At 63.0% G+C, this 86981-nt stretch carries 75 protein-coding genes, 2 tRNA genes, 1 rRNA gene and 3 pseudogenes; 41 read left to right on the top strand and 40 right to left on the bottom strand.

Annotation, left to right across the window (positions count from 1 at the left end; translation table 11 throughout):
- Positions 1-693: 693 nt before the first annotated feature.
- From AC19YT_RS16300 to AC19YT_RS16310, 3 genes are all read right to left on the bottom strand, one after another.
- The gene (locus AC19YT_RS16300) at positions 694-1635 is read right to left on the bottom strand and encodes an AEC family transporter (RefSeq protein ID WP_095107805.1); all 942 of its coding nucleotides are present in this window, start codon (positions 1633-1635) and stop codon (positions 694-696) included.
- Between the two features lie 203 nt (positions 1636-1838).
- Positions 1839-2399: a response regulator transcription factor gene (locus AC19YT_RS16305; RefSeq protein WP_095107804.1), complete on the bottom strand. Its 561-nt coding sequence runs from the start codon at positions 2397-2399 to the stop codon at positions 1839-1841.
- Complete coding sequence (locus AC19YT_RS16310; protein ID WP_095107803.1) at positions 2392-3654, bottom strand: ATP-binding protein; 1263 nt, start codon at positions 3652-3654, stop codon at positions 2392-2394. Before AC19YT_RS16310 ends, AC19YT_RS16305 begins: the two co-directional genes overlap by 8 nt.
- A gap of 289 nt (positions 3655-3943) precedes the next feature.
- Between AC19YT_RS16310 and AC19YT_RS16315 the strand changes: the two genes are divergently transcribed.
- Both AC19YT_RS16315 and AC19YT_RS16320 read left to right on the top strand, forming a co-directional pair.
- The gene (locus AC19YT_RS16315) at positions 3944-4660 is read left to right on the top strand and encodes an SIMPL domain-containing protein (RefSeq protein WP_095107802.1); all 717 of its coding nucleotides are present in this window, start codon (positions 3944-3946) and stop codon (positions 4658-4660) included.
- A gap of 74 nt (positions 4661-4734) precedes the next feature.
- Entirely contained in the window at positions 4735-5040 is a 306-nt protein-coding gene (locus AC19YT_RS16320; RefSeq protein ID WP_095107801.1) for a YkgJ family cysteine cluster protein, read from the top strand.
- A gap of 47 nt (positions 5041-5087) precedes the next feature.
- On the opposite strand, the gene AC19YT_RS16325 is transcribed toward AC19YT_RS16320, so the two are convergent.
- From AC19YT_RS16325 to hemA, 6 genes are all read right to left on the bottom strand, one after another.
- Positions 5088-5606, bottom strand: coding sequence for an acyloxyacyl hydrolase (locus tag AC19YT_RS16325; RefSeq protein ID WP_095107800.1), 519 nt, complete (start codon positions 5604-5606; stop codon positions 5088-5090).
- 120 nt (positions 5607-5726) lie between these two features.
- Entirely contained in the window at positions 5727-6518 is a 792-nt protein-coding gene (murI, locus tag AC19YT_RS16330; protein ID WP_500599014.1) for a glutamate racemase, read from the bottom strand.
- The gene (locus AC19YT_RS16335; RefSeq protein WP_095107798.1) at positions 6511-7266 is read right to left on the bottom strand and encodes a molybdopterin-synthase adenylyltransferase MoeB; all 756 of its coding nucleotides are present in this window, start codon (positions 7264-7266) and stop codon (positions 6511-6513) included. The genes murI and AC19YT_RS16335 overlap by 8 nt, the downstream gene beginning before the upstream one ends.
- Complete coding sequence (gene prmC, locus AC19YT_RS16340; protein ID WP_095107797.1) at positions 7260-8090, bottom strand: peptide chain release factor N(5)-glutamine methyltransferase; 831 nt, start codon at positions 8088-8090, stop codon at positions 7260-7262. Before prmC ends, AC19YT_RS16335 begins: the two co-directional genes overlap by 7 nt.
- Positions 8091-9173, bottom strand: coding sequence for a peptide chain release factor 1 (gene prfA, locus AC19YT_RS16345; protein ID WP_095107796.1), 1083 nt, complete (start codon positions 9171-9173; stop codon positions 8091-8093). It abuts the gene before it with no gap.
- Positions 9170-10447: a glutamyl-tRNA reductase gene (gene hemA, locus AC19YT_RS16350; protein WP_095107795.1), complete on the bottom strand. Its 1278-nt coding sequence runs from the start codon at positions 10445-10447 to the stop codon at positions 9170-9172. Before hemA ends, prfA begins: the two co-directional genes overlap by 4 nt.
- Positions 10448-10629: 182 nt before the next feature.
- On the opposite strand from hemA, the gene AC19YT_RS16355 reads away from it, so the two are divergent.
- The 8 genes from AC19YT_RS16355 to ychF all read left to right on the top strand — a co-directional run bounded on the left by AC19YT_RS16355 (position 10630) and on the right by ychF (position 17548).
- Positions 10630-12354, top strand: coding sequence for a tetratricopeptide repeat protein (locus tag AC19YT_RS16355; protein WP_500599011.1), 1725 nt, complete (start codon positions 10630-10632; stop codon positions 12352-12354).
- A gap of 4 nt (positions 12355-12358) precedes the next feature.
- Positions 12359-12976, top strand: a complete 618-nt coding sequence (gene lolB / locus AC19YT_RS16360; RefSeq protein WP_095107793.1) for a lipoprotein insertase outer membrane protein LolB — start codon at positions 12359-12361, stop codon at positions 12974-12976.
- 1 nt (position 12977) lies between these two features.
- Positions 12978-13829 (top strand): 4-(cytidine 5'-diphospho)-2-C-methyl-D-erythritol kinase, encoded by an 852-nt coding sequence (ispE, locus tag AC19YT_RS16365; RefSeq protein WP_500610620.1) that lies wholly within the window; start codon positions 12978-12980, stop codon positions 13827-13829.
- Between the two features lie 36 nt (positions 13830-13865).
- A tRNA-Gln gene (locus AC19YT_RS16370) sits at positions 13866-13940 on the top strand.
- 47 nt (positions 13941-13987) lie between these two features.
- Positions 13988-14929: a ribose-phosphate pyrophosphokinase gene (locus AC19YT_RS16375; protein WP_003208392.1), complete on the top strand. Its 942-nt coding sequence runs from the start codon at positions 13988-13990 to the stop codon at positions 14927-14929.
- A gap of 142 nt (positions 14930-15071) precedes the next feature.
- The gene (locus tag AC19YT_RS16380; RefSeq protein WP_095107791.1) at positions 15072-15671 is read left to right on the top strand and encodes a 50S ribosomal protein L25/general stress protein Ctc; all 600 of its coding nucleotides are present in this window, start codon (positions 15072-15074) and stop codon (positions 15669-15671) included.
- A 169-nt stretch (positions 15672-15840) separates the two neighbouring features.
- Positions 15841-16425 (top strand): aminoacyl-tRNA hydrolase, encoded by a 585-nt coding sequence (gene pth, locus AC19YT_RS16385; RefSeq protein WP_095107790.1) that lies wholly within the window; start codon positions 15841-15843, stop codon positions 16423-16425.
- 22 nt (positions 16426-16447) lie between these two features.
- The gene (gene ychF, locus AC19YT_RS16390) at positions 16448-17548 is read left to right on the top strand and encodes a redox-regulated ATPase YchF (protein ID WP_500610621.1); all 1101 of its coding nucleotides are present in this window, start codon (positions 16448-16450) and stop codon (positions 17546-17548) included.
- 75 nt (positions 17549-17623) lie between these two features.
- Here ychF and AC19YT_RS16395 read toward each other — a convergent pair whose 3' ends face one another.
- Positions 17624-19678 (bottom strand): TonB-dependent receptor domain-containing protein, encoded by a 2055-nt coding sequence (locus tag AC19YT_RS16395; protein ID WP_095107788.1) that lies wholly within the window; start codon positions 19676-19678, stop codon positions 17624-17626.
- A 277-nt stretch (positions 19679-19955) separates the two neighbouring features.
- Positions 19956-21182, bottom strand: coding sequence for an MFS transporter (locus AC19YT_RS16400; RefSeq protein WP_500610622.1), 1227 nt, complete (start codon positions 21180-21182; stop codon positions 19956-19958).
- Between the two features lie 246 nt (positions 21183-21428).
- Here AC19YT_RS16400 and AC19YT_RS16405 point away from each other — a divergent pair.
- From AC19YT_RS16405 to AC19YT_RS16445, 9 genes are all read left to right on the top strand, one after another.
- Positions 21429-21505: transfer RNA gene (locus AC19YT_RS16405), tRNA-Met, on the top strand.
- Between the two features lie 197 nt (positions 21506-21702).
- Positions 21703-22218: a sigma-70 family RNA polymerase sigma factor gene (locus AC19YT_RS16410; RefSeq protein ID WP_095107786.1), complete on the top strand. Its 516-nt coding sequence runs from the start codon at positions 21703-21705 to the stop codon at positions 22216-22218.
- A complete protein-coding gene (locus AC19YT_RS16415; protein WP_500610623.1) occupies positions 22215-23162 on the top strand; it encodes a FecR family protein in 948 nt (315 codons plus the stop codon). The genes AC19YT_RS16410 and AC19YT_RS16415 overlap by 4 nt, the downstream gene beginning before the upstream one ends.
- 75 nt (positions 23163-23237) lie before the next feature.
- Positions 23238-25649 (top strand): TonB-dependent siderophore receptor, encoded by a 2412-nt coding sequence (locus AC19YT_RS16420; RefSeq protein ID WP_500610624.1) that lies wholly within the window; start codon positions 23238-23240, stop codon positions 25647-25649.
- Between the two features lie 281 nt (positions 25650-25930).
- Positions 25931-26410 (top strand): hypothetical protein, encoded by a 480-nt coding sequence (locus AC19YT_RS16425; RefSeq protein WP_500599001.1) that lies wholly within the window; start codon positions 25931-25933, stop codon positions 26408-26410.
- A gap of 104 nt (positions 26411-26514) precedes the next feature.
- Positions 26515-27915, top strand: a complete 1401-nt coding sequence (locus AC19YT_RS16430; protein ID WP_500610625.1) for a PAAR domain-containing protein — start codon at positions 26515-26517, stop codon at positions 27913-27915.
- Positions 27912-28301, top strand: coding sequence for a hypothetical protein (locus AC19YT_RS16435; RefSeq protein WP_500598996.1), 390 nt, complete (start codon positions 27912-27914; stop codon positions 28299-28301). The genes AC19YT_RS16430 and AC19YT_RS16435 overlap by 4 nt, the downstream gene beginning before the upstream one ends.
- A gap of 192 nt (positions 28302-28493) precedes the next feature.
- Positions 28494-28985: a hypothetical protein gene (locus AC19YT_RS16440; protein WP_500598994.1), complete on the top strand. Its 492-nt coding sequence runs from the start codon at positions 28494-28496 to the stop codon at positions 28983-28985.
- A 76-nt stretch (positions 28986-29061) separates the two neighbouring features.
- A complete protein-coding gene (locus tag AC19YT_RS16445) occupies positions 29062-29940 on the top strand; it encodes a LysR family transcriptional regulator (protein WP_500610626.1) in 879 nt (292 codons plus the stop codon).
- Positions 29941-30036: 96 nt separating this feature from the next.
- On the opposite strand, the gene AC19YT_RS16450 is transcribed toward AC19YT_RS16445, so the two are convergent.
- A complete protein-coding gene (locus tag AC19YT_RS16450) occupies positions 30037-30354 on the bottom strand; it encodes a hypothetical protein (RefSeq protein WP_095107776.1) in 318 nt (105 codons plus the stop codon).
- 227 nt (positions 30355-30581) lie between these two features.
- Positions 30582-30899 carry an isochorismate lyase gene (locus AC19YT_RS16455; RefSeq protein ID WP_500610627.1) on the bottom strand — a complete coding sequence of 106 codons (318 nt, stop codon included), beginning with the start codon at positions 30897-30899 and terminating at the stop codon, positions 30582-30584.
- 132 nt (positions 30900-31031) lie between these two features.
- Between AC19YT_RS16455 and ggt the strand changes: the two genes are divergently transcribed.
- Positions 31032-32861 carry a gamma-glutamyltransferase gene (gene ggt / locus AC19YT_RS16460; RefSeq protein ID WP_500610628.1) on the top strand — a complete coding sequence of 610 codons (1830 nt, stop codon included), beginning with the start codon at positions 31032-31034 and terminating at the stop codon, positions 32859-32861.
- A gap of 205 nt (positions 32862-33066) precedes the next feature.
- Here ggt and AC19YT_RS16465 read toward each other — a convergent pair whose 3' ends face one another.
- On the bottom strand, positions 33067-33546 hold the full coding sequence (locus AC19YT_RS16465; RefSeq protein ID WP_500610629.1) for a GNAT family N-acetyltransferase: 480 nt from the start codon (positions 33544-33546) through the stop codon (positions 33067-33069).
- Between the two features lie 119 nt (positions 33547-33665).
- On the opposite strand from AC19YT_RS16465, the gene AC19YT_RS16470 reads away from it, so the two are divergent.
- Positions 33666-34475, top strand: a complete 810-nt coding sequence (locus AC19YT_RS16470) for an AraC family transcriptional regulator (RefSeq protein WP_500610630.1) — start codon at positions 33666-33668, stop codon at positions 34473-34475.
- Between the two features lie 21 nt (positions 34476-34496).
- On the opposite strand, the gene AC19YT_RS16475 is transcribed toward AC19YT_RS16470, so the two are convergent.
- The 3 genes and pseudogenes from AC19YT_RS16475 to AC19YT_RS16485 all read right to left on the bottom strand — a co-directional run bounded on the left by AC19YT_RS16475 (position 34497) and on the right by AC19YT_RS16485 (position 37235).
- Complete coding sequence (locus AC19YT_RS16475) at positions 34497-34928, bottom strand: methyl-accepting chemotaxis protein (protein ID WP_500610652.1); 432 nt, start codon at positions 34926-34928, stop codon at positions 34497-34499.
- 156 nt (positions 34929-35084) lie between these two features.
- Positions 35085-35861, bottom strand: a pseudogene (locus AC19YT_RS16480) (PAS domain-containing protein); the annotation flags it as partial.
- A 153-nt stretch (positions 35862-36014) separates the two neighbouring features.
- Positions 36015-37235 (bottom strand): OprD family porin, encoded by a 1221-nt coding sequence (locus AC19YT_RS16485; protein ID WP_095107772.1) that lies wholly within the window; start codon positions 37233-37235, stop codon positions 36015-36017.
- Positions 37236-37419: 184 nt separating this feature from the next.
- Here AC19YT_RS16485 and AC19YT_RS16490 point away from each other — a divergent pair, with 184 nt between their 5' ends.
- From AC19YT_RS16490 to AC19YT_RS16505, 4 genes are all read left to right on the top strand, one after another.
- Positions 37420-38316: a LysR family transcriptional regulator gene (locus AC19YT_RS16490; protein ID WP_095107771.1), complete on the top strand. Its 897-nt coding sequence runs from the start codon at positions 37420-37422 to the stop codon at positions 38314-38316.
- 229 nt (positions 38317-38545) lie between these two features.
- Complete coding sequence (locus AC19YT_RS16495) at positions 38546-39994, top strand: YfcC family protein (RefSeq protein WP_500610631.1); 1449 nt, start codon at positions 38546-38548, stop codon at positions 39992-39994.
- A gap of 73 nt (positions 39995-40067) precedes the next feature.
- Positions 40068-41906, top strand: coding sequence for a CocE/NonD family hydrolase (locus AC19YT_RS16500; protein ID WP_500610632.1), 1839 nt, complete (start codon positions 40068-40070; stop codon positions 41904-41906).
- A 136-nt stretch (positions 41907-42042) separates the two neighbouring features.
- A complete protein-coding gene (locus AC19YT_RS16505; RefSeq protein ID WP_500610633.1) occupies positions 42043-47754 on the top strand; it encodes a membrane-targeted effector domain-containing toxin in 5712 nt (1903 codons plus the stop codon).
- An 83-nt stretch (positions 47755-47837) separates the two neighbouring features.
- On the opposite strand, the gene AC19YT_RS16510 is transcribed toward AC19YT_RS16505, so the two are convergent.
- A complete protein-coding gene (locus AC19YT_RS16510) occupies positions 47838-48470 on the bottom strand; it encodes a hypothetical protein (protein ID WP_500610634.1) in 633 nt (210 codons plus the stop codon).
- Positions 48471-48788: 318 nt separating this feature from the next.
- Here AC19YT_RS16510 and AC19YT_RS16515 point away from each other — a divergent pair.
- From AC19YT_RS16515 to AC19YT_RS16530, 4 genes and pseudogenes are all read left to right on the top strand, one after another.
- Positions 48789-49802: pseudogene (locus AC19YT_RS16515) on the top strand (methyl-accepting chemotaxis protein); the annotation flags it as partial.
- Between the two features lie 309 nt (positions 49803-50111).
- Positions 50112-50708 (top strand): annotated as a pseudogene (locus AC19YT_RS16520) (methyl-accepting chemotaxis protein); the annotation flags it as partial.
- Positions 50709-50847: 139 nt separating this feature from the next.
- Positions 50848-51240 carry a lysozyme inhibitor LprI family protein gene (locus AC19YT_RS16525; RefSeq protein WP_500598980.1) on the top strand — a complete coding sequence of 131 codons (393 nt, stop codon included), beginning with the start codon at positions 50848-50850 and terminating at the stop codon, positions 51238-51240.
- Positions 51241-51365: 125 nt separating this feature from the next.
- Positions 51366-52844 (top strand): SulP family inorganic anion transporter, encoded by a 1479-nt coding sequence (locus tag AC19YT_RS16530; protein WP_500610635.1) that lies wholly within the window; start codon positions 51366-51368, stop codon positions 52842-52844.
- Positions 52845-52865: 21 nt separating this feature from the next.
- On the opposite strand, the gene AC19YT_RS16535 is transcribed toward AC19YT_RS16530, so the two are convergent.
- On the bottom strand, positions 52866-53777 hold the full coding sequence (locus AC19YT_RS16535; RefSeq protein WP_500610636.1) for a LysR substrate-binding domain-containing protein: 912 nt from the start codon (positions 53775-53777) through the stop codon (positions 52866-52868).
- 88 nt (positions 53778-53865) lie between these two features.
- On the bottom strand, positions 53866-54450 hold the full coding sequence (gene mdaB, locus AC19YT_RS16540; RefSeq protein WP_095107762.1) for an NADPH:quinone oxidoreductase MdaB: 585 nt from the start codon (positions 54448-54450) through the stop codon (positions 53866-53868).
- A 198-nt stretch (positions 54451-54648) separates the two neighbouring features.
- Between mdaB and AC19YT_RS16545 the strand changes: the two genes are divergently transcribed.
- Complete coding sequence (locus AC19YT_RS16545; protein ID WP_095107761.1) at positions 54649-54963, top strand: putative quinol monooxygenase; 315 nt, start codon at positions 54649-54651, stop codon at positions 54961-54963.
- Here the strand turns inward: AC19YT_RS16545 and AC19YT_RS16550 are convergent.
- Complete coding sequence (locus tag AC19YT_RS16550) at positions 54953-55717, bottom strand: sulfite exporter TauE/SafE family protein (RefSeq protein ID WP_500610637.1); 765 nt, start codon at positions 55715-55717, stop codon at positions 54953-54955. The genes AC19YT_RS16545 and AC19YT_RS16550 overlap by 11 nt on opposite strands.
- Positions 55718-55906: 189 nt before the next feature.
- Here AC19YT_RS16550 and AC19YT_RS16555 point away from each other — a divergent pair, with 189 nt between their 5' ends.
- Complete coding sequence (locus AC19YT_RS16555; protein WP_500610638.1) at positions 55907-56809, top strand: LysR substrate-binding domain-containing protein; 903 nt, start codon at positions 55907-55909, stop codon at positions 56807-56809.
- Between the two features lie 244 nt (positions 56810-57053).
- Here AC19YT_RS16555 and kynU read toward each other — a convergent pair whose 3' ends face one another.
- Positions 57054-58304, bottom strand: a complete 1251-nt coding sequence (gene kynU, locus AC19YT_RS16560) for a kynureninase (RefSeq protein WP_500610639.1) — start codon at positions 58302-58304, stop codon at positions 57054-57056.
- A gap of 170 nt (positions 58305-58474) precedes the next feature.
- On the opposite strand from kynU, the gene AC19YT_RS16565 reads away from it, so the two are divergent.
- Positions 58475-58948 (top strand): Lrp/AsnC family transcriptional regulator, encoded by a 474-nt coding sequence (locus AC19YT_RS16565; protein WP_500610640.1) that lies wholly within the window; start codon positions 58475-58477, stop codon positions 58946-58948.
- A gap of 48 nt (positions 58949-58996) precedes the next feature.
- On the opposite strand, the gene AC19YT_RS16570 is transcribed toward AC19YT_RS16565, so the two are convergent.
- The 8 genes from AC19YT_RS16570 to AC19YT_RS16605 all read right to left on the bottom strand — a co-directional run bounded on the left by AC19YT_RS16570 (position 58997) and on the right by AC19YT_RS16605 (position 66430).
- Positions 58997-59770, bottom strand: coding sequence for a 1,6-dihydroxycyclohexa-2,4-diene-1-carboxylate dehydrogenase (locus AC19YT_RS16570; protein ID WP_095107757.1), 774 nt, complete (start codon positions 59768-59770; stop codon positions 58997-58999).
- A gap of 9 nt (positions 59771-59779) precedes the next feature.
- Positions 59780-60793: a benzoate 1,2-dioxygenase electron transfer component BenC gene (benC, locus tag AC19YT_RS16575; protein WP_095107756.1), complete on the bottom strand. Its 1014-nt coding sequence runs from the start codon at positions 60791-60793 to the stop codon at positions 59780-59782.
- Positions 60794-60803: 10 nt separating this feature from the next.
- Complete coding sequence (benB, locus tag AC19YT_RS16580) at positions 60804-61292, bottom strand: benzoate 1,2-dioxygenase small subunit (RefSeq protein WP_095107755.1); 489 nt, start codon at positions 61290-61292, stop codon at positions 60804-60806.
- Positions 61292-62650, bottom strand: a complete 1359-nt coding sequence (gene benA / locus AC19YT_RS16585; RefSeq protein ID WP_095107754.1) for a benzoate 1,2-dioxygenase large subunit — start codon at positions 62648-62650, stop codon at positions 61292-61294. The genes benB and benA overlap by 1 nt, the downstream gene beginning before the upstream one ends.
- Before the next feature lie 224 nt (positions 62651-62874).
- A complete protein-coding gene (locus AC19YT_RS16590; protein ID WP_095107753.1) occupies positions 62875-63831 on the bottom strand; it encodes an AraC family transcriptional regulator in 957 nt (318 codons plus the stop codon).
- A gap of 125 nt (positions 63832-63956) precedes the next feature.
- The gene (gene catA, locus AC19YT_RS16595; RefSeq protein ID WP_095107752.1) at positions 63957-64886 is read right to left on the bottom strand and encodes a catechol 1,2-dioxygenase; all 930 of its coding nucleotides are present in this window, start codon (positions 64884-64886) and stop codon (positions 63957-63959) included.
- 92 nt (positions 64887-64978) lie between these two features.
- Positions 64979-65269, bottom strand: coding sequence for a muconolactone Delta-isomerase (catC, locus tag AC19YT_RS16600; protein ID WP_095107751.1), 291 nt, complete (start codon positions 65267-65269; stop codon positions 64979-64981).
- A gap of 12 nt (positions 65270-65281) precedes the next feature.
- Entirely contained in the window at positions 65282-66430 is a 1149-nt protein-coding gene (locus AC19YT_RS16605; RefSeq protein ID WP_176465071.1) for a muconate cycloisomerase family protein, read from the bottom strand.
- A gap of 136 nt (positions 66431-66566) precedes the next feature.
- Between AC19YT_RS16605 and AC19YT_RS16610 the strand changes: the two genes are divergently transcribed.
- Positions 66567-67442 carry a LysR family transcriptional regulator gene (locus AC19YT_RS16610; RefSeq protein WP_095107749.1) on the top strand — a complete coding sequence of 292 codons (876 nt, stop codon included), beginning with the start codon at positions 66567-66569 and terminating at the stop codon, positions 67440-67442.
- A gap of 402 nt (positions 67443-67844) precedes the next feature.
- On the top strand, positions 67845-69248 hold the full coding sequence (locus AC19YT_RS16615; RefSeq protein ID WP_095107748.1) for an amino acid permease: 1404 nt from the start codon (positions 67845-67847) through the stop codon (positions 69246-69248).
- A 233-nt stretch (positions 69249-69481) separates the two neighbouring features.
- On the opposite strand, the gene AC19YT_RS16620 is transcribed toward AC19YT_RS16615, so the two are convergent.
- Positions 69482-70795, bottom strand: a complete 1314-nt coding sequence (locus AC19YT_RS16620) for an MFS transporter (protein ID WP_500610641.1) — start codon at positions 70793-70795, stop codon at positions 69482-69484.
- Between the two features lie 170 nt (positions 70796-70965).
- On the opposite strand from AC19YT_RS16620, the gene panB reads away from it, so the two are divergent.
- Positions 70966-71784 (top strand): 3-methyl-2-oxobutanoate hydroxymethyltransferase, encoded by an 819-nt coding sequence (gene panB, locus AC19YT_RS16625; RefSeq protein ID WP_500610642.1) that lies wholly within the window; start codon positions 70966-70968, stop codon positions 71782-71784.
- On the opposite strand, the gene AC19YT_RS16630 is transcribed toward panB, so the two are convergent.
- Complete coding sequence (locus AC19YT_RS16630) at positions 71777-73165, bottom strand: aminotransferase-like domain-containing protein (RefSeq protein ID WP_256576520.1); 1389 nt, start codon at positions 73163-73165, stop codon at positions 71777-71779. The genes panB and AC19YT_RS16630 overlap by 8 nt on opposite strands.
- A gap of 4 nt (positions 73166-73169) precedes the next feature.
- Entirely contained in the window at positions 73170-73403 is a 234-nt protein-coding gene (locus AC19YT_RS16635; protein ID WP_500610643.1) for a helix-hairpin-helix domain-containing protein, read from the bottom strand.
- Positions 73404-73543: 140 nt separating this feature from the next.
- Here AC19YT_RS16635 and AC19YT_RS16640 point away from each other — a divergent pair, with 140 nt between their 5' ends.
- The gene (locus tag AC19YT_RS16640; RefSeq protein WP_095107743.1) at positions 73544-74713 is read left to right on the top strand and encodes a hypothetical protein; all 1170 of its coding nucleotides are present in this window, start codon (positions 73544-73546) and stop codon (positions 74711-74713) included.
- 171 nt (positions 74714-74884) lie between these two features.
- Positions 74885-75400, top strand: coding sequence for an SET domain-containing protein (locus AC19YT_RS16645; protein WP_095107742.1), 516 nt, complete (start codon positions 74885-74887; stop codon positions 75398-75400).
- Positions 75401-75406: 6 nt separating this feature from the next.
- Here the strand turns inward: AC19YT_RS16645 and can are convergent, their stop codons facing one another.
- Entirely contained in the window at positions 75407-76051 is a 645-nt protein-coding gene (can, locus tag AC19YT_RS16650; protein ID WP_095107741.1) for a carbonate dehydratase, read from the bottom strand.
- Positions 76052-76199: 148 nt separating this feature from the next.
- Here can and AC19YT_RS16655 point away from each other — a divergent pair, with 148 nt between their 5' ends.
- Positions 76200-76604: a serine kinase/phosphatase gene (locus tag AC19YT_RS16655; protein WP_500610644.1), complete on the top strand. Its 405-nt coding sequence runs from the start codon at positions 76200-76202 to the stop codon at positions 76602-76604.
- 180 nt (positions 76605-76784) lie between these two features.
- On the opposite strand, the gene rimI is transcribed toward AC19YT_RS16655, so the two are convergent.
- Positions 76785-77237, bottom strand: a complete 453-nt coding sequence (gene rimI / locus AC19YT_RS16660) for a ribosomal protein S18-alanine N-acetyltransferase (RefSeq protein WP_500610645.1) — start codon at positions 77235-77237, stop codon at positions 76785-76787.
- Complete coding sequence (locus AC19YT_RS16665) at positions 77230-78009, bottom strand: energy transducer TonB (RefSeq protein ID WP_500610646.1); 780 nt, start codon at positions 78007-78009, stop codon at positions 77230-77232. The genes rimI and AC19YT_RS16665 overlap by 8 nt, the downstream gene beginning before the upstream one ends.
- 179 nt (positions 78010-78188) lie before the next feature.
- Here AC19YT_RS16665 and mksB point away from each other — a divergent pair, with 179 nt between their 5' ends.
- The 3 genes from mksB to mksF are packed head-to-tail and all read left to right on the top strand — an operon-like array spanning position 78189 to position 83000.
- Positions 78189-79466: an Mks condensin complex protein MksB gene (mksB, locus tag AC19YT_RS16670; RefSeq protein ID WP_500610647.1), complete on the top strand. Its 1278-nt coding sequence runs from the start codon at positions 78189-78191 to the stop codon at positions 79464-79466.
- The gene (gene mksE, locus AC19YT_RS16675; RefSeq protein WP_500610648.1) at positions 79456-80163 is read left to right on the top strand and encodes an Mks condensin complex protein MksE; all 708 of its coding nucleotides are present in this window, start codon (positions 79456-79458) and stop codon (positions 80161-80163) included. The genes mksB and mksE overlap by 11 nt, the downstream gene beginning before the upstream one ends.
- Positions 80160-83000, top strand: coding sequence for an Mks condensin complex protein MksF (mksF, locus tag AC19YT_RS16680; protein ID WP_500610649.1), 2841 nt, complete (start codon positions 80160-80162; stop codon positions 82998-83000). The genes mksE and mksF overlap by 4 nt, the downstream gene beginning before the upstream one ends.
- A gap of 168 nt (positions 83001-83168) precedes the next feature.
- Here the strand turns inward: mksF and AC19YT_RS16685 are convergent, their stop codons facing one another.
- The 4 genes from AC19YT_RS16685 to rrf all read right to left on the bottom strand — a co-directional run.
- Entirely contained in the window at positions 83169-85472 is a 2304-nt protein-coding gene (locus AC19YT_RS16685; protein WP_500610650.1) for a PqiB family protein, read from the bottom strand.
- Positions 85465-86088: a paraquat-inducible protein A gene (locus tag AC19YT_RS16690; RefSeq protein ID WP_500610651.1), complete on the bottom strand. Its 624-nt coding sequence runs from the start codon at positions 86086-86088 to the stop codon at positions 85465-85467. The genes AC19YT_RS16685 and AC19YT_RS16690 overlap by 8 nt, the downstream gene beginning before the upstream one ends.
- Positions 86075-86734 (bottom strand): paraquat-inducible protein A, encoded by a 660-nt coding sequence (locus AC19YT_RS16695; RefSeq protein ID WP_095107732.1) that lies wholly within the window; start codon positions 86732-86734, stop codon positions 86075-86077. The genes AC19YT_RS16690 and AC19YT_RS16695 overlap by 14 nt, the downstream gene beginning before the upstream one ends.
- A gap of 166 nt (positions 86735-86900) precedes the next feature.
- Positions 86901-86981, bottom strand: a 5S ribosomal RNA gene (gene rrf / locus AC19YT_RS16700); the annotation flags it as partial.

The following is an 86981-nucleotide window of genomic DNA, read 5'->3' on the forward strand; positions in this document are numbered from 1 at the left end:
TAAACGCTTCGATTTCAAATGTCCGATCGAAATGATGGGCGAGGTGATGCAGAACGCCATGACTATGCGGCACGATGCGCCCGCTTCAATTCAATAACCGTGTTGCACTCAGCTCCTGCAACCGCCCAACGATTTGCCTGACAGTCGTATCAACGAGCACTTTCTTCAGCGCGGAAAGTTACGTATCACCAGGCTTCCAAATGTGTTTTTAATCCAACCAGTCGAACTTCAATGAAGTATTGAGCTGCTATAAACAGGAACAATTTTCACGCCCACTGGATTGCCCCCCCACGGGCACGCAACATCTGTAAGACGTGGAAAAACGCAGCTTTACCCAGCCTTACTGCCACCACCACAACCCATGGCGCGCAACAGCGGTTGACACTGCGCTTATCTGAACCGGCGGTGAAACTGACCCGGTGGTCGGCGCATAACCCGCTCGCGCGGGATTTCCGCTACCCCAGCGGTGTGCGCTATGAAGCAACGTCCATAGACCTCAATCACAACCGCACCGCTCACGTGCGGATCGACATCCCGGCCAAGGTTGGACCACCACCTTTATCGAAGCCGAATTTGCCGATGGCTTTGTCGCCACCAGCCAGGTCGCATGCTGCCGGATCGCTACCCCGGTGCCCTGCCACCGGTCCTGGCGCCTACCTGCGTGACCCTATCCGAACCAACAGCAAGCCAAGGCTAGATCCAACCGCCCCACTGCAACAGGAAGATGCCGATGTTGGTCGTGACCGCCGCCATCAGGGTGGTGATGACGATGATCGCGGCGGCCAGTTGATGATTGCCATTGGCCGCCCGGGCCATGACAAAACTGGCGGCCGCCGTGGGGCTGGCGAAGTACAGGAACAAAATCCCCAACTCCGCGCCGCGAAACCCCCAGGCCCAGGCGCCGAGGGTCGCCAGCGTCGGCAAACCGATCATTTTCACCAGGCTGGCACTCAGGGCCAGCCGCCCGCTTTCACGCAGCGCCGCCAACGATAAGGTGCCGCCAATGCAGATCAACGCCAGGGGCAGGGTCATTTGCGCCAGGTAAGTGCCGGAGGTTTCCAGCCAGCGTGGCAAACCGATCTGCCAGTACGCGAACGGCGCGGCCGCCAGCACCGCCAGAATCAGCGGGTTGCTCAGCACACTCTTAGCGATGCTCAAGGGGTTGGACTTGATAACCGGGCTGTACACCGCCAGCACCACGGTGGACAGGGAGTTGTAGAGCAGGATCACCAGCCCCGCGAGAATCGCCCCCAGGGAAATCCCGTAGTCGCCGTACATGCTGGCCGCCAGCGCCAGGCCGATCACCGCGTTATTGCCGCGAAAGGCGCCTTGGGTATAGATGCCTCGGTCTTGGTGCGGGCAACGCCAGATCGCCCAGGCCCAGGCCAGGGAAAAACCCACCAGGGTGGCGACGGTGAAGTAGATCAGCAGCGCCGGCTGCAACGCCGAACGCAAGTCGGCATGCAGGATGCCCATGAACAGCAGCGCCGGCATGGTGACGTTGAACACCAGGGATGACGCGGTGTGGATAAAACTGTCGTTGATCCAGCCAATACGCTTGAGCCACACCCCCAAAAACAGCATCGCGAACACCGGCGCGGTGATAGTCAGGGTTTCCAGAAAGATTGCCAGCATGGGCGGTGGACCTTGTGCCTGTCATTAGGGGGCTAATCATAGGCCAGGCCAGCGGGGTTGCGATCAGGCGATTGAGGGCACTGGCCGTATCCCACGCAAAAAAACCGATCGTCGTACAAAAACCGGTGATCGCGCAGGGTGCGCAGCCAAGTAGAGGGAGCAGCACACCTGCCCAAGCCGCTGGGCTCAGGCAGGCGCGAGGGTCAGCGGCGAACCGGGCGCTTCTGCAACTTGCGCTGCAAGGTGCGCCGGTGCATGCCCAGGGCGCGGGCAGTGGCGGAGATATTGCCTTCGTGTTCGGTCAGCACCCGCTGGATGTGCTCCCATTGCAGGCGATCCACCGACATCGGGTTTTCCGGCACCAGAGTGTCGAGGTCGGCGTGTTCGGACAGCAGGGCCGCCAGCACGTCATCGGCGTCCGCCGGTTTGCACAGGTAATTGCACGCACCGCGCTTGATAGCCTCGACGGCGGTGGCGATGCTCGAATAACCGGTGAGGATTACCACGCGCATTTCCGGGTCGATTTCCAGCAGCTTGGGCAACAGCACCAAACCGGAGTCGCCATCCATTTTCAGGTCCAGGGCCGCGTACTCCGGCACGTCCTGCTGGGCGATGGCCAGCCCTTCTTCGGCGGAACCGGCGGTGGTCACGCGAAAGCCGCGGCGGCTCATGGCGCGGGCCATGACGCGGGTAAAGGTGGCGTCGTCATCTACCAGCAACAGGTGCGGCAGTTCTTCACCTTCGACTTGGGTTTCGTCACTCATGTTCGTCTCCTCGGGCGACACGGGGCAGGCGCAGCTCGGTCAGCGTGCCACCTTCCTCATGACTGTAGAGTTTCACTGAGCCACCGGCGCGGGTCACGCTGGCCTTGCTCAAAAACAGGCCCAGGCCGAAACCTTTGCCCTTGGTGGTAAAAAATGGTTTGCCGATCTGCTCGGCAATCGCCAGCGGTACACCGGCACCGTGGTCGCGAATACTGATGGTCAGGGTTTCGCTGTCCCAGTCCAGGCGCACCTCCAGCCCTTCGGGGCAAGCGTCGGCGGCATTGTTGAGCAGGTTGAGCAGGGCTTGGGTCAAGTCCGGCGGCGGTGCCAGGCGTGGCACCGTGCCCTGGCCCACGCGCTGTAGGCGATAGCTGGCTTCGGGGCGCATCAGGTGCCAGCGGTTCAGCGCTTCGTCGAGCCAATCGGTGACGTATTGCATGTCCACCGCCAGGCGCCGATTGGCCTCGGCCGCACGCACCAGTTGCTGCAGCGTCTCTTTGCACAACTTGACCTGGTCGGACAGCACGCTCAGGTCGTCCTGCAACAGCGGGTCGTGGTGGTCCTGGCGCATTTCCTTAATCAGCACGCTCATGGTTGCCAAAGGCGTGCCCAGTTCATGGGCGGCGCCGGCAGCCTGGGTGGCCACGGCCAGCAATTGCTGATCGCGCAGGCCTTCCTCGCGGCGGATGGCGCGCAGCTCTTCCTGGCGGCGCAATTCTTCGGCCATGCGTGCGGCAAAAAAGGTAATCACCGCCGCGGCCAGGGCAAAACTGAGCCACATGCCGTAGATCTGCATGTTTTCCCGGGCGATGGGGAAGGTTTCCAGAGGATAGAAGCGCACCAGCAGCAAGGTGTAGAGCGCCAGGGCAATGCCGGAGAGGATCAGGGAGAAACGCCACGGCAAGGTGACGGCAGCGATGGTCAGCGGCACCAGGTAATAGGACACGAAAGGGTTGGTCGAGCCGCCGGAAAAATACAACAGGGCACTGTGCAGGAACAGGTCGCAGGCCAGTTGCAGCGCGTATTCCAGCTCCGTCACCGGCAACGAGGTGCGCAACCGCACCGCTGTCACCGCGCACAGCAGCATGGAACAGCCCAGGGTGATCGCCAGTTGGAACCACGGCAGCGGCAGCAGATCCAGCCAATAGGCGAGCCCCACCGAGCCGGCTTGCGCGGCCAGGACCAGAATGCGGATGAAAGTCAGGCGCCAGAGGTTCTGGCGCGTGGCGGACAAGGGTTGTGCGGCGGCGAGCATGAGCTCTCCTGATGAGCGCTCAGGGCGGATCGGCAGCAGTATAACCAAGCCACGGCCCCCACAGGCAAACTGCGGCAAACGGACACAGGCTTCCTGCAGGCGATCGGCATAGCGCTCCCGAAACAGGACGGCTATACCATCCAGCGCGGGCAAGCCCGCTTGCTACGTAGAGACAGGGCCAGTTGTATCGAAGTTGTAATTGGGTGAACCGCCCGATAGAGGCTACAGTCTGATGGTTTCAGCGCAGGCCCGTTTCGCACTCCCTGCGCCCCGCATCCAAGGAGCCCCTATGCACCGTTTCAGTCGCAGCGCCGCCCTTCTCGCCCTCGGCACCGCTACCCTGGCCAGCCTGCCAGCCCTGGCCGCCGACGAGTTGCACTACAACCAGATCTCGCTGCGCGCCGAAGTCAGCCAGGAAGTGGCGCGAGACTTGATGATCGTCACCCTCTACACCGAAGAGCAGAACGCCGACCCGGCCAAGCTTGCCGCGGCCATCAGCACCACCATGAACAAGGCCCTGGGCCAGGCGCGCCAGGTCAAGGGCATCACCCTGCGCCAGGGCAGCCGCAACAGCTACCCGGTGTACGACAACAAGGGCGAGAAAATCACCGGTTGGCGTGAACGGGCCGAACTGCGCCTGGAAAGCGCCGATTTCGCCGCGCTGTCCAAGCTCACCGGCGAGTTGCTCACCGACCTGAAAATGGGCGGCATGGACTTCGCCATCGCCACCGCCACCCGCAAGACCAGCGAAGACGCCCTGCTCAAGGACGCGGTCAACGCCTTCAAGGCCCGCGCGCAACTGGCCACCGAGGCGCTAGGCGGCAAGGGCTACAAGATCGTCAACCTGAACCTCAACAGCAACGGCTACCCGCAGCCCTACCTGCGCGCACCGATGGCAATGAAGGCCGAGGCCATGGACGCAGGCGCCGTGACCCCGCAAGTCGAGGCCGGCACCAGCCAGGTGAGCATGAGCGCCGACGGTTCCATCGAAGTGTTGCTGCCTTAAAAGCCCCAAGGCCTGGCGCATCGTCCGTCAGGCCTTTCACACAGCCGCGCTGCCCTGCCTTACACTGCGCCGCTATGACCACCATCCCCCTGATCGACATCACCCCCCCCGCGGTGACCTGCTCCACCTGCGCCGCATGCTGCTGCCAACTGGAAGTGATGCTTATCACCGACACGGGCGTGCCTGAGCGTTTTATCGACACCGACGATTGGGGCGGGGAAGTGATGCTGCGCCTGGATGACGGCTGGTGCGCCGCACTGGATCGCAACAGCATGATGTGCACCATCTACGAGAAACGCCCGCTGATTTGCCGCGAGTTCGAGATGGGCGCGCCGGAATGCCTGGACGAGCGCCAGGGTATCGCCACGGTGTACCGCTGAAACCGGGCGCAGGCCCTCATGCTTGAGGGCCTGCGCCAGCGGCTTGTTTAGAGTGGCATGGTGTAGTGCAACGCGTAGCTTTCCACACCATCGTTCGGGCTGCTGATGCCCGCGTTGGAGTAGTGAGTCGCACGCACGCCCACCTCATGCCCGCCCTTGAAACGCACGCCGAAACCCAAGCGGTCCTCGAACTGGAAGGACGAGCCCAGCTTGTTGGTTTCCAACTCGGTATTGGCGAATGCCGCTACGCCAATCCCTGCCTCGATGTACGGTTTGAACGAGTCACCGGCAAATTCGTACACCAGCACCGGCGAGAACGAGAGGCTGTGGTTGCTGGACGTCTCATCGCCGTCCCAGAAGGTGTAGGCGCCGCTCCAATAACCGGTCAGGCGCCCAACATCACTTTGCAGCCAGCTCTTATCCCAATCCCATTGCATCCCCAAGCGATACGTCATAGTCGAATCGCTGGTCTGCCCCACCCCAAATTCGACACCTGCTGCTTGCGCCGAAAAACTCTGCCCCAACATAGCGGCGGCAAGCGCCGCCAAACAGATCAGTCGCGTCATAAGAAACTTCCCTTTCCTAACGGTTACGGTGTTTTTTGATATTGCTCATCAGCCTAGCTATAGAAATCGCCATTTCGGCAGAAGTTCAGGCTTTTTTAGGGCTTTTACTTCATTTTCTTCTTACAGACCAAAGCTTCTCACAACGCCAGATTTATTCCACAGCAAGGGTAGGATGTTTCTCATGTGTTCTGGACTAGCGCTGGTCCAGAACTGCGTGGGCCGGGCCGGGCCCGCTGCCAGCAATTGCCGCTCGGCCAGCAAGCGCTGGAGCTGGCGGGCGACGGCGGCGCCGGTGTCGATCAGGCTGATGTCGTCGCCGAGCATCTGCTTGAGCAGGGGCTTTAGGAAGGGATAGTGGGTACAGCCAAGGATGATGGTGTCGCACCCCGCCGCCAGCAACGGGTCCAGGTAACCCTGCAAGAGCTGGCGCACCGCGGGGCTGTGCAGGTCGCCCGCTTCAATCAGTTCCACCAGGCCCGGGCAAGGCTGGGTGACCACCTGCACGTCGGTGGCGAAGCGGTCGAGCAACGCGGCGAACTTGGCGCTTTTGAGCGTACCCGTGGTCGCCAGTACCCCCACCACGCCGTTGCGCGTCGCGGCGGCGGCTGGCTTGACCGCCGGCTCCATGCCGACAATCGGCCAATCGGGATAATCACGACGCAAGTCCGCCACGCCCGCCACCGTCGCCGTGTTACAGGCCAGCACAAAGGCCTTGGCCCCTTGCTGCTGGAAGAACTGCGCCATCACCCGGCAACGCTCGCGGATGAACTCCGGGGATTTTTCGCCATAGGGAACATGGCCGCAGTCAGCGACATACAGCAGCGATTCGTTGGGCAGCAGGCGATGGATTTCCTCCAGCACCGACAACCCGCCGACGCCGGAGTCGAACACGCCAATCGGCGCTTCAACCATGGGCCGCCCCGCACACGCTGCAACCGGGGTCGCGCTTGACCCGCAACTCGCGAAACCGCGTGCCCAGGGCATCGATCAACAACAGGCGGCCCACCAGCGGCTCGCCGAAACCGACCAGCAGTTTCAAGGCTTCCAGGGCTTGCAGGCTGCCCACCAAGCCCACCAACGGACCAAGCACGCCGGCCTCGCTGCAGGTGAGTTCGGCTTCGCTGCCATGACCGTAGAGGCAGTGGTAGCACGGGCTTGTCGGTTGGCGCGGGTCGAACACCGACAACTGCCCTTCCAGGCGAATCGCCGCGCCGCTGACCAAGGGTTTGCCTGCGGCCACGCACGCCGCGTTCACCGCTTCGCGGGTGGAGAAGTTGTCGGAGCAATCAAGAACCACGTCCACCCCTGCCACCGCCGTCGCCAAGCTATCGGCGTCCAGCGCCGCACGATGGGGCACCAGGCGAATCTCGGGGTTGATCGCGCCCAGGCGCCGCAGTGCCGAATCGACCTTACTCAGGCCGACACTGTCGGTGTCGTGGATGATCTGGCGTTGCAGGTTGGTCAGGTCGACGGTATCGAAATCCGCCAGGTGCAGTTCGCCCACGCCCGCCGCCGCCAGGTACAGCGCCACCGGCGCGCCGAGGCCTCCGAGACCGACCACCAGCACGCGGCTGTTTTTCAGGCGCAATTGGCCGTCGATGTCGACGTGCTGCAACAGGATCTGCCGGCTATAGCGCAACAGCTCCTGATCGGTCAGCACGGCAGGCGCCCCAGGCTGATGCGTTCATGGCCACCCAGGTCGGTGCGGCTATGCACCTGGGTAAAGCCCCGGGTCACCAGTAAATCACGCACCGCCCCAGCCTGGTCGTAGCCGTGTTCGAGCATCAACCAACCGCCGGCCTCTAGGTGCGCGGGGGCCTGGGCGATAATCAGGCGCAAATCATCCAGGCCATCGACGCCCGCCACCAGCGCACTGGCTGGCTCGAAGCGCACGTCGCCGGCCACCAGATGGGGGTCGGCCGCCGCTATGTAGGGAGGGTTACTGATAATCAGCCCAAAACGGTGCTCGCCCAAGGCATCGAACCAATGGCTGTTCAGCACCGTGACGTTACTCAAATGCAGACGCTGGCGGTTGCGCTCGGCCAGGGCTACGGCTTCGAGGATGCGGTCCACCGCCATCACCTGCCACGCCGGGCGCTCGCTGGCCAGGGCCAGGGCAATAGCGCCGCTGCCGGTGCCCAGGTCCAGCACCTGCGCCTGGGTTGCGGGCAACAGTTCCAGCGCCGCTTCCACCAGCAACTCGGTGTCAGGGCGGGGAATCAGGGTGTGGGGCGCGACTTCCAGGTCCAGTTTCCAGAAACCCTGCTGGCCCAGGATGTAGGCCACGGGCTCGCCGCTGCGCCGCCGTTGCAGGTACTGGGCGAACGTCAGCGCCGCTTCGCTGCTGACAATGCGCTCCGGCCAGGTGTGCAGGAAACTGCGGGACTTGCCCAGGGCAGCGGCCAACAGCAACTCGGCATCGAGGCGGGCGGTGGGCGAGTCGGGCAGTTCGGCCGCCCGCAGCAGGCTGGCAATAATGGTCATTTACTCACCTATCGCGGCCAATTGGTCGGCCTGGTACTCGGCCAGCAACGGCTCGATGACCGCGTCTACGCCGCCGGCGAGGATTTCGTCGAGGCTATAGAGCGTCAGGTTGACCCGGTGATCGGTGACCCGGCCCTGGGCGAAGTTGTAGGTGCGGATGCGCTCGGAGCGATCCCCCGAGCCCACCAACAACTTGCGCTCGCTGGCGATGGCGTTGGCCGCGGCGCTGGTCTGCTGGTCGTTGAGCTTGGCCGACAGCCAGGACATCGCCCGGGCGCGGTTCTTGTGCTGGGAACGTTCTTCCTGGCACTCGACCACGATGCCCGTGGGCAAGTGGGTGATGCGGATCGCCGAGTCGGTCTTGTTCACGTGCTGGCCACCGGCGCCCGAGGAGCGGTAGGTATCGACGCGCAAATCGGCGGGGTTGATCTCGATGGCTTCCTGCTCATCCGGCTCGGGCAACACCGCCACGGTGCAGGCCGAGGTGTGGATACGGCCCTGGGATTCGGTAGCCGGCACCCGTTGCACGCGGTGCACGCCGGACTCGAACTTGAGCTTGCCGTAGACGTTGTCGCCTTCGACGCGGGCGATGACTTCTTTATAGCCGCCGTGCTCGCCTTCGTTTTCCGAGAGGATTTCTACCCGCCAGCCGCGGCGTTCGGCGTAGCGCGAATACATACGGAACAGGTCGCCGGCGAAAATCGCCGCCTCGTCGCCGCCGGTGCCGGCGCGCACTTCCAGGAAGACGTTGCGCCCATCGTTCGGGTCCTTGGGCAGCAGCATGCGTTGCAGGTCGCCTTCCAGTTCGATCAGCCGGTCTTTGGCTTCACGCACCTCTTCAACGGCCATTTCACGCATGTCCGGGTCGCTGTCTTTGAGCAGTGCCTGGGCACCCTCGAGATCGGCCTGAACTTTGAGCAACTGCTTATAGGTGGCGACAATCGGCTCAACTTCCGCGTACTCCTTGGAATAGGTGCGGAACTTGTTCTGATCGGAAATGACTTCGCCATCGCCAAGCAAGGCGGTCAGTTCCTCGAAACGGTCCTGGAGGATGTCCAGCTTATTGAGCAGTGACGCTTTCATTGCAGTTTTTTATCCGAAGTGCCCTCGCCGAGGGCAAAGAGTTCCTGGGCCATGGCCAGCGCATCGAGGCGGCCTTCGGCAGACAGCTTTTTGAGCTGCACGCTGGGCGCATGCAGCAATTTATTGGTCAGGCCGCGCGCCAGTTGCCCGAGCACGTCTTCGGCATTGCCGCCGTTGGCGAGCAGGCGCAAGGCTTTTTGCAGTTCTTCGTCGCGCAGGCGCTCGCTCTGCTGGCGATAGGCCTTGAGCACATCGACCGCCGCCAACTCACGCAAACGCACCATGAAATCGTCGGCACCAATGGAGACCATCTCTTCGGCCGCCTGCGCGGCGCCTTGGCGGCTCTTGAGGTTCTCGGCCACCACTTCGTGCAGATCATCGACGCTATAGAGGTAAACGTCGTCCAACTCGCCGACTTCTGGCTCGATATCCCGGGGAACGGCGATATCAACCATAAAAATGGGTTTGTGCTTGCGCAGCTTCAAAGCGCTCTCCACCGCGCCCTTGCCCAGGATCGGCAACTGGCTGGCGGTGGAACTGATGACGATATCGCTGCGCACCAGCTCCGCCGGGATATCCGAAAGCAGCACCGCGTGGGCGCCGAACTGTTCGGCCAGAATGCTGGCGCGCTCCAGGGTGCGGTTGGCGACCACGATGCGCTTGACCCCCAACTCATGCAGATGGCGAGCGACCAGGGTGATGGTTTCGCCGGCGCCGATCAGCAAGGCCTGGCTGCGTTGCAGGTCGCTGAAAATCTGTTTGGCCAGGCTGACGGCGGCAAAGGCCACCGATACCGGGTTTTCACCGATGGCGGTGTCGGTACGCACCTGCTTGGCGGCGTTAAATGTGGCCTGGAACAGACGCCCCAGCAGCGGGCCGACCGTGCCGGCCTCGCGGGCCACGGCATAGGCCGACTTCATCTGGCCGAGGATCTGCGGCTCGCCCAACACCAGCGAGTCGAGCCCGGACGCCACGCGCATCATGTGACGAACTGCCGCATCATCTTCGTGCACATAAGCGCTCGCCCGCAGCTCATCGAAGCTCAAATGATGGAAATCGGCCAACCAGCGCAGCACCACATCGGCGCGCAACTGATCCTGTTCTATATAAAGTTCACTGCGATTGCAGGTGGAGAGGATCGCAGCCTCGCGGCTATCGGTGAGCCGGCAGAGTTGCTGCAGGGCCTCAACCAGTTGCTCCGGAGTAAAGGCCACGCGCTCGCGCACGTCTACTGACGCAGTCTTGTGGTTGATACCGAGTGCAAGGAAGGCCATTCAAGGTCGCTGATGATGTCGAGAAGCCGACAATTGTCCTACTTCGCCAGATTCAGAACAACCACTGCCGACTATTGTCCTAATCTGCGGGAGTGATAATCCCGTCCGCCGAGCCCAGGTTATGTTTGGCCCGAGGCTTGTGTCATGATGCCCCGACCGCAGGTAAGTCGTCCTCTTCCTATATGAATAGATCCTCCGCGTTGCTCCTCGCTTTTGTCTTCCTCAGCGGCTGCCAGGCCTTGGCACCCGTTTCGCCGGACGGTACGCCGCCGGTCGAGGACACCACGGCGGCCCCCGAAAAACCCATCGTCTACAGCTCGTTCAGCCAGGACACGGTGTTCAGCCTGTTGAGCGCGGAACTGGCCGGCCAGCGCAATCGCTACGACATTGCCCTGGACAACTACGTCACCCAGGCCATCAACACCCAGGACCCGGGCATTTCCGAGCGCGCCTTTCGCATCGCTGAATACCTGGGCGCCGACCAGGCGGCCCTCGACAGCGCACTGATCTGGGCCCGCAACGCCCCTGACGATCTCGAAGCGCAGCGTGCCGCCGCCATCCAATTGGCCCGCGGCGGGCGCTATGACGACGCCATGGTCTATATGGAGAAAGTGCTGCAAGGCAAGGGCGATACCCATTTCGACTTTCTCGCCCTGTCCGCCGCCGACACTGACCAGGACACCCGCAACGGTCTGATGAAGAGCTTCGACCGCTTGCTGCAAAAGCACCCCAACAACAGCCAGTTGATCTTCGGCAAGGCCTTGCTGCTGCAGCAGAATGGCGATTCCAACGGCGCGCTGACCCTTTTGGAAGACAACCCGCCGGAACCCGGCGAAGTCGCCCCGCTGCTACTGCGCGCGCGCCTGCTGCAAAGCCTCAATCGCGGCAAGGAAGCGCTGCCCCTGCTGCAAAAAAGCATCCGACAGTACCCGGACGACAAGCGCCTACGCCTGACCTACGCGCGCATGTTGGTGGAACAGGACCGCATGGACGACGCCAAGGTCGAGTTCAGCAGCCTGGTGCAGCAATACCCGGACGACGACGAACTGCGTTACTCCCTGGCGCTGGTGTGCCTGGAAGCCAAGGCCTGGGAAGAGGCCAAGGGCTACCTGGAAGACCTGATCGCCCGGGAAAGCCATGTCGATTCGGCGCACCTGAACCTGGGCCGCATTGCCGAAGAACGCAACGACCCGCAAGGCGCCCTGATCGAGTACGCCCAGGTCGGCCCCGGCAACGACTACCTGCCAGCGCAATTGCGCCAAGCCGACATCCTGATGGGCAACGGTCGCACGGCTGAAGCTGAAAGCCGTCTCGCCACGGCCCGCGATGCCCAGCCTGACTACGCGATCCAACTGTACCTGGTCGAAGCCGAAACCCTGTCTGCCAACAAACAGGACGAGCGCGCCTGGAAGGTCCTGCAGCAAGCCCTGCTGCAATACCCCGACGACCTCAATCTTCTCTATACCCGCGCCATGCAGGCGGAAAAACGCAACGACCTGGCGCAGATGGAAAAAGACCTGCGCCTGATTATCAAGCGCGACCCGGACAACGCCATGGCACTGAACGCCCTGGGCTACACCTTGTCTGACCGCACGACACGCTACGCCGAAGCCAAGGCCCTGATCGAACAGGCCCACCAGTTGAATCCGGAAGACCCGGCGGTGCTCGACAGCTTGGGCTGGGTGAATTACCGCTTGGGTAACCTGGATGAAGCCGAACGCCTACTGCGCCAGGCTCTGGAACGCTTCCCCGACCAGGAAGTAGCCGCCCACCTCGGTGAAGTGCTGTGGCACAACGGCAAACAGCGTGAAGCCAAGCAAATATGGGGCAAGTTCCTCAAGGAACAGCCCGACAGCCCTACCCTGCGCAGCACCATCAAGCGCCTGACCGGTTCCGAGACTCTTTAAGACTATGTTTTTGCGCCACGTTATCGTTTTCAGCCTTATCGCCCTGCTCGCCGGTTGTGCGGGCTTGGGCCCCCGTGAATCCGTGGAGGGTCGCGGCGACCCCGCACAATGGCGCACCCACAAACAGCAACTGAGCAGCCTCGACGGCTGGCAGATCAGCGGCAAGGTCGGCATTCGCGCCCCGAAAGACTCGGGCAGCGGCACCCTGTTTTGGCTGCAACGCCAGGATTACTACGACATCCGCCTTTCCGGGCCGCTGGGCCGCGGCGCAGCACGCCTGACCGGGCGCCCGGGGCAAGTCTCCCTCGAGGTGGCCAACCAGGGCCGCTATGAGGCACCCAACCCCGAAACGCTGCTGGAAGAACAGTTGGGCTGGAAACTGCCGGTTTCCCACCTGGTCTGGTGGGTGCGCGGCCTGCCAGCGCCCGCTTCCAAAAGCCGCTTGAGCCTGGACGCCAACAGTCGCCTGGCCACCCTCGAGCAGGATGGCTGGCAGGTCGAATACCTGGCATACACCCAGCAAGGCGCCTTCTGGCTGCCCGAACGCATCAAACTGCACGGCCCCGACCTCGACGTCACGTTAGTGATAAAGGACTGGCAGCCTCGCACACTGGGGCAATGACATGACTGCTACGCGCCTGACGCTGCCCTCGCCGGCCAAGCTCAACCTGATGCTGCACATCCTGGGTCGCCGTGAAGACGGCTACCATGAGCTGCAAACCCTGTTTCAGTTCCTCGACTATGGCGATGAAATCACCTTCGCCGTGCGCGATGACGGCGTCATTGCCCTGCACACCGAGTTCGAGGGCGTGCCCCACGACAGTAACCTGATCGTGAAAGCGGCAAAAAAACTCCAGGAACAATCCGGCTGCACCCAGGGAATCGATATCTGGATCGAAAAAATCCTGCCCATGGGTGGCGGAATAGGCGGCGGCAGCTCCAACGCCGCGACGACGCTGTTGGGCCTAAATCACCTCTGGCGACTGGGTTGGGATGAGGATCGCCTCGCCGCACTGGGCCTGACTTTGGGCGCGGACGTCCCGGTTTTCGTGCGTGGCCACGCGGCTTTCGCCGAGGGCGTGGGAGAAAAACTCACCCCCGTAGAACCCGAAGAACCCTGGTATGTCGTGCTTGTGCCGCAAGTATCTGTAAGTACAGCAGAAATTTTTTCAGATCCGCTGTTGACACGTAACTCTCCTCCCATTAAAGTGCGCCCCGTTCCCAAGGGAAACAGTCGAAATGACTGCTTACCGGTGGTAGCAAGGCGTTATCCAGATGTACGTAACGCATTGAATTTGCTAGGTAAATTTACCGAAGCAAAACTCACCGGAACTGGAAGTTGTGTGTTTGGGGGCTTCCCAAACAAAGCTGAAGCTGATAAAGTCTCGGCCCTTCTTACAGAGACCCTTACAGGGTTTGTCGCGAAAGGAAGCAACGTTTCGATGTTGCATCGCAAGCTGCAAAGTCTGCTCTAAAGGAACCGAGTACTGGGTACTCGTTGCAACAGATACAGGGGCGTCGCCAAGCGGTAAGGCAGCAGGTTTTGATCCTGCCATGCGTTGGTTCGAATCCAGCCGCCCCTGCCATTTTCCTATACTCATCCAGGTATACCCTCAGCCTTCAGGTACTGCGCGTGTCCAAGATGATGGTCTTTACGGGGAACGCTAACCCCGATCTGGCTCGGCGTGTCGTACGTCAGCTGCATATCCCACTCGGTGACATTTCTGTCGGTAAGTTTTCCGACGGCGAGATCACCGCTGAGATTAATGAAAATGTCCGCGGTAAAGACGTTTTCATCATTCAGCCGACGTGTGCTCCGACCAACGATAACCTGATGGAACTCGTCGTGATGGCTGATGCCTTCCGCCGCTCCTCAGCGACTCGAATCACTGCTGTAATTCCTTACTTTGGTTATGCCCGCCAGGATCGCCGTCCGCGTTCCGCACGTGTAGCTATCAGCGCGAAAGTCGTGGCTGACATGCTTACCGTAGTCGGCATCGATCGTGTTCTCACGGTCGATCTGCATGCTGACCAGATCCAGGGTTTCTTCGACATTCCGGTAGATAACATCTACGGCTCCCCCGTTCTGGTGGATGACATCGAAGACCAGCGCTTTGAAAACCTGATGATCGTGTCCCCGGACATTGGTGGTGTCGTGCGTGCACGGGCCGTTGCCAAATCCCTGGGCGTGGATCTCGGGATCATCGACAAACGCCGTGAGAAAGCTAATCACTCCGAAGTGATGCATATCATCGGTGATGTCGAAGGGCGTACCTGCATTCTGGTCGATGACATGGTCGATACCGCCGGCACCCTGTGCCACGCGGCCAAAGCCTTGAAAGAGCATGGCGCAGCCAAAGTCTTTGCCTACTGCACACACCCTGTGCTGTCGGGTCGGGCAATCGAGAACATCGAAAATTCCATGCTGGACGAGCTAGTGGTGACCAACACCATCCCGCTGTCCGCAGCAGCACAAGCCTGCTCGCGTATCCGCCAACTGGATATCGCGCCGGTAGTTGCCGAGGCGGTTCGCCGCATCAGCAATGAAGAATCGATCAGCGCGATGTTCCGCTAAGGGCCCTGCCCTCACGCGATCATCTCGATGACGAAAAGCGCCCCGCCCCGGCATTCCTGTCGGGGCGGGGCTTTTTTGCCCATATCGCCTTTAGCGCTGGTCGCAAACGCTGGGGCGAATGTGGTTATTTTGGAGATACAACATGAACGATTTTACTCTGAATGCTGAAGTGCGTTCCGACCTGGGGAAAGGTGCGAGCCGCCGCCTGCGTCGTCTCGCAAGCCTGGTTCCAGCTGTAGTTTACGGTGGCGAGAAAGCCCCTGAATCCATCAGCATGCTGGCCAAAGAAGTTGCCAAACTGCTCGAAAACGAAGCGGCCTACAGCCACATCATCGAGCTGAACGTTGGCGGCACCAAGCAAAACGTCATCATCAAGGCTCTGCAGCGCCACCCGGCCAAAGGCCACGTGCTGCACGCAGACTTCGTGCGCGTTGTTGCAGGTCAGAAACTGACCGCGATCGTTCCAGTTCACTTCGTTGGTGAAGCGGCTCCGATCAAGAAAGGCGGCGAAGTCTCCCACGTAGTGGCCGAGATCGAAGTTTCCTGCCTGCCAAAAGACCTGCCTGAATTCATCGAAGTCGACCTGGCTGACGCCGAAATCGGCTCGATCATTCACCTGTCCGACCTCAAAGCCCCTAAAGGCGTTGAGTTTGTTGCTCTGGCTCACGGTAACGACCTGGCTGTTGCCAACGTTCACGCTCCACGTGTTGCTCCAGAAGCTGAAGAAGGCGCTGCAGAGTAATCCACTCTGTACGCCGGAGTGACCAGGTAACATCGCGGACTGGAACGTAGCGAGAAAGCGGGCGAGAACGCGGAGTTTACATAATGGTAAATGAGCACTTGTCGTCCACTTTCGCCGCGGGTTCAACACCCGGCGATGTTATCCACCACTCCAAGGAAGGGCCCCTATCGTGACTGCCATCAAACTGATCGTTGGCCTGGGAAATCCAGGCACCGAATACGAACAGACCCGGCATAACGCAGGGGCCCTTTTTGTTGAGCGCGTCGCCCACGCCCAAGGTGCCAACCTGGTGGCCGACCGCAAGTATTTCGGCCTGACCGGACGCTTCTCGCATCAGGGTCAGGATGTTCGCCTGTTGATCCCCACCACTTACATGAACCGCAGCGGCCAAGCCGTGGCGGCGCTTGCCGGTTTCTTCCGCATCACGCCTGAAGAAATCCTGGTGGCTCACGACGAACTCGACCTGCCTCCCGGCGTTGCCAAGCTCAAGCAAGGCGGCGGGCATGGCGGGCACAACGGTTTGCGCGACATCATCGCGCAACTGGGCAATCAGAATACCTTTCACCGCTTGCGGCTTGGCATTGGCCACCCAGGCGTGGCCAGTATGGTTTCAAACTTCGTCCTGGGTCGTGCGCCACGCGCCGAACAGGAAAAACTCGATGCCAGCATCGACTTTGCCCTCGGCGTGCTGCCGGATATCCTCGCCGGGGAATGGAACCGCGCGATGAAAAATCTGCACACCCAGAAGGCCTGACTCTAACTTCTAGGGGAACACCATGGGATTCAACTGCGGCATCGTCGGCCTGCCTAACGTCGGCAAGTCCACCCTGTTCAACGCCCTGACCAAATCCGGTATCGCTGCCGAGAACTTCCCCTTCTGCACTATCGAGCCGAACACCGGCATCGTGCCGATGCCAGACCCGCGCCTGGATGCCCTGGCGGCCATCGTGATCCCCGAGCGCGTGCTGCCGACCACCATGGAGTTCGTCGATATCGCCGGCCTGGTGGCGGGCGCGTCGAAAGGTGAAGGCCTGGGCAACAAGTTTCTCGCCAACATCCGCGAGACCGATGCCATCGCCCACGTAGTCCGCTGCTTTGAAGACGAGAACGTGATCCACGTCTCCAACAGCGTTGACCCGAAACGCGACATCGAAATTATCGACCTGGAACTGATCTTCGCCGACCTCGACAGCTGCGAGAAGCAACTGCAGAAAGTGGCCCGCAATGCCAAGGGTGGCGATAAAGACGCCGTCGCGCAAAAGGCCTTGCTGGAGCAACTGATTGCCCACTTCACTCTGGGCAAACCGGCACGCAGCCTGATTAAAGGCATGGGCGCCGACGAGAAGCAGATCGTCCGCGGCTTCCACCTGCTGACCACCAAACCGGTCATGTACATCGCCAACGTGGCCGAAGACGGTTTCGAGAACAACCCGTTGCTCGACGTGGTCAAGGCCATTGCCGAGGAGGAAGGCGCCATTGTGGTACCGGTGTGCAACAAGATCGAAGCGGAAATCGCCGAGCTTGAAGACGGTGAAGAAAAAGACATGTTCCTCGAAGCCCTGGGCCTCGAAGAGCCTGGCCTGAACCGCGTGATCCGCGCCGGCTACGAAATGCTCAACCTGCAGACCTACTTCACTGCCGGCGTCAAAGAAGTTCGCGCCTGGACCGTGCGCGTCGGTGCCACCGCACCACAAGCCGCTGCCGTGATCCACACCGACTTCGAGAAAGGCTTCATCCGCGCCGAAGTGATCGCGTATGACGACTTCATCCAGTTCAAGGGTGAAACCGGCGCGAAAGAAGCCGGGAAATGGCGCCTGGAAGGTAAGGACTACATCGTCAAGGACGGCGACGTGATGCACTTCCGTTTCAACGTGTAAGCGCCCCCGCTTTACGCGAGACACCAAAAAGCCCGGCATGCCGGGCTTTTTTGCACCTGGGCCTCGCCCCAGCCTTTAGAAGTAGGTCGTCGCCCCCGCAAAGAACGCTCGGCCAGGCACATAGAACGTCGTCGAGCCGTCGCGCAAGTCTTCGTCCAACAGGTTTTGCACGCCGCCATTCAAGGTCAGCCATTTGGTCACGGCCAAGTTCGCGGTGAGGTCGTAGGTGGTGTAGGACTTGACGAAGTCATTACCCACGCCCCGCTGCTTGCCCACATGCTGGGCCGAAAATTCCGTATTGAGACGGTCGTTGACTTGCCAGTTGATGGCGCTGAAGGCCGACAGCTTGGGCGCGCTTATCAGGTCTTCGCCGGTGGACAGGTTTTTGCTCTCCAGCATGTAGGTGGCATTGGTGCGCCAGTCCAGCGAATCGCTCAACGGCACGCGAACCGAGCCTTCCCAGCCACGGGTGCGCGCCTCTTCAACGTTTTCCAGCATGGTCCACCAGCGGCCCTCATAGAAGCCCAGTGGCGCGTACTCGATCTTGTCCTCGAAGTCGGTGTGGAAGTAGGTCAGGCCCGCCTCCCAGCCGTCGCGGTCGAAGGACACGCCAATTTCCTTGTTCACGCTGGTTTCCGGCGTCAGGTTCGGGTTGCCGGCCATCCAGCAACTGCCGGTGGTGTAGCCCAAAGGCTTGAGCGAGCCGCAACCGCGCCCGCCCGACTCGGTGGCCGCCCCGGCGCTGCCTTCTTTCAGGCTAGGCGCGCGAAAGCCCTTGGACACACCGCCACGCACGGTCCAATCCGGGTGCGGATGGTAAACCAGGTACGCCCGCGGGCTATTGTGGTTGCCGTACTCTTCGCTGTGGTCGAAGCGGTTGCCCAGGGTCAGGGCCAGGTTGTCGAGCAGGAACAACTCATCTTCGATAAACGCCGCCGAATAATCGCTCTTGAGCGTGGAGCCGGCCACGGCAGCGCCTTGGTAGTCCACGGGCACGGTGCCGAGGGTGTCAGTGTTGGTCAGTTCTTCGCGCTTCCACTGCCCGCCTACGGTCAGGCGCTGATTGAGGACGAACTCGAACGGGATATTGAGGTTGCCTTCAACGATTTTCTCTTCGGCGCTGGCCTTACCCCAGTCGATGTCGTTCTTGAACTTGTTGAGGTACATGTCCACTTTCGACGTACCAAAACTCCAATCCCCGGTGTGGGAAAGGGTGTAGCTGTCGCGGATCAGGCGCCCGGCGCCAAACTGGCCAGCGACCGTTTCATTCCATTCCCCGAACGTTTTCTTACTCCCCCAGGAACGCTCCACCCCGTGCACCGCTTCAAACGACAGGCTCTGCTCGTCGTTGAGGCGCCAATCGAGCAACGCGTTGAGGCTGTGATCCTTCGAGCCGCCGGCGCCGTCGTCGTACATGAACTCGCCAGTCTTGTCGCGGCGCGCCTCCACTTCGTCGGCAGCGCGACGCGTGAGGTTGGCGCCCAGGCGCAGGCCCAGAGAGTCAGTCAATGGCCCGGACAGGTTGAGGCTGGTCTGGGTGGTCTGGCCACGGTCAGAGTCTTCGGGAATCGTAGTGTTGACGTTGGTCGAACCGCTCCAGGTCCGCGACACTTTGCGGGTGATGATGTTAATCACCCCGCCCATGGCGTCCGAGCCATAAAGCGACGACATCGGCCCGCGCACAATTTCGATGCGTTCGATCATGTTCGGCGAAATCCAGTTCAGGTCCTGGCGCGCCAGGTCGCGACGGTAGCTCAAATCGCCGGAGCCGCCGAGGCGTTTACCATCCACCAGGATCAAGGTGTACTTGTCGTCAAGGCCCCGCAGTTTGATTTTCGATTGCTCCCCCACCGGCCCGAAACCGCCAGTCACCCCTGGAATGCGCCGCAGTAGCGTGTTGAGGTCATACACCGGTTGACGCTCGATTTCTTCGCGGGTGATGACACTGACACTGGCCGGGGCATCACGCAGGTCGGTCGCCCCGCCCGAAGCCGTCACAAACGAGGTGTCCAGCTCGGTCACTTTCGGGGTCTCGACCTCGCCAATTTCCTCTGCATGCAGCGCCGGCGCGGCAAGCAACACACCGGCGGTGAGGAAAAGAGAATTGAAAAGGCAGGGAGGTTTCTTCATTACAAACTGTCCTTGTTGCGCCGTTATGCACCGTTGCAGTGCATCGAAGGGCCGCAAGTGTAATGCAAATCAAAATCATTTAGAAAAATAATTGAGCAAAACCTTACAAAAACCTGACACATCTCCTATCGCGAGCAGGTGGCGTTCAGTCAGTTTTATTGTGATAACTCTCAGGTTTTCGCCGCTTTTACCGGCAGATCGGCCGAAAAGCCGCCCACAAAAAAGCCGCGACACTGCGCGGCTTTCTCGTTACCTGGCTCGCCGTGAGGCTAACCAATCATAGGGTTTGCGCTTTTTTGGTGCGCGGCAGGAAGATCGCCAAAATCCCCAGCAGCGGCAGGAACGAGCAGAGAAAATACACGTACTCGATACCGTGAATGTCCGCCAAATGCCCCAGCAACGCCGCGCCGATGCCGCCAAAGCCGAACATCAGGCCGAAAAACACCCCGGCAATCATCCCCACATTGCCCGGCACCAGCTCTTGGGCGTAGACCACGATGGCCGAGAAGGCCGAAGCCAGGACAAAACCAATAATCACACTCAGGACGCTGGTCCAGAACAGGTCCACATGGGGCAGCAACAGGGTGAACGGCGCCGCACCGAGAATCGAGAACCAGATCACCGCCTTACGGCCGATCTTGTCGCCAATAGGCCCGCCAAAGAAGGTTCCCGCCGCCACCGCGCCGAGAAACAGGAACAGGTGCAACTGGGAACTGGCCACCGACAGGTCGAATTTCTCGATCAAATAGAAAGTGAAATAACTGGTGAAACTGGCCATGTAGAAGTATTTGGAAAACACCAGCAACCCCAATACCACCAGCGCCCACCACACCCGCCCCTTCGACAACCCATGGGTCGCGGCCTGGCCCTGCTTGAGCTTGAACAGGCTCAAGTGGCTCGCGTACCAGTGGCTGATGCGGTAAAGCACGAACAGCGCGAACACCGCGAACAAGGCAAATAGCGCCACATTGCCCTGGCCAAACGGAATGACGATCGCCGCCGCCAGCAACGGCCCAAACGCCGAGCCTGCATTACCGCCGACCTGGAAAGTCGACTGCGCCAGCCCATACCGCCCGCCGGACGCCAGCCGCGCCACCCGCGACGCCTCCGGGTGGAAGGTGGAAGATCCAATCCCGATCAACCCCGATGCCAGCAGGATCATCACAAAACTGCCCACCTGGGACAGCATCAAAATACCAATCAGGGTACTGACCATCCCCAGCGGCAAGAGGTAAGGCTTGGGATGGCGGTCGGTGTAATAACCGACCCACGGCTGCAACAACGAGGCGGTGAGCTGGAACGTCAGGGTAATCAAGCCGACCTGGGTGAAGGTCAGGCCGTGGCTGTCCTTGAGCATCGGGTAGATCGACGGCAGCACGGACTGAATCAAGTCGTTAATCAAATGGGCCAGGGCCACGGCACCAATGATGCGCATCACCAAGGGACTGCTTTGCGGCGCAGCAGGCGCCGCGCTCGCGCTGGTTTGGGAGTTACTGATAGCCATGAGCGGTTCCGACAACAGAGGAGTGAATACTTGCGATGCGACAATGTGCCACTTTTATGTGCACACACGCCATCCCCTTAGCCTGCTAACGACTTTCACCAAGCAAAATGCCCGATCCCCGAATACGACAAATCCCCGGGTTCGCCCAAAAACCCGGGGATTTTGATAAATGGTTGATAGCGTAGATAAATTTTTAATAAAAGCGCTTGACGCTTTTACGTTACGGGCGAATAATGCGCGCCACTTGGCTACATAGCTCAGTTGGTTAGAGCATAGCATTCATAATGCTGGGGTCCGGGGTTCAAGTCCCTGTGTAGCCACCAAGTACCGGTTCGATGACATCGCAAGGTGTTCATCGAACCAACAAGAAGCCCGCCTCGTGCGGGCTTTCTTGTTTCTGCTTTGCCCCTTTTCTCTAACTTCCCCCGCCCTCCAGCAAATCCCCCAAAGCACCTGCCCATTGCGGCTCCCCGTTTGAACCCTCTAGAATAAGATCAATTCCCACTTACGAATTCATCTCATGAAACCCGCTTCGCCCACCGAAGTGCCGACGCTCGACGCCCTGTATCGCGGCTACCACGGTTGGTTGTTGAAGTGGTTGCGCCGCCGTGTGCATTGCTCCCATCAAGCGGCGGATGTGGCGCAGGACACCTTCACCCGCCTGCTCGCCGCCGGTCCTTATGTCGCGCCCGGCGAGCCGCGGGCTTACCTGGCCACTGTGGCACGGCGGTTGATGATGGACAGCGGCCGTCGGCGGCGCCTGGAAGAGGCCTATCGCGAAGAGCTTGAGCGTTGCGCCGCGTACCTTGAGCAGGCACCGTCGCCGGAGCAGATACTGCACGCCGCGCAGGTGCTGGAGGCGATTGACCGGGCGTTGTCGCAGATGAAGCCGCGCATCCGCCAGAGCTTCACCCTGCGCCACCTCGAAGGCCTGGATCAGGTGCAGATTGCCGAACGCCTCGGGGTGTCGGTGCGCACGGTGCAGCATGACCTGGTGGAAGCCTTGCTGGCGTGCGATGCGTGCATCCAGCCATGAACCAGCCTTTGTCGCCCGATGTACTGCGCCAAGCCGCCGAGTGGTTGGTGCACCTGGATCATCACGCCGATGCCGCCACCGAGCAGGCCTTTAACGCCTGGCTGGCCAGCGACCCGCGCCACCCCCAAGGCATCGCCCGCCTCCAGGGCCACCTTGCGCCGCTCACCCAGGCCCCGGCGCGGGCCGCGTTGCGCCGCACCCGGCAGCCGCGCACCAACGTCATCAAGCCGCTGGCCCTGGCCCTGCTGCTGGGCCTCGCCGCCGTGCCCGCCTACCAGTACGGCGAACGCGGCTATCTGGTGGCAGACCTGAGCACCGACCGCGGCCAATGGCGCCAGGAGTTACTGGCCGATGGCAGCGCCCTGCAACTGGAAGGCGATAGCGCCGTGGACCTGCGCCTGGACGCCGACCAACGCCGCGTGAGGTTGCTGCATGGGGAAATCCTGGTGAACGTGGCCAAGGACGCCCAGCGCCCGTTCTATGTCGACACGCCCCAAGGCAGCATCCGCGCCCTGGGCACGCGCTTTATCGTGGAACTGAGCAACGGCGCCACCCAGGTCAAGATGCTCGAATCCTCCACCCGCATCGACAGCGCCGGGCAAACCCTGACCCTGGGCCCCGGCCAGAGTGTGCGTTTCGATGCCCGTGGGCCGGGAAACGTGGAGAACATCGACCCCGTCGCGCTGCAACAGGCCTGGAACCACCATCAATTGCTGGCCAACGACCAGCCCTTGGCCGAGGTGTTCGAACGCCTGGCCCGCCATCGCCCGGGGCTGTTGTCGTTCAACCCCCAGGCACTGCAAGGCTTGCGGGTGACGGTGCTGTTACCTGCCGACGACAGCGACCGCGCATTGCGCCTGCTGGCGCGCACCTTGCCCATTGAAGTACGCACCTACACGCCGTGGCTCACCCGGGTATCGCTGAAAAAACCCAAAGAAGAATAATTTTCAATAGCGATTGCGTGTTTGCGCTTTTGCCGCGTCCTCCCCTTGGCCAACATCCAAAGGAGCACCGACCTCATGTCCTCAACCCCTACCCGTGGCGGCCTGCTGCTGGCCAGCCGCCTGTTGCTGGGCTGCCTGCCGCTAGCGTTGCCGGCCCTTGCCTACGCGCAACAGCAAGTCCAGACCTTCGACATCGCCCCCGGCCCCCTCGGCGAAGTGCTGAGCCGCTTCACCCAGGCAGCCGGCGCGCCGATTGCCTTTGAGTCGCGGCAAGTGGCCGGGCTCACCAGCCCTGGCGTGCGCGGCAACTACAGCGTGGTTGAGGGCTTCGCCCAAGTGCTGGGCGACACCGGCCTGGTGGCCCGCGCCGGCGCCGATGGTTTCGCCCTGGAAAGCCTGCCGCCCGCGGCCGGCACCCTGGCGCTGAGCGCCACCCAGGTCACCGCCAACCAGTTGGGCACCATCACCGAAGGCAGCGGCTCCTACACGCCGGGCACCATCGCCACCGCCACGCGCCTGGTACTCACGCCCCGGCAAACGCCGCAGTCCATCACCGTGGTCACGCGCCAGAACATGGACGACTTCGCCCTCACCTCCATCGACGACGTGATGCGCCACACCCCCGGCATCACCGTCTCCACCTTCGACAGCGAGCGCAACAACTACTACGCCCGCGGCTTCTCGGTGGAAAACTTCCAGTACGACGGCATCCCCACCCTGCGCAACTCGGCCTACTCCTCGGGCCAGACCCTCAGCGACATGGCCATCTACGACCGGGTAGAAATCCTCAAGGGCGCCACCGGCCTGCTGACCGGCGCCGGCGCACCGGGAGCGACCATCAACCTGATCCGCAAAAAGCCCACCCGCGAGTTCCAGGCCAGCGTCGAACTGGGCGCCGGCAGTTGGGACAACTACCGCTCCCAGGTCGATGTCAGCGGCCCGTTGACCGAAACCGGCAACCTGCGCGGCCGCGCCGTGGCGGCGTACCAGGACAAGCACTCGTTCATGGACCGCTACGAGCGCCAGACCCAGGTCTACTTCGCCACGCTGGAAGCCGACCTCAGTGAAGACACCCTGCTGACCATCGGCGCCGACTACCAGAACAGCGACCCCACCAGCGCGGGCTGGTCCGGCAGCCGCAACCTGTTCGACCGCAAGGGCGAACGCCTGGACGTGCGCCGCTCGTACAACAACGGCGCGAAATGGAGCAAATGGGAGCAGTACACCCAAAGCGTCTTCGCCACCCTTGAACGCAGCTTCGCCAACGGTTGGGTGGTCAAGGGCCAATACACCCACCAGCTCAACGGCTATGACGCGCCCTTGGGCTCCGTGGAACTGGGCCCGGACCCGGCCACCGGCCTGTCGGCGATCTACGCCAACAAATTCACCGGCGACACCCGGTCCGACTCCGGCGATATCTACGCCAGCGGCCCCTTCAGCCTGTTGGGCCGCGAGCATGAACTGGTGGTCGGCGCCTCCGCGTCCAATTCCCACTGGAACGGCAAGGACTACGGCAAACCCACCTACGTCAACGGCAATAAGGTGGTGGACTTCTGGCACTTCGACGGCAACTTCCCCGAGCCGAACTGGGGCAAGCCTACGCGCATCATCGATGAAACCACCCGCCAGACCGCCGGCTACACCACCGCCCGCTTCAACCTGACGGATGACTTGAACCTGTTCCTGGGCATGCGCGTGGCCAACTACTGGTTGACCGGCAGCAACGACTCCACCGAAACCGGCAAACTGGTGCCCTACACCGCACTCACCTACGACCTGAACGACAACTTCACCGCCTACGCCAGTTACACCAGCATCTTTATGCCGCAGGTCTACAACCGCGACCGCAACCAGAAACTGCTGGAACCGGACGAAGGCAAAAACTACGAAGTGGGGATTAAGGGCGAGTTCCTCGAGGGGCGCCTGAACACCAGCCTGGCCTACTTTGAAATCCACGAAACCAACCGCGCCGAACCGGATGCCGAATACAACGCGGCGCCCACCGACCCCTCGTTCGACTACGCCACCCAAGGTATGAAAGCCACCACCAAGGGCTTTGAAGCGGAGATGTCCGGCGAACTGGCGCCAGGCTGGCAGGCCCAGGCCGGCTACACCCACAAACTGATCCGCGACGAACATGGCGCGCAACTGTCCACCTGGGAGCCTCAGGACCAGGTCAGCTTCTACACCTCGTACCGCTTCAAAGGCCCACTGGATCGCCTGACCCTCGGCGGCGGTGCGCGCTGGCAGGGCGGCAATTGGCAAGAGGTGTACAACCGCCCCAAAGGCCGCAACGAAGAGTTCTCCCAGGACGCCTACTGGCTGGTGGACGTGATGGCCAAATACCAGATCAGCGACCACCTCTCCACCGCGCTGAACGTCAACAACCTGTTCGACAAGTACTACTACACCAACATCGGCTTCTATAACACGGCGTACTACGGCGACCCGCGCAACGTGATGGTCACCACCCGCTGGGACTTCTGACCCAGCCCGGCCCGCTCCCACAAGGCATTGCAGCCAAACCTGCAAGTGGGAGCGAGCCCTGCTCGCGATCAGGCCGTTACACCCCACCCATCCTCGGCGAGCAATACCGCGAAACTACCGACTCGCCTTGCTCTTATTGGCGACATCATCTTAGGAAACAGCCTATTTACTTCCTACAAACTCAGGACTCAAGGTGCGGCCTGCAACATCAATCATCAGATAGCCTTCTCACTGAGTTAGCGATAACCCCAACTCAGTGAACTTGAGTCCGGATAATAAAAATGTATACCAACGAAACTTCCCTTGAATTGCTCAGCAACCTGGACAATTCGTCCTTCACACAACAGCAACTTGCCGACCTCAACGAGCAAGCCCTGGCTATGATTAATCAACAACAGGCCTATAAAGAATCTCACCCGCCTAGTGCGATTTACCGGGTGGCAACCGAGGGTAGCCAAACCCGTAGGGGTGGCGTAGTCCAACAGGCAACGTCGCCAATGGCCTTTACCTTGGATAACGGCCAGAAAGTAAAGGCCGCGCAAAAAGGCGACCGCGTTGTGTATCCCGATGGCAGTACGGCGCAAATCGTAACGGCGGCAGGGGAACAATACAGCCACGTCGCACTGGTCGGCAGTTACCTAAGTAATGGCGATGAGATCATTAACACCCTTCAAGACCGCTGCCTAATCATTGGCCGGGTCGGCGTATCAAAGGCCGAGGATTTTCTGCCTGCCCTTGAATCGCTAAAGCATGAGGCATGAAGCACTTTCATTAATATTCAGCGCCACACAACTTGAGTTAACTCGAGGCTGTCGATTATTAGCGCCTGAAACATATGGGCCTTGACCGAACGAATTGGGAAAAAATGAAAGAAGGTTATTTCATTGGCTTAGGCGACCACACGACTTGCGGCGGCCAAGTTCTCACCGGGGATGACAGAGTCACACTGTTTGGTCTACTCCATGCTCGCGAAGGCGATCTGGTTTCTTGTGGAAGGCACGGGGGGATTTATCAGATAGTCGGCGGCATTTCCTACATTAATAGCCATGGCAAACTTATGGCTGGCACCCTCGACAGCTACAGTAGTTGCCCCTGCCAAGCCAAACTGATTCCGTCGATATATACGGCCACCTACGAGAGCTTCGCCCCGCAGGCGAACAGAAGTTCTGCTCAACCAGCCCCCGCACCTGTAGCTGAACGCCCGGTCGTGTCGCCCCAATCCGGTTTCACCCCGGCAAATCAATCGGCTACAACGGTATTCCACCGTCTAGGGGGCCAGGAACCTGGCTTCTTTGTGGTGCCCAAAAGCATGACCCGCCAAGCACTGGAGGCGTCGCTATTCCCCGTGCCCGATCCGGCGGTGATGAACAAATTTCAACTGCTCAACCCGCATCCAGGGGACGTAAAAGCAGGCTCAATGATTGTGCTCAGCGACCCGAGCAACTTTCAATGCAGCCGTGAAGAGGCGTTGCTGATGGACGCTGCGGCCAAGACCCATGAAGCCCTCGAACTCCTTAGTGCGGATGAGGCGGACTTTATGGCTCAGCACCGTGAAGAAATCGAGAACTTTCTGGCCAGAGGCTCGACGGCTATCGGGATCGGCGAAGTCATGTTCGCCAAGCATTTGGAGGATATTAAAACTGTTCTGCACGATATCGAGTTATTGCACCAACGCACATTCCAGGCAGATGGACATTTGCACTCGCCAGCGTTTTTTGCTGAACGTAAACGGCTGCTTGCAAAGTTCAATACCCACCTCACCGCTTTAACGCGAAAGGGCATTGGCTTCCCGGATCACCCAAACTTGAAAAGCGCGTTGGGAATTTCCAGCCGAAGCCTGGTTCACCATTGGACCAAGGCCGGAGCCGCTCAACAAATACCTGGATACGCCACCCACATCGAAGGTGTTGCCAAAGCGGCCAAAGTCATCAAGTACGGTGGCTGGATAGGCACTGCCGTTGGAGGGGGAGCGTCTTATATGAACGTTCAAGATGTGTGCACGGCAGGTAATGTCGGGGCTTGCGAGCGGGTGAAGTTCACTGAGGCGGGGAGTTTTTTCGGCGGGATTGGAGGTGGGGCAACAGTAAGTGCGTTTTTGACTCCAGTTGTAGGAAGTCTTTGTGTGGGGTTGGGGGTACCAACTGGAGGTTTAGCTTTTTTAGCATGCGGTGTCGTTGCGGTCGGCGTTGGATCATATGCAGGCGGCGTGTTTGGTGAAGCTGCGGGAGAACTCATTGGCGACATCATCTACGAGAGTATCAAATGACGACTTCTGCGCTTGTTGCAGGCTATCTATGCGGCTTCGTGCTCGTTTGCATGTATATGTGGATCGCAATCGCCCTGCATATGGCCTACACCAAGATGGATACAATGCTTGAGCACCTTAAAAACAGTTCTTCGGTGATGGCTTTAGCTCCGCTCAAGCATGGTGGCCCATGGGGTAGGTTACTTTTAATTGGAGGCATTTCAGGGTTCCTTACATTCCCCAAACTGTACGCAAGGCGTGGCGGAGTTAGCCCTGAAGATTTAAAAAAATTCCCCGAGCCACTTAAGCGGCAGCTGACGATGTTGTATTGGAGCGTAATGATCTTGATAATTTCTTTGGTGCTATCTGTAACCTCGTACAAACTTATAAAGGCTTATCACTTATAGGCTTGAATAGCTTCATCGGAGCCAAACAAAATAGGAATGATTCTATTTTAAGTTTGCCGCGAAAAATCTTGCACCGTTCAAACCGGCGCCAGCATAACCCCAGGGAATCGTCGGCATGCGCAATGGTGCTTTTACGCCGCGCCAAACCCTGCTTAGCATCGCTCAGGTGTTCACCTTTCAAGGAAGACCTGCATGGCTCGCCCACCGCTTCACTGCACCGCGCCCGATGCCGAACAAAAACAGATCGCCCTCTACCGCCGCGTCAACGGTTTTACCGGGCCGTTGGCGCGTACAGGCTGGCACTGGCGCACCCGCTGGATCGCCCGCGCCCTGGCGCTGTGGGTGTGGTGCAAGCACCACGGGCGCCGCCAGCAAGGCGCCCTGGCAATTGCCCGCGAATGGCAGCGGCTGTTTGGCCTGCCGCGGTTCTGGGTGATCGAGCGGGTCGAAGACGACACCGCTTACTGCGACATCCACTTCCCCTGCTCCCTGCAAGGCAGCGGCGATGTCGCGGCCTGCCACCGCTTGATGGAATACGACCGCGCCATCCTCAGGCACATCGGCGGGCAAATGGTGGTGCTGCAATCGCGGGCCGACCCCAGCGTCACCGGCGGCTGTAAGGTAGCCATCCGCAGCCTGGGCGATCGGCGCACAGACTTGATCCCCGCACGATTGCTGGACTAGGGCCGATTCCCCGCTTGCTCCGGCGCGCACCGCTCAACAAGATAAGGCCCTCGCGCACCCTGCAAGGAGCCTGTGCATGCGTCTGGAAATCAAGCACCTGCAACTGGTGCAAAGCATCTGCGCCACCCGCAACCTGACCCGGGCGGCGCAGCAGTTGTTCATCTCCCAACCGGCCCTGAGCAAACAACTGGCCGAGTTGGAGGATCGCCTGGGCTTTGCGCTGTTCCAGCGCACCCGCAAAGCGATGATCGCCACCGAGGCGGGCGCGGCGTTCAACCAACATGCCCAGCGCATCCTCGGCGATGTAGCGGTGCTCGACGACTACCTCAAGCGCTACGGCAAAGGCGACGCCGGGCGCCTGCGCCTGAGCATCGACCCCTTGCACCACGCCGATTGGCTGGCGGCGTGGCTGGCGCAGATGCGCGAGGAGTTCCCCCACCTCAACGTGCAGGTCAAGCAGGTGCCCGACCTGCTCTACAGCCTGCAACAAGGCGACAGCGACCTGGTGATCCTGGGTGAAACCAGCCCCGCAAGCGAGATCGACTTCCACGCCCTCAACGCCGATGAACTGGTGGCGATCCTGCCACCGGGGCACGCGCTCGCCCACCGCCCCTGGTTGCAGGCGCCAGACCTGGCCGGGCAGGCGTTGCTCTACCACTTCGAGCTGGAGCAGTCGTACCTGTACCGGCGCTACCTGCACCCGCAGAAGATCGAGTTGGGTTCGTTGCAGCACATCCAGGACATCCCCGCCATCATCGCCCTGGTGCGCGCCGGCATGGGCATGAGCCTGCTGCCCCGGCGCCTGCTGCGTGGCGACGAACAAGGCCTGGTGGTGCGCCCCATCGGCGAGCAGGGTTTCCCCTTCACTTGGCACGTCGCCGTGGCCCATGGCGACACCCGCCCCGCCACGCAACGGGCAGTGCATTACTTGAAAGAGCAACTGGCGGGCCATTGAGCAACCCCGTGGGAGCGGGCCCCGCCCGCGATAAGGCCAGTGCGGCCAGCAGCCATGCCGCCCCCACAGGTGCAGTGCCTCAGTTCATCGTCGAACCTACAAAAACACCGCCGCCACCAGCCCCAAAGCCCCCAGGCAGAAACCGATCAGCTCGCCGCGCCCGGGCATCTCGTGGAACATCGACCAGATCACCAGCGGCTCGAGCATCAGCAGCGAAGTGACCGACACCACCGTCACCAGCCAGATATCGCCCACCGCCCGATACCCCAGCCAATACGCCGCCATCAGGCACAACCCGGAAAAACAGGCCAGCAGCACGGGAAACGTCAACGTCTCCCACGAGGTGCTGCCCGCCTGGGCCAACCGGGCCACCGCGACCTCGCTGTAGATGATGCAAAACTCGCCCAAGACCATCAGGCCTAGAGCAGAAGCTGCGAATATTTCTTTGGACATGCGACAAACCCCTTTCGATTGAGCGCCAGTTTTTTCAGCGCCCAGGCACCCATGGCTCCGTTAACGGAGCCGCCATGGCGAAACGAAGGGGTGTGCGGTGGCTCGGTGAGGTTCAAGAACCTGAACATGTCCATTTCCTTATTGGTCAGTGCGGCCACGCCTCTCGGTGGCGCGCCAGGTATACGCCATCAGGCCCCCGCGCCACCAGCGGTTTGCCAATGCTTCATTTCCTCAGCGATGAAATGGCCCACCAGGTCGCTGTAGAGTTTTTCGATGGCATCGGCGCTCAAGCCTTCGGCTTCAGCCCATTGCCGGCGTTGCAGCAGCATCGCCTGCAAGCGCTGCGGGGCGCGCACCGAGGTGGCGCTGGTCTTGAATTTCGAGGCGGCGAGCACGTATTGGAACCGCTGGCCCAGCAGGGCAATCACGGCGCGGTCCAGGGCATCGATCTCGTGGCGGATATCGTCCATGCCGGTGCATTCGTCCGGGCGTTTTTGAGCTTCCATGTGCAGCACTCCGAAAGTGGGTAGGCCGGGGATTTAAGCACATCCCAGGCCCAGGCCCGCGTTGCACCGCTGGCCCCACGCCGCTACATTGCCCCTTCGCCGCAGCCCTCTTCCCCACGCATGGAGCGCCCCGTGTCCCAAGCCCTTTTCCTGCGCCACTGGCGCCTGTCGGCTCTGACCCTGCTCGCCACGGGCGTCATCACCCTCGGCGCTTGCCACGCCCCGGCCTCCCACGATTTACCGCCGGAAGTGCCTTCGGGCTATCGCAGCGACCTGCGCTCACAGCACGCCACCAAGCACATGGCCGCAGCCGCCAACCCACTGGCCGCCGAGGCGGGGCGGCAGATGCTGCGCGAGGGCGGCTCGGCCATCGACGCCGCCATTGCCATGCAAGCGGTGCTGACCCTGGTGGAGCCGCAATCCTCCGGCATTGGCGGCGGGGCGTTGATCGTGCTGTGGGACGGCCAGCAGGTGCGCGCCTACGATGGCCGCGAAACCGCGCCGGCGGGGGCCACCGGCGAGATGTTCCTGCGCGCCGACGGCAAACCCATGACCTTCGCCCAAGCCCAAATTGGCGGGCGTTCGGTGGGCACGCCCGGCGTGTTGCGGGCGCTGAAAATGGCCCACGACAAACACGGGCGCCTGCCCTGGGCGCGGCTGTTCGAACCGGCCATCGAGCTGGCCCGCAACGGCTTCGCCATTTCCCCACGGCTGCACACCCTGATCGCTAGCGACCCGCATTTGCCGGGTTCGCCGCAGATGGCGGCCTACTTCCTCAACGCCGACGGCAGCCCCAAAGCCGTGGGCACGCGCCTGCAAAACCCGGCCCTGGCCAAGGTGCTGGCGCGCATCGCCAGCGAAGGCCCCGATGCCCTGTACCGCGGCGTCCTCGCGGAACAAATCGTCAACCAGGTGCAGCGCCACGCCAACCCCGGCAGCCTGTCCTTGGCCGATCTGAGCGCCTACACCGCCGTGGAGCGCACGCCCCTGTGCAGCGACTACAAACGCTGGCAGGTGTGCGGCATGCCGCCGCCGTCCGCGGGCGGCATCGCCGTGGCGCAGATCCTCGGCACCTTGCAGGCCCTGGAGCAGCGCGACCCGCGCTTGGCCCTCGCCGCCCTGGCGCCCCGTACCGCCGACACGCCGCTGGGCCTGGAACCTGCGCCCGAGGCCGTGCACCTGATCGCCGAAGCCCAGCGCCTGGCCTACGCCGACCGCGCCCAGTTCATCGCCGACAGCGACTTTGTACCCGTGCCGGTGACCGGCCTGCTCGCCCCCGATTACCTGGCCCGGCGCGCCGCGCTGATCGGCGAGCGCAGCATGGGCACGGCCCGCCCCGGCAACCCGGTCGGGGTGCAAGTGGCCTACGCGACGGACCGCTCGCCGCTGCGCATCTCCACCTCACAAGTGGTGGCGGTGGACGACCAGGGCGGCGCGGTGTCGATGACCAGCAGCGTGGAAGCGGCGTTCGGCTCGCACCTGATGGTCGAGGGCTTTTTGCTCAACAACCAGATGACCGACTTCTCGTTCATCCCCCAGGAAAACGGCCAACCCGTGGCCAACCGCGTCGAGCCGGGTAAACGCCCGCGCTCCTCCATGGCCCCCACCCTGGTGTTCGACCGCGCCAGCGGGCAGTTCCTCGCCACCGTCGGCTCGCCGGGCGGCTCGCAAATCATCGAATACGTGACCAAGTCCCTGGTGGCGATGCTCGACTGGAACCTCGACCCGCAAACCGCCATCAACCTGCCCAACTTCGGCAGCCGCAACGGCGCCACCGAACTGGAACAGGGCCAGTTCAGCCCCGACCTGGCCAAAGCCCTCAAAGCCCGCGGCCATGAGCTCAACCTGATCGACATGACCAGCGGCACCCAAGCCATCCGGCGCGTACAAGACAACCAAGGCCGCCCCGCCCTATCCGGCGGCGCCGACCCACGGCGCGAAGGCGCGGCATTGGGGGATTGAACGGGTGTGGGAGCCCGCATCGCGAGCAGCCGACAGGGCCCCATCGCGGGCGGGCCCGCTCCCACAGTTGAACGGTGATTTCTCCTCTGTGGGAGCGAGCCTGCTCGCGATGGCAGCACTGAGTGACGGTGACAAAGGGTAGGGATAAGACAGTTGCTCCCACCGGTTTGTCGGTGATTTGGCTGGCGGCTCGCTCCTACCCCGCTCAGGCCTTGGCATATCGCAAATGCACCAACGCCACTCGCTCCCCCTGTTTGTTGGCGCGTTCTTCGATGGCGTAAGGGGTGAAGCCGAGTTTGGGGTAAAGCAGCAGGCCGGCGACGTTGCTGTTGAAGCACGACAGGGTGATTTCCCGAGCCTGGTGTTTGTGCTGGGCGATGTCGATCATGTGGCGGATCAGCGCGGCGGCCACGCCAGTGCCGCGGGCCTGGGGATCGACAATGACGTTGCCGATGGTGCAGGTGCCGTGTTGTTCCCACTGATAGAAGTTGGCAAAACCCACCGTTTGCCCGGCCTGCTCGATCACAGTGGAGTCGCTGCGCTGGTCGATGGCGTCTTGCAGTTGCTCGGCAGTCAGGGGCCAGGTGGCGGCGGGGAAGAAAAAGTACAGTTCTTCCACGCTGCCGGCAAAGCTGCAAATGCGGGTTAAGTCACGGGGCTCTACCGGGCGGAAAGTGAAAGTCATCGGGGCGCTCCTTGTCATGGTGAAAGTCATCTGGCTGACCTTTCTACCCCATCACGGGCGTTGCTGACAGAGGGCGCCACGCAGGTTACCGTGGCGGGCACCGCGCAAGGAGAATCCCCATGGCCAAGCCACCCCGCCACCACGACTGGGTTTACCGCGCGCCTTCGAGCGGCGGCGTGGAGCGTATCGAAGCGTTTTTCGCCGGCCACGGTTTCGCGCCGCACCGCCATGACACCTACGCCATCGGCCGCACCCTCAAGGGCGTGCAGAGTTTCCAATACCGTGGCGATTGGCTTCACGGCTTGCCGGGCACCACCATGGTGCTGCACCCCGATGAACTGCACGACGGCGAGGCCGGCACCGAGGCGGGGTTCCACTACCGGATGATGTACATCGAGCCGGCGCTGATCCAGCAGATCCTTGGCGGCCAGCCCCTGCCGTTTATCCAGCAAGGCGTGTCCAGCGACCCGCGCCTGGCCGCCGCCACCGAGGCCTTGTTGCGCAGCCTGGACGATGCCCCCGACCCGTTGCAGGAACAGGACGCCCTCTACGACCTGGCCCAGGCCCTGAGCCTGGCAGGCGGCACCCGCGCCAATGAGCAGCGCTTCGATTACCTGGCAGCGCAACGGGCGCGGGAGTTTATCCACAGCGCCCTGGAGCGCACCGTGACCCTGGAGGAATTGGCCGAGCACAGTGGCCGGGACCGCTGGAGCCTGTCGCGGGATTTTCGCTTGCTGTTCGGCACCAGCCCCTATCGCTACTTGACCATGCGGCGCCTGGACCTGGTGCGGGCCTCACTGCTTCAGGGCCTGCCGTTGATCGACGCGGCGATGAACGCCGGGTTCACCGACCAAAGCCACATGACCCGCCAATTCGGCAAGGCCTACGGCCTGTCGCCGGCGCGCTGGTTGCGCATGCAACGGCGCTGAAGGCCGCTAGCAGCGCGGCGCTCAGGTCGACAGTTGGTTGGCGAACTGGCCCACGGCGCTGACCACTTTCTGCGCGCCGTCCTGGATTTCCACGATCACCGTGCCGGCCTCAGCGGTCAGGGCCAGGCCTTGTTCGGCCTGGACGATGCCGTCGCTCATCAGCGCCACGGCGTCGCGGGCCATGTCCTGGTTTTGGCGTACCACGCCGACGATTTCCTCGGTCGCCTTGCTGGTGCGCGAGGCCAGTTGCCGCACTTCGTCGGCGACCACGGCAAAACCACGGCCCTGCTCGCCGGCACGCGCCGCTTCGATGGCGGCGTTGAGCGCCAGCAGGTTGGTCTGTTCGGCGATGCCGCTGATGGTCTTGACGATGCTACCGATCACCTGTGACTGGGCGTTAAGCGCCTCGATGCCTTCCCCGGCCTGTTGCATGTGGGTGGCCAGGTCGCGCATCACCTTCACGGCCTCGGTTACCACCGCCGTACCACGCTGGGCGCTGCTGTCGGTTTGCAAAGAGGTGCTGTAGGCGATGTTGGCGGCGTCGGCCACCGCTTGTTCCTGGTTGATCTGGTCGGTAATCACCGTGGCGAACTTGACCACTTTGTAGAGCTTGTTGTTGGCGTCCACCACCGGGTTATAGGACGCCTCCAGCCACACCACGCGGCCATGGCTGTCGATACGTTTGAAGCGCTCGGCGACGAACTCGCCGGCGTTCAGGCGTTTCCAGAAGGCCTGGTAGTCGGCGCTGTTGGCGTCTTCCGGGGTACAGAACATGCGGTGATTCTTGCCCTGGATCTGCGCCAGGGTATAGCCCATACCGCTGAGGAAGCGCTCGTTGGCCGTGAGCACGTTGCCATTGAGGTCGAACTCGATCACCGCCGTCGAACGCACCAAGGCGCCGATCAGGTTTTCGTGCTCGCGGGAGGCCTCGATGGTGCGGGTCAGGTCGCTGGAGTAGATCGAGAAATTCCGGATATCGCCGCGCGAGCCGCGTACCGGCTGCATGATCGAGCGCAGCCAGGCTTCCTGGCCGTTGCCGCGCAGCAGGCGCACCGCCCCGGCAAAATGCTCGCCGCGGGTCAGGGCGTTCTTGAAGCGGCGGTGGAACTCATCGTGTTTGAGGTGGGCCGGCACGAAATCCTCGATGTGCCGCCCCAACAAATCGCTGCTCTTGTAGAACATCTCGCCCAGGAAGTTCTGGTTGACCGACTGCACGCGCCCCTCGGGGTCGAGGGTCAGGACCAGCATCTCGCTTTCCAGGCTGTCCTTGACCTGCAGGAGGCTGGAGAGTTCTTCGCGAAGAGCCGAGAGCTCCTGCTTCAAGCGTTTGTTGAACATGGGGGATGCACCGATGGGCAAGATTAAGAGCAGCATTCGCCTAGCCATCGGCCTACGGGGGATTTTCTGAAGAGCGCGTAGGGGTTGCCCTACAAAAATAAATTTACGGGCACACCGCCCAACCTGGGGAACGGGCTTGTATGGGAGCAGTCTTGACCCCCCTCGTACGCAAGCCCGGCCCCCGCCGGGCAGGAAGGGAAACTACCAAAGCGCCACATCGTACGTCAGGTACAACCGGTAGTTATCGCGGTCACTGGCATAGGTGGAGCGGTAGGTGGCCTTGCGCAGTTCCACGCCCAGGCCTTTGAGGGCGGTGTTCTGGACCACGTATTTGAGGTGGGTGTCCGATTCCCACTCGCGGGTTTCGCGGCCCTTGAGTTCACCGTTTTCGCCCTTGTAGTAACGGGTCATAAACGTCAGGCCCGGCACCACGGCGGCGAAGTCGTAGTCGTAGCGCAGCATCCAGGTCTGTTCGCCGGCCTGGATGAACTTGCCCACGCCGGCGTTGCTGAATGAGTACACCGTCGACACGGCTGCGTAGGGCAGCGCGGTGTCGCCCCGCACTTTCTGGTAGCCCAGGCCCAGGGACTGGGCGCCGAGGCGGTAGGTGAACAGGCCACTGAACATGTCGGCATCGACCTTGCCGCTACGCGCCTCGCCGGCCTGGTCGCTGATGAAGTAACGCAGGTCGCTGGTCAGGCTACCCGCGCCCACGGGTTGCTTGTGCACCAGGCCGAGGAAGTTCTGCCGGTAGAAGTCGCGCATTTCCCCGTAATACCAGATGCCGCTGAGGTTGGGGGTGAACTTATACACAGCCCCGGCGAAGTCGAAATCGGTGCCTTTGCCGCCGTAGCCCTGTGGGTAAATATCCACGCTGTCGGTGGAGTTGCGCTGTTTGAACTTGTCCAGGTGGCCGGCGTGCAGGTACAGGTCGGAAATGCCCTTGTACTCGATCTGCGTGCCGCGATAGGTCTGGGGCAGCAAGCGGCCATCGTTCTGCACCAGCACGGGGATTTTCGGCAGCAGGGTGCCGGTTTTCACCACGGCATCGCCAAAGCGCAGCTTGGCGGTCAGGCCCAGGCTGGAAAAACCGTCCGCCGCATGGCCGTCATCGTGCACCGGCAACAGCCCGGTGCCGGCGTGGGTCGGGCTGGAATCAAGCTTGAGCCCGGCCAGCCCCAAGGCATCCAGGCCAAAGCCCACAGTGCCTTGGGTGAAACCCGATTGCAGGTTGAGCAAAAAGCCTTGGGCCCACTCTTTGCGGTCTTCGCCACCGTCGCGGTAGCCATCGTTGAAGTAGTAGTTGCGCAGGGTCAGTCGGCCCTGGGCGTCGTCGAAGAATCCCTCGGCCAACAGGCCCGGCGAGAAGCTCGCCAACAGGCCTGCACAGGTCAGGCCGCGGGGGGTGAAAAGCTCACGCATGCTGATGTTCCTCAGTGCCGTTTTATCGGTTTTATCGGGCAGTGGCCGGCGCCGTCGTGCTGGACGCAACGCCGTGTCGGGGCGGACACTAACGGCTCGCCTTGACCTGGACAACGGTATGCGCGAAGCGCATCGGGCTATGCGCAAAACGGCTTGTGGGCACACGGACCAGAGGACAACCAGGATGAATCTCAAACAACTCGAAGCCTTCAAAGCCATCATGGCTACCGGCTCCACCATCGGTGCCGCAGCGCGCCTGGGCCTGTCCCAGTCGGCGGTCAGTCGCCTACTGACCCAGCTCGAAGAGGCCCTGGGCTTTGCCCTGTTCCTGCGTAAAAAAGGCCGGCTGATGGCCACTGCGCAAGCCGACGAACTGCTCGGCGAAGTCGCCGCCCTGGTGGACGGCATGCAGCGTGTGCAGCGCCTGGCCGACGAACTGCGCATCGGCCGCTCGCAAAAGAGCCTGCTCAAGGTTGCCGTCCCCACCAGCATGGCCCAGGAGTTGTTGCCACGCATCGTCGCCGAGTTTCTCAAGGGCCACGACGAGATCGTGGTGGAGTTGCTCACCGGCTCCTACGACATGATCGAGCGCGCCGTGCTGGACCGCTCCGCCGACCTGGGTTTCGTGCGCCTGCCCACCGAGCTGGCGGACTTCGACACCGAGCCACTGCTGCACAGCGAAGGCGTATGCGTGATGCCCGCCGACCACCCGCTGGCCCGCCACGAATGGATCGAGGCCCGCCACCTGCACGATGTACCGCTGGTGATGCTGGGCCGCCAACGGGCGGTGCGTGCCGAGTTGAACCAGGTATTCCGCGCCGCCAACCTGACGCCCCAGGTGCGGGTGGAAGTGCACTCGGTGGGCGCCGCGTGCAGCTTCGTCGCTGAAGGCCTGGGGGTGTCCATCGTCAATGGGTTGCTGGCCAGCCATTTCAGCCACTTGCCCATCGTCACCCGGCCCTTCCGCCCGGCCCTGCCCTATGCCTTCGGCCTGGCGTTTCGCCGCGACGAAGCGCGCTCGCCGGTGGTCAGTGCGTTTGCCCAGCACCTGAAACATCGCCTGGGCGATGGCACGCGCTGAGGAGGGCCCTGGAGGGGAGAACTCCCCTTGTGGGAGCCACGCTAGCGCCCACACAAAATAGCTCGGCAATGGGCCATCAACCCCCGAAAACGCATAGCCCGACCCGCTCCACGCATAACGTTGTCGGCCCCCGACGTTTGCCCTAGTGTCCGCGTCACCAAGCATCACCAGCCAAAACAATAACAGCGCATGACACCCGCCAGACGGGGCGCGAACCGGGGCCACCGCCATGACCGAACCACGTCACACCACCATCACCCAACCCGCCGCCGGGGCCTCGCCCGGCAAGCCGGATGCCATTGGGCAACGCAAGCAAATCAACCCGGCCATCATCTTGCTGAGCATCGTCCTGCTCGCAATTGCCTTCACCTACGCGGTCAATTCCGGCAAGTTCCAGCGCCAAAATGGCCTGGTGGTGCCGGGCTCCTACCAGGTGCTGGAAAAACACGATTCCCTGAGCCAGTTGTTCTCCATCGAGCCGCGCAAGGCCGGTGATGCGGCGCGCCCCGTGTCGCTGGTGGAAGGCTTCATGGCCATTCCCCAGGGCATCGAAAAACGCGCCGGGCTGATTTTCATGGTGCTGTTCATCGGCGGCATGTTCGGCGTGCTGAACAAGGCCGGGGCCATCGACGCCGGGCTGGAGCGGCTGCTGGGGATGACCCGGGGCAATATCTACGTACTGGTGCCCACCTTGATGCTGGTGTTTTCCGCCGGCAGTACCTTTATGGGGCTGGCCAAGGAATTCATCCTGATCGTGCCGCTGATGGTGGCCATGGCCAATCGCCTGGGGCTGTCGAACCTGATCGGCCTGGCCATCGTCACCATCTCGGTAAAAATCGGCTACCTGGCCTCGATCACCAACCCGGTGGCGCTGTCCGTGGCGCAACCGATGGTGGGCCTGCCGATTTTCAGCGGCATGAGCATGCGTATCGCCGCCTACGCCACCTTCTTGCTGGTGGGCATCGTGTTCGTGCTGTGGAGCATCCGCAAGCAGGGCTTCGACGCCACCGCGCAGATCAGTTTCGAGCACAAACCGTTGTCGGTACGCCACCTGCTCAACCTGTTGGTGCTGGGCAGCGGCGTCGGTTTCATGGTCTATGCCTCCAATCGCTGGGGCTGGAAATACCATGAGCTGTCGGCGTTCTACCTACTGCTCAGCGTGGTATTCAGTGTGATCGCCGGCCTGGGCGCCAGCGTCGCCGCCAGTGCCTTTGTCGATGGCATGAAAAAAGTGCTGATCGCTGGTGTGTTGATCGGTTTGGCCACTGTCGTGGAGATCATCCTCAGCACCGGCCAGGTGCTGGACACCATCGTCAACAGCCTCGCCAGCGTCGTCGCCGACCACGGCCCGATTGTCTCGGCCTACGGTATGTTCCTCGCGCAACTGGGCCTGGATGTGCTGATCCCGTCCACCTCCGGCCAGGCTGCCGTGACCATGCCGATCTTCGGGCCGCTGGGCCAGTTGTCGGGGGTCAGCCCGCAGACCACCGTCTACGCCTTCCTCCTGGGTAACGGCCTGACCAACATGATTACCCCGACCTCCAGTGGCTTGCTGGTACTGCTGGCCACCGCGCAAGTGGGCTGGGGCCAGTGGGCGCGTTACATCCTGCCGCTGTTTTTGATCTACACCGCGCTGGCCATGGTCCTGCTGGCCATCGCCGTCACCACCGGCTACTGACCTCGATTGTGTAGCAAGCGGGCGAGCCCGCTTGCTACATCCGCATATTTTTATAAGACGAGTGCCTGCAACGATGCTTATTTTGCGCAACCAAATGATCGCCATGCGCGACGGCGTCCATCTGGCCACCGACATTTACCTGCCCGACCCAAAGTCCGGGCCATGGCCGGTGGTGATCGAGCGCACCCCTTATGACAAATGCAAGCCGTCACGCTCCGAGAAGCAGCTCGACGGCCAGCACCTTTCCCGCGAGGCCATGGCCCAAGCCTTTACCGCCCAGGGTTTCGTCGCCGTGTTCCAGGATTGCCGCGGCCGCTACGCCTCTGAAGGGGTGTTCACCAAGTACACCGCCGAAGGCGAGGACGGTTTCGACACCCTCGCCTGGCTCATGGCCCAACCCTGGTGCAATGGCCGCATCGGCAGCATGGGCCTGTCCTACGCCGCCCACACCCAACTGGCCATGGCCTGCCTGCACCCGCCGGGCTTGAGCAGCATGGCCCTGGATTCCGGCGGCTTCGCCAATGCCTTCCAGTGCGGTATTCGCCAGGGCGGTGCCTTCGAGCTCAAGCAAGCCACCTGGGCCTGGCGCCAGGCCAAGGAAAGCCCGGCGGCCCTGGCCGACCCGGCCATCGGGCAAGCCCTGGCCGCCGAAGATATCCATGAGTGGTTCGCGCGCATGCCCTGGCAAAGCGGGCAATCGCCACTGCGCCATGTGCCGGAGTACGAAGCCTACTTGTTGGATCAATGGAGCCAGGGCTGTTTCGGCGAATATTGGCAAAAACCCGGGATCTACGCCCAGGGCCACTACGCCAACCTGCCGGATATCCCTGTGCTGTTCATGTCCAGTTGGTATGACGCCTACGTCAGTTCGACCCTGGCCAACTACGCCGCTTTCCAGGCCAACACTCAGCGCGCCCAGCGTTTGGTGATGGGGCCGTGGTTGCATGGCGACCGCAACATCACCCACAGCGGCGATGTCGAGTTCGGCCCGCAGGCGGCCTTCGACGGCCAGGTCGGCGCCACTTGGTTGAGCACGCGCCTGGACTGGTTCGAGCGCTCCCTCAAACCTGGCACCGAACCCGCCCCAACGTCGGTGCAGGTGTTCATGATGGGGGGCGGCAGCGGCGCCAAGGATCACAATGGCCGCTTGCAGCACGGCGGGCGCTGGCTGCACGGCCAGCAATGGCCCCTGTCGGGCAGCGAGCCGCTGACCCTGTACCTTACCGAGCAAAAATGCCTGAGCCGCACCCCGGCCACGCAACCCGAGGCGCACCTGAGCTACCTCGCCGACCCCGCCCACCCCGTACCAACCATTGGCGGCGCGCTGACCTCCGGGGCGCCGGTGTTCGTCGGCGGTGCCTTCGACCAGCGCGAACGGGCCGACTTCTTCGGTACGCGGGGCGACAACCGGCCGCTGGCCGAGCGTGATGACGTGCTGAGCTTTCAGACGGAACCGCTGACAGAAGACCTGATCGTCGCCGGCCCCCTGCGCATCGAGTTGTGGATCGACAGCGACGCGCCCGACACCGACTTCACCGCCAAGCTGCTGGACGTCTACCCGCCCAGCGCCGATTACCCCGAAGGCTTTGCAATGAACATCACCGATGGCATCCGCCGCTGCCGCTATCGCGACTCCTGGGAAGCCCCGACCCTGCTGCCCCCCGGCGAGCGAGTCAAAGTGGTCATCGAACCCTTTGCCACCTGCAACCTGTTCCAGCGCGGCCATCGCCTGCGCCTGGACATCGCCAGCAGCAACTTCCCGCACTTCGACGTCAACCCCAACAGTGGCGAAGCCGAAGGCCAGGCCCGCCACCCGCGCGTCGCACGCAACACTTTGCACCTGGGGGCGAACAATCCCTCACGCCTTGAACTGACCGTATTGCCCCGCAGCGCCCTACCGTTGCCGCAATAAGCAGGCCCGCCCCGGGCGGCGTTTCGACGCTCGGGGCACATGCCGCAACAGTCGTCTACAACTATGTACCGCTCCTGTTCGCCCACGGCTGCGCACCCTTGAAGGCTCAATTAACGCCTCAAGGATGATGTACTTAATGAGTTGGCTCACCCCCCCGCTTCCCGAACTCTCCGCTGCCGAGCTCAAGCCCCGGCTGATGCAAATCGGCCATCAGCTCGGTGCCATCGACGCCCAAGCCCACCCGCTGGACACGCCCTCACCGGAACTCACGCGCCTGAACGCGCTCAATGAACGCCTGCGCAAGGAGAACCTGTGGATATTCCAGAACGCGCAACTCAAATACTTGTCCGTCGGCGCCCCAACGGTCACCGATGACAGCCGTCCACTGGTGCTTGAACGCAGCAAGACGGCCCTGCGCAACTACCTCGCCGAGGCCGCCGAAGCAGTGTCCGACGCGGGGCAGGCCCATGGCCAATTCGTACTCGAGGCCCACCGCCAAGCGCTGGAGGCGGAAGCCGCGCTCAGGGTGCAGGACCTGACGCTCAGCCCCAGCGATCAACTGCTGGTCGACAACCTGCTGCGCGGCCCCCAATCGCGCCCGGGCCTGTATGCGCTGCGCTTCACCTATCAAGGCCAGGACGTCGAGTGGGCCGGGGCTTTCGTGGTCACCACCGCGACCACCGCGGTCACCACCCTGGACACCGATACCCAGGTCGGCGATGTGCTGCTGTTCACCCCGCGCCATGGCCTGGAGTCCTTCACGTCCCTTAGGCAACTGGATCGCAACCTGCGCCAACGCATGGAGCATCCGCTGTCGCGCAAGGCCTTCCTGAGCCTGCTGCCGCGCAGCTATCAAGGCCTGGACAGTGACGGAATCTGGCCCCTCGAACTGGCTCCCATCAGCGACAAACCACTGTTCGAGCACACCGAGGCAGCGCTGCGCCATAAGCAGAGTCTGGACATCGATTTCGCCTTCGCCCAGCCCAGCACCGAGCAGATCATGAGCGAGCTGGACGACGCCGTGCGGTGCGCCGAGCTGGACCTGACGTCACGCCTGCAAGCCCGGGCCCAACGCCTGCTGGAACGGCTGGTGCGCCTCTCTGCACCCGACTGGTACCGCAGCGCCAGCGAAGCACAGCGTGAGACCGTCGCACAGCGCATCCAGGCCTACAACCAGGCAAGCATGGAGGTCCTCACCGTCATGGGGCCGGCCCTGTCGCCCCAGGCCCTGGCCATCGTGCAACTGACCCAACGCCTGGAGGCCGACCTGGACATCGACAACCTCAACCCTGACGAAGTGCAGGTCAGCACCGATCGCATCATCCCCAACGCCGGCGTCTACAGCCAAACCCTGAGCCTGCCGGAACTGGCCCTGCAAGGGCTGCTCAAGGGCGATGAGCTGGAGGGTTCGGACTTCCTCACCCGCAGCCACATCACCTATGCCGGCCAACCGCTGCCCGAGGCCTACGAAGACCTGACACCCGCCTACCTGGCCGAAATGCTGCCAGCCCTGCAACCGCGCATCGATTTCGCCCCCCTGCAAATCCAGGCCCTGGCTTCGCAGACGGTGCAAAGCGCCACGGCGGCCCTGCTGGACGCGCGCCTGATGCTGCTGGCCTACACCGCGCGCCTGCAAAACCACCTCACCGAGGCCGACTACCAACTGTTCGAAGCCCTGCGCAGTGGCGCCGATGCCAGCCTCACGGCCAGCAGCGTGCTGCTCAACGCCTCGCCCCTCAAGGATATCTGGGTATTGCGCCACACCAACCCGCAAGGTGCGACCGTGCGCGTGCTGCTATGTACGCCACAAGCGCCGCGGGCCGAGCAGTTTCTGGCCTTCGACAGTGAGCGCGACTGCCAGGCGCACATCCTGGGCTGGAGCCTGGACAAGCATGCCGACCCGGACACGCCGAGCATGCACCGCTACCTGCTCGACCAGTTGCTCACCCGCGTGCGCCCGGAATGGAATGAGATGCTCAACGCCCTGTCGTTCAAGCCCGACGTGCAGGAGTACCGCAAGGTGACCTTCACCCCGCCGGCGAGCCACGCCGACACCCTCAAGCAAATGGCCGTCGCGCAATTGGCGATGCAGGCCGACGAGTACAAGCACCGCACTCCGGATTGGCTGCGCAGCGCCTCGGCAGCGGACCGCCAGGCCCTGACCACCTACACCTGCCACGCCATCGGCGCCGAACAGACCTACACCCAAAGCCCCGGCTCCGTGGCGCAGCTGCAACCCTTCGACGATTACGTCCACGAGCGCGCAACACCCATTCTCAACCGCTTGCTGGGCAACCCGACGCCAGCGGTCGACCCCGATCACATAGGCGTGGTGACCCGCGATGCGACCTTCTCCCTCACGACTCTGTATCGCAACGGCTACGACAAGAATTTCGATTTTTTTCTGCCCGGCATCGACTACATCACTCGCTTCAAGGGCCCACCCGGCGTCGACCTGAGCCGCCTGACCCCGCAAAACGTTATCGAACCCCTGGCCGACAGTTCGTTTGCCGACGACTACATCACCCTGGTCGAAAGCCGCTTGTTCAATGTCCATGACCAACACTACGGCCTGCGCCGCAACGGTGCGTTGGTGCTCAACCAACTGCGCATGAAACAGGCCGCCCAGGCTGCCCGGATGCAGGGCGTGCTGGCCAGCAGCGACCAGGCGTGGCTGGAACGCAGCATCGATGCGATGGACAGCAACGACCCCCAGGTACGCCTCAATTACCGGATCTATGGCCTGCACATATTCGGCACGCTCATCCACGGCTGCTTTGTATTCCAACACCAGCAGAACCCACCGTTGCTCTACACCCCGGGCGCGCCGGATGGCGTGGATTTTCGCCTAGCCAAGGAGTTCAACGAACGCCTGAAGAACCTCGATGCCATGGAGTATTACTACACGCACCGGGTAGTGCCCTCCGAGCGCGGCTGGTTCGCGCCCAAACTGGCCGAGTACAAAAGCGCCATGGGGCCGCAATTACGTGGGGTCTATTCCAAGCCCCTGTTCGATGAAATCACCCGCACCACCGCACCGCTGAGCGACCTGCGCTTCCAGTTCTACGACCAGTCGGTCAACCACGTCATTGCCGAGGTCAAGCACACCACCACCAGCCAGGCGCAGCGCAACCTCAAGTTGGTGGAGTTCATGGCCGAACTGATTCTCTCGGTGGCCACCAGCCCCTTCCCGGTGCTGAGCCTGGTGGTAGGCAGCGTGCTGGCGTTCAAGGACGCCATGGTCGCGCTGTATCACTACAACCGTGGCGACTCGGCCGCGGCCCTGGGGGCCTACATCGGTGCCGTGCTCAACCTGGGCGGTGCGTTCCTCACCGACCTGCGCCCCGTGCTGGCATCCATTGGCAAGACCGGCAAGGCCGTCAGCCAGGCTCACAAGCCCTTGTTCAAGATCGCCAGCACCGGCGGCAAAGACCAGACCCGCAGCATCGTCGAGCAACTGGACCCGCCGCCCTCGGTCTTCGACAACTTGCAACCTGTGCAATATGGCGGCCGCTCACTGTGGGCACCCATCACTGCCGACAGCCTGGGGCGGCACCTGCTGCTGCGCCATGACGCGGCCAGCGGGAAAATGCTCTCCACCGGCATCCTCGCTCAACGTAACCGCACCGGGCAGTGGGTCCGCACAGGCGTCGCGGGCGGTGCGCCGCAGCCGCCGACCACGTCGCTGAGCAAATATGAATGGCCCTATGAAGCCAGGAATGACATCCGCATGGGCGCCGACAGCCGTTACACGCCTCCCGAGCAGGACTACTTGGGGTACTCCGATGCCCAGATCCACAGGATGACCTCACCCCACGTCGCCAAATACAACAGCCTGTGCCAGGCCTTGTCCCAGGACGCCGATGCCTTCTTCAAGGATCTGCCCCCCTTGGTGCCCAGGGTTGAGACCCCGGCCCCGCCGCCGAACCTGACCGCCGAGCAGATACTGCGCAGGGGGTTCGACGAGGCCCCTGAAACCGATGGCCTCGTCGTGGGCCACGCCGAGGGCGCCCTGGCCGGCATAAAATACCTGATCGACAACATGGGCGAGCTGCAAAAACTGGATGTCCGCACGCTGTACATCGACTTCCTGCTCAAGGACCTCCACGGAGAAAAGCTCAAGAGTTTCCTGAGCAAAAAAAAGTGGTCGTCAAGCACGGTCAAGGATTTCCTGCATACCCTGGACCGCAGAAATGCCATTCCCAAAGGCGCCTACACCTACCGCAAACTGCTCAAGGCGGCCCACGCCCACAAGATTCGCCTACACCCCATAGGCGTCTCCAGCGGCTATGACTTCGAGCGCGGCCTGGGTTACGTCCTGGCAGACGAGGTCAAGAACCTGCCCAATCGCCACCAGATGAAAGTCTTCTTCGCCCACAAGGCTATTGAAGCCGACCGGGCGAGCAACCCCGGCGGCCGCTGGGTGGCCCTGGTCGATCAACACGCCATGAACAGCCATGGCGGTGTGCCCGGCATCGCCGACCTGCAAAAGAGCGCCAGCATCCGCATTGAAGACGTCGGCCTCGACGCACCCACCGGGATCTGGCCCGACAGCCCCGGCGCAATCCCACTGGACCCCCAGGCCAAGGCAGACTTCAAGCTCAGCCTGGCCACCAACCACAAGGCAGCACCACAACCCGGCCCGGCCCCACGCCCGGCCGTACCCGAAGCCGATGCCCATTTCAGCGACTTCGACCTGTCACCCCAATTCAGGGAGTTCTACACCCTGCATGCGCTCGAACCTAAAACCAGCAAAAGTTTTTTCAGCGGCATCTACAAGGAGCCAAACCAGGGGCAAGCGCTCACGGCGTTCCAACACACCCGCGAGAGACTGGCCCAAGCGGCCGATACCTTCTTCACGGACTACGCCCCGCCACCGCGCGTGGCTCTGCCGGCCGTGGACGACACGCCGCTGCCCAAAGCTTTTATCGACCGGGTGTACGACAGCGGCATCCGCGGCCTGGTGATCGCCGAAGAGCATCGGGCAACCGCCAGCAAGGCCTTGCTCATCGACCACATGAAGTACCTGGCGCGTGAAAAAGAGGTCAAGACCCTCTACCTGGAGCTGCTCACCAGCGACTTGCACCAGGCCGACCTCGATGCCCTGCACCGCAGCCGCATATTCTCCGACAACCTCAAGGCCTACCTCAGGGGGCAGGACCTCGGCCACCAGGTGGACCCCGCCAGCCGCTACAACTACACCAACCTGGTACAAACCGCAGCCAAATACGGCATCCGCGTGCGGGCCATCGACTGCCTGGCGAGCCTGCGCCTGGACAACGCCAGCAACCTGTCGCGTACCCGCCTGATGAACTACTTCGCCCACCAGACCATCGCCGCCGACCAGGCTGCAAACGGCCCGCACCCGTGGGTGGCATTAGTCGGCAGTTCCCACGCCAACCGCTTCCAGGGCAACCCCGGCCTAGCCGAGATGAACAACGCCGTCGCCCTGGAGGTGCGCAACGTTGCCGCCGGCCAGGGCCGGGCCGTGCACCCCGGGCCGCGCTACGTAGGCGAGATCGGCGTGGGCGACCGGGCATCGGTGAAAATCGATTTTCGCCTGGACGTCGACACCCCCGGCAAACGCCCTCCTGCGGCCATGCGCCCGTACGATCGCAGCAAACTGGCCAGCCCCGGCCACTACACAATCGAACAGGTCTCGGACAGTGACATTCACCTGCTACACCACTCCAAGAACGGGGATATCGTCGAAACGCCGATTCAGGCCGACGACAACGGACTGTTCTTCATCGACCGCTGGGAACTGGCCAGCCGCCGCTTCTATAGCATCAAGGAAATCGAATTCGCCCTCGCAACCCTGGTGGCCGGCATGCGCTGGGTTCCCTGACCTCAACCCTGAAGCCGCCTGACAGCGGTGACAAAAAAGGCCCCCGTTCGGTGACGAGCGGGGGCCTTTGCATTGCGCGTAAATCAACCCGGGACGTTGAACGACAGGGTCGCCACATGCACCACGCTGTCGAACTTCTGCCCCTGGACCGTGACCGCGCCGTTGACCTGGGCCACCACTTCCAGCACGTACTGGCCGGGAAACGGCGTGTCCAGGGTCACGCTGCCATCGGCGGCAGGCTTGATCGTGCGGTTCCACTGCCGGGAGGTGTAGACGTTGACCTGGGACGCCGACACCACACCGCCCTTCCAGTACAACTTGAACGTGTTGCCATTGGCGGTGGTGGGCACCAGTTCCAGGTCGTTGCGGGCCTTGGTTTCGCTGCGCCCTTCCTTGGCTTCGTAGAGGGTCAGCTTGCCCGGCTCGGTCTGCTTGGCACTCACACGTAAATCCCCGGCCACGCTCTGGGCAATCGGAAAACCATCGCCACTGGCCGCCAGCGGCACACGTTTGCCCTCGCCCAACAACGCCTCGACCTGAATCAGCGTACTCAGGGCCAAGCGCTCGCTGGGCTGGAAGTTACTCAAGTACGCCTTCGCCGGTTGCCCGGCACCGCGCTCCAGCCACAGGTAGTCGGCAAACGCGGCCGGCGTGGCCAGGGTGGCGGCCAGGGCAACGCTGCCCAGCCAGAAAGAGCGGCAAGAAGTGACAGGCATGCAAAGTCCTTTTTATGAAGACAAACGCGAAAACGCGTTGGATGGCGTGGGGTTCACTAGATAAGACGAATGAGCCGGCAAAAACCCGCAACCTCAATCCTGATAATTTTGCGCAACCGCGCCGCAGGCCTCGGCACAAGCGAAGACGGGCCCCACCCTTTGACCGTCCGTCGCCAGGCAAAACTTCCCTGCGCAAAAACCGTTTCAGCTCTCGCCCCAGCGGCCGATAAACCGCTGCGATACAACCTTGCTGGCACTTAAAAACAACAACCTTCCAGCCAACCGACGAAAAAAACTCAACGTGACTGGAGCACTTCAATGAATAGCTGGTTCGGCAACATCAGCGTCAACCTCAAACTGGGCCTGGGCTTCGGCCTGGTGCTGGTACTCACCAGCATCCTCGCCCTGACGGGCTGGACCAGCCTGGGCGGGTTGATCGACCGCAGCAACTGGATGAGCGACATCACCCAGCTCAACGCCGGCCTGACCAAGCTGCGCATCAGCCGCTTGCAGTACATGCTCACCAATGGCGATGAAAGCGCCGCGCAAAACGTGCAGGGCACCCTCGACGAATTCAGCGCCCAACAACAGGCCTTGCTCAAGAGTTTCAAGAGCCCGGACAACCTCAAGCTGCTGCGCGAACAAGGCACCACCATCGCCGCCTACCAGCAGTCGCTGAACAAAATGCGCAGCGCCTACCGCGACGGCAACGCGGCGCGCCAGGTCATGGGCCAGAACGCCGAAACCGCCAACAGCCTGATCGAAGCAATCAGCACCCAAGTCAAGCAAATGCCCCTGAGCGATCAACGCTTCGAGCAGTTCCAAACCATCACCCAGGCCCGCGAAGCCTTCCTGCTGGCGCGCTACGAAGTGCGCGGCTACACCGCCGACACCAAGGCCGAGACCGAGCAAAAAGCGCTCAACCAACTGAACCTGGCCATCGCCAGCCTCAAGGACCTCAACAGCCACTTCGCCGACACCCAGCAAGTGGCCCTGCAACAGCTCGAAAGCGCCCTGCTCAACTACCGCGCCGCGTTGCAGGCCTACAAAGCGGCCTACAGCCAAGCCGTGGACGCCCGCGCGGAAATGACCGTGCAAGGCGCCGACATCGTCAAGATCAGCGACCGCCTCTACCAGGTCCAGCTCGACCGTCGCGACAGCGAAAGCGCCCAGGCCCGCAGCCTGCAACTGGTCAGCACCTTGCTGGCGCTGCTGGTGGGCATCCTCGCTGCCGTACTCATCACCCGCCAGATCACCCGCCCGCTGCGCGAAACCCTGGCCGTGGTCGAGCGCATTGCCAGTGGCGACCTGAGCCACACCCTGCACGTCACCCGCCGCGATGAACTGGGCGTGCTGCAACAGGGCATCGCACGCATGGGCGTGACCCTGCGCGAACTGATTACCGGGATCCGCGACGGCGTCACCCAGATCGCCAGCGCCGCCGAAGAACTCTCGGCCGTGACCGAAGAAACCAGCGACGGCGTCAACCGCCAGAAAGTCGAAACCGACCAGGTGGCCACCGCGATGCACGAAATGACCGCCACCGTGCAGGAGGTGGCGCGCAACGCCGAGCACGCCTCCCGAGCCGCCGCCGATGCCGACAGCGAAGCCCGCGCCGGCGACAAAGTGGTGGCCCAGGCCATCGAGCAGATCGAACGCCTGGCCAGCGAAGTGGCGCGCTCCACCGAAGCCATGAGCGTGCTGCAACACGAAAGCGACAAGATCGGCAGCGTCATGGACGTCATCAAGGCCGTGGCCGAACAAACCAACCTGCTGGCTCTCAACGCCGCCATCGAAGCCGCCCGTGCCGGTGAAGCCGGGCGTGGCTTTGCGGTGGTCGCCGACGAAGTACGCGGCCTGGCCCAACGCACGCAAAAATCCACCGAAGAAATCGAAGGCCTGGTGGCCGGCCTGCAAAACGGCACCCAGCAAGTGGCCACGGTGATGAACAACAACCGCAGCCTCACCGACAGCAGCGTCGAACTGACCCGCCGCGCCGGCACCTCGCTGGAAAACATCACCCGCACCGTGTCCAGCATCCAGTCGATGAACCAGCAGATCGCCACCGCCGCCGAACAGCAAAGCGCCGTGGCCGAAGAGATCAGCCGCAGCATCCTCAACGTGCGCGACGTGTGCGAACAAACCGCCGCCGCCAGCGACGAAACCGCCTCGGCCAGCGTCGAACTAGCGCGCCTGGGCAGCCAGTTGCAGACCATGGTCAGCCACTTCCGGGTGTGAGCAGAACCCGCCCGAGCCTCCTGCGGGAGGGGGCTCGCCCGCGAGGGCGCCGGGTCAGTTAACATTCACGCCGACTGACACTCAGCCATCGCGGGCAAGAGCCCGCGCCCACAAACGCTTGTCTGCGCCAAGGTGCCCCATGAATCGCCACCTCCTGTTCGCCCCTCTCCTGCTTCTGGGCCTGTGCGCCACCGCCCAGGCCAACCCCGACGCCGACAGCCCGGCCTACAGCCAGTGCATGAAAGCTTCCGGCGGCGTGACCGTGGAAATGCTCGACTGCCAGGCCGCAGAGATCAAACGCCAGGACACCCGCCTGAACCAGGCCTACAAAGCCGCGATGGCCGCCCTGGACGCCGACAAAAAAGCCCCGCTCAAGGACGTGCAGCGCCTGTGGCTCAAATACCGCGACGCCAACTGCGGCTTCGTTGCCAGCCTGACCGGCGGCACCATCGATGCCATCAACGCCAGTTCCTGCTTCCTGGACATGACCAAGACCCGCGCCCGGGAACTGGAAAACCTCGTCGGCCCATAACCCCAAGCGCTGTAGCACGCGGGCTTACCCGCTGCTACAGCAGCGGTCTGCCCCCTATCGCGCCCATCCCCTGTAAACTCCCGCCCCCCGTTTTTGTTACCAGATAAATCACCCTGGACCTGCCCATGCTCGCCTCCCTCCAACACCACTGGTTTTCCAATGTCCGCGCCGATGTGCTGGCCGGGCTGGTGGTGGCCCTTGCGCTGATCCCCGAAGCCATCGCGTTTTCCATCATCGCCGGGGTAGACCCCAAGATCGGCCTGTACGCCTCCTTCAGCATGGCGGTGGTGATCGCCTTCACCGGCGGGCGCCCAGGGATGATCTCCGCGGCCACCGGGGCCATGGCCCTGTTGATGGTGACGCTAGTCAAGGACCACGGCCTGCAATACCTGCTGGCCGCCACGCTGTTGTGCGGCGCACTGCAAATCGGCGCCGGGTATCTCAAGCTGGGGTCGCTGATGCGCTTCGTCTCGCGCTCGGTGGTCACCGGTTTCGTCAATGCCTTGGCGATCCTGATTTTCATGGCCCAGTTGCCGGAACTGACCCACGTCACCTGGCACGTCTACGCCATGACGGCGGCGGGCCTGGGCATCATCTACCTGTTCCCCCACGTGCCCGTGATCGGCAAGGTCATCCCCTCGCCGCTGGTGTGCATCCTGGTGCTGACGGCCGTGGCGATGGGGCTGGGCCTGGATATCCGCACCGTCGGCGACATGGGCGCGCTGCCCGACACCCTGCCGATCTTCCTCTGGCCGGACGTACCGCTGAACCTGGACACCCTGAAAATCATCTTCCCCTACTCCGCCGCCATGGCCGTGGTCGGCCTGCTGGAGTCGATGATGACCGCCACCATCGTCGATGAAATGACCGACACCCCCAGTGACAAAAACCGCGAATGCAAGGGCCAGGGCCTGGCCAACATCGCCACCGGCCTGCTAGGCGGCATGGGCGGTTGCGCGATGATCGGCCAGTCGGTCATCAACGTGAAATCCGGCGGGCGCACGCGCCTGTCTACGCTTGTCGCCGGGGTGGCGCTGTTGTTGATGGTGGTGTTCCTCAGCGACTGGGTCAGCCGCATCCCCATGGCCGCGCTGGTGGCGGTGATGATTATGGTGTCCATCGGCACCTTCAGTTGGGACTCGCTGCGCAACCTCAAACGCTACCCGCTGTCCACCAACATCGTCATGGTTGTGACCGTGGCCGTGGTCGTCGGCACCCACAACCTGGCCTACGGCGTACTTGCTGGCGTGCTGCTGGCCGCGCTGTTCTTCGCCAACAAGATGGGCCACTACCTGGCCGTGGAGTCGGCCCTACAAGACCACGGCCAGTGCCGGGTTTACCGGGTGGTCGGCCAGGTATTCTTCAGCTCGGCAGACAAATTCCGCGCCGCCTTCAACCTCAAGGAACACCTGCCCCGCGTGTGCATCGACCTGACCCAGGCGCACTTCTGGGACATCACCGCCATCGCCGCCCTCGACAGCGTGATCCTCAAACTGCGCGCCAACGGTGCCGAGGTGCAGGTGCTCGGCCTGAACCAAGCCAGCGCCACCCTGGTGGACCGCTTTGGCCTGCACGACAAGGTAGGCACAGCGGCCAGCGCTTAGCTGTCAGCTTGCCGCTCCCCCCTATCCCCTGAACTCCGCCAGCGCATAACCCGCCAGTTTGTCCTGGATAAAGTCCAGGAAGCACTGGATGCGCAACGCCAATTGAGAGTTGCGGTAATACACCGCGTTGATCGGCTGGCGGTAGCCGCTGTTGGCCTCGGCCAGCAGCACCTGCAAGCGCCCGGTGCGGATGTCGTCGCAGGTCATGAAGTGGGACAAGCAGACGATGCCCTGCCCCGCTAGCGCCAGGTGGCGCAGGGTTTCGCCGCTGGAGGCGCTGAGGCTTGCCTCGATCTGCCAGCGGTCGCCGTGGGCGTGGCGCAGGGGCCAGTGGTTGAGGGTTTCGGTCTGGGTGAAACCGAGCAACTGATGGTCGCCCAACTGCTCCACCGTGGTCGGCGTACCGTGGCGCGCCAGGTAGTCGGGGCTGGCGAGGATATGCAGCGGGCTACAGCCCAGGGAGCGCGCGTGCAGGGTGGAGTCGGCCAGGGCGCCGATGCGGATGGCGATGTCGGTGCTCTGCTCCAGCAGGTCGATTATCAGGTCGTTGCTGTTGAGTTCCAGTTGGATATCCGGGTAGAGCCCGCGGAATTCGGCGATGTAGGGCACGATGGCGTGCAACATGAAGGGCGCCGCCGCGTTGATCCGCAAGCGCCCGGAGGGGGTTTGCTGGCGGGCACTGAGGCGCTCTTCGAGTTCGTCCATCTGGTCGAGGATGCGCTTGGCGTGCTCGAAAAAGTACTTGCCCTCTTCGGTCAGGTCCATGCGCCGGGTGGTGCGGTTGATAAGCGTGGTGTCGAGCTTGGCCTCCAGGCGCGACAGGCTGCGGCTGACCGCCGAAGGGGTCTGGCCGACCTGCTCGGCGGCGGCGGAAATCGAACCGCATTCGATCACGCAGACGAACATCTGCAACTCATCGGATCTGGCTTTCAACGGGCATCCTCTGCGGCTGGGGGAGGCTGCTTGTAGCAGGCAGGCGAGCCCGCTTGCTACCGACAACCAGTGCGCCGCAGATAGTAGCTTAAAGGCCGAACACCTTGGCCAGGTGCGCCTCGTAACGCTGCACGTCGCCGGCCACGTCGGGGCGTTTCATCACGTCCACGCACAGGAAGGTCGGCAACGCCTCCAGGCCGAGGAAGGCGTTGGCCTTGTGGAACGGGAAGTACACTGCGTCCACACCCTTGCCTTCAAAAAAATCCGCGGGGTCGTCGAAGGCTTGCTGCGGGGCGTTCCAGGTCAGCGACAGCATGTACTGCTTGCCCTGCAACAGCCCACCGCTGCCGTACTTCTGCGAGGCGTCGCTGCGGGTGCGGCCGTCGTTGGCGTAGAGGCTGCCGTGACCACGGGTGAAGACCTCATCGACGTACTGCTTGACGATCCACGGCGCGCCCATCCACCAACCCGGCATCTGGTACACGATGACGTCGGCCCAGAGAAACTTCTGCACCTCTTCATCGATGTCGTAGCCGGCGTCGATGTGGGTGACTTTCACATCCACACCGCCACGGTCCAGCACGGCGGCGGCAGCTTCGTGCAGGGTCAGGTTGTAGCGGCCATCGGAGTGGGCGAATTGTTTGCCGCCGTTGAGCAACAGGACTTTCTTCATGGTGAGTAGCCTCATCGGGTATCAATGCGCGCTGCACGGGGCAGCGGATCGAGAAGAGTGAAAAACGATGGGGCCAGGTTACAGAGCGACCGCACGCGGAATAAGCCCGCCATCGGCAAAATACATTTGACCCATAAGCACGAATCGATAGCAGATTGTTGTCGTAAAGTTGGCACCCTCAAACCAGAGGAGATCGCCATGAGTGCATTGCACAGTTTCATCCTGCACGCCCACACCCAAGCGGAAACAGCCGACGCCTTCGAGGCGTTGTTCCGCGCCTATGTGCAGCCCAGCCGCGCCGAGCCGGGCTGCATCGAGTACCACATGCTGCGCGACCGCGAAGACCCGACGCTGTTTATCTTCTATGAGGTGTGGCAAAGCCGCGCGCACTGGGACATCCACGCCAACCTGCCCCATATGCGGCAGTTTTTCGAGCAACGCATGGACTACCTGGCGCGGGATTTCGAGACCCGCATGATCGACATGCTCAGCCCCGCCTCGGCTAGCCGCTGACCAGCAAGTGCGCCCCCAGCAGGCCGAGGCCGACAAAGAACACCCGTTTGAACAGCACAGCGCTGATGCGCTGGCGCAACCATTGCCCCAGCCACATGCCCAACAGAGCCGGCACCAGCGCCAGCAATGACGCCCCCAGTTCAGCGCCGCCCAAGGCACCGCCCCACGCCAGGCCGGCCGCCAGGGCCAGGGTCGAGACGCTGAACGACAGGCCCAAGGCTTGCACCAGTTGATCCCGTTGCAGCCCCAGCGCCTGTAGATAGGGCACCGCCGGGATCACGAACACCCCGGTGGCCGCCGTAATGGCACCGGTCAACACGCCACACAGCGGCCCCAGCCAGGGTTCGTGCCGCGCCGCCAGGCGCAGGGCCGGCAGGCACAACCCGCCCAGGGCATACAGCAACAGCGCCGCGCCCAACCCCCGCACCACCCACGGCCCGCCCTCCATGCCCAGCCACAGCGCCCCCGCCCCGGTGCCTAGGAAGATCGCCAGCAGCATCGGCCACAACCGCCCCAGCAGCCCACGCAAATGCCCGCCAAACGCCAATTGCCAGAGGTTGGTCAACGCCGACGGCACAATCAGCAGCGCCGCAGCCTGCGCCGGCGCCATAGCCAAGCCGAGCAAGCCCATGGCGATGGTAGGCAAGCCGAGGCCGATCACGCCCTTGACCGTACCGGCCAGCAAGAAGGTCAACAGCACCAGCGCCATAAGGGCCGGGCCGAGGTGTTGGTAGTACGCCAGGACAGTATTCATGGCGCCCATAATCCCCCCTGCACGCGAGGCTGGAAATGCGCGATTGGCGCAGGCAGACTCTTGTTTCCCGATAGGCACACGCATCAGTAACAAGCGGGCTTGCCCGCGCTGGAGTGCGTAGCGCGCCTCGGGTTTTAGGGCCGCTACGCAGCCCAGCGCGGGCGAGCCCGCTTTCTACAGGGCCAAACCATGCACTTCGACCTGACTGACCTGCGGCTTTACCTGAACATTCTCGACTGCGGCAACATCACCGCCGGCGCGGCGCGCAGCCATTTATCGCTGTCGGCGGCCAGTGCGCGGGTGCGCGCAATGGAGGTGTCGGCGGGGGTGGCGTTTTTCGAGCGCGGGCGCCGTGGCGTCTACCCGACGCCCGCCGGCCAGGCCCTGGCACGGCATGCCCGGGCGTTGCTGCAACAGGCCGAGCACCTGCAACAGGAACTGGCGGAGTACGCCAGCGGGGCCAAGGGCCAGGTGCGCTTGCTGTGCAACACCACGGCCCTGAGCCAATACCTGCCCGAACGCCTGGCGGATTTTCTACACGCACACCCCAACCTCACTATCGACGTGCAGGAACTGCCCAGCCAGCGCATCACCCACGCCCTGCGCCAGGGCGCGGCGGACCTGGGCATCATCTGCGACGCCGTTGACCGCCAGGGTTTACACAGCCGCGCCTTTTGCGACGACCCGCTGGTGTTGATCCTGCCGCTGGACCATCCCCTGGCCGGCGCCCCTGAGTTGACCTTCGCCCAGACCCTGGGCCACGACTATGTAGGCCTGAACGCCAGCAGCGCCCTAGCGATTTACCTGGAGGAACAGGCTCTGCACTGCGGCCGGCGCATGCAGACCCGCATCCGCGCCGAGGGTTTTGATGGGGTGATACGCATGGTGGCCCGTGGCGCCGGGCTGGGCATCGTCCCCCTGGCCGCCCTTGAACGCGGGCCGGCACCACAGGCATTGCACCGCCGCGAGCTGCATGAGCCCTGGGCGCGGCGCAAATTGCTGCTGTGCGCCCGTTCGTTCGAGCAACTGCCCGGCTATGCCCGGGCGCTGCTGGAGGCGTTGACCGCCCCCGCAAGCTTTTCGGCGGCTTGAGAACCGCCATCGCGAGCAGGCTCGCTCCCACTGGGGGATAGGCTCCCCAAGCGCAACCCTTGTTGGAAGTCGTCACGCTAGGTGCCTCTTTATTAGTGTGGTTGCACGCGATTGGGGGTGTATCAGGCTAACTTGCCATCCACCCTGTGGGAGCGAGCCTGCCCGCGATGGCTATGCTCCAGCCGCGAGAGTTCTGCTGGCTGTACTGGCCTAATCGCGGGCAAGCCCAGGCCCATAAGGAGTGTCACGTCACGCTATGACGCACCTGGAATTCTTCCCGGGCCCAGGTTTTCTGGCCGAGGATCTCGCCCAGGATCTCGACCGCGTCGAACACTTCGCTAAAGCGCGTGTACAGCGGCGTGAAGCCAAAGCGCATGATCCGCGGTTCGCGGTAGTCGCCGATCACGCCCCGGGCGATCAAGGCCTGGACCACCGCGTAGCCCTCGGGGTGCTCGAAGCTGACGTGGCTGCCGCGCTGGGCGTGCTCACGCGGGGTGACCAGGGTCAGGCCGTGGGTGGCGCAGCGTTTTTCCACCAGCGCGATGAACAGGTCGGTCAGGGCCAGGGATTTACGGCGCAGGCTGGCCATGTCGGTCTGGTCGAAGATGTCCAGGCCGCATTCCACCATCGCCAGCGAGGTGATCGGTTGGGTGCCGCACAGGTAGCGGGCGATGCCGCTGCTCGGCGCGTAGGCGGTTTCCATGGCGAACTGGCGGGTGTGGCCGAACCAGCCCGACAGCGGCTGGTTGACCAGGTCGCACAGCGCCGGCGCAACCCAGACGAACGCCTGGGAACCCGGGCCGCCGTTGAGGTACTTGTAGGTGCAGCCGATGGCGTAGTCGGCACCCGCGCCGTGCAGGTCCACCGGCACCGCGCCGGCCGAGTGGGCCAGGTCCCAGATCGTCAGCGCGCCGCATTCGTGGCTCAGGGCGGTGAGGGCCTGCATGTCGTGCATGTGGCCGCTCTTGTAATTGACGTGGGTGAGCATCACCACGGCTATGTCCGGGCCGATGGCTTGCGGCAACTGTGCCGGGCTGTCCACCAGGCGCAGGGAGTAGCCCTGTTGCAGCAGGTCCGCCAAGCCTTGGGCGATGTACAGGTCGGTGGGAAAGTTACTGCTTTCAGTGACGATCACCCGCCGCTCAGGCGCCCGTTGCGCCTGCACTTGCAAGGCCGCGCTGAGCACCTTGAACAGGTTGATCGAGGTGGTGTCGGTGACCACCACTTCCCCCGGCCCGGCGCCGATCAGGCCGGCGAGCCGGTCCCCCAGGCGCTCGGACAAGGCGCGCCAACCGGCGCTGTTCCAACTGCGGATCAGGCCATTGCCCCATTCCTCGGCGATCACCTGTTGGGCCCGGGCCAGGGCCGCCACCGGGCGCGCACCGAGGGAGTTGCCGTCGAGGTAGATCACCCCCTCGGGCAAGGCAAACTGCTCGCGCAACGGCGCCAGCGGGTCTTGCGCATCGAGCGCCAGGCAATCGGTTCTGCTAGTCATGGAAGGTCCTGTCAGGGAAACACGCATCGGTGCGGCCAACCGCAGCCGGCCTCGTGAAGCAGATGATGAACCAGGAACCGGAAAATTTTCGTGCAAAGTGCAGCGTTGCATCGGCACTATTGCGAAGAAAATTCGATTCCAACTCCAATAATCGCGGATTTATTCAAACCATGACTCTGGACTCCACCGACCTGCGCATCCTGCATTTCCTGCAACAGGACGGGCGCATCAGCAATCAGGAACTGGCCGAGAAAGTCGCCCTCTCCCCTTCGGCCTGCCTGCGGCGCCTGCGCCTGCTGGAAAGAGAGGGCATCATCACCGGCTACCGCGCGGTGCTCAACGCCGAACGCCTGGGCATCGAGCTGGAAGCCATCGTCCATGTGTCCCTGCGCCAGGACGTGGCCGACTGGCACGAAACCTTTATCAAGAAGGTGCACTCCTGGCCCGAAGTGGTCACCGCCTACGTCATCACCGGCGCCAGCAACTACGTGCTGCGGGTGCAGGCGCGCAACCTCAAGCACTTCTCCGATTTCATCGTCAACCACCTCAACCGCACGGCGGGCGTCACCGACATCCGCTCGGAAATCGTGTTGCAGAAGATCAAGGAAAAGGAAGAGTTGCTGGACTTGGTGGTGCGCAAGTAGGGGCGGTGACCACGCCCCTCATGGCCGCGAGCCTCTGTGGCGTTCAGTTCAACCCTGGTCCCCACCGCCCACCGGCATGACCATGCCGGTGATGTACGAGGCGTCGTCCGAGGCCAGGAACAGGATGGCGGCGGCCTGTTCGTCGATGGTGCCGTAGCGTTTCATCAGGGTGCTGTCGCGGGTCTGGTCGACGATTTGCTGGTACCAGATTTTCTCTTGCGGTGACTGTTCGGCGCTGTTGCGCGGGATGCGCCGTGGCGGCGCTTCGGTGCCGCCCGGGGCGGTGGCGTTGACGCGGATGCCGCGTTCGGCGGTTTCAAAAGCCAGGCACGCGGTCAGTGCATTCACGCCGCCCTTGGCCGCGCCGTAGGGCACGCGGTTGAGGCTGCGGGTGGCGATCGACGACACGTTGACGATCGCCCCGCTGCCCTGCGCCAGCATGTACGGCAGCGCCGCGTGGCAGCACCAAAGCGTGGGGAACAGCGAGCGCTGCACTTCCTTGGCGATTTCGTGCGCTTGGTAGTGCTCGAACGGCTTGGCCCAGATCGTGCCGCCGACGTTGTTCACCAGAATATCCAGGCGCCCGAAGGCCTCGATGGCCGCCGCCATCACGCGGCTGCATTCTTCGTACTGCTCCAGGTCGGCGGTCAGGGCCAGCACTTTGCCGGGCAGTTCATCGCGCAACTCAAACAGCAATTCGGACCGGTCGACCACCACCAGATGCGCGCCTTCGGCGGCCATGCGCTCGGCGACGCGGCGGCCGATGCCCTGGGCGGCGCCGGTAATCAGCGCGACCTTGCCAGCAAAACGTGCAGTGCTCATGGGCTGTCCTCAGGCCGCGCTGGCGGCGAATTTTTCGTAGTAGAAGTTCGCCGGGGCCACGCCCTGTTCGGCGAGGAAACGGCTGACGCCATCGACCATTGGCGGTGGCCCGCACAGGTACACGTCGACATCGCCGCCGTTCAGGTGCTGGGGCTCGATGTGCTGGGTCACGTAGCCCTTGAGCGGGTGGGCGCTGTCGGGGCTAGCCACGCAGGCGCTGAAGGTGAAGTTGGGAATCTGCGCGGCGAAGGCCTGCAAACGCTCCAGCTCGACCAGGTCGTGGTCGTGGGTGACGCCGTAGATCAGGTGCAAGGGGTGCTCGCTGCCCTGCTCGGCAATGCGCTCGAGCATGGCGGTGAACGGCGCCAACCCGGTGCCGCCGGCCAACAGCAGCAGCGGGCGGCGGATATCGCGCAGGTAGAACGAGCCCAGGGGCCCGGCCAGGTTGATCGGGTCGCCGGCCTTGGCCAGTTCGGTAAGGAAGCGGCTCATCAGCCCGCCCGGCACGTTGCGGATCAGAAAGCTGACTTCGCCGTCATGCTGCAACGAGCTGAAGGAGTAGGCGCGGGTCTGTTCGCTGCCCGGCACTTGCAGGTTGACGTACTGGCCCGGCAAAAACGCCAGTTTGCTCAGGGCCTCGCCCTTGATCGACAGCGACAAGGTGCTGTCCGACAACTGGCGCACCTGGCTGATGGCCGCGGCGTAGCTGGCCTGCTGGGTGCGGCACACCTCGGAGGAGGCCGGCACCCGCAGCACGCAGTCGCTTTGCGCGCGCATCTGGCAGGTCAGCACGTAACCCTGGGCGGCTTCGTCTTCGCTCAAGGCGTCGTCGATGTAGTCCTCGCCCAGTTCGTAGCGGCCCGCCTCGGCAAAGCACTTGCAGGTGCCGCAAGCGCCGTCACGGCAGTCCAGGGGGATGTTGATGCCTTGGCGGTACGCCGCGTCGGCCACGGTTTCGCCGGTTTCAGCGGCGATGAAGCGGGTGACCCCGTCTTCGAAATTCAACGCAACTTGATAGGACATGGCCCCAGCCTCACAAATGGTAGATGTCGATGACCTGGCGAACGTAGTCGTTCTTCAGGATGACCTTCTTGGCCTTAATCAGCGGGGTCTGGCCGCGCACATCCAGGGTGTAGAAACTGCTGCCGAAGTAGCTGTCCACGGTTTTGTAGCGAAAGCTCAGGGTGTGCCAGTTGAAGCGCACCTTGCACAGCCCGTCGGCCTGTTCCAGCACCTCGACGTTGCTGATGTTGTGGGAGGTGCGGGTGTCGGGCACGGTGGCGCTGGAGCGCTCGGTCTTGATGCGAAACACGCGGTCTTCCAGGCCACTGCGGTTGCCGTACCAGATCAGCGAGATTTCACGTTGGGGGTCTTGGGTCAACTCGTCGTTGTCGTCCCAGGACGGCATCCAGAACGAGGCGTCGGCGGCGTAGAGTTCCAGCCAGTTGTCCCAGTCCTTGTCGTCCAGGTAACGCGCCTCGCGGTAGAGGAAGGCGCATACCGCTTCATGGGCAATGCTCATCACAGGGCCTCCACGGGGATGTGCTTGGCCTGCTCGGCGGCCAGGGCCTTGAGCATGGTTTGCTGCCAGTATTTGTGTTGCAGCACGAACAAGCCTTCGTCTTCGGTGCGCACGCCGCTGAGCAGCGGGTGCAGGTCGATTTCCCGGGCGGCGGCGTCGGCGCCTTCGACCCAGTGCTCGGCCCCGCGGGACATGTCGTTCCAGCCTCCGGCGCCCTGGTAGCCGAGCTGGCAGGAGCGGAACTCTTCCAGGTCATCCGGGGTGGCCATGCCGCTGACGTTGAAAAAATCTTCGTACTGGCGGATGCGCTTGGCGCGTGCCTCGTCGCTCTCGCCCTTGGGGGCGATGCAGTAGATGGTGATTTCGGTGCGGTTGACCGAGATCGGCCGGGCAATGCGGATCTGCGAGCTGAACTGGTCCATCAGGTAGACGTTGGGGTACAGGCACAGGTTGCGCGAGTTTTCGATCATCCAGTCGGCGCGGGCCTTGCCGAAGCCTGCGGCGAGTTCGTCGCGGCGCTCGTAGAGCGGGCGGTCCTCGGGGTTGGCCCAGCGGGTCCAGAGCAGCAGGTGGCCCTTGTCGAAGGAGTAGAAGCCCCCGCCCTGCTTGGCCCAGCTCCCGGCGCTCATGGTCGGGTTGCAGTCGCCGGCCTCGCGCTGTTTGCGCTGGTTCTGGGTGGCGGCGTAGTTCCAGTGCACGGAGCTGACGTGGTAGCCGTCGGCGCCGTTCTCGGCGGTGAGTTTCCAGTTGCCTTCATAGATGTAGCTGGAGGAACCGCGCAGCACTTGCAGGCCATCGGCGGACTGGTCGACGATCATGTCGATGATTTTCGCCGACTCGCCCAGGTGTTCCACCAACGGCACCACATCAGCCTTGAGGCTGGCGAACAGAAACCCCCGGTAGGACTCGAAGCGCGCCACTTTGGTCAGGTCGTGGGAGCCTTCGCAGTTGAAACTCGACGGGTAGCCCGCTTCGGCCGGGTCCTTGACCTTGAGCAGCTTGCCGGAGTTGTTGAAGGTCCAGCCGTGGAACGGGCAGGTGTAGGTGGCACGGTTGCCGGTCTTGTGCCGGCACAGCATGGCGCCGCGATGGCTACAGGCATTGATGAAGGCATTGAGCACGCCGTCTTTGTTGCGCGCGATAAAGATCGACTGGCGGCCCATGGTGGTGGTGTAGAAGTCGTTCTTGTTGGGGATCTGGCTCTCGTGGGCCAGGTACAGCCAGTTCCCTTCGAAGATGTGCTCCATTTCCAAGTCGAACAGCCGCGGGTCGGTGAACATCTCGCGCTTGCAGCGGTAGACGCCCTGTTCGGGGTCATCCTCGAGCATGGAATGAAGGTATTCGGGTCGCAAAGACATGGCCAAAGCCTCCGTTGTTATTGTTCAGGCAAGGCTCATGCTAGGCAGGCGCAGGTGGCGGCAATATCCGCTTTGTGCAGATCGCTATCCGTTTTGTGCAGGGAGGGCCTTTGAAATCGCTATCGCAGGCAAGCGCAGCGCCACTTGGCCCGCTCCGTGGGAGCGAGCCTGCTCCGTGGGAGCGAGCCTGCTCGCGATGGCGCCCGCTCAGGCGCCACGCAACCTCAATGCCGGCGCTTGAGGGTATCGGAGGGCAACTCGCCAAACTGCTGGCGGTAGCTTTGCGAGAAGCGCCCCAGGTGCAAAAAGCCGTAGTCCATGGCCAGTTCGGTGACGTTGCGCACGTTGCAGGTGTCGTCGCTCAGGCAAGCGCGCACGCGTTCGAGTTTTTTCAGGCGGATGTAGTGGCTCGGTGTGGTGTGGGCGTGGCGCTCGAACAGCGAGTAGAGCGAGCGCAGGCTCATGCGCGCCTGGCGCGCCAGGGCTTCGCCGTCGATGTCCTGCTTCAGGTGCTGGTCGATGTAATCGACTATGTGCTCGAAGGTCGCGTCCCGCGAACTCAGGTGGGCGCGGCGTACGTTGGTCTTCATCAGGCTGAGCATTTTGCCGGCGACAATCTGCGCGTAGTGCTCCTGCACCTTGGGCATCGGCTCACCCGCCTCGGCTTCCAGGCAGACCATGGCCAGCAGGTTGACGAAGCCGTCCAGCTCGCCAAGGGTGTAGCGGTTTTGCAGGAAGCGCACGCCGGTTTCCGGGTAGAGCCAGCGTTGCTCCAGGCAAGCGGCTTGCATCAGGTGCGTGGGGATCTTGAGGATGAATTTTTCGCAATCGGCGGAATAGGTCAGGTCCACCGGATCGTCGGGGTTAATCAGCAACAGCTCGCCCGGCGCCAGGTAGTGTTCCTGCTGGTGGCCGCGCCACAGGCAGTGGCCGCGCAGCAGCACTTGCAGGTGGTAGATGGTTTCCAGGGCCGGCGAGGTGACGTGCACGCTGCCGCCATAGCTGATGCGGCACAGGTCCAGGCTGGCGAATTTGCGGTGGTTGAGGCTGGCCTCGGGGTTGGAGGCCCTGGGCAGATGGATGCAATGGGCGCCGACATGCTGGTTGACGTAACCGGACACCGCGTAGGGGTCGGCCCGCTCAAACACCAGGCTGCGCTCGCTCAGCAGATGACTTTCCATAACCAGGCACTCTAATTGTTGTTATTTAGCCGCGAGTCTATCCCAGTGGCCTGTACTGCCCGCGCCAATAAAAATGCCGCGAGATAAACGGTCGGTTATCTCGCGGCGGGGCACAGGGGCCGGGGTCAGTCTTCCAGGGCGCGCACACGCTCCATGCGTTTTTGCTCCACGGGCGCGGCGGCCGGCTGCAGGGTGAAGTCAAAATCGATCTGCGCGAAACGGCCCTCCACACCCAGTTCACGGGCCTTGGCCTGGTCTTCGCTGAAGCGGATCTCGGCGATCAGCTCATCGCGGGTGGCGTAGGCGAAGTCGTCGTGCAGGTACGGGTCGCCCGACAGGTTGATCTGGGTGGTCAGGTGGCGGTGGCCCGGTGCGGAGATAAAGAAGTGGATGTGCGCCGGGCGCTGGCCGTGGCGGCCCAGTTGATCGAGCAGTTGCTGGGTCGGGCCGCTCGGCGGGCAACCGTAGCCGGACGGCACGATGCTGCGAAAGCGGTAGTTGCCTTGGGCGTCAGTCTCGATGCGCCGGCGCAGGTTGAATTCCGACTGGGTGCCGTCGAAGTAGGAGTAGGTGCCGCCGGTGTTGGCTTGCCATACATCGACAATCGCGCCCGCCAGGGGCTTGCCGTCGGTGTCGCGCACCTGGCCCTGCATGAACAGCACCACGCCTGGGTCCTGGCCGTCGTCCAGCCGCGCTTCGTACTTGGACAGAGGCGCGCCGGCCACGTAAAGCGGGCCTTCGATGGTGCGCGGGGTGCCGCCGGATTTACCGGCCTGCTCGTCCTCGGCGTCCATCAGCAGGTCCAGGTAGTGCTCCAGGCCCAGGCCGGCGGCCAGCAGGCCGGCTTCCTGGCTCTGGCCCAGTTCGTTGAAGTAGTTGACCGCTTTCCAGAATTCTTCCGGGGTCACTTGCATGTCTTCGATGATCGCCACCGAGTCCCGCAGAATGCGGTGGATCAGCGCCTTGGCACGCGGGTTGCCGCCGTCGTTGAGGCTGCCGCTGGCTTCTTCGAGAAACTTCTGGGCGTGGGCAGTGTGGGAGATTCTGACTGACATGGTGTTAGGTCCTCATCTTGTAATTATTGGGTGCAGCACGGCATGGAGCCTGATGCGGTGCCCTGTAGGCGCCGCGCCTCAGGCGATGGCCCTTAACGGTCGTCTTCGCGAATCGAGGAAGGGTGCCGGCACAGGGCATTGACCTCGATGGCCATGTAGGGATAAAGCGGCAATTGCATCAGGGTGTCATGCAGTTCCTGCACGCTGTCGACATCGAACACGCTGTAGTTGGCGTACAGGCCGGCGATGCGCCACAGGTGGCGCCACTTGCCCTGTTCCATCAGGCGCTGGGCCAGGGCCTTTTCGTCGGCCTTGAGGCGCGCGGCGTGCTCGGGGTTCATGTCGAGCGGCAGGTTCACGGTCATCTTTACGTGGAACAACATGGGGCTCTGTCCTCAGGCGTGGGAAAGGGTCACGGACGACTTGTCGCGGCGGAAGAACGCCAGGCGTTCTTCATCCAGGCTCAGGCCCAGGCCCGGCTCGGTCGAGACGTGCAAATGGAAATCGCGGTAGACCAGCGGCTCGGCCAGGATATCTTCGGTCAGCAGCAGCGGGCCGAACAATTCGGTGTCCCAGGCCAGTTTGTTCAGGGTCAGGAACGCATGGGCCGAGGCCAGGGTGCCGATGCCGCCTTCAAGCATGGTGCCGCCGTACAGGCCGATACCCGCCGCTTCGGCAATCGCCGCCGTGCGCAATACCGCACGCGGGCCGCCGTTTTTCGCGATCTTGAGGGCGAACACCGAGGCCGCGCCTTCGCGGGCCAGGTTGAAGGCGTCTTCCACGCACTCGATGGATTCGTCGGCCATGATCGGCGCCGGGCTCGACAGGTTGAGGCGGGCCATGCCGGCGCGGTTGTTGCGCGAGATGGGTTGCTCGATCAGGTCGATGCCGTTGCTGCCCAGCACTTGGCAGGCCCGCAGCGCCACGGCTTCGTCCCACGCCTGGTTGACGTCCACCCGCACGCTGGCGCGCTCGCCCAGGGCTTTTTTGATGGCGATGACGTGGGCCAGGTCGTTGTTCACCTCGCCGGCGCCGATCTTCAACTTGAAGATGCGGTGGCGGCGCAGGTCGAGCATTTTTTCGGCTTCGGCGATGTCTTTCTCGGTGTTGCCGCTGGCCAGGGTCCAGGCCACCGGCAGCGCATCACGCACCCGCCCGCCCAGCAGTTCGCTGACCGGCAGGCCCAGGCGCTTGCCCTGGGCGTCGAGCAAGGCGCTTTCAATGCCGGACTTGGCGAAGGTGTTGCCACGGATGCTGCGCTCCAGGCGCAGCATGGCGGCGTTGATGTTGCACGCGTCCTGGCCGACCAGCAGCGGCGCGAAGTGACGGTCGATGTTGGTCTTGATGCTGTCGGGGCTTTCGTTGCCATAGCTCAGGCCACCGATGGTGGTGGACTCGCCGATGCCTTCGATGCCATCGCTGCAACGCAGGCGGATAATCACCAGGGTCTGATGCTGCATGGTGTGCATCGCCAGCTTGTGCGGGCGGATGGTCGGCAGATCGACGATGATCGTCTCGATCGATTCAATGGCGCTTGCGTGCATTTCTATACCCATCAGGTTCTTTACTTGTTTTGCCCGATTCTGCCCGCCATTTTTTTGGGCTGCCAATATAGAATTGGTCTCAATCGATACCTACAGGGTATTGTTCATCGTCATCACCGCGTTGCGAGGACTGTCCATGGAGCTGCGCCATCTGCGTTACTTCCAGGTGCTGGGGGAAACCCTCAACTTCACCCGCGCCGCCGAACGCCTGCACATCGCCCAACCGCCCCTGAGCCGGCAGATCCAGCAACTGGAAGACGAGTTGGGCGTGGTGCTGCTCGAGCGCGGCCGCCCGCTGCGCCTGACCGAGGCCGGGCGCTACTTCTATGAGCACGCCAAGCTGCTGCTGGAACAACTGGGCAAAACCTGTGACGACACCCGGCGCATCGGCCTGGGGCAAAAAACCTGGCTGGGCATTGGCTTCGCGCCCTCGACCCTGTACGGCATGCTCCCGGACCTGATCCGTCGCCTGCGCACCGACGACACCCTGGAGCTGGAACTGGGCCTGTCGGAAATGACCACCTTGCAGCAAGTCCAGGCCCTCAAGGCCGGGCGCATCGACGTGGGGTTCGGGCGGATCCGCATCGACGACCCGGCCATCGTCCAGCAAGTGCTGATCGAAGATCGCCTGGTGGCCGTGCTGCCCACCGGCCACCCGCTGCTGGCCGGGCCGACCACCCTGGCGGAACTGGCCAAACAACCCTTTGTGCTCTACCCCGGCAACCCGCGCCCCAGCTATGCCGACCACGTGATCGCCCTGTTCGACGCCCATGGCCTGGTGGTCAAGGTGTCGCAATGGACCAACGAATTGCAGACCGCCATCGGCCTGGTCGCCGCCGGCATGGGTGTCACCGTGGTGCCCGCCTCCGTCCAGGCCCTGCACCGCGCCGACATCGGTTACACGCCCATCGTGGAAACCACCGCCAACTCACCGATCATCCTCAGCCGCCGGGTCAACGACCAATCGCCGGGGCTGACCCATTGCCTGCAATTGGTGCGGGAGATGCTGTGAGGGGGGATTTGATTGTTGGGTGAACAACACCTGTGGGCGAACCTGGGTGGGAGCGCGCCTGCTGGCGATGGCGATGTGTCAGCTAGCCACTGCAGTGCCAGGTGCGCCGCCATCGCGGGTTAGTCCGCCCTCACAGTAAAAATCCCGACATAACAGAGCAATGCTTCCCACACAAAAAACACCCATTACCTACTATCCGGACTCCCTTCGCCCATTAACCGGATAGACCCCCGCCCCCGCCGGTCCTTCTAATGCACCTACCGATTGGCCCTGGAAGGCGTTCAGCTGTGTTCCGAAAAGTTTACCGAGGGTAATATCTGACCCCTCTGTGAGAGAGGTGTGTCAAACGTGCAGGATTTTTCCGACCACGCCTGAAAAAACAACAAGTAAAAAGGGAATGTAATGGCCGATGACATCGTAAATCCGGTTGGCCTCAAGCGCGGCTTGAAGAACCGGCATATTCAACTGATCGCGCTAGGAGGTGCGATTGGCACCGGGCTGTTCCTCGGCTCGGCGGGCGTACTCAAGTCGGCGGGGCCGTCGATGATCCTCGGCTATGCGATCGCCGGTTTCATCGCGTTCCTCATCATGCGCCAACTGGGTGAAATGATCGTCGAAGAGCCCGTGGCCGGCTCGTTCAGCCACTTCGCCCACAAATACTGGGGCGGCTACGCGGGCTTTTTGTCCGGCTGGAACTACTGGGTGCTCTACGTGCTGGTGGGCATGGCCGAGTTGACCGCTGTAGGCAAGTACATCCAATTCTGGTGGCCGGAAATCCCCACCTGGGTCAGCGCCGTGGTGTTCTTCGTGCTGGTCAACCTCATCAACACCCTGAACGTGAAGTTCTTCGGTGAAACCGAATTCTGGTTCGCCATCATCAAGGTGGTGGCGATTGTCGGCATGATCGTGCTCGGCTGCTACCTGCTGTTCAGCGGCGAGGGCGGCCCGCAAGCCTCGTTCAGCAACCTGTGGAGCCACGGCGGGTTCTTCCCCAATGGCTACAGCGGCCTGCTGATGGCCATGGCGTTCATCATGTTCTCCTTCGGTGGCCTGGAACTGGTGGGCATCACCGCCGCCGAGGCCAGCGAGCCGCGCAAAGTGATCCCCAAGGCCATCAACCAGGTGGTGTACCGGATCCTGATTTTCTACGTCGGTGCCCTCACCGTGCTGCTGTCGCTGTACCCGTGGGACCAGTTGCTGCAAACCCTGGGCGCTTCGGGCGACCCATACAGCAGCAGCCCGTTCGTGCAAATCTTCTCCCTGATCGGCAGCGACACCGCGGCGCACATCCTCAACTTCGTGGTCCTGACCGCGGCGCTGTCGGTGTACAACAGCGGCGTGTACTGCAACAGCCGCATGCTGTTTGGCCTGGCCGAACAGGGCGACGCGCCCAAGGCGCTGATGAAGCTCAACAAACAAGGCGTGCCACTGCGGGCCCTGGGCGTCTCGGCGCTGGTAACGCTCTTGTGCGTGGTCATCAACTACGTGGCGCCCCATAACGCCCTGGAGTTGCTGTTCGCCCTGGTGGTCGCGTCCCTGATGATTAACTGGGCGCTGATTAGCCTGACCCACATCAAGTTCCGCAAAGCCATGAAGGAACAAGGCGTGGAAACCGGGTTCAAGACCTTCTGGTTCCCGTTCAGCAACTACCTGTGCCTGGCGTTCATGCTGGGGATTATTGGCGTGATGCTGGCCATCCCGGGCGTGCGCGCCTCGGTGTATGCCATCCCGGTGTGGGTCCTGATTATCTGGGGCTTCTACCTGCTGCGCATGAGCAAGGCCAAGGCCCTTAGCACCGCGCAGTAACGCCTGAGCGCAACATCAAAAGCCCCGGCACTCGCTGAGTGTCGGGGCTTTTTTGTGGGTGGGTGAATCAAGATCAAAAGCCAAACTTCTAGGCGCATGGCTACCACACGGGCGTGGTTATCACCGCCCTGTGGGGGCTGGCTCCGCCTGCCATGGCGATTTCAAGACCGCCAGCGCTGGCAAGCCAGCGCCCACAAAAACACCCACGGGCCGTGCTACCGGGCTCGCACGTTTCAGCAGCCCGAAGGCACCGGCTCCTGGCTGGCGCCGGGCAGGCGGGTGCCGAAGTACAGGGCGCTGGCGATACCCACCGCCCCCATCACGGCGCTATAGATCACGCACACCCACTGGCTCCAGGGCATCAGGCCGATCAGCAACAGCGGCGTGGTACTCGCCCACAAGGCATAGGCGATGTTGTAGGTGAAGGAAATGCCCGACACCCGGATGCGCGTCGGGAACAGGCTGACCATCACCGACGGCACCGCCCCCACTACGCCGCAGCCCAGGCCTGCGATGGCGTAGGCCAGGCCCACCCACGGGCTGCCCGCAATCAGGCTGCTGTAGAGCACACCAATCCCCAGCGGCAGCAGCAGGCTGTAGAGCATCACCGTGCGCCAGGCGCCGATGCGGTCGACGATCAGCCCCGCCAGCACGCAGCCGATGTTCAGGAAGACGATACCCAGGGCGCTGAGGGCAAAGGTGTGGCTGGCGCTCATGCCAAAGGTTTTTTGCATCATGGTCGGGGTAATCACCACGAACACCACCACCGCCGACGTCAGCACGCAGGTGAGGATCATCGCCGGCAGGATGGCCAGGCGATGCTCGCGCAGCACGGTGCGCAGGGGCAGTTCGAGGTCGGCTTCGCGGCGTTCCTGCATGGCCATGAACACCGGGGTTTCACTCAGCCAGCGGCGCAGCCACACGCCAATCACGCCGAACACACCGCCCAGCAGGAAGGGGTAGCGCCAGGCGTAGTCGAGGATTTCCGCCGGGCTGAACAGTTGGGCCAGGGCCGTGGCCGTGAGGGCGCCGATCAGGTAGCCGAAAGTCAGCCCGGCCTGTAGGAAGCCCAGGGCATAGCCGCGATGGCCCCGGGGCGCATGCTCGGCGACGAACACCCAGGCGCTGGGCACCTCGCCGCCCACCGCCGCCCCTTGCAGGATGCGCAGCGCCAGCAACAGCAGCGGTGCGAGGTAACCGATCTGGGCGTAGGTGGGCATGATGCCGATCAGCAGGCACGGCAGCGCCATCATCAGGATGCTCAGGCTGAATACCTTCTTGCGCCCCAAGCGGTCGGCAAAGTGCGCCATCAGGATGCCGCCCAGGGGCCGCGCCAGGTAACCGGTGACGAAAATCCCGAAACTTTGCAGCAGGCGCAGCCATTCGGGCATTTCCGGGGGGAAGAACAGCTGGCTCAGGGTCAGGGCGAAAAAGACGAAGATGATGAAATCGTAGATTTCCAACGCGCCGCCCAGGGCGGCCAAGCCCAGGGTCTTGTAGTCGGACCGGGAAAACGGTGCCGGGCGCGGGTCAGGGGTGGCGGTCATGCAAATACACTCGCAAGTGGGGCAAAACGATGGCGCCAATGGTCTACGCAAAAAACCGCCGAAACAACCCAAACACAGCGCTGGGTCGGTTTTTAGCCCCAGGCTGTGCATTGAATCGCGCCGCCGGCGGCCAATAATCGGGCGCTTTCCCACCCCGCAGGAGAGCCGCCATGAGCACTCATTCACGCACCACCCGCCTGACCGTGCCGCAGTTGGTGGCCATGAAAGGCCAGCAGAAAATCGTCTCGCTGACCGCCTACAGCAGTGCATTTGCCCGTTTACTCGACCCCTTCGTCGACTTCATCCTCATCGGCGATTCCACCGCCATGGTCGGCTACGGCCGCGCCAGCACCCTGGACATGAGCCTGGAGGAAATCATCGGCCACACCCGCGCGGTGGTCGCCAGCACCCGCCAGGCCTGCGTGATCGCCGACATGCCGTTCGGCAGTTACCAGGAATCGCCGCAACAGGCCTACCGCAACTGCGCCCAGGTGCTGGCCCGCACCGGGTGCGACGCGCTCAAGCTCGAAGGCGGCCAGGCCCTGGCCGGTACGGTGGAGTTTTTGGTGCAGCGCGGCATTCCGGTGATGGCCCATATCGGCCTGATGCCCCAGTACGTCAACGCCATGGGCGGGTTCAAGGCCCAAGGCCTGAGCGACAGCGGCGCCAGCCTGATCGAGCAGGACGCCCGCGCCCACCTCGACGCCGGGGCGTTCAGCCTGTTGCTGGAGGGAGTGGCCGAAGGCGTGGCGCGGCGCATCAGCGGGTTTTCGCCGATGCCGACGATTGGCATCGGCGCCTCCCCGGCCTGCGACGGCCAGGTGCTGGTCACCGAAGACCTGCTGGGCCTGGGCGGCGCACGCGTACCACGGTTCGTCAAGCAATACGCCGATGTCGGCGCGCTGATAAGCCAGGCCTGCGAAGCGTTCGCCCATGAGGTGCGCAGCGGCCAATTCCCCGAGCCGCGCCATTGCTACGGGGTCAGTTGAGCGCTTCTTGATCCAGGGCGTGGGCCAGGTGTTGCAGGGCCGTGGCGATGTCTTGCTGCCAGTCCAGGGTGAAACTCAGGCGCAGGTGATGGCGCCAATGCCCGGCCTGGCTGAACACCGCCCCCGGCGCAATGACGATGCGCTGCGCCAACAGGCGCTCGAACACCCGGGCCATGTCCACCGGGCGCCGCGCCCGAGCCCAAAGCGTCGCACCACCGGCCGGGGCGAGCCAGTGCAGGCGTTCGCCGGTGTGTTGGCTGAGCATCTGGGCCAGGTGTGCCGCCCGCCCCTGCAATTGCCCGCGCAGTGCCGCGAGGTGGGCGCCCATGCGCCGCGAGCCGAGGAGCCGGGCGATGGCTTTCTGGCGCATCGGTGACAGGCGAAAGGCCCGCGCCAGACATTCGCGTTGCAACGCGGGGGCGAGTTGGCGGCTGAGCAGGTAGCCGAACGGGGCTTCGGCGCCGATGGTTTTGTCCAACGCCGAAAACACCATCAGCCGCTCAGGGTCGGCGAAGTCGCGAAACCGCGCCGGTTGTGGCCCGAAGTACAACTGGCCATAACTGTCGTTCTCCAGCAACCAAATGCCCCGCGCGCTCAGCCAGGCGCACAGTTGCTGCTTGTCGGCGGCGGGCATGAGGCTGGCGTGGGGGCTGGCGAAGGTGGACGAAAACACCGCCAGGGCCACGGACCGGCGTTGCAGCAGGTGCTCGACCTGCATCAGGTCCACCCGGCCATCGTCGCCCAACGGCAGTTCGACCACCTCCACCCCGGCGCTGTGCAATTGGCGCAGCACGGCCCAAGAACAGGGCGACTCCACCAACGCCACGCGGCCCTTGGCCGCCAGCGCCGCCAGGGCAATCTGCAACACGCTGTGCAGGTCGGCGCCCACATACACCTGCTCGGTTTGCCAGGCCTGGTCGGGCGAACGGGTGTACTGCGCAGCCACTACGGCGCGCAACTGCGCCTCGCCAAACGGTTGGTACAGCGGCGCTGGCGGGCGCGGGTACTGGCGGGTGAGTTCGCGCTCGGTCATCAGCAGCGGGTTTTCCAGGGACAGCAGCATCGCCGGGCTGTCGCTGGACAGCGCCAACATGCCCGGTTGCCGGGCGCTGGCGTAGACCCGGTCGAGCAGGCTGGCGGGCGCGGCGCCGGTGGCCGGCAGTGGCGCTGGCCGGCTGAAGTAACCCAGGCGCGGCCGCGACAGGATACGGCCCTCGTCTTCCAGCAAGGCGTAGGCGTATTTGGTGGTGGACACCGACACCCCGAGGCGCTGGGCCAGTTGCCGCAGCGAGGGCAGGCGCTGCTCATGGCGGTGGCTGGCGATCAGCTCCAAGACGTAGCGATAGACCGCTTGATACGCAAACCCCGCGCCGCCCTTCAACGGCTCAACGCGCCTTGGCCATGGCAATGGCCGCTTGAATCGCCGCCCGCGCCTGGGGGCTGTTCTTCCAGCACGTCGACCCCACCAGGGCCGAAGCATTGGTGACAATCTCCAGGGCATCGGCCTCGGCCAACTGGCCCAACGAGGCAAAGCCCATTTGCTCCAAACGGTTGACTACCGTCGGGCCAACGCCTTTGACGGCCAGCAGGGCAAGGCGTTCTTGATCGGTAAAAGCCATGGTTCAGTCCTTTGATCGATGATGAGCGGACGGCATATTGCCATGATTTGTGGCCATCTTGCCCCCGGTCGTGCAGCGCCCGCCTATTCTTCACGCGCAACACCCGCCCCTCACTCAAAAATGTCGACAAGGAGTCCCCCATGCACAAACTCGCCGCCCTGACGTTGACCCTCGCCACCCTGGGCTTGAGCAGCCATGCCTTGGCCGACGCCGAACTGGCGCTCGGCAGTACCGAGCGGGTCACCCGCCTCTTCGCCTACCCGAACAATTGCGCGGTGATCTGCTACCGCGACTGGACCCTCGCGCAAACGGTGGAGCATTACCTCAAGCAAAGCGTGAAACGCGACGGCTACGACACGGCGACAGTGCGCGTCACCGCCGACAACCAGCAGCTCTACGCCAGCATCACCGGGGTGCCCGCCAGCTACGGCAAGCCCTTGGCGGCCCTGCTGAAGGCCGGCGACCTGGCCTACGAAGGGGCGCGGCGCCTGAATGCCGAGGGCAAGTGGGCCTATGACTGGTATTTCTTCCTGCCCCTGGGCATGGCCCTGGAAAAACGCAAAAGCGTCGAACTGCTGCACTTCCCACCCGATTACTCCCTGACCCGCGCCCAGGACTATCTCGACTCGGCCACCACCGACCGCTGGGCCACGCTGCTCACCGCCAATGGCATCCCGGCCGAGCAAACACCCGCGTTCCAGACCATTGTCGATATCGCCCCGGTGGCCGCACCCTCCAGTGCAGGCAAGGATCTAGAGGGCATTTACGACTATTTCAAGGACTATCAGGCCACGATGGTGCGCGAACTCAGCCGTGGCGAGGGGGATACGGGCCTGCCGATGGTGGCTTTTGGCGCGCCGGTGCGCAATTGGCTCAAACAGCAATACGGGGTCACGGTGACCGTGCTGGGCCTGGCGCAGATCAACCCGGTGGCCGCGGTGAAGGTGCCGGTGCTGGGGGCCAATCACCCCAGCTATATCTGGTATGCCGCCGACCCCGAGAACTATGACGGCGACCAGGCCCGCGCCGACGCCGTGGGCCTGAAAACCATGGGCCAGGACCTCAGTGCCGCGTGCTGGCAGGCTGCGATGGGCTCCCAGCCCGGCGCCGACCCCGCCGCGCAACTGCAACGCTGCACCCAAACCTGGCAGGACAGCCAGAAAACCCAGACCTGCGAACTGTTCTATACCTCGATCCGCAAGCTGTCGCCGGCCGACGCCCAAACCCAGTGCGCGACCCCGGCCGTCAGCGTACAACTCCAGCAACTCCAGGCTCCCGCCACCGATGCAGCCGTCACCCCGGCCTTGTGATAACACCTCGCGTCAGCCATGGCTGACGCGATAACTAGCGGATATCTACTGTCAGAAATGACAGTAGACCCTGGTGCTTTTTTGCGCGAGGCTTGGCCAGCACCGACTGCTGCACCAGGGCTGGAGCGCTCTGGATGGCATTGATGCACCCGTGCCGGAACAAGGACCGTTATGAAAATGGACAAGCTCGGCAAAAGCACCCGCGACTGCCTCTATCCTTTTGACGAACTGCAGGTCAGCGATGGCTATCCCTCCAGGCAAGACTTCGCCGTCAGCACGCCCACGGGCGGGCAGATTTCGGGGCTCAGCAGCCTGCAAACAGTTCGGCATATCTGCCGCGTGTGCCGGTTTTCCGGGGTAATGGTGCCGGCCCGCGGCCCCTGGACCCGGCAGATGATGCACGGCGTGCACCTGCACGACCCGTGGTTCACCGGGTTACTGGCGCACTCCTGCGACCCCAATGTGTTTTTGGACATGAGCGAGCTGTGGATGTGGTCGCTCAAGGACATCGCCCGGGGCGACCTGCTGTATATGGACCTGGCCAGCACCGAGGAGCAATTGCCGGCCCAGTTCGCCTGCCAATGCGGCTCGCCCCAGTGCCGTGGCTGGATCACCGGTTACGAAGAGGCCCCCAACGCCCAGGGGCAACTCTTCCTACAACACTGGTACCGGCAGAGCCGTTGTTGACGCTCCCTACGGTGCGCCCGCCGGACGCAGCCGATACTGCGGCGGCAATTGCTCGAAACCGCTGATGGTGGCGTTCAGGCTTTTCCAGCGCCCGTCCTTGATCCCGTAGATGCAGCCATGGATCGACAGGCTCTGGCCGCGATGCCAGGCGTTCTGCACGATGCTGGTATGGCCGACGTTGGCCACTTGCTGGATCACGTTCAACTCGCAGAGGCGGTCAACCCGCTCTTCTTCGGTGGGCAATTGGCCCAGCGCTTCGCGGTGTTCGTAGTACAGGTCGCGGATCGAACGCAGCCAACCGTCGATCAGGCCCAATTGGCGATCCTGCATCGAGGCACGCACACCGCCGCAGCCATAGTGGCCGGTGACGAGGATGTGTTTGACCTTGAGCACGTCCACCGCGTACTGGATCACCGACAGGCAATTGAGGTCGGTGTGCAACACCACGTTGGCCACGTTGCGGTGTACGAACAGATCGCCCGGCAGCATGCCGACGATCTCGTTGGCCGGCACCCGTGCGTCGGAACAGCCGATCCACAGGTACTCGGGGGTTTGCTGGCGGGCCAGTTTGGCGAAGAAATCCGGGTCTTCCTGGGTGATCGCGTCGGCCCAGCGCTCGTTGTTATCAATCAGGTCTTGTAGTTCGTTCATGCTGTGAAGCCTCAAGAATGATGCGCAGCTTTGACAGACGAGCGCCGTTCGGCGTCACGTTGGCCAGGCAGATCGTCGCACGCCTGGAAAATCTCTGAATCTTCGGGGGGTGTGCCTGTCCACCGTACACACCCTGGGAGCAATTGCCATGACCGAATCACGACGCCCCTACGGCGCGCCGCAGCCCGAACCCATCGATGACAACGAGGATCGCATGGGCTCGATGAACGAACTGGACTTCGACCGGGACGACAGCGGCGAACACCTCAATGAACTCACCCCCGAAAGCCAACGCCAGCGTGACGCCCCACCACCGCGGCATCATGAAGCCGGAATGACCGGCGCTACCACACCCGACCACGAACTGACCGACGACGACCTCAGCAGAGAAACCCTGATCCTCGAAGACGGCGCCCGCGACGCCCAGGAAGCCGGCGAAGACAACCCCGCCGATTGGGACCTGAGCATAGTGGACGAAGACGACATCGGCGGCGGCAATGGCTGGGACGAAGCCGAACTGGCCGAGCGCGAACCGGTGGATGGCAACCGCTAGCCGAGCGGTACCTGGGCTGACGCCATCGCGGGCGAGCGGAGCGCTGCCCGGCCCGCACCCACCAAAGCGCAGAGTCTTGTGGAAAACCCTTGTGGGAGCAGGCTTGCCCGCTCCCACAACAAACCCTCTCACAGAAGGTTGTTGAGCCGGCCACAAAGCCCCTGCTCGCGATACTTTCAGTCAGTCAACCAAGGTACAAGCCATCACCACCGCATCCTCGCGCCCGCCCACGGCCGGGTAGTAGTCGCGGCGGCGGCCGATTTCGTTGAAGCCGTAGCGCTCATAGAGGCGAAACGCCGCGCGGTTGCTGTCGCGCAGTTCCAGGAAGCACTCGCGCGCCTGGGCTTTGTAGGCGATGGACATCAGGTGTTCCAGCAGCGCCAGGCCCAGGCCACGGCCCTGGTTTTCCGGTTTGACGGTGATGTTGAGCAGGTGCGCCTCGTCGAGGATGATCTGCACCACCCCGTGGCCGACCTGCTGCTGGCCCTCGAACATCAGCCAGATGTGGTACTTGCCCAGGCCGTCGAGGAAGATCCCCCGGGTCCAGGGGTGGCTGAAGGCGGCGTATTCGATCTTCAGTACAGCGTCCAGGTCCGCCTCGGTCATCGGGCGGAAGGTTACAGCGTCACTCATCGGTGGGTTTCCAGCGCGCCATCAGCCGGCGCATCGCTTGCCAGACATCAGCCTTACGCTGTGGCTCTTCCATTAACAGTTCAAGGCCGGGCAAGGCCCAGGCAACGCCCAGGCCTTCGATCTCAAGTTCGCGGTGGTACGACTGCGCATCGGCCTCGCCGGCAAAACGCACCGCCGGCAGGCCGATCAGCCATAGGCAAGCACAGGCCTCTTCTTCCAGGCGCGCGGCGACGAAGCCCTGGACGAAGTCCCGTGCCGCCTCCGGGCCCTGGTCCATGGTGCCGCGCACCAACAGCGGCCAGCGCACCGGCTCGCCGACGATCTGCGGGCTGTCCGGCAGGCCGGCGGCGCGCAGCATGTCTTTGAGCAGCAGGTAAGCCGGGTCGCGGCTCTGGAAGGGCTCGCCGGTGGGCAGTTCCACCAGCAGCAGGCAACGCCCGGCGCGCAGCAATTGCAGGGCAAAGCGCGGCGGTGGCACTTGGGGCGCGCGGGCCGGGGCGGCGGGCTTGGCCTCCTCTACCGCTTTGCTCGCCGGGCGTGCCACCGCAGGCACAGGCCGGGGCACTTCGACCCGAGGGCGCTCGCTCGGCGGCATGGGCGCGGGGGTTTCGATCAGGTTCGGCACGTCGGGCGCGGCTTCTTCGCCCAGCAGTTCAGGCATCGCCAGCAGCTCTGGCCGCGACGGCGCGGCAAAGGGCAATTCGGTGCGCGGTAGCCAGTTGACCACCTGCATGGCGCTTAGGTAAGCGCGGCGACGGGACTCGATAAGCAAAGCTCGGCCACTTTTGGATAACGGAAAGTGCGGGGATTCTACCGCCCTTCGCCCAAGATCGCCCGCAGTTGATCGCCACAAAAGCGGCTACTCGTCTCAGCGATTGACCCGCGGCGCTTGCGGACCCGTGCGATGCAGTACAATCGCCGCTTTTAATCGCTAACCAGCCGGCCATTTTGATGATCGAACCCAAGCGCGTCTTGCGCGCCCTCGCTGAACACTGGGCCCTCCTGGAGCCGCTGTGCGAGCACTTCGACCAGGGCACCCTGAGCCTCAACGAATTGCGTTCACAGTTGGCCGCCCAGCAACTGGACAGCACGCCGCAGGACATCACCAGCCTGTTGGACGTGTGGATCCGCCTGGACATCCTGGTGCCCGTGGCCAAGAGCCCGAACCGCTTCGAGCTCAACGCCCAGATCCACGACTTCCTCGCCTACCTGCGCCGCGAGCATCGCCTGGGCCTGTGCCTGGAAATCGAAGCCTACCTGCGCCACCTCGAACGCCTGGCCGGGTACATCCAGGATGCTTTCGACATCCGCGACGGCAATGACCTGGCGCGCCAGTTGCGCCTGCTGGACATGCGCGTGCGCGATGTGCTGAAAAAGCTCGCCAACGACGAGCAGGCCCTGGTGGCCGTGGCCGAGCGGGCCAAGACCAGCGACCGGCAGATCCCCCTGCGCCAGCGCTACGCCGAAGTGCTGGCGACCTGGGACGAGTACGTCGAGCCGATGATCCAATTGGTCAACGCCGACGGCGCCTTCGAGCAAGGCGTGCGCAAAGTCGAAAACGTGCTGCTCAAGATGCTCAGCGAGCAACAGCGCCTGGGCCACCTGGTGGACGACGACATGCTGCTGCGCACCCACGCGCGCATCTTGGAAATGCAAACCAGCGCCCAACTGACCCTGCGCCACGCCCGCGAGCTGCTGTTGCCCCTGCGCGAAGAAGCGCGCCGGCACAACGCCGTGACCCGCGGCGCGGCGCTAGCGCTGGCGGCGATCCGGCGCAAAGGCATCGACGCCGTGCCCCAGGCCGCCATGCCGCTGTTCACCCGTCCGCAGAGCACCTTCCTCGGCAGTTCCGGCCAGGTCGAAGCCTACGTCTATGCCCTGGCCCGTTTCGAGCCCAAGCCGGCGCGCTTCCCAAAGGCCCACAAGACCCACAAGGGCGAGGCCCCACGGGCACCGCGCACCGTGCGCGAGATGCTCGAGCGCTGCGAAAATGCTTTGCCGATGCCGGACTTGATGAGCTGGCTGCTGGAGCAGGAGCCCGACGGCGCCACCGACGAATTGCTCTACTGGTTCTCGCGCCTGTCGCGGGAAAAACGCTTCAAACGCGAGCGCCTGGAGCGCCGCGACTACCACACCCACGAGCACCAGGTCAGCCTGCGCTCCTTCGCCCTGCTCTCGGCCAGCGACGATACGCCCGAGCATTCTGCGAGCACTCCTCATGCATCTTGATCTTTCCGAACTGTCCCAACTGGCGCCGATCTTTCGCGAGTTGTTCAAGGGCTACCACGTCAGCCGCCGCGACCCGGAGCTGTATGCCCAACTGTCCAATTGCCAGGACCAGTACCGCTCCCTGTTCAAGGCCCTGGGCTTTGAGCTGGTGTGCGACACCCGCGGCTTCTACTACTTCGTCCCGGAACTGGCCGCCGCGGCGGTGAACAAAACCGCGCAGCGCCTGGCGCTGTTCACCTTCATCCTTGTCGAGCACCTGGCCGACCAGGGCCGCGACCCGGTGGCCGTGCTCGATGGCGGCAGCCTGGGCCGCGACGAGTTGCCCTCGCTGCTGGACAAGTACCGCGACCTGTTTATCCAGGCCGAAGTGCAGACCCAGGAAGAGCTGGAAGAAAAAATCATGCGGCGCATGACCCAACTGGGTTTTGCCGGCGAAGAGAACGGCGTCTACCGCTTCCTGCCGCCGATGCACCGCTTCCTCGACGTGTGCCTGTCGGTGCAACAGGACCGCGACCTGGCCGCCAGCCTGCACAGCGTGCTGCCGTTGCCGGCGCCGGTGCTGGTCGATGACGACAGCGACGAACACCTGCTGCACACCGACGACCCCCTCGACCTCAGCCCGTTCGGCGCCGCGGACGAAAGCGAAGAAGACGCCCTGGCCCGCGCCATTGCCGAAGAACAGGAGAATGAAGCATGAGCCAGGAACGCTACGGCATCCGCCGCTTTGCCCTGTTGAACACCGCCGGCTACAGCCTGGGCCTGTTCCCCCTGGAAGAGCCGCTGTCGGTCTACGGTGCGAACAACCTGGGCAAGTCCGCCTCGATCAACGCCTTGCAGTTCCCGATCCTGGCGCGCATGTCGGACATGAGCTTCGGCAAGTACAGCCTGGAGCAATCGCGGCGTTTCTACTTCGCCTCCGACACCAGCTACATCCTCGTCGAAGTTGCCCTGCCCCACGGCCCCCACGTGATTGGCGTGGTCGGACGCGGCCCGGGCGGCGGTTTCGGCCACCAGTTCTTCGCCTATGCCGGCAAGCTCGACCTGGCCCATTACCAGAAAGACGACACCTGCCTGCGCCACAAAGAACTGTTCAACAACCTCGAACGCCTGGGCATCAAGGCCTATGACCTCAAGCCCGACGAGCTGCGACGCCTGCTGGTGGGCGGCCACACCTCCATTCCCCTGGACCTGACGCTGATCCCGCTGCGTTCGACCAGCGAACAGAGCCTGAAAACCTTCCGCGCCCTGTTCATCAACCTGCTGCACATGCGCGAAATCACCGCGGCCAAGCTCAAACAATTGTTCCTCGATGCCTTCGAGCACAGCCTGCGTTCCGGCAGCGTCGACTACATCGCCGCCTGCGAAGAGGCGTTCCGCGACGTGCGGCGCATGGAGCAGGACTACAACTCGATGGTCGCCGCCGGGCCACTGGTCGAGGCGCTGGCCGCCGGGGTCAGGCAGCGCGATGTGCTGCGCGGCAAGTTGCATCGTCTGTCACCGCTGCTCGACTCCCTGCTGGGCACCTGGTCGGACTACGCCGGTGCACGCAAGGAAGAGCTGCTGATCCAGTCCGAGCATTACCGCAACGAGCAAGACGCCCTGCAAAACGACCAGCGCGGCGGCACCCAAGAGCTGATGCGCCTGGAGCGGGAAATCAGCGGCATCCAGCGCTGGCTCGGCGAACTGGCGGTGCTCAAGCATCGCTTCGCCCTGGTGGACAACGTGAAAGTGCTGGAGCAGCAACTGCTGGCCGCCAAGGACGCCCACGACGAATTGGCCGGTGCCCTGGCGCAGTCGCGCCAGTTCAGCGCCGAAGACCTCGAAGAACGCCTGCGGGACCTGGAAAAACGCCTCAAGTCGGTCAAGCAGCAACTCGACCACGCTGATAACAATAGCTACGCGCGCCTGCGTGAAGAGTTCTCCCAGCAGGACGTGGAACGCCTGATGCGCCTGTTCAACAGCGCACTGTTCAGCCTGCCCCTGGGCGAGCACGGCATTGCCCTGGACGAGGACGGCCAGTGGGTCAAATCCCTGGAAGTGATCCTCGACGGCTTCAAGGGCGAACGCTTTGAGGTGCCAGGGTTAGCCATCGACTTGACGCACATCGAGCCGCCGGCCCTGCAAGCCCTGGCCGACCGCGCCGCGCTGCGCGACCAGAAGGATCGCCTGGACAAAGAACTCAAGCAGCTCAAGACCCAAGCCGCCGTGGCCGCCGACCGCGCCGCGAGCAAGACCCAGACCGAGGCCCTGTACCAGCAGGTGCTGGACGCGCAAAAAGCCTTGGAAGACTTCCGCCGCGCCCAGACCTTGAGCGCTGAAGAAGACGAGAAACTGGAAAACCTCGCGCAGATGGAAGCCGCCCAGGACGAGTTGAAGCGTTCCAGCGACGCCTTCACCGAGCGGGTCCAGCAACTGTCGGCCAAGCTGCAACTGGTCGGCCGCCAGATCGGCGACATGGAAGCCAAGCAGCGCACCCTTGACGACGCTTTGCGCCGCCGCCAGTTGCTGCCCGCCGACCTGCCGTTCGGCACGCCGTTCATGGACCCGGTGGACGACTCCATGGACAACCTGCTGCCGTTGCTCAATGACTATCAAGACAGTTGGCAAGGGCTGCTGCGCGCCGATGGCCAGATCGAGGCGCTGTATGCCCAGGTGCGCCTCAAGGGCGTGGCCAAGTTCGACAGCGAAGACGACATGGAGCGGCGCCTGCAACTGCTCATCAACGCCTACGCGCACCGCACCGACGAAGCCCTGACCCTGGGCAAGGCGCGCCGCGCGGCGGTCACGGACATCGCCCGGACCCTGCGCAACATCCGCAGCGACTACGACAGCCTCGAACACCAGTTGGCGCTGTTCAACCGCGAGATCAACAAACGCCAGGTATCCAACCTGCAAAGCTTTCGCATCGTGCTGGCGCCGAACAAGGAAGCCCTCAAGCACATCGACCAGATCATCCACAGCGCCGGCCAGTACGAGGAAGGCGAGACGCTTTCGGTGTTCGACCTCAGCCAAAGCGCCGACCAGGACAGCAAGAACGAAGAGGCCAAGGAATACCTGGCGCGCCTGGTGGCGGCGAACCACAACCAGTTGGGGCTAAAGGATTTGTTCGAGCTGGCGTTCGAGATCACCAAGATCAACGGCCAACCGGTGATCCACACCGACATCGACGGCGCGGCGTCCAACGGCACCACCATGACCATCAAAGCGCTGACCAACATGTACCTGTTGCTGCACTTGATGGACCGCGACCAGGCCGGGCGCGTGCGCTTGCCGTACTACCTGGACGAAGCGGCGGACATCGACGAGAAGAACCAGGCCGCGCTACTGGAAACCAGTCTGCAACTGGGCTTCGTGCCGATCCTGGCCAGCGTCAAGCCGCAGGTCTGCGCCCACGTGGCCATCGACCTGGAAGGCGGCAGCGGGCCCAATGGCATCTACATCGACGAGTCGGACTGGAAGTTCATTCGCCGCCATGACGAGGTAAAGGCGTTGCAGCCTGTCGAGGCGCTGGCGCCGGAGTTGGACGAGGTCTGATCGACCACGCTGAAACGCGAAAAGCCGCGACCCATTGGGATCGCGGCTTTTTTGTGGGTTCGCGTGTGTGAGGGCGCCATCGCGGGCAGGCCCGCTCCCACATTTGGCCTGCAAATACATTCAAGCGTGGGAGCGGGCCCGCCCGCGATGAACGATAACGCGGTTCCTTTATTTACCCAGCGCAATTTTCGGCGCCCACAGCAGCCACTCGTCCTCGAACTTGTCGAACAACGGGAATGTCTGCTGGGCCAGCGCTGGGTTGCCCATGCGCTCGCCGTCCGGGGTGGCGAAAGCAATGCCACCCTGGATCAGGGTTTCCAGGGACTCGGTGCGCACCGTCGCCCCCTTGAACAGGCTGAAGTCCACGCCAACGCCACTGCTGTTCCAAAACCGGCTACCGCCACGCACCAGTGGCGCGTACCTGGGCTCGATCAGGATGTGGATCAACACCCGATCAGCGGTCTGGCCCAACTCGTACCCCGTGACCTTGCCCACCGTGATCTCACGGTAAGTGACCGGCACACCCACCTTGAGCGAACCGCGCCGCGCCGCGCTCAGCACCAGGCTCAGGCCTGGCTCGGCAACGGCGACCTGCGGCGGCTGGACTAAGGCAACGAAAGCTTTCTGTGGCCCGAGGTCTTTGACTGCCGGTTGCACCTCCAGGTAGCGCCCAGTGACCAGGGTTTCCAGGTTCGCGGTCTTCATCAAGCCCAGCTCGGGCTTGACCACCCAGAACTGGCTGCCGACCCGGGCGATGCGTTCCGGTACTTCGGTGATGCGCGCGGTGAGCAGCACCGATTGCAGGTCGTCGCTCAAATCAACGTCTTCGACCTTGCCCACATCCAGGCCCTTGAAGCGGATCGGTGTGCCGCTGCTCAAGCCATCGGCGCGCTCGACCCGGATGGTGACCACAGTGCCCTTCTGCATGGCCTCTTCGTGGTTGGCGTAAAGGCGGAAACGCGGGATGCGCTTGGTCAGCGGCACCTTGGCCTCTGGGGTCTCGAAGGCAATGCCACCGGCCATCAGGCTTTGCAGCGATTCACTCTTGACCTGGATACCGGCAGTCAGGCCGCCGGAAAGGGTGATGCCACTGGCATTCCAGAACCGGGTCGAGCCGTTGACCAGGCCTTCGTACTCTTTCTCGATGTGCACGCCGATAATCAGTTGCTTGCGGGTGCGGGAGAACTGGTAGCTCTGCACCGAACCGACCTTGACCTGCTTGTACAGAATCGGGCTGCCGACCTCCAAGGAGCCGAGGCTGTCGGTGAACAGCACCAGGTGCAGGCCGGGGGCACGCAGGTCCAGGGGCGGCGCCTTGGCCCGCGCCTCGAACTCGCGTTGTGGCGCGGCGCCCTTGTCACCCGGGCGAATGGCGATGTAGTTGCCTTTGACCAGGGCTTCCAAACCCGTGATGCCGGCCAGGGAGATGGAAGGTTTGACCACCCAGAACTGGGTGCCGTCCACCAGGTAGTCTTCGGCGAGCGGGTCGAGGGTCAGGTCGGCGCTGGCGCTGGACAGGTCCGGGTCAACCTTGAGGGCCTTGAGGCTGCCGACCTGGATGCCCTTGTACATGACCGGCGTGCGCCCGGCCTGCAGGCCCTCGAAATCGCTGAGTTTGACCTTCACGCGGATACCCGCGGCGGCTGCGTCGAAGTCTTCATACAGACGGAACGGCAGGCTCGGGTCGGTCGGCGGGCTGTCCTTGCGGTTCTCCGGCGTGGCAAAGGCAATACCGCCGGCGACGATGCTCGACAACGACTCACTGCGCACCTTCACCCCAGACAGGTTGGCGTCGATGCTGATGCCACTGGCATTCCAGAAACGCGTGTGTTTGCGCACCAGTTTGGCGTAGGTCGGTTCAATGTAGACCTTGACCTCGACAGTATTCTGATCCTCCGAGAGTAGGTAGCTTTTCACCTCGCCGACCTGGATCTGCTTATAGAACACCGGGCTGCCGCGATTGAGCGAGCCCAGGCGTTCGGCCTTGACGGTCAGGTGCAGCCCGGGCTTGGAATCGGATAGCGGCGGCTCTTCGCCCAGGGCCTTGAACTTGCGCGTCGACTCGCCTTCACCGGGGCTGACCGCGATGTAGTTGCCCGAGACCAAGGTTTCCAGACCGGTGATACCGGCCAGCGACACGCTCGGTTTGACCAGCCAGAAACGGGTACCGGTGCGCAGGTATTGTTCGACGTCCTTGTTCATCTCAACGGTAGCGATCACCCCTTTGCTCTTGCCCTGATCGTCCAGGGCGAGGGTCTTGACCTTACCCACAGACATGCCTTTGTAGACCACTTCCGTCTTGTTAACTTGAATGCCCTCGCCGCTTTCAAAGCGGACCTGGATCGAAATACCGGTGTCGTTGTAGGCACGCCAACCCAACCAGCCGCCGATCACCAGGGCGATCAGGGGCAGCACCCAAATGGCCGACCAATTGGACGCGGGGCGGGTTTTAGCGGTAGGCAAATCAGTCATGGTCGTCGTCCGACTCCGTGTTATCCCAAATCAGTCGGGGATCGAAAGTTACTGCGGCAAGCATCGTCAAAATCACCACACTGGAAAAAGCCGCCGCACCGAGATTGGCCTCAATGCTGGCCAGCCGGCCAAAGTTCACCAACGCCACCAAGATGGCGATCACAAAGATATCGAGCATCGACCAGCGGCCGATGAACTCGATGAAGCGGTACATGATGATGCGCTGGCGAGCCGAAAGCGGCTGGTGCCGTTGCACCGAGAACAACAACAGGGCGATGCCCACCAACTTAAATGTGGGCACCAGGATACTGGCGATAAATACCACGGCCGCGATGGGCAACATGCCGTGCTGAACCAATTGGATCACCCCGGACATGATGGTGCTCGGTTCGCCCTTGCCCAATGAGCTGACCGTCATAATGGGCAGCAAGTTAGCCGGGATGTAGAGGATGGCGGCCGTCACCAATAAGGCCCAGGTGCGCATCAGGCTGTTGGGGCGGCGTGCGTGAACCAGCGCACCGCAGCGGGTGCAGGTTTGCTCGTCGGTGTCCGGCACCTGCCGGTTCAACTCGTGGCATTCCATACAAATCAGAATGCCTACATCAATCGCCCGCATGAATATCCTCCCCCGACAACGCCTGCCAGATCTGGTGCGGCGACATCACCATTTCCAACCGAACTTGAACCAACAGCAAGCTGATAAAGCACACCAGGCCTAGGCCCACGGTGATGGCCGCCATATCCGCCAACTTGACGATGGCCACCAGTACGCCCATCAGGTAGACCTCGAGCATCCCCCAATCGCGCATATGGTGATAAAAGCGGTAGAGCAATAGGCCGTAACTGCGGCCGACGTTCCAGCGGATACTCAGCAGCACCGCCAACTGGCACAGCAGCTTGAGTAGCGGAATGCCCATGCTGCACAAAAACACCACGACTGCGACGCCTTGCATGCCGGTGTTGAACAAACCGAGCACGCCAGACCACACGGTATCTTCAGACGATTGCCCCAACAGATTGAGCTGCATGATGGGCAGAAAGTTCGCCGGGATGTACAGCAACAACGCCGCAATGACCAGAGCCAGGCTGCGCTCGACGACATTGTGCCGGTGGGCATACAACTCATAGCCACAACGCGGGCACTGCGCTTTCTCACCATGGGCTAGGTGCGGTTTGCGCATCAGCAGGTCGCATTCATGGCAGGCCACCAGGTCATCCAGCGGTAAGTCTGATACCTGCTGGGCGTCAACTGGATCAGACATAAAAGACTCTGGTCTCGGAAGGAAAAAGAGGGGAGCTATTCTAGTGCTCTGTCTTGAAAATAACTGTGCAAAATTGTCCGCAATAGATCGCCATAACAATGAGCACTTTTCCATCGCGCAAAAACAAAACCCCATCTGCTTTCGCAAATGGGGTTTCGGAATTTAATCTTGACGATGACCTACTCTCACATGGGGAAACCCCACACTACCATCGGCGATGCATCGTTTCACTGCTGAGTTCGGGATG

The sequence above is a fragment of the Pseudomonas sp. MF08875 genome, from assembly GCF_059862525.1.

Excerpts from the sequence above, each read along its gene's own strand:
- AC19YT_RS16655 (WP_500610644.1), top strand. The coding sequence starts at position 76,200 with ATGACCGAATCACGACGCCCCTACGGCGCGCCGCAGCCCGAACCCATC.
- AC19YT_RS16645 (WP_095107742.1), top strand. The coding sequence starts at position 74,885 with ATGAAAATGGACAAGCTCGGCAAAAGCACCCGCGACTGCCTCTATCCT.
- AC19YT_RS16305 (WP_095107804.1), bottom strand. The coding sequence starts at position 2,399 with ATGAGTGACGAAACCCAAGTCGAAGGTGAAGAACTGCCGCACCTGTTG.
- AC19YT_RS16590 (WP_095107753.1), bottom strand. The coding sequence starts at position 63,831 with ATGGAAAGTCATCTGCTGAGCGAGCGCAGCCTGGTGTTTGAGCGGGCC.
- AC19YT_RS16400 (WP_500610622.1), bottom strand. The coding sequence starts at position 21,182 with ATGGCTATCAGTAACTCCCAAACCAGCGCGAGCGCGGCGCCTGCTGCG.
- AC19YT_RS16685 (WP_500610650.1), bottom strand. The coding sequence starts at position 85,472 with ATGACTGATTTGCCTACCGCTAAAACCCGCCCCGCGTCCAATTGGTCG.
- AC19YT_RS16465 (WP_500610629.1), bottom strand. The coding sequence starts at position 33,546 with ATGACTTTCACTTTCCGCCCGGTAGAGCCCCGTGACTTAACCCGCATT.
- AC19YT_RS16495 (WP_500610631.1), top strand. The coding sequence starts at position 38,546 with ATGACCGAACCACGTCACACCACCATCACCCAACCCGCCGCCGGGGCC.
- lolB (WP_095107793.1), top strand. The coding sequence starts at position 12,359 with ATGTTTTTGCGCCACGTTATCGTTTTCAGCCTTATCGCCCTGCTCGCC.
- panB (WP_500610642.1), top strand. The coding sequence starts at position 70,966 with ATGAGCACTCATTCACGCACCACCCGCCTGACCGTGCCGCAGTTGGTG.
- AC19YT_RS16395 (WP_095107788.1), bottom strand. The coding sequence starts at position 19,678 with ATGAAGAAACCTCCCTGCCTTTTCAATTCTCTTTTCCTCACCGCCGGT.
- mksF (WP_500610649.1), top strand. The coding sequence starts at position 80,160 with ATGAGCCAGGAACGCTACGGCATCCGCCGCTTTGCCCTGTTGAACACC.
- AC19YT_RS16640 (WP_095107743.1), top strand. The coding sequence starts at position 73,544 with ATGCACAAACTCGCCGCCCTGACGTTGACCCTCGCCACCCTGGGCTTG.
- AC19YT_RS16435 (WP_500598996.1), top strand. The coding sequence starts at position 27,912 with ATGACGACTTCTGCGCTTGTTGCAGGCTATCTATGCGGCTTCGTGCTC.
- AC19YT_RS16500 (WP_500610632.1), top strand. The coding sequence starts at position 40,068 with ATGCTTATTTTGCGCAACCAAATGATCGCCATGCGCGACGGCGTCCAT.
- catA (WP_095107752.1), bottom strand. The coding sequence starts at position 64,886 with ATGTCAGTCAGAATCTCCCACACTGCCCACGCCCAGAAGTTTCTCGAA.
- AC19YT_RS16380 (WP_095107791.1), top strand. The coding sequence starts at position 15,072 with ATGAACGATTTTACTCTGAATGCTGAAGTGCGTTCCGACCTGGGGAAA.
- benB (WP_095107755.1), bottom strand. The coding sequence starts at position 61,292 with ATGAGCATTGCCCATGAAGCGGTATGCGCCTTCCTCTACCGCGAGGCG.
- AC19YT_RS16300 (WP_095107805.1), bottom strand. The coding sequence starts at position 1,635 with ATGCTGGCAATCTTTCTGGAAACCCTGACTATCACCGCGCCGGTGTTC.
- AC19YT_RS16430 (WP_500610625.1), top strand. The coding sequence starts at position 26,515 with ATGAAAGAAGGTTATTTCATTGGCTTAGGCGACCACACGACTTGCGGC.
- catC (WP_095107751.1), bottom strand. The coding sequence starts at position 65,269 with ATGTTGTTCCACGTAAAGATGACCGTGAACCTGCCGCTCGACATGAAC.
- prfA (WP_095107796.1), bottom strand. The coding sequence starts at position 9,173 with ATGAAAGCGTCACTGCTCAATAAGCTGGACATCCTCCAGGACCGTTTC.
- can (WP_095107741.1), bottom strand. The coding sequence starts at position 76,051 with ATGAACGAACTACAAGACCTGATTGATAACAACGAGCGCTGGGCCGAC.
- AC19YT_RS16510 (WP_500610634.1), bottom strand. The coding sequence starts at position 48,470 with ATGCCTGTCACTTCTTGCCGCTCTTTCTGGCTGGGCAGCGTTGCCCTG.
- AC19YT_RS16320 (WP_095107801.1), top strand. The coding sequence starts at position 4,735 with ATGACCACCATCCCCCTGATCGACATCACCCCCCCCGCGGTGACCTGC.
- benA (WP_095107754.1), bottom strand. The coding sequence starts at position 62,650 with ATGTCTTTGCGACCCGAATACCTTCATTCCATGCTCGAGGATGACCCC.
- AC19YT_RS16570 (WP_095107757.1), bottom strand. The coding sequence starts at position 59,770 with ATGAGCACTGCACGTTTTGCTGGCAAGGTCGCGCTGATTACCGGCGCC.
- AC19YT_RS16545 (WP_095107761.1), top strand. The coding sequence starts at position 54,649 with ATGAGTGCATTGCACAGTTTCATCCTGCACGCCCACACCCAAGCGGAA.
- AC19YT_RS16470 (WP_500610630.1), top strand. The coding sequence starts at position 33,666 with ATGGCCAAGCCACCCCGCCACCACGACTGGGTTTACCGCGCGCCTTCG.
- AC19YT_RS16475 (WP_500610652.1), bottom strand. The coding sequence starts at position 34,928 with ATGCGCGACCTGGCCACCCACATGCAACAGGCCGGGGAAGGCATCGAG.
- AC19YT_RS16315 (WP_095107802.1), top strand. The coding sequence starts at position 3,944 with ATGCACCGTTTCAGTCGCAGCGCCGCCCTTCTCGCCCTCGGCACCGCT.
- AC19YT_RS16615 (WP_095107748.1), top strand. The coding sequence starts at position 67,845 with ATGGCCGATGACATCGTAAATCCGGTTGGCCTCAAGCGCGGCTTGAAG.
- AC19YT_RS16555 (WP_500610638.1), top strand. The coding sequence starts at position 55,907 with ATGCACTTCGACCTGACTGACCTGCGGCTTTACCTGAACATTCTCGAC.
- AC19YT_RS16450 (WP_095107776.1), bottom strand. The coding sequence starts at position 30,354 with ATGGTCTTGGGCGAGTTTTGCATCATCTACAGCGAGGTCGCGGTGGCC.
- AC19YT_RS16415 (WP_500610623.1), top strand. The coding sequence starts at position 22,215 with ATGAACCAGCCTTTGTCGCCCGATGTACTGCGCCAAGCCGCCGAGTGG.
- AC19YT_RS16440 (WP_500598994.1), top strand. The coding sequence starts at position 28,494 with ATGGCTCGCCCACCGCTTCACTGCACCGCGCCCGATGCCGAACAAAAA.
- AC19YT_RS16610 (WP_095107749.1), top strand. The coding sequence starts at position 66,567 with ATGGAGCTGCGCCATCTGCGTTACTTCCAGGTGCTGGGGGAAACCCTC.
- AC19YT_RS16325 (WP_095107800.1), bottom strand. The coding sequence starts at position 5,606 with ATGACGCGACTGATCTGTTTGGCGGCGCTTGCCGCCGCTATGTTGGGG.
- AC19YT_RS16690 (WP_500610651.1), bottom strand. The coding sequence starts at position 86,088 with ATGCGGGCGATTGATGTAGGCATTCTGATTTGTATGGAATGCCACGAG.
- ychF (WP_500610621.1), top strand. The coding sequence starts at position 16,448 with ATGGGATTCAACTGCGGCATCGTCGGCCTGCCTAACGTCGGCAAGTCC.
- rimI (WP_500610645.1), bottom strand. The coding sequence starts at position 77,237 with ATGAGTGACGCTGTAACCTTCCGCCCGATGACCGAGGCGGACCTGGAC.
- AC19YT_RS16455 (WP_500610627.1), bottom strand. The coding sequence starts at position 30,899 with ATGGAAGCTCAAAAACGCCCGGACGAATGCACCGGCATGGACGATATC.
- AC19YT_RS16635 (WP_500610643.1), bottom strand. The coding sequence starts at position 73,403 with ATGGCTTTTACCGATCAAGAACGCCTTGCCCTGCTGGCCGTCAAAGGC.
- prmC (WP_095107797.1), bottom strand. The coding sequence starts at position 8,090 with ATGACCATTATTGCCAGCCTGCTGCGGGCGGCCGAACTGCCCGACTCG.
- AC19YT_RS16485 (WP_095107772.1), bottom strand. The coding sequence starts at position 37,235 with ATGCGTGAGCTTTTCACCCCCCGCGGCCTGACCTGTGCAGGCCTGTTG.
- AC19YT_RS16355 (WP_500599011.1), top strand. The coding sequence starts at position 10,630 with ATGAATAGATCCTCCGCGTTGCTCCTCGCTTTTGTCTTCCTCAGCGGC.
- AC19YT_RS16620 (WP_500610641.1), bottom strand. The coding sequence starts at position 70,795 with ATGACCGCCACCCCTGACCCGCGCCCGGCACCGTTTTCCCGGTCCGAC.
- kynU (WP_500610639.1), bottom strand. The coding sequence starts at position 58,304 with ATGACTAGCAGAACCGATTGCCTGGCGCTCGATGCGCAAGACCCGCTG.
- AC19YT_RS16565 (WP_500610640.1), top strand. The coding sequence starts at position 58,475 with ATGACTCTGGACTCCACCGACCTGCGCATCCTGCATTTCCTGCAACAG.
- mdaB (WP_095107762.1), bottom strand. The coding sequence starts at position 54,450 with ATGAAGAAAGTCCTGTTGCTCAACGGCGGCAAACAATTCGCCCACTCC.
- AC19YT_RS16425 (WP_500599001.1), top strand. The coding sequence starts at position 25,931 with ATGTATACCAACGAAACTTCCCTTGAATTGCTCAGCAACCTGGACAAT.
- AC19YT_RS16420 (WP_500610624.1), top strand. The coding sequence starts at position 23,238 with ATGTCCTCAACCCCTACCCGTGGCGGCCTGCTGCTGGCCAGCCGCCTG.
- hemA (WP_095107795.1), bottom strand. The coding sequence starts at position 10,447 with ATGGCCTTCCTTGCACTCGGTATCAACCACAAGACTGCGTCAGTAGAC.
- AC19YT_RS16605 (WP_176465071.1), bottom strand. The coding sequence starts at position 66,430 with ATGCACGCAAGCGCCATTGAATCGATCGAGACGATCATCGTCGATCTG.
- murI (WP_500599014.1), bottom strand. The coding sequence starts at position 6,518 with ATGGTTGAAGCGCCGATTGGCGTGTTCGACTCCGGCGTCGGCGGGTTG.
- AC19YT_RS16410 (WP_095107786.1), top strand. The coding sequence starts at position 21,703 with ATGAAACCCGCTTCGCCCACCGAAGTGCCGACGCTCGACGCCCTGTAT.
- AC19YT_RS16310 (WP_095107803.1), bottom strand. The coding sequence starts at position 3,654 with ATGCTCGCCGCCGCACAACCCTTGTCCGCCACGCGCCAGAACCTCTGG.
- AC19YT_RS16525 (WP_500598980.1), top strand. The coding sequence starts at position 50,848 with ATGAATCGCCACCTCCTGTTCGCCCCTCTCCTGCTTCTGGGCCTGTGC.
- mksE (WP_500610648.1), top strand. The coding sequence starts at position 79,456 with ATGCATCTTGATCTTTCCGAACTGTCCCAACTGGCGCCGATCTTTCGC.
- AC19YT_RS16695 (WP_095107732.1), bottom strand. The coding sequence starts at position 86,734 with ATGTCTGATCCAGTTGACGCCCAGCAGGTATCAGACTTACCGCTGGAT.
- AC19YT_RS16530 (WP_500610635.1), top strand. The coding sequence starts at position 51,366 with ATGCTCGCCTCCCTCCAACACCACTGGTTTTCCAATGTCCGCGCCGAT.
- AC19YT_RS16550 (WP_500610637.1), bottom strand. The coding sequence starts at position 55,717 with ATGAATACTGTCCTGGCGTACTACCAACACCTCGGCCCGGCCCTTATG.
- AC19YT_RS16505 (WP_500610633.1), top strand. The coding sequence starts at position 42,043 with ATGAGTTGGCTCACCCCCCCGCTTCCCGAACTCTCCGCTGCCGAGCTC.
- AC19YT_RS16490 (WP_095107771.1), top strand. The coding sequence starts at position 37,420 with ATGAATCTCAAACAACTCGAAGCCTTCAAAGCCATCATGGCTACCGGC.
- AC19YT_RS16445 (WP_500610626.1), top strand. The coding sequence starts at position 29,062 with ATGCGTCTGGAAATCAAGCACCTGCAACTGGTGCAAAGCATCTGCGCC.
- ispE (WP_500610620.1), top strand. The coding sequence starts at position 12,978 with ATGACTGCTACGCGCCTGACGCTGCCCTCGCCGGCCAAGCTCAACCTG.
- benC (WP_095107756.1), bottom strand. The coding sequence starts at position 60,793 with ATGTCCTATCAAGTTGCGTTGAATTTCGAAGACGGGGTCACCCGCTTC.
- mksB (WP_500610647.1), top strand. The coding sequence starts at position 78,189 with ATGATCGAACCCAAGCGCGTCTTGCGCGCCCTCGCTGAACACTGGGCC.